Genomic DNA, 115343 nt, shown 5'->3' on the forward strand with positions numbered 1-115343 from the left:
TCTTCGTCCTTCTCGATGAGCCGAACTCCAATCTGGACAGTGAAGGCGAAGGAGCCCTGCGCAATGCGATTGGCGACATCAGGGCGCGCGGCGGCATCGTCGTCGTCATTGCCCATCGCCCCAGCGCCATCGAAAGCGTCAATCTGGTGATGGTGATGAGCAACGGCCGGATGCTGCGCTTTGGCACGAAGGAGGAGGTGCTCGCGCAAATCCTGCGGCAGAACATCCGCCAGGTGCCTGAGGAGGAAGAAACGCGCAAGATTGAAAACCGGGTGAGCGAAAATGGTTGAAGCGGAAAAACCCGGCATGACGAATGCGTCCATTCTCAGACATTCGACGGCAGTGGTCGTTCTCGCCCTTGGCCTTTTGGTCGGATTGGGCGGCTGGGCTGCTTTCGCAAAGCTTGCCGGTGCGGTGGTGGCCACGGGCCGGGTTGTCGTTGAAGGCAATTCAAAAAAAATCCAGCATCTTTCCGGCGGCATCGTCAGCGAGATCAATGTCGCCGAAGGTGACAGGGTAGAGGCCGGCCAGATCCTTCTGCGGCTGAGCGCCACCGTCGTTCAGGCGAACCTCTCCATCATCGAGAATACGCTTGCGCAGCTCTACTCGCGTCGGGCCCGTCTCCGTGCAGAGATTGCCGAAGCACCGTCTTTCACTGTAACGGAAGACCTGGCGGCGCTGACGAGTTCAAAGGCGGCCAAGACCTTCATCGACAGCGAACAGAACCTTTTTAATAGCCGTCGCAACGCGTTGGTCGGCATGAAAAAGCAGTTGGGAACGCGCAAGGACCAACTCGGTGACGAGGCGCGTGGCCTCGAGGTGCAGGTGGAGGCGACGGACAATGAGCTTGCCATTGTAAAGGACGATGTTTCCAAGACGGACGAGCTCTTCAAAAAAGGGCTCGTGACGCTCCAGCGCCTCAATCTCCTCAAACGCCAGCTGTCCAATCTCGAAGGCCAGCAGGGCCAATATATCGCCGCTCGTGCGCAAACGGTGGGCAAGCTGAGCGAACTGGATCTGCAACTGCTTCAGCTCGACGAAGACCGCAAATCGGAAGTCACGAAAGATCTGACATCAATCGAAGCGACCGTTGCGGAATATGAAGAACGGCTGGCGGCGACGCGCGACCAGCTGGATCGCCTCGACATCCGCTCGCCGATTGCCGGTCGCATCTACCAGCTTTCAGTGCACAATATAAATGGCGTCATTCAACCCGGCGAAGTGCTGATGCTGGTGGTGCCGGAGCGGGATGAGCTTGCGATCGAGGCCAATATAACCCCGCGAGACATCGATCAGATTTACGTCGGGCAACCGGTCACCGTTCGCTTTACGGCGTTCAACCAAAGCACGACGCCGGATTTGAGCGCGGAGGTTGCTGTCGTTGCCCCCGATCTGCAGACGGATTCCCGAACTGGCACATCTTATTACGCGTTGCGCATCAAACCCAACAAGGCCGGCATGACGCACCTACCTGGCGGGAAGTTGTATCCTGGCATGCCGGCAGAAGTATTTATCCAGACCAGCGAGAGGAGTGTTCTTTCTTATTTCGTAAAACCATTCCAAGACAGGCTCAGAAAAACCTTCGTTCAGGAATGATTTATTCAGAAAAAGCGAATTTTAGAGAAAGTTTCTCAATACACCAAATACGCGATTTTTCGAAAAAAACGTATTTCTTATATTGTATTATCGTTTTTTATGTATTAAATATTACCCGCAATAATTACTATTAATTTAATTTCAATTCATCAATTTCTCAAAGATTTATAGGAGTTTAAAATGGCGTTAAAAGTAACTTTCGGTAATGGCGGCGCCGCTTCGGTTTCCTCGCTTACCAGCCTGATCGACCAGGAAGCTTATAAGCTCCTCACGGAATCGACCGCTCAGGTCAAAAACGGTTCCTCGATGGATGCCGGCAGCGTCAATGTCGGCGCTGTATCTGTTGCCGGCACCGGCGCGGGTGGCACAGTCGATGTTGGTTATGACCCCAGCTCGAACGGCTTCAAATTTGACGTCTCGTCTGCATGGAATTCGGTAAAGAACGCTCTCGCCCAGTCCGACACCTCTGAAAACCTTATCTTCAAGGATTTCGTTCAGGTCGACGTTCATCTTGGCGGCACCGGTTCGTCCACCGTGGAAGTTCTCAATGCCAAGCGTGGCAACATCACGACCGGCGCTGGCAATGACACGGTCACCGTCTCTGTCGTTTCGAATGAAAAGACCTGGGTAAACAATTTCAACATCGATACCGGCGCAGGTAACGACACGATCAAAGTCAAGGCCGGCGCCGCATTTAACGACGCCTCTTCAGCTGGGACGGGCGGTCTTGCCGCCAATACAGGCGCTGTGAACGGCGGCGCTGGTATCACGGACGGCAGCTTCACCTCTGTGAAGATCAATGCGGGTGCCGGCAACGATTCCATCGACCTGAGCGAGGTAAAGCTTGCTTCGTCGCTGGTAACCGGCGGTAAGGGTATCGATCACATCATCGCAAGCGGTGGCGCCGATACCTTCGTCTTTAATCTCGGCGACATGGCCAAGAGCTTTGCGACTGATACCATCGAAGGCTTCAACGCCGCCGTGGACAAGCTCAAGCTGGTCGGCACGGTGATCGATAACTGGGCGGTATCGACGATCGATAACGACACCATCCTCAGCTACAACGTCACTGGCGAGCACAAGGGCGAAAAGATCGTTGTCTCCGGTGTTCACCTGACCGGTAGCGATTGGTTCACCGCGTAATTCTCTCGAAGAGAATTTCATTATTTGCCGCTTAAAATGATCGTGGCCCGGAAACATCCGGGCCACGATTTTTTACAGGTGCGACGGTCGGCAATCGTGTCAGCTGTCGCGATCTTCCAAAGTCAGGCGGCCCCGACCTGATTGCCCATTCTGCGCGTTGCGACGATGACAAGCACCCCGGCAAGCGCCAGGCAGAAAGCAAGGAAGAACATCGGCGCAATGGTGCTGCCGGTCTGATCCTTGATCCAGGGCACCACATTCTGCGCCACGAAGCCACCCAGATTGCCGACGGAATTGATCGCAGCGATACCGGCAGCCGCACCTGCTCCCTTGAGGAAGCGGCCGGGCAGGCTCCAGAACACCGGCTGGCCGGCAAAGATGCCTGCGGCGGCGATGCAGAGGAAAGCGAACTGCAGGACCGGATCACTGAGCAATGCCGACATCAACAGGCAAAACGCACCGATGAAGGCAGGGCCGACGATATAGGGCGTCTTGTTCTTTGCCTTGTCGGCTGCCAAAGGCACGACGAACAGGGCAACGGCGACGATCACCCAGGGGATGATGTTGATGAAGCCGTTAGCGGTGTTGGAAACGCCGAAGCTCTTCACGATGGTCGGAAGCCAGTAGCTGAGACCATAGGCGGCCAGCGGAAAGCCGACATAGCAAAGCGCCATGAACAGAACGCGCGGATTGACCAGCGCCTTGAAGCCGTCCTCCGCATGCTCTTCCATGCCCTTGTTCTCTTCGGCCAAGCGGTTCTTCAGCCAGGTTTTCTCATCCTGCGTCAGAAACTTCGCCTTTTCCGGCGTATCATCAAGATAAAAGAAGGTGGCGATACCGGCGATGACGGCCGGAATACCCGTGGCGAGGAATACCCATTCCCAACCGGCATAACCGAGGAAACCATCCAGATCGAGCAGCATGCCGCCAAGCGGCGCGCCGATAGCATTGGCAAGCGCGCTGAAGATCATGAACAGGCCGATCATGCGGCCACGATAATCGCGCGGGAACCAGAGCGTCATCAGGAACAAAACGCCGGGGAAGAAACCCGCCTCGCAGAGCCCGAGCAGGAAGCGCAGGATGTAGAACATCGTGGCGTTCTGCGTATAGGCAAGCGCGATGGTGACGGCGCCCCAGGAAACCAGAATGCGGGCGAACCATTTGCTGGCGCCGAAACGGTTGAGGAAAAGGTTGCTCGGCACCTCGAAGAGGAAATAGCCGATGAAGAACAGCGAAGCGCCAAGGCCGTAGGCATATTCGCTGAGGCTCAGCGCATCGACCATCTGCAGCTTGGCATAGCTGACATTCTGGCGGTCGATATAGGCGATGAGATAAAGAAGGCCAAGAAACGGCATCAGCCGCCAGGTGATCTTCGAGATAAGGGCTTTTTCGGATACCATATGCTTTTCCCTCCCTTCGATTGCTCGTCGAAATGCAAATGATAAGGGAACCCATCTATATGTGCATTGCAAAATACGCAAGTTGCACTGCATCATAACCACCGGCAACCACTACAAGGCAGGCCCATTGGGGGCTTGAGCCATGATGCAGCGCATATAGAAAATGCCGAACCGTCGCATTCAGGGCTGTACGCATTCATATTGCCGTAAAACCGGCAATCTGCTATGAACGCAGCCATGGGATCTAAATTCGGATGTCTCGCGCAGAATGTTTATGTGCTGCAGGACCACAAGCGTCTGCCGGCACGGTTCTTTGCGCGCGTTTCCGGGGCGCTCACCAGCCGACTTAGGCTCGCCTGACAGCAGCACGCTGTCCACCGCCTTACTGAACCCTCATTACCCTTTTATATGACAAGGCACAGAGCCATGAGCGCACCCCGCACCCTGTACGACAAAATCTGGGACGACCACGTCGTCAATCGTGATCCCGACGGAACCTGTCTTCTCTACATCGACCGTCACCTCGTCCATGAGGTGACGAGCCCGCAGGCCTTCGAAGGCCTGCGCATAGCCGGTCGCCCCGTGCATTCACCTGCCCGCACGCTGGCCGTCGTCGACCATAACGTTCCGACCACGGCCGACCGGCTGGAAGGTATCAAGAACGAAGAAAGCCGCATTCAGGTAGAAGCGCTCGCGCAGAACGCTAGGGATTTCGGCGTCGAATATTATTCCGAGCGCGACAAGCGCCAGGGCATCGTTCACATCGTCGGCCCCGAACAGGGTTTCACCCTGCCGGGCATGACGATCGTCTGCGGCGACAGTCATACCTCGACCCACGGCGCCTTTGGCGCACTGGCGCATGGCATCGGCACCTCGGAAGTGGAGCACGTTCTGGCGACCCAGACGCTGATCCAGAAAAAGGCCAAGAACATGCTGGTGCGTGTCGACGGCAAAATCCCGGATGGTGTTACCGCCAAGGACATCATCCTCGCCATTATCGGCGAGATCGGCACGGCTGGCGGCACCGGTCACGTGATCGAATTTGCCGGCGAGGCGATCCGTTCGCTCTCCATGGAAGGCCGCATGACGGTCTGCAACATGACCATCGAGGGCGGAGCCCGCGCAGGTCTTATTGCACCTGACGAAACCACCTTTGACTACATCAAAGACAAGCCGCGCTCGCCGAAGGGCGAAACGCTGGAACAGGCCATCGCCTATTGGAAAACGTTGAAGTCCGACGAAGGCGCACATTACGACAAGGTCGTGGTACTGAACGCGGCCAATCTGCCGCCGATCGTCTCCTGGGGCTCGTCGCCGGAAGACGTGACCTCCGTTGAAGGGATCGTTCCCAATCCGGATGATATCGAGGAAGAAAACAAGCGTACCTCCAAATGGCGTGCGCTGGAATACATGGGCCTGAAGCCCGGAACGCGCATCACCGATATCGCCATCGACCGCGTCTTCATCGGCTCATGCACCAATGGCCGCATCGAAGATTTGCGCGCGGCGGCGAAAATCGTCGACGGCCGCAAGGTCGCCCCCACGGTCTCGGCAATGATCGTGCCCGGCTCCGGTCTTGTGAAGGAACAGGCGGAAAAGGAAGGTCTCGACAAGATTTTCCTCGAAGCCGGTTTCGAATGGCGCGAACCGGGATGTTCCATGTGCCTTGCCATGAATGACGACCGCCTGAAGCCCGGCGAACGCTGTGCCTCGACCTCGAACCGCAATTTCGAGGGCCGCCAGGGCTATAAGAGCCGCACCCACCTCGTCTCCCCTGCCATGGCAGCAGCGGCGGCGATCGCCGGTCATTTCGTCGACGTGCGCGAGTGGCAATAGGTTCCTGACACCATCGTTTCAGGAAAGCCACCCGTCCCACACAGGGGCGGGTGGCTTTTTATTATGCCCCCTGCAAACGCCGTTGCGGCTGCGTGCCGTGCAGAAACACAGCAAAAGTATCCCAGGGCGGCGTGATGGAGAGCTGGCTCAGAATACGCGCGACCTCCCCTCTGTGAATGCCGGCATGCAGGACCATATGCGAGATCATCTCGGCACGGGACATGTAACCTTTGTCACCATCCGTAAAGGTGAAGGCGACAAATTCGCCAAGCGATGCCGGTGATGTTTTCCCGATGTAGTCGAGATACCAGCCATCCAGAGCAGCGACATCCTTCGCAAGATCATCCAGCTGCGGCGTTGCCTCGGTATTGTCGGAGAGAAAACCGTGCGCCGCTCCGGTGAGATGGCCCGAAAAAATCCTTGCGACCACGTAATAATGATTGATCAGCCGAATTGCCATGTGCCGCTCGGATGCGTTCTGGACGGGATCGAGTTGTTGCAGCTTCTCGAACAAGTCCCTGTTCGCCCATGCGTGATAGCCGAGCAGGCTCCTGAGCAAATCCCTCATGACAATATCCTTTACATCTGAAAAATGTGAGCACTATGTTTATATTTTCGTCATGGAGGATGCCTTGTCTACTCGCATTGCAAAGCGGAAAACCGAGATGCGCAAGGAGCCGCGTCAGGAGCGTTCCAGGGCAACGGTCGATGCTGTCATCCATGCGGCGGCTCGCATTTTAAGCGATCACGGCTGGGCGGGTTTTACCACGAACAGGGTCGCCGAAACGGCCGGCGTCAGCATCGGCTCGCTCTATCAATATTTCCCGGACAAGGTTTCGATCGTGGAAGCGGTACGCCATCGTCACCTCGAGGACTGTCTCTCCATCATGAAGAGCATCGCGCAAAAGCGGCAATCGCTCGCTAGATTCGTTGAAGAGCTCGTGACCGGCATGATCGGGGTCCACAGCATCCATCCCGGCCTTCACAAGGTCCTTCTGGATGATGCGCCGAGCCACCAAGGAACGAACGATCCCAACAGCGCTTTCGAACAGGAATATCTCGGTCTCTATGCGGCAGCGATCGCGGCACATATGACAGCCGGTTCAAAGGTCGAAAGCGGAACCGCAGCGCGGATCGTATCGGATGCCATTGACGGCATCATTCACAATGCCGCCCGCCGCGGAGAGCTGCAGTCGCCCAAAGTCAGGCGGGAAATGATCGCACTGGTTCACGCCTACCTGTCGCAGGCAACCGGCGAATAGGAGGCCGCAAGCTTATTCCGAAATGATCTTCACCCGTTGCCCGGGCTGGATTGTGGCGGTGGCGCTCATGGCGTTGATCATGCGGAACATGTCCAGCTTCCGGTCGGTTCCCATCATCCGCGCCGCCATCGTCGCCACGGTTTCACCGGGCTTCACCGTCACCACCCGCACCCTGAGCGGCTTCAGCGAGGCTATTTCCTGCGGCGTCATCTTGCGGAAGCTGGTGCGCAATGTGTTGGCGATGGAATCGAGCTGGGTATTGCCCTTCGGCACGGCCGTCAGGAAACGAAATATCTGCTGGCCGACGCGAATGACGGTCACGTCGAAATCCCATTTATCCGCGCTTGCCCGCGCCGTCGCAGCCTCCAGACCGTTGATCTGGGTTTCCTTGACGGTTTCCGGCAACAGGCCGGCAACCCAGCCGCTGGTCAGATAATTGGCAAGGCTTGTCTGTTTCGGATCGGCGACGCCGTCGAAACGGATGGCCATATCGCCCGGCCCCGTCGCCAGAACGGCCTCAACCTTGTTGTCGATGACGAAACCTTCCGGCACATCGAAACGAATGCCGAGCGTTCCGTGCAGGAATGTCTGGCCCCGGACATACCCTTCCTGCGGGCTGTCGCCATAAAGCAGGCCGTCTATGCCGTCCAGAAACCACTCGCGACCACGATCCCCGACCTGGCCGTCCTGGCCGAAGGCGCGGGCATGACGGCGCGCAAGCTCGATACGCTGCGGCGTGTTGGGGTGGCTGGAAAGGAAGTCGAGGCTCTGGTCGTTTTCGGGATCGGCCGAGGAAAACCGCGCATAGGCCGCCATGGAATCCAGAAAACGCGGCGAGGCAAAGGGGTCATAACCGGCCTCGCCCAGCATCCGCACGCCGATCACGTCCGCCTGCAATTCCTGCTGACGCGAAAAGGCCGCGAGCCGCAGCTTGCCGCGCGCAAGCGCCTGCTTGCCGGCGAGATCGCTCGACAGAACCTCGGCAACCACGCGGCTGGCAATCACCTCCGCCTCTTCCCGGCGCTGGCGTTCAATGCCATGGTTGGCGGTGACATGGCCCATCTCATGCGAAAGCACGGCAGCCACTTCCGAAGCATCGTTGGCAAGCGCCAGAAGCCCACGCGTCACGTAAAGATATCCGCCCGGCAGCGCAAAGGCATTGATGGCCGGCGAGTTCAGGATGGTGATGCGGTAGGACTGTTGCGGATTTTCCGAAACCGCCGTCAGCGCGCCGGCGATGCGGGCGACGAGCCTTTCCGTCTTGGCGTCACGATATTCGCCGCCATAACTCGCCACGATGCGCGGATGCTCGCGCGCACCCATCTGGGCGCGAGGATCATTCTTCTGCACTTCTTCCACGGTCTGCGGATTATCCGAGGGACGCAAGGTGGACTGGTAGGCCGGGCTGAAGAGAGACTGGCACGACGACAGGAACACCGCAGACGCTGTCAGCACGGAACAGGCGGCAACCATCCTGCCCGAACGGCGAAGGCCTGAACGGGAGAAGAGCCTCCACTGTGCAGTCATGCTATTTCTCATTCTCTATGCCTGCCCCTAACGTTCCTGATCATCCGTTAATTGCAGACCAGAATAACAGATTCGCCCCAACGGGCGATGAATGCCAAAACGGTAAAAACGATCCATCAAGTCCGGAATATTCCTGAAGAACGCAATAATTCCCATCTTTTCTCGGGCAACAACTTGAAACTGGCAAGTGCAAATTAGCGCCATTGAAGTCATCTAAAGCGATTGCCAGCGGCACGCGTCGAAAATAAGGCGATCACCCGTTCAGAAAACTGTCGACCGCCTTCACATTTTGTGTGGCGAAGAAATCTGCGGTCGAACCGGTATAGACAACACGGCCGCGTTCAAGAAACACCACCCGCTGCGCCAGCTTCTTTATGTCTTCGGGATGGTGGGTGACAATAATCACCGTGTTTTTTGTTTCGGCGTGCAAGTCGAGAAGCAGGGAGGTCATGCCCGCCCGCAATCCCGGATCGAGTGCCGCGAAAGGTTCGTCGAGCAACATGACAGGTTTTTTCCTGACCAGCGCGCGCGCCAGCGCCGCCCTCTGTCTTTCTCCACCGGAAAGCGTGCCCGGCAAGCGTTTGTCGAAACCCGCAAGACCGACACGGACGAGGGCCATCTCAATCTCTTGCCGGTCTTCCACCCGCAATTTCAGCCCGGGGCTGACACCGAGAGCGACATTGGTGAAGATATCGAGATGGGCGAAAAGATTATTATCCTGAAAGATTGATGAGACCGGTCTTTCCGAAGGATCAAGCGCGGTCATGTCCTGCCCGCCGATCATCACGCGCCCGGAATCCGGTTCCTCGAAACCGGCGACGAGATTGAGAAGCGTGGATTTTCCCGAGCCGGATGCCCCGACAACGGCGGTTATCTGCCCCTTAGGGAACGAACAATCAAGTTCGAAATCCTGTGTTCCAAGCCGTAGCCTGACCTTGTCCAGTTCAACGGCAAAATCATCGCCTGTCATATGCTCGCCCTTGCTGATTGGGACTGCCGTGAAACGCCGCCTGCGGCAAGCAGCAGGCAGACGATGCCGAGAAGGAAGGCATAACCGGCGGCATCATTGGTGCGGTAGCTGCCCATATTGCTATAGACCAGCCACGGCAGGGTGACGAAATTTTCCGAGCCGAACAGGGCAACCGCGCCTAAATCGCCGAGCGACAGGGCCATGGCGAATGAAAACGCCATAGCCAGCGACCGCCACAGAACCGGCAGATCGGCAAACCGCAGCCGCGTGAGGCCCTGAAGCCCGAGACTGGCGGAAAGCCGGCCGGTGCGTGAAAAATGACTGGTGAAGGCCGGCTCCAGCACCCGCATGGCAAGCGGCAAAGCCATCAACATATTGATAAGCGCCACGAGAACGGGAGCATAGAAGCTGACATCACCGAAAACCCGCAATAACAGGAACCACCCGCTTCCCAACACGACAGGCGGCACCAAGAGCACCAACGAAGACCCCGCCCCAAGCATGGCGGAGAGCAAGCGCAGAGGCTGCCCCACCTGCCGTCTGGAGCCTACCGCCTGGCGCGCGCCGATGATCGCCATGCAGCAGAGCACGACAAGGGCTGCGGAAAGCGCGGCGATTGCAAGGCTGGTCGCCGCCGCGCGCAGAAAAATCGGCGCAGACAGAAGACGCGGCAGATCGGCACTCAAACCCGAGACAGCTATGGCGACAAGCGGCAGGCCGATCAGCAGAATAGCGAAGACAATGGCCGCCCCATCCCACAAACGGGCGCCGACGCCCTTGCCGTCGAAACGGCGAAGGGAACGACCAAGCGAAGGGATTTCCGCTTCGGGCGACGGCAAAAAGGCGAGAAGGCCGAGCAGAATTGCGGTGAGGGCAATCTGCAAAACCGAAAGCGCAATCGCCCGCTGCGGATCGAAATCGAACCGCAGCGCCTGATAGATCGCCACCTCCAGTGTCGTGGCTGCCGGCCCGCCGCCTAAAAGAAGCACGAGCGTGAAGCTGGTGGCGCACAACATGAAGATAAGCCCGGCAATGCCGGGAACGAGACGCGCGACCGCCGGCCATTCGATAAAACGGAAAACCGAGACCGGCCCCATGCCGAGGCTTGCCGCCATGCGCCAATATTCGCCTGGAATACGTTCAAGCCCGGCCAGCATCAGCCGGACCGAAAGCGGCAGATTGAAAAACACATGGGCGATAAGGATGCCGGAAAGGCCGTAAATGCTGAAAGGTTCATCCGCACCGGCAAAAACGAGGGCCGTATTCAAAACACCCTGCCTGCCCCAGATGGTGATGATGCCGAAGGCGCCAACGATGACAGGCAGACCCATCGGCACCGCCATCAGCCTGATGATCCAGATCCTTCCCGGAAACTCGCGTCGCCGGGAAAGCGCCAGCGCCACCGGCAGGCCAAGAACAATGGAAAGAAGGGGGGAAAGCGTTGCCTGATAAAGCGTGAAACGCAGGATGCGCAGCGTATAGGCATCCATGATACCGGCAGCAGACGCGCCCGCATCAAAAGACAGGAGGGCCGCAACGGCGAGCGCCATGAATAGGAAAACGGCGGCAAAAGCCGCCGTTCCGAAAATGATCGATCGCCGATAATCGCGACGCAGCATCATGTGCGGGCGTGCCTCTTCCTCAATTCATGCTCATGGCCGCGAGCCATTCATCGATCCACGCCTTGCGGTTCTTCGCCACCTCTTCCGGATCCATCAGGAAAGTCTTCTGCGGCACCACGAGTTTGGAAAAAGCCTCCGGCAAGGGATTGGACGTTGCCGCAACCGGCATCATCCAATTGTTTTCCGGAATGGCATCCTGAAAACCTGATGTCAGCGTGAAAGCGAGGAACTGCTTTGCCAGCTCCTTGTGCGGCGCGTTTTTGAGAAGGCCGGACACTTCGATCTGGATATAATGCCCTTCGGAAAAAGCCGCGGCCTGATAACGATCCGTTTTTTCGGCGACCATATGATAGGCGGGCGAGGTGGTGTAGGAGAGCACCATCGGCACCTCCCCCTTGGTGAAAAGGCCGTAGGATTCCGACCAGCCCGGCGTGACGGTGAGAATGCGCTTCCTGAGCTTTGCCCATGCTTCCGGGGCCTTGTCACCGTAGACCGATTTTACCCACAACAGCAGGCCGAGCCCCGGCGTGGAGGTGCGCGGGTCCTGAATGGCGATCTTCTGCGAGGGGTCGCCTTCCACCAGCTCTTTCAGGCTCGCCGGTGGGTTCTTCACCGTCTGCGTGTCATAGATGACGGCAAAATGCCCGTAGTCGTAAGGCACGAAAACATCGTCCCTGTAACCGCCCGGCACCTTGGCGGCCGACGCATCGACGCCGCTGACATCAAAAAGACCGGTCTGTTTCGCCTCGGCAACAAGATTGGTGTCGAGACCAACGACCACATCCGCCCTGGACCCTGCGCCTTCAAGCTTCAGACGGTTAAGAAGCGCCACACCATCCGCAACACCGACGAAATTGACCGTGCAACCGCAGACCTTCTCGAAAGCTTCTTTTACCTTGGGACCGGGACCCCATTCGGAAACGAAGCTCTCATAGGTATAGACTGTCAATTCTTGCTTGTCATGCGCGGCGGCAAGACCGGGCAGGAACAGCGAAGCGGCAACAAGGGAATTCAGGAAAAGACGACGGCGCACGGGTATCTCCTCAAAACAAAAAGGGAAATAGCCGCCTGCCTTGAAGCCGTCTAATCCCTCCGCCGGTATGAACCGGATCAGGTTCTTCGGGTTGGCAAGCCTCTCAGCCTTTTGCACGCAAGCGCAAAAGACACCCCGTTAGATCAAGATGATGGTGTAGTCCCGTCGTCACTGCTTGGCAAGATGGCCGCCGTCAGCCCTGCTCCGTCATATGCACCAGCTCCCAGACGTGCCCGTCGGGATCCTGAAAGCTGCCGGCATACATGAAGCCGTGATCCTGCACGGGTTTCCAATCACTGCCACCGGAGGCAAGCGCCGTTGCGATCATCCGGTCGATTTCGTCGCGGCTTCCCGCCGTGAGACACGTCAGAACCTCGGTGGTGCGCGTCGCATCGGCGATGTCGCCGTTGATGAAATCGCGGAAACGCCCTTCCTGAAGAAGCATCACGAAGATGTTTTCTTCCACGATCATGCAGAGCGTGCGGTCGTCAGAATATTCCGGATTGAAGCTGAAACCGAGAGCCGTGAAGAAGCTTCTTGATTTCTCGATATTCTTGACCGGCAGATTGACGAAAATCATGCGCATTTTCACAACTCCTCCAAACGAACCGGCATAGAACGGCAATTCCGCTTTTCTGTCAAAGACCGAAGGAGGGGGCGATCAAACGAGGGGCCTGCGGCCTTCAGCCTTCCAGTTCCTCGCGCAGCATCTCCAGCTCCAGCCATTCTTCTTCCATGGTCTCGAGCTTTTCACGCAGCTTCGTCATTTCCTTCGCCAGCGTGTTGAAAGTGGCCGGATCCTTGGTGAAGAGATTAGGATCAGCCATGCGCTCCTCGCGCTTGGCGATTTCGCCTTGCGCCTTTTCCATCTCCTTCGGAAGATTTTCGAGCGCGAATTTCTGCTTGAAGGAAAGCTTGCCCTTGGCCTTTGAAGGATCCTGCGACGCGGAGGCCGAAGGTGCGGCCTTCGCTTTTTCCTGCTTCTCAGCCTTGCGTTTTTCTTCCGCAGCACCCTTGCGCTGCGCCATCATGTCCGAATAGCCACCGGCATATTCGATCCATCGTCCATCCGGCTGGTCCGGATTGACCGGGGCGATGGTGGAGGTGACGGTGCGGTCAAGGAAATCGCGGTCGTGGCTGACGAGAATGACCGTGCCGGAAAATCCAGCGACGATTTCCTGCAAAAGATCGAGCGTTTCGATATCGAGATCGTTGGTCGGCTCATCGAGGATCAGAAGATTGGTCGGCCGCGCCAGGATGCGTGCCAGAATAAGGCGCGCGCGCTCGCCGCCGGAAAGGTTGCGGATCGGCGTACGGGCCTGTTCCGGCTGGAACAGGAAATCCTTCATATAGCCCGTCACATGCTTCAATTCGCCGTTGACCAGCAGGTTTTCGCCGCGACCATCGGTCAGATAATGCGCGAGCGTATCGTTGGGATTGAGATCCTCACGTTTCTGGTCGAGCGTCGCGATCTCCAGATTGGTGCCGAGCTTCACCATGCCGCTATCGGGCTCAAGCTGGCCGGTGAGCATCTTCAGAAGCGTGGTTTTACCGGCGCCATTGGGGCCGACGAAGCCGATGCAATCCCCGCGATGGACACGCAGCGAAAACGGCGCGACGATCACGCGCTCGCCGTAGGCCTTGGTGATGGCCTCGGCCTCGATGACCAGCTTGCCGGATTCGCGCCCTTCGGTGACGGTCGCCTGCACCGTGCCCTGCGGCCCCTTATGGCCGCGATATTCCGCGCGCATGGCCTGAAGCTCACCGACGCGGCGCATGTTGCGCTTGCGTCTCGCGGTCACGCCATAACGCATCCAGTGTTCTTCGCGTTCGATGGCCTTGCCGAGCTTGTGCTGCTCCAGCTCTTCCTCTTCCAGCACCTTGTCGCGCCATTCCTCGAAATGGGCAAAGCCGCGATTAAGACGGCGGGACTGGCCACGATCGAGCCAGACGGTCGAAGTCGAGACTTTTTCGAGAAAACGGCGGTCGTGCGAAATCAGCACCAGCGCGCTGCGCCTCTGCTGCAAATCGCTCTCAAGCCATTCGATGGTCGGCAGATCCAGATGGTTGGTGGGTTCGTCGAGCATCAGGATATCAGGTTCCGGCGCCATCACGCGGGCAAGGGCCGCACGTCGCGCCTCACCGCCGGAAAGGCTTGCCGGATGTTCCTGCCCCGTGAGGCCGAGATGCTCAAGAAGATAGGTGACGCGATAGGGATCGTCGCCGGGTCCGAGCCCAGCCTCGGCATAGGCCTGCACGGTGTCGTAACCGTTGAAATCCGGCGCCTGTTCCAGATAACGGATGGTCGCGGACGGATGCCGGAAAACCTCACCCGACTGCGCTTCAACGAGACCCGCAGCGATCTTCATCAGCGTCGACTTGCCCGAACCGTTGCGCCCGACAAGGCAGATGCGATCGCCCGGCTCTACCTGGAGATTGGCGCCATCGAGCAGCGGGGTCACGCCGAAGGTCAGCTTGATGTCATCGAGTTTCAAAATTGGGGGTGCCAAGGTGTCAGGCTCCGGTCAGATCATAAGGGCGGGCGAGCACGATGGCTTTTCCGCTTTTCAGCGAGAAATGCACGGGGCCGCCATTCGCGACATTGGAAATAGTGCGGGAGGAGCCGAAAGCAAGCGCGAAATCCTTCAGCGGATAACGCACATTGCCGATATCAAGCCCCGCAAGGGCGGTAAATCCGGCAACAGAAAACAGCGAAGCGGGCGGCAGATCGACATCCAGCAAACCGGGAAGCAGCGGCCGGGCCTCTTCTTCACCTGACGTCAGCGTAACGTCGATACCACGTTCGGCCAGCGCCACCGCGTAAAGAAGGTGCTGCAGCGCATGGTCGCTTCTCTCGCCTCCAAGCGCACCGACAAGCACCAGCGAATGCGCTCCACGGGAGAGAGCTTCCGATACCGCGATCTCGCCATCCGTCACCGCCTTTGCGGCCGGGTACGGCTGCCGCGCCACATCTGGCCAGGCGTCCAGCAACTCTTTGCTGGCGGAATCGAAATCCCCGACCCACAGCTCCGGCGCAAGGCCAAGCGGCCGGGCATGGCGCATGCCGCCATCGGCCGCAATCACACGGCTATCCGCGACCGCCTCTTTCAGACGATCGGTCACCGTGACATCGCCGCCAAGCAGAATGGTGAAACGCTCTTTATCCATGCCCTGCCTTACCGCACCTCGGCCAAAAATGGAAAGCCGAAACCCCGATGAAATCAGCCTATATTGATTTTCGCCGGCTTCGGGATTATGAAACGCCTCAGTGGTGATTTGCCGACCGGCTTGCAGCCACTTTAAAGAAGTCGCTAAAGGGTCGAGGAAAAAGGCAATTTCCTGGGACCGGTCGCGATTTCGCTGCCGGTTTTTTTGTTTTCGCAACGTTCTTTACGTGATCCGGAAAAGAGAGTTCGACATGCCGATCAAGATTCCCGATACGCTTCCCGCTTTTGAGACCCTCGTTCACGAGGGCGTGCGGGTCATGACCGAAACGGCTGCTATCCGGCAGGATATCCGCCCGCTCCAGATCGGGCTTCTCAACCTCATGCCGAACAAGATCAAGACGGAAATCCAGATGGCACGCCTCGTCGGCGCTTCGCCGCTGCAGGTGGAACTGTCGCTGGTGCGGATCGGCGGCCATCGCGCCAAGAACACGCCGGAAGAGCATCTCCTGTCCTTCTACGAGACGTGGGAGGAAGTGCGCCACCGCAAGTTTGACGGTTTCATCATTACCGGTGCCCCCGTGGAGACGCTGGCCTATGAAGACGTGACCTACTGGAACGAAATGCAGAAGATTTTCGAATGGACGCAGACCAATGTCCATTCGACGCTGAATGTCTGCTGGGGGGCGATGGCCGCCATCTATCATTTCCATGGCGTGCCGAAGCACGAACTGAAGGAAAAGGCTTTCGGGGTCTATCGTCACCGCAATCTTTGCCCCTCGTCGATCTACCTGAACGGCTTTTCGGATGATTTCCAGGTTCCTGTCTCGCGCTGGACTGAAGTACGCCGCGCCGATATCGAAAAACATCCGAGACTCGAAATCCTGATGGAGTCAGAGGAAATGGGCGTTTGTCTGGTGCATGAGAAGGAGGGCAACCGGCTCTATATGTTCAACCATGTCGAATATGATTCGACGTCGCTTTCGGACGAGTATTTCCGGGACGCGAATGCCGGCGTGCCCATCAAGCTGCCGCATGATTATTTTCCGCACAACGACCCGGAACTTGCCCCGCTCAACCGCTGGCGCAGCCATGCCCATCTGTTTTTCGGCAACTGGATCAACGAGATATACCAGACGACGCCCTATGATCTAGAAGCCATCGGGCAACTGGCCGCTTAAAGCGCGTCGCGTTTGGTCAAACGCATGCGACGCGCTTTCTTCTTTGTTTTAAGCATGTCTTTATCCCAAAACCGCAGGACACTTTTGGGAGACATGCTTTGAATTGCGGGATTGCGAATTGCCGGAAAATGACGCAACGTCCGCCGGCAATTCATGGCAACCGGGAGAATGATGTTATGGGCGACGAGGCGGCACGGGAGAATTTCGGTTTCACGGCGACCGGCGAAAAAGTCGAACGCGTCACCATCTCGAAAGGCGGGCTGACGGCCAAGGTCATCACCTGGGGTGCCGTCATTCAGGATCTGCGTCTTGAGGGCCACCAGCCGCCGCTCGTGCTCGGCTTCGACAAGTTCGAGGATTACAAATATTCCTCCTATTTCGGCGCCACCCCCGGCCGCAACGCCAACCGTATCGGTGACGGCCGGTTCTCGATCGACGGGCACGAATACCAGCTGGAACTGAACGAAAAGGGCGTAACCCATCTGCATGGCGGCAGCGACGGCATGGGCAAACGCAACTGGATGCTGATGGAACATGGCGAAAGCCATGCGATTCTGCAGATAATCGATCCCGATGGCCGCGCCGGTTATCCCGGCAATTGCACGGTCACGGCCACCTATACGATCCTCGACGGCGGTGTGCTTTCGGTGGTCTATGAAACGGTGACCGACAAGCCGACCATCGCCAATGTCTGCCAGCATTCCTATTTCAATCTCGATGGGGCAGATACCGCACTTGGGCATGAGATCAGCATCGCTGCTGACTTCTACCTGCCCACCAACGACAAGCAGATACCGACGGGCGAAATCCGCTCCGTCGAAGGAACCGTGTTCGACCTTCGCCAGACAACACCGATGCGGCGCAAGGAGAATGGCGAGCAGGTCCTCTACGACCATAATTTCTGCCTTTCGCCCGAACGTCGCGCCAAGCGCAAGGTCGCCCGCGCCTATTCGCCGGCCTCCGATATCGCTCTTGAGGTTCACACCACCGAACCCGGTGTACAGCTTTATTCGGCCTTTAAACTGGACGTCCCGGTTCCCGGCCTCGATGGCCGTCACTACGGCCCCTTTGCGGGTTTCTGCCTGGAAACGCAGATTTGGCCAGACGCCGTCAATCACCCGGATTTTCCGCATGCAATCCTGCGGCCGGGCGAAACGCTGCGTCAGGAAACCGACTATATTTTCAAGAAAGGCTGAACCAGCGCGCTAGGGTCAGTCCAGCACGCAGCCGACATAGCCGCCGGAGGCGCGAGCGCGACGCTCGATAAGGCCGGCAAGCCGTTGCAATCCGCGTCCCGGCTTGCTGGCGACGCGGTCGATGGGATTAGGTAGTGAAACAGCCAGCAGCGCCGCCTGGCGGGAACTGAGCTTTGCGGCCGGCACCTTGAAATGGTGCTGTGCTGCGGCCTCAATGCCGTAGATGCCAGGTCCCCATTCGGCAACGTTGAGATAAATCTCCATCATCCGTTTTTTGGACCAGACGAAATCGGCGGCGATCGCCAGCGGCAATTCCAGCCCCTTGCGCAGGAAAGAGCGGCCGTTCCAGAGGAACAGGTTCTTGGCCGTCTGCATCGGAATGGTGCTCGCGCCACGGGTGGAGGCCCCGTCGAGCGCATTGCTGACCACGGACTGCATCTGGTTCCAGTCCACGCCGCCATGGAAACAGAATTGCCCGTCCTCGGACATCATCACCGATTGAACAAGGCGCGGGGAAATATCCTCGAGCGGCACCCAGCGTCTGTCATAACCCTGAAAGGTCACCAGATCGGCGAGCATCAGCGTCGAGACCGGACGGAAAAACGGCAGTGCATAGACCGGGATCAGCAGATAGGGCAGGATCAGCAAAGCCAGCAAGGTCATGATGATGCGCTTTGCCAACGTGCGAAAATCCACCTTCGGACTGCTCCGGTCTTCCGCCAGCACGGCGTAATCTGCGTCGCTTTCAGGCGTACTGCTCAATATTCGTCAAAGCCCCGCACCAGTTGAAGCCTTTCATAGTCCATTGCCGCCTTCAAGGCGAGTCCGGTCAAATAGTTGCGCCTCTGGAATCACGAAAAGGTTTGCCTGCATTCGCGCGGCATGCCAAAGAGCGCGGCATGGACGCTGCGATGACAAATTTCGAAACGAAGCTGCGCGAGAACGCGGCTAAAACCGAAGCCCTGCTTGGCCGCCTGCTTTCCGGCGAAGCACGCGCAGACGAGATCACGCGCCCGCAAAACCTGCTCGACGCCATGCGCCATGGCGTGCTGAACGGCGGCAAACGCCTGCGACCCTTCCTCGTCATCGAAAGTGCCGCCCTTGCGGGCGGAAATGCCGAAGCTGCCCATTATGTTGGCGCCGCGCTGGAATGCCTCCATTGTTATTCGCTTGTTCATGACGATCTGCCGGCCATGGACGACGACGACCTGCGCCGCGGCCAGCCGACGGTGCATCGCAAATTCGATGAGGCGACCGCTATTCTCGCCGGCGACAGCCTGCTGACGCTTGCCTTTGATATCATCGCCTCGGACGAAAATCCGCTCGCGGCCGAACGCAAGGCCGCGCTCGTGCTTTCGCTTGCCCGCGCAGCGGGCATCGGCGGCATGGCCGGCGGCCAGGCCCTCGATCTCGCTGCTGAAAAGACAGCGCCGGATGAGGCCGGCGTCATTACATTGCAAGCTATGAAAACTGGCGCACTGCTGCGTTTTGCCTGCGAAGCGGGCGCAATCATCGCCGGAAGCGATGTTTCCGAAAGGCAAAGGTTGCGTCACTTCGGCGAAAAGATCGGCCTCGCCTTCCAGCTTGCCGACGATCTTCTGGATTTGACGGCCGACGCCGCCACCATGGGCAAGGCGACCGGCAAGGATGCCGCGCGCGGCAAGGGAACGCTCGTGGCATTGCGCGGCGAAGACTGGGCGCGCCGCAAGCTGCAGGAGCAGGTGGCGGAAGCTGCGGAACTGCTGGCTCCCTATGGCGAAAAGGCCGCGATTCTCATCGCGGCCGCAAGATTCACCGCTGAACGGAAAAGCTGAGCCGGTTCTCCTCTCAGCTTCCCATCATCCAATCAGCCCTTGAGCGGCGAAATCAGCACTTCGACGCGACGGTTCTGGGCGCGACCGTCAGACGTTGCATTCGAGGCGATCGGCTGCGACGGGCCGAAGCCGAGCGTCGAAATACGGCGCTGGTCGACGCCGCGCGCGCCGATATAATTCGCAACCGATGCGGCGCGACGCTCGGAAAGCGCCTGGTTATGCTGCAGGCTGCCGGTGGAATCGGTGTGGCCGTTGATGTCGATGAGCGTGCGGTTGAACTTGTTCAGCACAATGGCGACAGAATCGAGCGTCGGGTAGAATGGCGGAATGACCTGATCCTGGTCCGTCGCGAAGGTGATGTTCGACGGCATGTTGAGAACGATGCTGTCGCCGCGGCGAGTAACCGAAACACCCGTTCCCTGAAGCTGGGCGCGAAGCTCGGCTTCCTGACCATCCATGTAATTGCCGATAGCGCCGCCGGCGAGCGCGCCGATGCCCGCGCCGATAAGCGCGGCATTGCGGCGACCGGTCGGCGAACCGCCGACAGCCAGACCACCCAGAGCACCGACCACGGCGCCGATGCCGGCACCGCCGGCGGTGTTCGACATCTTCTGCTCACCCGTATAGGGATCGGTGGTGGTGCAGGCGGAAAGATAGGTCCCGCAAAGGGCGACGATCGCGATTTTTTTGATCATGTGTTTTGATGCTCCGAGAGGTTCAGGAGGTATGACAGTGGAATTCCGGCCTTTTCACGGTACTCTTTACTCCGCCGCATCTTTCCGGCCAAAACGCTTTTCGATGTAATCGATCACAAGCGCTTCAAAATCGGCGGCGATATTGGGTCCACGCAGGGTCAGCGCCTTCTCTCCGTCGATGAAGACGGGCGCTGCGGGGCTTTCGCCGGTTCCGGGTAACGAAATGCCGATATCGGCATGTTTGCTTTCACCGGGGCCATTAACGATGCAACCCATGACGGCGACATTGAGCGCCTCGACACCAGGATATTTCTCACGCCAGATCGGCATGTTCTTGCGAATATCGTTCTGGATATTCTGGGCAAGTTCCTGGAAGACGGTGGACGTGGTGCGCCCGCAGCCGGGACATGCCGCAACGACCGGAATGAACTGACGGAAACCCATGACCTGCAGCAATTCCTGCGCCACCTGTACCTCGCGGGTGCGGTCGCCATTCGGCTCCGGCGTCAACGAAACGCGGATCGTATCGCCAATACCATGCTGCAACACGTAACCCATGGCGGCGGATGAAGCGACGATGCCCTTCGAGCCCATGCCCGCTTCGGTGAGACCGAGATGCAGGGCGTGGTCGGAGCGTTCCGACAGCATCGAATAAACGGCGATGAGGTCCTGCACCTGGCTGACCTTGGCCGACAGGATGATGCGGTTACGTGGCAGGCCGATCTCTTCGGCAAGCTCGGCGGAAATCAACGCCGACTGCACGATCGCCTCGCGCGTGACCTGACGGGCGGAGAGAGGGAAGCCCTGCTCCTTGTTCTTGTCCATCAGGGTCGTCAGCAATTCCTGATCGAGCGACCCCCAGTTGACGCCGATTCGCACCGGCTTGTCGTATCGGATCGCCATTTCGACGATCTCGCCGAACTGCTTGTCCTTCTTGTCCTTGAAGCCGACATTGCCGGGATTGATGCGGTATTTCGCCAGCGCCTCGGCACAGGCAGGGTGATCGGCGAGAAGCTTGTGACCGATATAATGGAAATCGCCGATCAGCGGCACATCCATGCCGAGACGCAGCAGCCGCTCGCGGATTTTCGGCACGGCGGCAGCGCTCTCATCGCGGTCGACGGTGATGCGCACCATTTCCGAACCGGCCTGGAAAAGCGCCGCCACCTGCTGCACGGTGGCGTCGATGTCAGCCGTATCGGTATTGGTCATCGACTGCACGACGACGGGCGCACCGCCACCGACGATGACACCGCCCACGTCTACGGCGACGGATGCGCGGCGGGGCTTCGGATCGTAATCGGCATGTGACGTCATGGCGGTCTCTGGAGCTTGCGGCAAGGTCTGGCAATTGAGGTGAAACAAGGGGGCCTCCTTGTCAACACCCAACGCGCTGGAGCTTCTACTTTACCGCAATCATGGCAAAATTCGAGACGCCTATTCCTTGCCCGCACCATCAGCATGCCGGGCGAGCCGTGAAAGTAGCAGAACGACCACATGCAGCAGCGGCAGAGCGAGAAACACGCTGGCAAGACCGGTATGTTCAGCGATGAAGCCGATCGCCGAGGGCGCTACCAGAATGCCGGAATAACCCATGGTGGTGACGACCGAAAGGCCGATGCCAGGCGCCAGTCCCGGCATATTGCCCGCCGCCGAAAAGGCGATCGGCACCATGTTGGAAATACCGATACCGGCAATGGCGAAACCGATAATCACGAAAGTGGAATTTCCCGCAAGGCCGGCAATCAGAAGACCGGTGATCGACATGACCGAGCAGAAACGCAGGGTTCGGACCGCCCCGAACCTGTCACGCACCAGATCGCCGGCAAACCGCATGATCGCCATGGTCATGGAAAATGCCGCGAAAGCGAAACCGGACTGCGAGACGGAAGCGCCCAGTTCGTTGCGCAGATAAAGGGCACCCCAATCGAGGATGGCGCCTTCCGGAATCATCGAGAATAATGCCATCAGGCCAATGATCCAGGGCAGCGGCGTCAACGGCAGGCCGCCTTTCGGGCGTTCCTCCTCAGGATGCGGGCGATCCGCGAGAACCCGCGGCCATGCAATGACCAGCAACACCAGCGCAATGACCGTCAGCGCAACGGCATGCCCCTGCACACCGATCGCCGTGATGAGATAACCGCCAAGACCAGCGCCGATCAGACCGCCGAGGCTCCAGAAGGCATGGCACGACGACATGATGGCGCGGCGCATATCCCGTTCCACCGCCACGGCATTGGCGTTCATGGCGACATCCATCGCCCCCGTCAGCCCGCCGAACAGAAATACCGCGATCACCCCCGCCCACACCGTGCCGGCCCAGGAAATGAAAAGCAGCGTCGGCAGAAAGATCGCGGCGGTGACAAGGCTCACCGTGCGCGAGCCGAAACGGGCGATCTGCGAACCGGCAATCGGCATGAAAACCAGCGAGCCAATGCCGAAAACCAGAATGATGAGGCCAAGCGCACTTTCACTGAGGGAAAGACGCGCCGCAAATTCCGGAATCTTGGGCGCCCATGACCCCATCATGAAGCCATTCATCAGGAACAACAGGGAAACGCCCAGCCTGTGCCGTGTCAGATAGGACGAACGCATGCCTGTCGGCGAAAATGTCGTGGGGCCATTCATCGGCAATATCCTTCAGACTTGACCGTGGGAAAATCGGGCGGCGTCTTCATCGCCGCAATGAATCTGTACGCCCTTTGCCGACAGCGCCTCGACGAATACGCGGTCGGCATCCTGCTCCAGCACGAGGGAAAGAGGTGGAGAAAAATCATGCACATGGAAAGCAGCCTTATGGCCGAGCTTTTCCGTGGTAATCGCTGCGACGATCCGCTGGCTAGCGCTGCAGGCAAGCCGCTTGAACACCGCATCTTCAAAAACATCCGCCGACAGACCCGTCTCGGCCGCAACGCCGCACACACCGAGAATGCAAAGATCGGGCCGCATCAGTTCGAGCTGCCGAAGCGCCATGGCGTCGATAGCCGCACCTACAGCCGGATCGACTTTTCCGCCGATCAGCACCAGATCGATATTGGCCCGCCCCGTCAGTTCGGCGGCAATGGCTGGCGTATTCGTCACCACTGTCAGGTTGAGACCGGCAGGGATCGCGCGTGCGATGGCGAGATTGGTGGAGCCGGCATCGATGAAGACGACCATGCCGGGTTCAAGCAGCGGGACAGCGGCACGCGCCAGCATGGCCTTGCGGTCCGCATCCTCGGCAATGCGCGTCTTCAGTGGCACCGTCTTGCTGTCGGAAAGCAGCGCCCCGCCATAAACGCGCAGGCATTCCCCGCGGGCCGCCATCTCACGCAGGTCACGACGCACCGTGTCTTCGGAAACGCCGAAGTTCTGCGCAAGATCCTGCGCCAGCACACGGCCGCTTTGCCGTAGCTGCGCGAGGATAAGCGCCTGCCGCTCGCTGACGAAATGATCACTCATGGAGACTCATGCATAAACAGGAACAAACGTGCACGAACATGCATATTCGAGTTTCCACCGAAGCGCAATAAAAAACGCCCGCCGAAAAAGACGGGCGTCTGACTGTGTAATGAGAGATTCGAACGGCTTTTATTCGGCGTAAGCGATCAGCAGATCCTTCGCATCGATCTGGTCGCCGGGGCGCACCAGAACTTCCGCGATCTTGCCGTCGCGTTCGGCGTGAAGCGCGGTTTCCATCTTCATGGCTTCGATGGAGAGCAGCACGTCACCGGCCTTGACCTCCTGACCCTGATTGACGAAGACGCGGCTGATAACGCCGGGCATCGGTGCACCAATATGGACAGCATTGCCCGGTTCGGCCTTGCGGCGCACGGCGGAGCCGGAAGCACCATGGGCACGATCCGGCACCTTGATGCGGCGCGGCTGGCCGTTGATCTCGAAGAACACCGTCACCATGCCCTTGTCATCAATGCCGGACGAGGCCTGATTGACGATGACAAGCGTCTTGCCGCGCTCGATATCGGCAAACAGCTCCTCGCCATCCTCCATGCCGTAGAAATAGGCATGGGTGGGCAGCACGGAAACGGGGCCGTATGTCTCGGCGGTGAGCGCGAAATCGGTGAACACCTTCGGATACATGAGATAGGACGCGAACTCGAAGTCGTCGACCTTGCGCTCCAGCTTGGTCTCGATCACCTTCCGCTCCGCGTCGAGATCGGCATCTGCCAACAGCGAACCCGGACGAACGGTATAGGGCGCTTCGCCCTTCAGCGCCTTTTTCTGCAGGGCTGCCGGCCAGCCGCCTGGCGACTGTCCGAGATCGCCTTTCAGCATCGAAACCACCGATTCCGGGAAAGACACTTCACGATCGGGGTTTTCGACATCGGCGACCGTCAGATCCTGGCTGACCATCATCAGCGCCATGTCACCGACGACCTTGGAGGACGGGGTTACCTTGACGATATCGCCGAACATGCGGTTGGCATCGGCATAGGCCTGCGCCACCTCGTGCCAGCGGCTCTCCAGACCCAGCGACCGCGCCTGTTCCTTGAGGTTGGTGAACTGGCCGCCCGGCATTTCGTGCAGATAGACTTCCGAAGCCGGTCCCTTGAGATCGCTTTCGAAAGCCGCATACTGGTTACGAACAGCTTCCCAGTAGAAGGAAATGCGGCGGATCCATTCCGTATCAAGACCCGTATCGCGTTCCGACCCTGCCAGCGCCTCAACGATCGAACCAAGGCATGGCTGCGAGGTGTTGCCAGAGAAGGCATCCATCGCAGCATCCACGGCGTCGACGCCGGCATCCACAGCGGCCAGAACGGTGGCGGCGGAAATGCCCGAGGTATCATGGGTGTGGAAATGGATCGGCAGACCGGTCGCCTCGCGCAACGCCTTGAACAGAACCTTGGCGGCAGCCGGTTTCAACAGACCCGCCATGTCCTTGACGGCGATGATATGAGCGCCGGCTTTTTCAAGCTCGGCGGCAAGGCCGGTATAATATTTGAGATCATATTTCGGACGCGCCGAATTCAACAGATCGCCGGTATAGCAGATGGTCGCTTCGCAGAGCTTGTTCTCCTCGGCAATCGCATCCATCGAAACGCGCATATTCTCCACCCAGTTCAGGCAGTCGAAGACGCGGAAAAGATCAACTCCGCCCTTTGAGGCCTGGCGGACGAAATATTTCACGACATTATCAGGATAATTCTTGTATCCGACGCCGTTTGCGCCGCGCAGCAGCATCTGCAGCAGCAGGTTCGGCGCGCCTTCGCGGATAAGCGCCAGGCGCTCCCACGGATCTTCGGTGAGGAAGCGCATGGAAACGTCGAATGTCGCACCACCCCAGCATTCCAGCGACAGAAGTTGCGGCAGCGCCTTGGCGTAAACACTCGCGACATGGGCGATGTCATGGGTGCGAACGCGGGTAGCCAGAAGCGACTGGTGTCCATCGCGCATGGTCGTATCGGTGACCAGCACTCGCTTTTCATTACGCATCCAGTCCGCAAAGCCCTTCGGGCCAAGCTTGTCCAGCAGCTGCTTTGTGCCGTCAGGTGTCGGCGCATCGATATAAGGCACGATGGGCTTCGCCGCCTTTTCGGACGGCCTGGCGCGACCCTTGGTTTCCGGGTGGCCGTTGACGGTTACGTCGGCGAGATAGGTCAGAAGCTTGGTGGCGCGGTCCTGACGCTTGACCTGTGCGAAGAGCTCCGGCGTCGAATCGATGAACCGGGTCGTATAGGTGTTGTTACGGAAGCTGTCGTGACCGATGATGGCTTCGAGGAAGGTGAGGTTCGTCGCCACGCCGCGAATACGGAATTCGCGCAGCGCGCGGTCCATGCGGTTGATCGCCTCATCCGGTCGCGGCGCCCAGGCCGTCACCTTCACAAGCAGCGGATCGTAATAGCGGGTGATGACAGCGCCGGTATAGGAGGTGCCGCCGTCCAGACGAATGCCGAAGCCCGAAGCGGAACGGTAGGCGGTGATACGGCCATAGTCCGGAATGAAATTATGCTCCGGGTCTTCGGTCGTGATGCGGCACTGCAGCGCATGGCCATTGAGACGGATGTCCTCCTGGCGCGGAACGCCGGATTCCGCCGTGCCGATGGCGGCACCTTCGAGAATATGAATCTGCGCCTTGACGATATCGATACCGGTCACGACTTCGGTGACGGTATGCTCCACCTGAATACGCGGATTGACCTCGATGAAGTAAAATTTGCCGGTATCGGCATCCATCAGATATTCGACCGTGCCGGCGCCGATATAATTGGTCGCGGCGGCGATCCTCAGGGAGTAGGCGGCCAGTTCCTGGCGCTGCGCTTCGGACAGATAGGGTGCAGGCGCACGCTCGACGACTTTTTGATTGCGCCGCTGGATCGAACAATCACGCTCGAACAGATGCACGACATTGCCATGCGTATCGCCGAGAATCTGGCTTTCGACGTGACGCGCACGCTCGACCAGCTTTTCAAGATAGACTTCATCCTTGCCGAAGGCGGCTTTCGCCTCGCGCTTGGCCTCCGTCACCTCGCGGGCGAGGTCCTCCTTCTTGCGGATGGCGCGCATGCCGCGACCGCCGCCGCCCCAGGAGGCCTTGAGCATCACGGGATAGCCGATCTCTTCGGCCATGCGTTCCACTTCCGCTATATCGTCAGGCAGCGGATTGGTGGCGGGAACAACGGGGACATCAACCGAGATCGCCAGATTGCGGGCGGCGACCTTGTTGCCGAGCTGGCGCATCGTATCCGCCGTCGGTCCGATGAAGGTGATGCCGGCCTTGTTGCAGGCCTCCACGAATTCGGGGCTTTCAGACAGGAGACCGTAACCGGGATGGATCGCGTCTGCTCCCGAGAGCTTGGCCACGCGGATAACCTCCTCGATCGAAAGATAGCTCTCGATCGGCCCCATGTCCTTGGCGAGATGCGGCCCTCGGCCAACCTGATAGGATTCGTCCGCCTTGAAGCGGTGCAAAGACAGCTTGTCCTCTTCCGCCCAAATCGCAACGGTTTTAATCCCAAGCTCATTCGCTGCCCGGAAAACGCGGATCGCAATTTCGGATCGGTTGGCAACAAGTATTTTCGATATCTTCAAGACGGTCTCCCCACACGCCAAAACAAAACTTCTGCTGCACTGCGGAATTAAGCAGCAAAACCCGGTCTTGGAAAGGGCAATTCCGGCGAGAACTGTCCTGTTTGCGCTAGCTCAGCAATCCATGACGAAAAGCAAGCGCTACGGTGTGCTGTCGGTTCTTGGCGCTGAAACGGCGCTGGATTCCGTTGATATACCAGTCGACCGTGTGGTTGGAGATCGATAGCTGACGTCCGATTTCCGTCGAGGTCATGCCGTCTGCCATCAGCGTCAGCACCTCCATTTCGCGCCTCGTAAGCTCGAGAGCGGAAACGTCGGGGGCATTGCTGAAGCCATGAGCCTGCCCGGAAAGATCGAGCAGGCGCCAGAACACGGCACGCGTGGCAGCATCAAGCAGCTCCACCTGCAAGGAGGGCAATTGCCGATCCTGACCGCCAATGAAGACCGCACCGATGAATCCCGCACGACCGTGCACGGGAAAGGCATAGCCGCCCTGCAGACCGTAGCGGCCTGCGTCGTGGAAAAAGACGCTCGCCCTTTTGCGATGCATCGCACGCGGCAGGCCCTCAAGCGCTTCCTTCCATTGAAACGGCTTGTGCACCATGCCGATCACCTTGCGGACAGGATCGACGAGATTGTACTTCTTGGCCCTGTAGACCTCCAGCCAGCCTTCAGGCAGATGTTGCGCGAGAATGTGTCCACTGGAGGCGATCTCCCCGGTCATCCGCCTGCTGACGAGAAAATATTCGAAACCGTATTCGCGAATGAGCGTTGCAAATTCGGAGCGAACGCGGTCGGCGCTTCCCGCCTGGTAACACGCTGAGATGAAGTGAAGAATATCATGCATAAAGACACGGGGTCCGGAGCTTGGCTTGAAGGGAATGACACGGAGGACATGGTCCCGCGATGACGTCATGTTACTCGGGCGCCGGTCGGTTGAGATTGAACATATCGTCGTTATCAATCCCTGAAACGAAGATGCTAAATCTTGTGACGGCAGGCCCCGGGAAACATCGGGTTCGGTTTTTTCGGTTCGCACGCGCGGTCAATCTGTTAAGCCGCCATTCAGACAGAAAGAGCAATAATTACACAAAATTCGCCGTCTCATGCAACCTTGCTAAAGTAGCATTGCGTTGAGGCCGAACAATAAACCGCTTGAAAAGACGCACGGACTGGATTGAAAATTTGACCTTGTTTCAGGTTTATACACGCGCTCTGCGCTATCTGACCGTTCATAAATGGCGTGTGACGGTTGTCGTCATTGCCAACGTCATTCTTGCAGCGATCACCATCGCCGAACCCGTACTGTTCGGCCGGATCATTGACGCCATCTCTTCCGGCTCCAATGTCACGCCCATTCTCATTTTGTGGGCGGGTTTTGGCGTCTTCAACACCGTCGCTTATGTCGCGGTCGCCCGCGAGGCCGACCGGCTGGCCCATGGCCGGCGCGCTTCGCTGCTGACGGAAGCCTTTGGGCGCATCATCTCCATGCCGCTCTCCTGGCACCATCAGCGCGGCACGTCGAACGCCCTGCACACGCTCCTGCGCGCCAGCGAAACGCTGTTTGGCCTCTGGCTCGAATTCATGCGCACGCATCTGGCCACTTTCGTCGCGCTGGTGCTGCTTGTGCCGACCGCCATGTCCATGGACATGCGCCTCAGTTTCGTTCTGATTGGCCTCGGCATCGTCTACTGGTTCATCGGCAAGTGGGTGATGGGCCGCACCAAGGATGGCCAGGCTTCGGTAGAGGAGCACTATCACAGCGTTTTTGCCCATGTCAGCGATTCCATCAGCAACGTGTCGGTGCTGCACAGCTACAACCGCATCGAGGCTGAAACGAAGGCGCTGAAATCCTTCACTGAAAAGCTCTTGAGCGCACAATATCCGGTGCTTGACTGGTGGGCTTTCGCGAGTGCTCTGAACCGCACGGCCTCCACTGTTTCGATGATGATCATCCTCGTCATCGGTACCGTTCTGGTCAAGAACGGCGAATTGCGCGTCGGCGACGTCATCGCCTTCATCGGTTTTGCCAATCTCCTGATTGGCCGTCTGGATCAGATGCGGCAATTCGTGACGCAAATTTTCGAAGCCCGCGCCAAGCTCGAGGATTTCTTCGTTCTGGAGGATTCCGTCAAGGAACGGGAAGAGCCGGGCGACGCCCGCGAATTGTCGAATGTCTCCGGCACCGTGGAATTCCGCCACATCAATTTCGGTTTCGCCAACACCAAGCAGGGCGTTCATGACGTCTCGTTCACGGCGAAGGCCGGCGAGACCGTTGCGATCGTCGGTCCGACGGGCGCCGGCAAGACAACGCTCATCAACCTTCTGCAGCGCGTCTACGATCCCGATTCCGGCCAGATCCTGATCGATGGCACCGATATTTCGACGGTGACGAAAAATTCGCTCCGCAATTCCATCGCCACAGTATTTCAGGACGCCGGGCTGCTGAACCGCTCTATCCGCGAAAACATCCGCCTCGGCCGTGAATCGGCAACCGATGCGGAAGTGATGGAAGCAGCGGCGGCAGCGGCGGCAACGGATTTCATCGACAGCCGCATCAATGGCTATCTGACCCAGGTCGGTGAACGCGGCAACCGCCTGTCCGGCGGCGAGCGCCAGCGCATCGCCATTGCGCGCGCCATCCTGAAGAACGCGCCCATTCTGGTTCTGGACGAAGCGACCAGTGCGCTGGACGTGGAAACGGAAGCCCGCGTGAAGGCCGCTGTCGACGCGCTGAGAAAGAACCGTACGACCTTCATCATCGCCCACCGCCTTTCCACGGTCCGCGATGCCGATCTCGTCCTCTTCCTCGATCAGGGCCGGATCATCGAAAAGGGTACTTTCGATGAGCTGAGCCAGCGCGGCGGACGCTTCACCTCGCTGCTGCGCACCAGCGGCCTGCTGACGGAAGATGAAGGCCAGCAACCCCGGCCAAAGGCCATAGCTTCCTGAGTGTTTGGCTGACAGAATGAAGACAGGGCGGACAGCATGTTGTCCGCCCTTTTTCTTTGCCCGCTTCCCGACGGCGGCGCCAGATCACGGGTCTCCTATCGGAGAATTTCGGTCAAGGAATCTGCCAGCCAAAAATCGATCTGCCCGAATGGGATGACATTTCCCAGAAAAACAACCATACCTGCTGCGAGATTAGTCAGGAAAACTCCGAGCACCACGCCAAGCGTTACTCCGACGCTCGTCTTCCGTGGGTAGCGCGCCAACCAACACGACAACGCCAGGGAAAGAATGGCGAGCAACACCGCCAGCGCAGATTCTGTGAAAGAGGTGGTGAATTGCAAGGTAACTCCCTTTCCGATCGACCGGGAATATCGCGAAACACGCGGAGACCAATCAAGATTCCTGCGTGCTATTCCTGAAACCGACCATACACGACGGATTCCTGCCGTTACCTGTTTTTAGTAATTGATCACTCACAACTGCTGCCTGAAAAGATTGACAACCGGTCGGACCGGACAACCAGGCACTGCGCCGTGAAGGCCTTCGCCTGCACGACCATCTTGGTGCCGCAGGACCTTTCGGCCGATGGCTGCGAAGGAGACCGGGCTTCCGGGCCATGATCCGGCGGATATGCAAAGTCGCAAGCCAAGCTAGCCCACAAAAAATTCAGGCCCCTGCGTCACCACAGGAGCCTGAATTTAAAGCGAACAGAGACCTGAGTCTCAGTCGAAGGGGATCACCCTGTCGCCTGCCGACAAAGCCTTGCCATCGACGGATACGGAGACTTCCGCCCCACCGGCCTTGCGGCTGACGGCGATGTCCCTTGCCTTCCCGTCGAGCGTGATCTTCACCGAGAAACCGCTCCAGTCCTCCGGCAGAGACGGCGCAATATGCAGCTTGCCGTCGGTGCGGGTGATGCCGAGAATACCCTCGACCGCTGCGCGGTAGAGCCAGCCGGCCGAACCCGTGTACCAGCTCCAGCCGCCACGGCCCGCATAAGCACCTTCACCGTAAACATCCGCGGTCACCACATAGGGTTCGACCCGATAGGTTTCTGACGATGCCGCATCGAGCGCATGATTGACCGGGTTGAGCAGCTTGAAGCAGTGCCATGCCTCCTGCGCCCTACCCTGCTTGGCGAGGGCAAGAACCACCCAGGTTGCGGCATGGGTATATTGCCCGCCGTTTTCACGCACGCCCGGCGGATATCCCTTGATGTAGCCCGGATCATGCGGTGCACGCGAGAAGGGCGGCGTGAACAGCCTGATAATGCCGGTCTGCTCATCGACCAGATGCTCCATGACGGCATCCATGGCCTGCCGCGACCGACCCTCTTCGCCTTCGCCGGAGAGAACGCTCCAGCTCTGGCCAAGAGAATCGATCCGGCACTCCTCGCTTTCGGCCGAACCGAGCGGCGTGCCGTCATCGAAATAACCGCGCCGGTAATAGCTGCCATCCCAACCCGCTGTTTCCAGCGCGTTGCGCAGCCTTTCCCGATGCGATGCCCATTTGCCGACGCGGTCGGCATCGCCACGCTTCTCCGCAATCGCGATGAAATCGCGCAACGCCCCGGAAAGGAACCAGCCGAGCCAGACGCTGGTGCCCTTGCCGCCAACACCGACGCGGTTCATGCCATCGTTCCAGTCGCCGCCGAGGATCAGCGGCAGACCATTTTCGCCGGTGCGATGAATGGCGAGATCAAGCGCCAGCGCCGCATGTTCGTAAAGCGTAGCAGATCTGTCGCTGGTCTCCGGCTGGAAGAAAGCATCATGCTGGCCGGGCATCAATGCGGCGCCCTTCAAGAAGGGGATGCTTTCATCGAGGATCGCGACATCACCCGTGGCCGAGACATATTGGTTGATTGCATAAGCAAGCCAGACCACGTCATCCGAGATGGTGGTGCGAACACCGGCACCGGTCAGCGGCAACCACCAGTGCTGCACATCGCCTTCCGGGAACTGACGACCGGCTGCACGCAGGATCTGCTTGCGGGCGAGATCCGGCTGGTAGAGCAGGAAGGCCAGCGTATCCTGAAGCTGGTCGCGGAAGCCGAAGGCGCCGCTCGACTGGTAAAAGGCCGTGCGCGCCAGAATGCGGCACGCCAGCGCCTGATAGGGCAGCCAGTTGTTGACCATGTGGTTGAAGCCGGCATCGGGCGTGGAAACCTGCAGCTGGCCGGTAAAGCCGGTCCAGAATGCCCTGCTCTCATCCAGCACCGTCTGGAAGTCCGCGTTGCGGACATCCTTCACCAGCGCTTCGGCCTCTTCCGCATTGTCAGCATCGCCGAGAATGAAGGTCATGTGCCGTTCTTCACCGGGCTTCAGGTGGATTTCCTGCATCAGCGCGGCACAGGGATCGCCGTCGACCTCGGTGCTGCCGCTGAGTGCGGCGCCGGACACGATGCCCTGCGGCGCCTGCGCCGACCCGAAGCGGCCGATGAACTCCCGGCGGCTGGTGGTAAACCCGCTCGCCTCGCTGTCGAGCGTCAGGAAAGCGGTGCGGGCGCTATAGTCGATGCTGTAGGGGTTAGACGCGAAGATAGCATTGCTGCCGGCATCGTGTCTGCTCAGAATGAACGGTGCGGATTTCTGGGCATTGTTGCCCAGCACCCATTCCACATAGGCATAGACCTTCAGGCGTCGGCTTTTTGAACCCTTGTTGCGAACGATGACCTGCGAGAACTTAACCGGTTTTTCGCGATCAACGGTCTGCGTCACTTCGACTTCAAGTGTATCGGCCACGCCTGTCAGCACGGAGTAACCCAAGCCATGGCGGGTTTCGAACATGGCTTCGGGATCGCGCGACAGCGCGGCGCAGGGCGTATAGAGCTTTCCTGTCTCCACATCGGCGACATAGAAGGCCTCACCCGGCCGGTTGACGACCGGATCGTTGCTCCAGGGCGTCAGCTGATAGTCGCGCGAATTGCGGCTCCAGCTGAAACCGGCGCCTTCGGCCGAAATGTGGAAGCCGAAACTCTCGTTCGAGATGACGTTGATCCACGGATGCGGTGTGGACTGCCCGCCATTGAGGCGCACGACATATTCCTGGCCGTTCCTGGCGAAGCCGCCAAAACCGTTCCAGAAATCGAGATCACCCGCATCTTCGACCTGTTCCGCAACCGGGAAGGACGGTACCGGCAGACGGGCCTGCGCAGCGTCGCTTGTGCCATCGGGGCCGCGATGGGCCGCAAACAGCGAGACCGCACGGTTGATCTGGTCGACAATCTTGCCGTTGCGCACGTGGAGAACGACGCGGGAAGCGGCGAGAAGCGCGCTCCACGTCTCTTCGTCCATCAGGTCGCGGCGCACGGAGAAGACGTGCGGACGACCGCCATCGGCAGGATTGATGCGGCGCTGCGCCTCGGAAATATGATCCAGCGCATGCTGCATGTCCTGTGCATAGGATGCAGCCCGTTCGTTGACGATAACGAGATCGAAGATCACGCCGCGTGAACGCAGATATTCATGGGCGCTCAGCGCCTCACGGGCGATATCCATGTCCATATCGTCGTTGATGCGCAGGCTGAAGATCGGGAAATCGCCTGAAATCGCGAGCGGCCACAAAGCACGCTGCGAGGCAAGGCCGGTTTTCAGCGTTTCCGAATCCGCACGCAGATGCATGTCCGGATAGGTCAGATAACGGCCGAGATGCTGGAAGGCGGCCGCCTGCTGCGAGGTGACGCCCACATGGCGCATCTGCACCTGCGTGCGTGTCCACGCGTGCACGAGTTCATGGGCAAACGCGTCCGGATGACGATAACGGTCGATCGCCTTGTCGACCTCCTCGCGGCTTGGCGCGGCAATCGTCCAGAAAATCACGCTCACCTTCTTGCCCGCCGGCACGCGTACGGTGCGGCGCAATGACAGGATCGGATCAAGCGTGAAGCCGTCGTTGCTGGAAAGCGTCGCACCGGCATCGAAAGCCGCCGCTTCGCGCAGCGAGCGGCCGCGGCCGATGAACTTGGCACGATCGGTCTCGAATTCCGTCGGGCGCGACGGGCCGGCATTGTCGGCGGCAAGATGCGCGATGACGGTGCCGGGCTCGTTCGGGCTGCGACGGTTGCGCCAGGCGCGGATGACATCACCGCGGCGGCCGATCTCGGTCTGCACGAACATGCGCGAGAACAGCGGATGGGCGTTGTCGTCATCTTCAGACGCAATGACGGGCTCCATATAGGAGGTCACTTCGATATAGCGATCCTCGGAACCGACATTGAGCAGCGTGACGCGGCGGCCTTCGGCATCGTGCTCGGTGGCGACAATGCATTCGACCACGCTCTGCAGATCGCCGGTGGTCTTGTGGAACTCGGCCTTGTCGTCGGTGAAGATCGTCTTGGTCTTTTCGCCTTCGATAACACGCGGCTCTGCCGTCGCACTCCACCATTGTCCGTTGGTGGTGTCGCGCAGGAAGATGAAGGTGCCCCAGCGGTCTTCGGTCGGATCGGCCTTCCAGCGGGAAATCGCCTGACCGTTCCACTTCGAATAACCGGCACCCGTAGAGGTGAGCATCGTCGAATAATGGCCGTTCGAAAGGAACACCACTTCGCGGTCGCGCGCGGCCGGGTCGGCGATGGAGCGCACTTCCGCACGCAACAGGTCCGCCTGTTCCTTGCCGGGGGTTTCCGGCTCGTATTTCGCGCTCATGACGGGCACTTCGCGCGGTGCCTTTTCCTGCAACAGCAGTTCGGCCGCTTCAATCACCGGATCGGAATGGAAGAGTTCGCGCAGCACGCCATCGAAAGCGACGTTGGCGACGGCCGCAATCGACATACCGTGGTGGTGGGCATAATAGTTGTAGACCACCGCGCAGACCTTACCATCAGGCACACGTGTCGGTGTGAAATCCACCGCATCATGAAAGCCGTACTGGCCAAGCGCGCCAAGCTTGCGCAGCTTGTCGAGGTTCTCAAGCGCACCATCAGGATCGTACTGGCTGGCGAGGATCGACGCATAGGGCGCGATCACTGCATTCTGGCCAAGGCCGCGCTTGAGACCAAGCGTCGGCACGCCGAAGTTGGTGTACTGGTAGTTCATGTTGTGATCGCGGGCGTTAAACGCCGCTTCGGAAATGCCCCATGGCGTGCCGAGGCGGCGGCCGTGGTTCATCTGTTCCTTGACGATCAGATTGTTGGTCTGGTTGAGAATGCCACCCTGACGCTCCTGCATGACGAGCGGGGGCATCAGATATTCGAACATCGAACCCGACCAGGAGACCAGCGCGCCCTGCGCGCCGATCGGCACGACCTGACGGCCGAGACGGTACCAGTGCTCTGTCGGCAGATCACCCTTGGCGATGGCAAACAGGCTGGTCAGGCGGCATTCGGACGCCAGAAGGTCGTAGCAGGCCTCATCCAGCTCCTTGCTTTCGACGCGGTAGCCGATCGAGAGAAGACGACGATCCTTGCGGTAAAGGAACGTGAAATCCATCGAGAAAGCGAGGTTGCGGCTGCGGTCGCGCAGCGATGCGAGACGCTGGCGCAACGGTTCCATATTGGTGAGATCGATGGCGCTGTCGGAAATATGCGCCTCACAGCAATCCACCAGCAATTGCGCCCAGCGGGTCACTTCCGCGCTCTGCGCAGACTTCACTTCGTGATCGACATTGGTAGCGAGTTTCTGGATGTCGCGCGCAAGCACCGCCAAATTGATGACGCGGATCGACGCGAATTCATGCTCGCGCTTGACGGAGGCGAGAGCGTTCGAGAAGCCGATGATACGCTCTTCAAGGCGGCGATGCAGCGGACGCAGGTTCTTGCGGTCGTCAGGCAGCGCCTTCAGCGTTTCGCGCAGAATGCCGGCAAGATCACCGATACCGTCCAGATTGCCCTGAAGATGCGCGGAAGGCGCTTCCGCCCACTGTCGGCAGGCCGAAGAGACCGCGATCAGGTGACCGGCGAGGTTGCCGCTGTCCACCGCCGAAACGTAGCGGGGTCCAAGCGTCTGCAACGTGTCCGTATGGTACCAGTTGTAGAGATGGCCGCGATGTTTCTCCATCTTCTCGACGGTCTGGATCGTGTTCTCGATCCGCTCCAGAGTATCGGCAAAGCTGATCCAGCCGAACTGGCGCGCCGAAATGATGGAGAGCAGGTAGACGCCGATATTGGTGGGCGACGTACGCGATGCGACGATCGGCTCCGGCGTTTCCTGGAAGTTATCAGGCGGCAGATGGTTTTCCTGCGGCGTCACGAAGGCTTCGTAATAACGCCATGTGCGGCGCGCGATCTTGCGAAGCTCGAAGGAGACGTGTTCCGAAACGAACAGCCGGTCTTCGGTTTCAGCCGACTGGCTGACATACCAGGCAACGGCAGGCGACAGAACCCAGAGAAGCGTGAAGGGAATGCCGATCAGGAAGGCATTGTCACCCGGCAGCGCCGCGAACAGCAGGCCGAGCATCGCCACTACGGGCGCATGCCACATCTGTCGATAATAATCGATGATGCTGCCCTGCGCGCTCGACTGCATGCTGGCGGCGGTACGCCATTCCAGCATCAGCTTGTGGCTGACGAGCAGGCGGTAAAGCGAGCGGGCAATCGCATCCGTCATCATGCAGGCGGCATCGGCGATGAAGACGATACGCAGCGCCACCTGTGCGTTGGTCGCGCGGATTTCCGACCAGATGGTATGAAAATGCGCCTGCGGCACGATATCGGTGGAGCGCGGCACGAGACCGGAGAGCAGGGAAAGCGTGGGGGCTACGAACAGCGAGAAGATCAGCAGGATCTGCCAGATCAGCGCACCGAGCGGATCCATGAAATACCAGCCGAGGATCGAGGCAAAGAACCAGGCGATCGGCGTCAGCGAGCGACGCAGGTTATCGACCATCTTCCAGCGGCCGATGGCGGTAACGCCACGGGCACGATCGAGGATAAAGGGCAGAAGCTGCCAGTCGCCACGCGCCCAGCGATGCTGGCGCGACACTTCAACCTCGTAACGGGTCGGGAAATCCTCGACCAGCTCCACGTCGGTCACCAGCGCGCAGCGCGCGAAGGAGCCTTCGAGCAGATCGTGGCTGAGAATGGAGTTTTCCTCGATCCGGCCCTTCAGCGCCGCCTCAAAGGCATCCACGTCGTAAAGGCCCTTGCCGGTGAAGGTGCCCTCGGACGTCAGGTCCTGATAGACGTCGGAAACGGTGAAGACGTAAGGATCGATACCGCGGTTGATCGAGAAGACCCGCTGGAAAACGGATGCGTCCTTGCCTGTCGTGAGCGAGGGCGTTACGCGCGGCTGCAGCAGACCGTAGCCTTCGACAACCCGTCCGGACACCGGGTCAATCACCGGACGATTGATCGGGTGGTGCATCTTGCCGACGAGCTTGGTCACCGCATCGCGCATCAGGCGCGTATCGGCATCCAGCGTCATGACGTATTTCACGCCCTCCGGCACGACGTTGGCGCCGCCGAGGAACGTCGTATCCTTGTCGCCGCGCAGCAGCATGTTCAGCTCATGCAGCTTGCCGCGCTTGCGCTCCCAGCCCATCCAGCAGCCTTCAGCCGAATTGTAGATGCGGCGGCGGTGCAACAGGTAAAAGCGCGTCTTGCCGTCAAAGGCATAACGGCTGTTCAGCGCCGCAAGCTCACGCTTGGCATAGTCGAGAATTTCGAGGTCATCGTCGGACTGTTCATACTGCGCATCGCGCCAGTCGCTCACCAGCGAGAAATAGATCTCGCCATGCGGATTGGCGAGATAATGCACCTCGATATTGCGCATCATCTCATCGACACTGTCGCGGCTGGTCAGCATGCAGGGCACGGCAACCAGCGTGCGGGCGTCCTGCGGAATGCCGTTCTTGAACTCGTATCCGACCAGCCGGAACGGCTTCACAAAGAAGGTGACGAGCGTGTTGAAGAGGCCGGTCGCGCCCTCGGATGCCGGCAATGCGAACATCAGCAGGAAGGCGGTCACCACATACCAGGGCATGCCCGCCTGCGCCAGGAACCAGCCAACGGCGAGCATGGCGAGCGCGGTGATTAGAAACACCGGCGCCGCAATCGCAAGCCAGTTGAACTTGCGCATCGCCCGGACGATACGCTGCGACACCAAAGGCCGGTAACCCAGCGCCTTCTCAAGTTCGAAACGACGCTGGCCCACGAGCACGGAGCCGACATTGACGGGATGTGTCTCGTCCGCCTCCACAGGCGTATCGGCGCGCGCCATTTCGACAGCGGCACGCGCAACCTCAACTTCAGTCTTGGGAGAACGGCGCGCCAGAAGTTCGATAGTATTGCGGTAGGTGTTTCGCGAACCGAAATCGAGCGTTTCGTAATCGGTCTCTTCGCGCAGAACCTTGTCGATGTGGCTGACTTCCTCGAACCACACCGACCATTCGGTATCGTCGATTTCGCGCAGGCTCTTGACGATGTTGCCCATCGTCACGTTGCCGGATGCAAGACGGTTATGTTCCGACATCATGACGTTTTCGGCGTCCGTGCCGGCAGCATGCAGGCGCTCTTCGAGCCATGCCACCGCAAAACCCGATGTCTGGGAGCCGTTGCGGAGACGATAAAGGAATTGCGTTGCGAACGTTGGGTCGTCGACCAGCGTATCGACCTGCTTCAAAAGGGCCGCGGAGGCTTCCGCATCGTTGAGACGAATGATCTCGTCAACGACCTCGTTCGCCTTCTGGCGCATGCGGCGCGAACGCTCCACACGGATGGAGATGCGGCGAAGATTTTCGATGAGGACAAAACGAATGATCGACGGCAGCGCCCACAATTCACCGATCTGCAGCGTCTTTGAGGTCTGGTAGCCATCCACCAGCGCCGTCATGTTCTCGCGCGAAACCGTGCTGTGGGTATGGGCGACATAAAGCCAGCCGAGCGCCATGACCCGCGGGATCGTCACCCCGCCCACCGTCATCGTCGGCAGCTGGCGATAGAACTTGCGCGGAAAATCGCGGCGGACTTCCTGGATCGCCTCTTCGATGACGTAGTGATTGTCGAGCAGCCATTCCGCCGCCGGCGTTATCGTCGCGCCATTTTCCGCGTCGACCGCCGTTGTGCGGTAGACCCGCAGAATTTCCTTCTCGTTCTCACGATGACGTTCGAAGAAATCGAACTCCATGAAGCCGGGAAGGCTGTCGGCGCCATCGCGCGAAAGCGCGGCGCCCGCATCATGCAGTTCCTCGACCGTCATATAGGACGCGCGGATCGAATCGTTATGATCGATCTGCTTCGTCTCGGAATCACGGGCGGCGGCGGTCGGGGTAATATGAAATGACATCGGGCTCGTATTCTGAACTTTAGGGAAACTTGTTCGACTTGACCGGCATTTCGTCCATGGCGGGAACACATACGAAAATCAGGCCACGCTATATTTATGACTTATCCTGAACCTTCGGTGAACCGGACCGGACGCCGTGCGGAACGAATCGTCAGGCGGGTGGTATCCGCAGGTGCAGCATGTTGCAGTGAAATTATTCCGATACGATCGGAAAACCGCAGATCGGTGCGGACAGGAGATTTTCGATAACAGGAAGAAAATGGCATCCTGCGGCCCGGCAATGCCGTTCCGACCGAATTTCGCACCCTCCCCGACGGCGAAAATTGTTCGCGCAACGTCGATAATCCCCCGTTGACAACCTGAAGGGCAACGCGGAACCGAGACTGCCCGCGCTACATCCGAAAGAAGCTAATGCCCCAGGACGTCAATAGTTCCATGCCACCTGTCGCGGCACGATGCAAGCGCTGAATTTCAGGCCATTTCCGCGCCGATAACGACACTTTAGAATACATAAATATGCTGATATGTCCTTTGGGAAAGACGCCGGAAAAAACGGCCAAACCCGGGATTTTGAAAATGACGAAACAGACCGCGAATGTCGCATCCTTTGCCAACCATATGCCGGATGTGGTGGCCATACGCCGCCACCTGCACCGCAATCCGGAAATCGGTCTTTCGGAGTTCAAAACCTCGGACTTCATTGCCGGGCAATTGCTGAAAATGGGTTATGAGGTGACGCGCGGGCTCGCCGGCACCGGTATCGTCGCCACGCTCAGCAATGGCGACAGCACGCGCACGCTCGGCATCCGCGCCGATATCGACGCCCTGCCGATCCACGAAGAGACGGGGGCGGATTATGCAAGCGCCAATCAGGGCGTGATGCATGCCTGCGGCCACGATGGCCACACCGCCATGCTGCTCGGCGCGGCAAAGATCATCGCTGAGCGCAAGAATTTCGATGGAACCCTCCATCTGATCTTCCAGCCGGCGGAAGAAAATTTTGGCGGCGCCAGAATCATGATCGAGGACGGGCTATTCGAACGTTTTCCCTGCGATGCGGTTTTTGCCCTGCATAACGATCCCGGCCTGCCCTTCGGGCAATTCGTGCTGCGCGAGGGGCCGATTCTCGCCGCTGTCGACGAGTGCAAGATCACCGTCAACGGTTACGGCGGCCACGGCGCCGAGCCGCAGGACGCGGCCGACCCCATCGTTGCCGGCGCGAGCATCATCATGGCCTTGCAGACGGTGGTATCCCGCAATATCCATCCGCAATTGTCGGCGGTCGTCACCGTTGGCGCGTTCCATGCGGGTGCTGCCAGCAATGTGATTCCCGAGACGGCGGAAATGCTGCTGACCATCCGCTCCTTCGATCCGGGCGTGCGCGATGAGCTGGAAAAGCGCATCCGGGCGATAGCCGAAGGCCAGGCGGCCAGCTATGGCATGAGCGTCACCATCGATTACGAGCGCGGGTATAACGCAACGGTCAACCACAAGGCGGAAACGGATTATGTCGCCGATCTCGCCCGCCGCTTTGCCGGAACTGAAAGGGTGGCTGAGATGCAGCGCCCGTCGATGGGCGCGGAAGACTTCGCCTATATGCTGGAGAAGCGGCCCGGCTGTTATTTTTTCCTCGGCACCGCGCGCACCGACAACGACCCGCCGCTGCACCATCCGAAATTCGATTTCAACGACGATATCCTGCCGATCGGAACCGCTTTCTGGGTTGATCTGGCCGAGGATTACCTGAAGGCATGAATGGACATGAAAAAGGCCGGTCGGAGGAGCGACCGGCCTTTTGTTCTCAAATACCCTGATGAGAAAGTCGGGAGGATCAGGGAACGAGACCGAATATGACGGCAGCGACAAACGCCACGCAGACGCCGACAAGAGCCGCATGAACCGAATCTTTCCAGTTACGCGGCGACTGGGGCTGCGAGACAAAGTCTTTCACTTTTCCTGCCTTGGAATAAGACATTGTGCACTCCCTTCCTGCTCGGCCCTTCAAAGCGGGCATTGCTTATTTCACGTAGAGAATAGCTTTATTCCCCACTGTTTCAGTAGAGATAAAATTCCATAAGATTGGCGCATCGGGAAAAATACGGATTGCGACTTGCCCACCGGCAAGCATCAATCTACCCATTGCCCGGGATCAACGCGCTGGAGGGCATTTCCGTTCAAAACCAGCGGCGGGCACGGAAAAGACCATGACGGATATCGACGCCATCATCATCGGAGCCGGGGTGATCGGACTGGCGACAGCACGCGAGCTGGCGATGCGCGGCCTCTCCGTCATCATCCTCGAAAGCGAAAAAGAATTCGGCTCGGCCACTTCCTCCCGCAACAGCGAAGTCATTCACGCCGGGCTCTATTATCCGGCCGGAAGCCTCAAGGCCCGGCTTTGCGTGGAAGGCAAGGCGCGGCTCTATGCTTTCTGTCAAAGCCACGGCGTCTCATATCGCCGCTGCGGCAAACTCATCGTCGCCGCGAGCGATGAGGAGACGGCCATGCTCGCCGCCCTCCGCGAAAAAGGCAAAGCCAACGGCTGCGACGACCTTGAGCTGATCGATGAGCGGCAGGCAGTCTCGCTCGAACCCGCGCTCACCTGCGTCGCAGCCCTGACATCGCCCTCGACCGGCATTATCGACAGCCATGGTTATATGTTGGCGCTCCTTGGCGACGCGCAGGATCATGGCGCAGCCCTTGCCCTGAACGCACCCTTCGAAAAGACAGAAGTGATCGGTGATGGTTTCCGGGTTCACGTCGGCGGCGCGGAGCCCACAAGCCTGACATGCCGGCTGCTCGTCAATTCCGCCGGGCTTGTTGCGCCGATGGTGGCAAGAAAGATCGAAGGATTGTCGGAGGATTTGGTCCCGCAAGCGCGTTTTGCCAAAGGCAGCTATTTTTCGCTGGCCGGCAAGTCGCCCTTTTCACGGCTGATCTACCCCGCACCTCACACCCATGGCCTTGGCGTGCATCTCACTCTCGATCTTGCCGGCCAGGCCCGTTTCGGGCCGGATGTGGAATGGGTGGACACCATCGATTACGCCGTTGATCCCCGCCGCATGGAGGGTTTTGGCGACGCGATACGGCGTTATTGGCCGGGCCTTCCCGACCATGCGCTGATTCCGGCCTATTCCGGAATCCGGCCGAAGATTTCCGGTCCGGACGAACCGGCCATGGATTTCCGCATTGACGGGCCGGAAACCCACGGCGTTGCCGGCCTCGTCAATCTCTTCGGCATAGAAAGCCCCGGCCTGACCGCCTCGCTGGCGATTGCCAACGAGGTCGCGGCACGACTCGAGGCTTGATCTCAACCTCATTCAGCCGAAACGGGACAGCGCGCCCGCCATGATGTCAGGATCGACATTGCCGCCGGAAGCCACTGCAATCGCCGTTTCGCTCTCCAGTTCATCGCCGTGGAAGAGGGCCGCCGCCAGCGCCACCGCACCACCGGGCTCGACGACGATCTTCAGCCGGTTGAAGGCGAGAACCATCGCCCGCAGCGCTTCCTCCTCGGTCACGGCAATGCCCTTTCCGCAAAGCTCCGCCATGATCGGGAAAGTAATGTTTCCGGGCTGTGGCGTGACGATCGCGTCGCAGATCGAACCCGAGGTCGTGGCGTTACGCTCGACCTTGCCCGAGGCAAGGGAACGGGCCACATCGTCGAACCGCTCCGGTTCTGAAGTCCTGACCTTGTAGTTCTGAGCTTTCGCCGCAAGTGCAAGGGAGATGCCGGATGTGAGGCCACCGCCACCGCAAGGCACCAGAACCTCGGCTGCATAGATACCCAGCTCCGCGCCCTGTTCGGCAATCTCCAGCCCCACCGTCCCCTGCCCGGCAATAACCAGCGGTTCGTCATAGGGCCTGATCAGTGTCAGCCCACGCTCGCGCGAAATGCGATCTCCGATGGCATCGCGATCTTCGTTCGCCCGGTCGTAGAGCACCACCTCCGCGCCATAGGCGCGGGTATTGTCGATTTTGATCTTCGGTGCATCCGACGGCATGATGATGACGGCGGGAACGTCGTGCAGGCGGGCTGCAAGGGCCACGCCCTGCGCATGGTTGCCAGAGGAAAAGGCGATCACGCCCTTGGCGCGCACCTGCGCCGGCAGGCCGGAGACGGCCGACCAGCCGCCGCGAAACTTGAAGGAACCCGTCCTCTGCAGGCATTCGGCCTTCACGAACAGCTTTCGCCCAGCAATCTCATCCAGAAAAGGTGACGACAGCAATGGCGTCCGCACCGCATGGTTGCCGATACGCTCGCGCGCGGCCTCTATCATCGAAATATCTGTCATGTCCTGCCCTCGATAATGCGGATGTAACGCGGATTCGCGGATACATTAGGAGGTCGCAATCAAATGCGAAACAGTCCGAAAGGAAAAATCCCCGGACGTGGCCGGGGATTTTTGTCAGGTGCGATCAATGATTGTGCCGGGGCATCTTCTCGGCGATCCGGCGGAAATCCGCAGCTCCTTCCAGAACCGCGCCGTCCGAAAGCTGGGTCACCGACTGACGATAAATGCGCTGCCAGGGCGTCGCATCCGCGGGAACAGCGGGAATGCCGTCAGCCTTGCGGGCCGCAAGCTCCTCATCCGGCACCAGCGCATTGCACTCGCCTTTGTTGAAGTCGATGCGGATCACATCGCCCGTGCGGAGCCATGCCAGCCCGCCGCCTGCGGCACTTTCCGGCGAGGCGTTGAGGATCGACGGGCTGTCCGCCGTTCCCGATTGCCGGCCATCGCCGATCGTCGGCAGGCTGGTGATGCCTTTTTTCAGGAGCGCATCCGGCGGCTGCATGTTCACGACCTCAGCCGAACCCGGCCAACCGAGCGGCCCCGCACCACGAATGACGAGAATGGTGCGTTCGTCGATATCGAGAGATGGATCATTGATGCGGGCGTGATAGTCTTCCGAACCATCGAACACCACACACTTGCCCTCGAAAATGCCCTCGCGGCCCGGCTCGCTCAGATAACGCTGACGGAATTCCGCCGAGATAACGCTCGTCTTCATGATGGCGAAATCAAACAGATTGCCCTTGAGGACGAGGAACCCGGCCCGTTCCTTGAGCGGCTTATCGTAAGGCAAGATCACGTCGCGGTCGGTCGATTCCCGCCCGTCCAGATTTTCCGCCACCGTTTTGCCGGTCACGGTCGGACAGCTTCCCTCGAGCTTGCCCGCTTGCAGAAGCTCCCACATGATGGCGGGCGTACCGCCGGCGCGGTGGTATTTCTCGCCCAACCATTTGCCGGCGGGCTGGACATTGGCAAGCAGCGGAATGTCGTAACCGTGGACCTGCCAGTCCTCTTCACGAAGCTCGACGCCTGCATGCTTGGCCATTGCTGCCAGATGCGGCTGGGCATTGGTCGATCCGCCGATTGCCGAATTGACGCGGATCGCGTTCAAAAACGCCTCGCGCGTCATGATGTCGGAAGGCTTGATATTCTCGACAACCAGTTCGACGGCGCGGCGGCCGGTGCGATAGGCCATCTGGCCGCGTTCGCGGTAAGCGGCCGGGATTGCGCCGCAGCCGGTCAGCGACATGCCGAGCGCTTCGGCAATGGCATTCATGGTCGAAGCCGTGCCCATGGTGTTGCAGTGACCGACCGAAGGAGCGGATTCGAGCGCCGCCTGCAGAAATTCCTCGCGGGTGATTTCACCGGCGCCGTATTTGCGGCGCATGCGCCAGATGACGGTACCGGAACCAACGAGATCACCGTCATGATACCCGTCAAGCATCGGCCCGCCAGATAGAACGATGGCCGGAATATCGACGGTGCTTGCCGCCATCAGCGCCGAAGGCGTGGTCTTGTCGCAGCCCGTGGTCAGAACGACGCCGTCGAGCGGGTAACCGTAGAGCACTTCCACGAGGCTGAGATAGGCCAGATTGCGGTCAAGCGCCGCCGTCGGGCGCTTGCAGTTCTCGAACATCGGATGGGTCGGAAACTCGATGGGAATACCGCCCGCATCGCGGATGCCGTCACGCACCCGCTTGACCAGTTCCACATGGACGCGGTTGCAGGGCGTCAGGTCACTGCCGCTCTGGGCGATGCCGATAACCGGCTTGCCGGAACGCAGTTCTTCCGGCGTCACACCGTAATTCATGAAGCGCTCCAGATAGAGCGCCGTCATGTCGAGATGGTCAGGGTTGTCGAACCAGTCCTGGGACCGCAGGCGGCGCATGGGTGTCTTGTCGTCGCTCATGAGATCGCTTCAGCCCTGTTCGCGGTTGTTGAGTTTTTCGAGGTAAAGCAGGATGCCGCTATGGTCGATATCCGCCCCGCCATCGCCGACGAAATCATCGAATTCCCGCGTCACCTGCTGGGTGAGCGGCAGGGTAAGTGACAGGTCCTTCGCCGTTGCCAGCACGCCGTTCAGATCCTTGAGCTGGAATTTGGACGGACCGCCCGGCACGAAGTTACGCTTCACCATGCGTTCGCCATGCAGTTCCAGAATCCGGCTTTCGGCGAAACCACCACGTATGGCGTTGCGGAAACCTTCACGGGATGCACCGCCCGCTTCCACCAGCATCATCGCCTCGGCAACCGCGCCGATGGTGATGGCAACGATCTGCTGGTTGGCGAGCTTGCAGAGCTGGCCGGCACCCGAGGGACCGACATAGGTAAGCCGGCCCATCGGCGCGAAGACATCCGCAAGACCCGAGATCAGCACCTCGTCGCCACCGACCATGATGGCGAGCGTACCGGCCGTCGCACCCGGCACACCGCCGGAAACCGGGGCATCGACGTGATGAATACCGAGCGCCTCAAGCCGGGAGGAATGCTCGCGCGCGATCGGCGGCGCAATCGAGCTGCTGTCGATGACAACAGCGCCCTTTTTCAGCGCTTCGGCCACACCGGCCTCAAACAGTACTTCGCCCACGGCCTTGCCGTCGCTCAGCATGGTGATGACGATATCGGCACCCTTGGCGGCCTCCGCCGGAGATGCTGCGAGAACCGCACCATCGGCAACCAGAGCCTCGGCCTTATCAACGCTGCGGTTCCAGACCGTAACCGAAAAGCCGGCGCCCAGAAGACGCCGGGCCATCGGCCCGCCCATCAGGCCCGTGCCGATAAAGGCGACAGACCGCTTCTTCTCCTCCCCGCCAACACTCATTTCAGTGAACCTCCCAGCTCGTCCTCGATATGAACCTGAATGATCTCTTCGAAGGAGCTTTCAGCCGTGAAGCCCAGCTCCCGGGCGCGCTTGGCCTCAAAACCGGGCGCCCAGCCCTCACACATGCGCATGATCATCTCGTTCGGCTCTCGGCGGATGAGAGCAACAGCTTTTTCGCCAGCAACCTTGCGCAGCGCTTCGATCTGTTCGCCGACTGTGGCGCTGAGACCCGGCATCGACAGGTTGCGGCGCGGACCGACCTTTTCGACGTCGATCGTGGCGCCATGGATGAGGAAACCGACGGCGGAACGCGGCGAGGCATGCCAGTGGCGAATGCTTTCCGGCACCGGCAGAACCGCTTCCTGGCCTACCAGCGGCTCGCGCAGGATATTGGAGAAAAAGCCGGAGGCAGCCGCGTTCGGCTTGCCTGGGCGAATGCAGATGGTCGGCAGGCGAATGCCGATGCCATCGAAGAAACCGCGACGGCTGTAATCGGACAGCAGCAATTCGCAAATTGCCTTTTGCGTACCGTAGCTGGTCAGCGGCGTGGTGTGGAATTCATCCGGGATCGGATAAGGGAGCGGCGCACCGAAGACGGCGATCGACGAGGTGAAGACCACGCGCGGCTTGTAACCATCCTTGCCGTTGGCAATGCGGATGGCGTCGAAGAGATAACGCGTGCCATCGAGATTGATGCGGTAGCCCTTGTCGAAATCGAGTTCGGCTTCACCGGACACGATGGCAGCGAGGTGGAAGATGGCATCGGGGCGGGCTTCGACCAGCTTTTCAGCTTCGCCCGGCGCGGACAGATCGGCCGCCCGCGCATCAACCGCACCGGAGAAGCCGGCGGGCGCTTCAGGCTGGAACACGTCGATAAGCGTGAACCTGTCGATCGGCCTGCCACCGAGCGACCCGTCCTTGACGAGACGCTGCGTCAGCTTGCGGCCAACCATACCTGCGGCGCCGATGATTGCGATATGCATGTCTTCCTCCTCTTTGTCCCGGTCATTCTCCCGAGACCGAAAAAACATCATCGGCCAGCCGACCGATAAATTAGCTTGTAAGGTTGTCTGATAACCTTATATGATCGAGTTGAAAATAGTATTTTTTCACAAACCGGCAAAAGCAAGGGCGAAAGACCTTTGCCCGGATATTTTAGGGCGGATTGGACGGAGAGGGTGGAATGACGATCGTGAGCGAACACGATATCGAGGAGTTGCGGGTCTCGTTGAAGAACAGTCTGGGCGAGGCTTTGCTGCTGACATCGCAGGAAGACATGCTGCGTTATTGCCGCGACTGGCACGGCGACGTCACAAGTTCGGCCGTGGCCGTGATCCGCCCTCGATCGACCAAGGAAGTCTCCGACACCGTTCGCGCCTGCGCCGAACTCGATCTCGCCATCATTCCTCAGGGCGGCAATACCGGACTGGTGCTCGGCGGCATTCCCGATGCGCCGAAGCGTCAGGTTGTGCTGAGCCTTGAGCGCATGAACGCCATCCGCACCATAGACAGCGACGATTTTTCCGCCGTCGTGGAAGCCGGCTGCATTCTGTCGGAATTCAAGGATGCGGTGCAGGACAAGGGAATGTTCTTCCCGCTGTCGCTCGGCGCGCAGGGCAGCTGCCGCATCGGCGGCAATGTTTCCACCAATGCCGGCGGCATCAACGTTCTGCGTTACGGCATGACCCGCGAGCTGGTGCTGGGTCTCGAAGTGGTCCTGCCCGATGGCACCGTCTGGAACGGACTGTCGACGTTGCGCAAGGACAATCGCGGCATTGACCTGAAGCAGCTGTTCATCGGCGCGGAAGGAACGCTCGGCATTATCACCGCCGTTGCCGTCAAGCTTTACCCCAATCCCGAACATGTCGAAACGGCGCTGCTCGGCCTCAATTCGCTTGACGATGCCATCAAGCTTTACCGCCGCGCCCGCCGCGAATGCTGCGACCTGATGTCCGCCTTCGAATTCATGCCGCCGGTTGCCTTCACACTGGCGATTGAGGCGATCCCCGACCTCAAAATGCCGATCGCCGGCGATTACCCGGCCTATGTGCTGATGGAAATTTCCGGCTCCGGTTTGGTGGACACAGCCGACCTTATGGGGCGTTTCCTAGAGGGCGTCATGGAAGACGGGCTGGTGCTGGACGGCGTCATCGCTTCCTCACGCGCACAGGCACAATCGCTTTGGCTGTTCCGCGAGGGCATGAACGAAGGCCAGGCGCTGCGCGGCAGCCATATGCGCACCGATATTTCCGTGCCGCTGTCGAAACTCGCGGCCTTCGTGGCTGAAGCCGAGGCGGAACTGGCGGAAAAACTGCCGGAGTGCCTCGCGGTTTCCTACGGCCATGTCGGAGACGGAAACGTCCACCTCAACGTGCTGCCGCCGAACGGTTCGACGCCGGAAGAGCGCGAAGCGTTCATCTATAAGTCCAAGACACTCGTCAACGAGGTCCTCGACCGCTACGTCGGCAGCATCAGCGCCGAGCACGGCATCGGCCGTCTGAAGCGTTCCGATTTCGAAAGCCGGCTATCCGATGTGCAGCGCCGGATGATCACGGGTTTGAAAAACACCTTCGACCCCGATTTGCGGATGAATCCCGGTTGCCAGATAACCCTGCAACCGGATAGCTAATCGAGGAACGGTAAAGGCGGCTGAAAACGCCGCCTTTGAAAACCCCGCTGAAGGCGAAGGAGGAAGTCGCCTGCCGCGGGAAAAAGAACCAATCGTTTCTGTGGAACGGGAGCAACCATGACGCTGGAGTTCAATCAGATACATCGCAACGACCATCTGCCCGGCCGGATCGCCGCGGAGATCGCGCGCGAAATCAATGATTCGAAGCTCGGCCCTGGCGACAGGCTGCCAACCGAACATGTTCTGGCGAAGACCTTCGGGGTCAGCCGCTCGGTCATCCGCGAAGCGATCGCGCAATTGCGCAACGAGGGTTTTGTCGAAACCCGGCAGGGCGTGGGCGCATTCGTCACCGATCCCCGGCAGAGACTATCCATCCGCATCGAACGCTCCCGGCTGAACGACCCGGAAAATTTCCGCGATCTTTTCCAGCTTCGCATGCCTCTGGAAATAGAGGCGGCGGGTCTGGCCGCACTGCATCGCAGCCCACAGCAACTGACGCGGCTGGCGGCCGCTTTGGAAAAGATGAAAACCGCCGATGACTGGTCAACGGAAGGCGTTGCTGCCGATCTCGACTTTCACCGCATTCTGGCGGAAGCGACGCAGAACGAATATTTTCTGATGTTCCTCGGCTTCATCGCGGAACGCATCAGTTCCGCGATCAACATCGCATTCTCCCGCGCGGTTTTTGGCGAAATTCTCGAGGTGACGATCGCCGAACATGTGGCAATCTATGAGGCCGTCGAGAAGGCAGACGCCGCTGCTGCCAAGAACGCCATGCGCAAGCATCTGATCGGCGCCGCAAGCCGGGTCAATCTCGAACTGGATATCTTCTGAGAGCAGCGAAAGACCACGCCGGCAAAGCTATAGGACAGGTTTACGGCTTTCCGGGAATTGAGACGCGAAAGACGACAAATTTGTCGGCAAGGCCGCTAGACTCGTAGCAAAAGTCATACTAAGAAGAATGGGATTAAGTTGTCAGACATCCAGACAATAAGACCGCAGGAGGCGGCCTGTCGGATGCTGAAGGGGAGGACTACATGACCGGCACAAGGTCCATCGACGCTACTGCAATTTTGCCTGAAGATTTCGAAAACGCGCTGCTCGTCGGCCGCGTCTGGTCGAAAAGCGAGGGCGGCCCCTGCCCCGTCCTGCTCAAGGGCGGCGTGCTTTATGACCTCACTTCGCTTTCCCCGACCATGTCCGAACTTCTGGAAAACACGGATCTGGTGGAGCGGCTCGCCGACACCGGTACATTCGTCGCACTCGGTGCGCTGGAGGCGTTTCTGGACGGTTCCGCCGGCGAACTTCTTGCCCCCAATGACATTCAGGCCGTCAAGGCTGCAGGCGTCACCTTTGCCGACAGCATGCTGGAACGGGTGATCGAAGAGCAGGCCAAGGGCGATCCGCTGCGCGCGCAGGAAATTCGCGGGCGGCTGGCCCCGGTTCTCGGCGACAATCTCAAGGGACTTGAGGCCGGCTCGGAAAAAGCCGCCGAAGTCAAGAAACTGCTCCAGGAAATGGGCCTGTGGTCGCAATATCTGGAAGTAGGTATCGGCCCCGATGCGGAGATCTTCTCCAAGGCGCAGGCCATGGCCTCGGTGGGCTGCGGCGCCCTGATCGGCGTTCACCCGAAATCGCAGTGGAACAACCCGGAACCGGAAGTGGTGCTGGCCATTACCTCCGATGGCCGCATCATCGGCGCAACGCTTGGCAACGACGTCAACCTGCGCGATTTCGAAGGCCGTTCCGCCCTGCTGCTCAGCAAGGCCAAGGACAACAACGCCTCCTGCGCGATCGGTCCTTTCATCCGCCTGTTCGACGGCAACTTCACCATTGAAGATGTGAAGAAGTCGCAGATCTCGCTTCTGGTCGAAGGCGAAGACGGTTTCACCATGACGGGCGCCAGCCCCATGGAGGCGATCAGCCGCACGCCGGAAAACCTTGCGTCGCAGCTTTTGAACCGCAACCATCAATATCCTGACGGTGCCGTCTTTTTCCTTGGCACGATGTTCGCGCCGGTAAAGGACCGCCATGGACCAGGTCTCGGTTTCACCCATTCAAAGGGGGACCGTGTCGAAATCTCCACGCCCAAGCTCGGTAAGCTTATCAACTGGGTCACGACGACTGACGAATGCCCGGAATGGACATTCGGCACCGCGGCCCTGATGCGCAACCTGGCGAAACGAGGGCTGCTCTAGATATTTCTTCGGGAGGGGAAAATGCAAAAGACCATCAATCTCTTTTACCGGATTCTCGAAATCATTCTCGTCCTGCTGCTCGCCGGCATGTCGATCATGGTCTTCGTCAACGTCGTCATGCGTTACTCGATGAATTCCGGCATCAACGTCTCGGAAGAACTGTCGCGCTATTTCTTCGTGTGGCTGACCTTCCTCGGCGCCGTGCTCACCTTCCGTGAGAACAGCCACATGGGCATTGAAACGCTGGTGATGTTCCTGTCGCGCCGTGCCCGCATCGTCTGCATGATCGCGTCGAACATCATCATTCTGGCCTGTTCCGCCATCTTCTTCTGGGGAACCTGGAAGCAGTCAGGCATCAACGCCAGCATGCATGCCCCCGTCACCAAGCTTTCGATGATCTGGGTCTATGGCATCGGCATGTTCACCGGCGGCCTGATGTTCATCATCGCGCTGGAACGCCTCTACCGTCTTTTGACAGGCCGCGTGACAGAGGACGAAATCGCCCAGTTTGCGGGCGAGAACCTGACGATCGAACAGCTTTCGGAGCGCTGATACCATGACACTTCTCGTTTTTGTCGGCTCTCTCCTGGGAGCCATGGCGATTGGCGTTCCCGTCGCTTTCTCGCTGATGTTCTGCGGCGTCGTGCTCATGTGGTACATGGGCATGTTCAACACTGCGATCATCGCCCAGAACATGATTTCGGGCGCGGATACCTTCACGCTGCTGGCCATCCCGTTCTTCATTCTGGCTGGCGAATTGATGAATTCGGGCGGCCTGTCGCGCCGCATCATTGATTTCGCCATCGCCTGCGTTGGTCATATCAGGGGCGGTCTCGGCATCGTTGCCATCGTGGCGGCCATCATCATGGCCAGCATCTCGGGTTCGGCGGCAGCCGATACCGCAGCCCTTGCCGCAATCCTCATCCCGATGATGGCGAAGGCCGGTTACAATATTCCGCGCTCCGGCGGCCTCATCGCTGCAGGTGGCATCATCGCACCGGTGATCCCCCCGTCCATGGCCTTCATCGTTTTCGGCGTCGCCGCAAACGTCTCGATCACCCAGCTCTTCCTGGCAGGTATCGTTCCCGGCATTCTGATGGGCATTTCGCTGATCGTCGCCTGGCTGATCGTCGTTCGCAAGGATGACATCAAGCCGCTGCCGAGAACCACAGCCAAGGAACGTCTCGTCGCAACCGCCCGCGCCGGCTGGGCGCTCGGCATGCCCGTCATCATCCTCGGCGGCATCAAGGCCGGCATCATGACACCGACGGAGGCCGCCGTCGTCGCTGCCGCTTACGCGCTGTTCGTCGGCATGGTGATTTACCGCGAACTGAAGCCGGCGGACCTGTTCCACGTGCTTCTGCGCGCCGCCAAGAGCACCTCGATCATCATGTTCCTCGTCTGCGCTGCACTCGTCTCCGCGTGGCTCATCACGGCGGCGAACATTCCGAACGAAGTCGCAGGCTATATCGAGCCGCTGATCGACCGTCCGATGCTTCTGATGATCGTCATCATGGTGTTGGTCTTCATCGTCGGAACCGCGCTCGACCTGACCCCGACCATCCTGATCCTGACGCCTGTTCTGATGCCCATAATCAAGCAGGCAGGCATCGACCCGGTCTATTTCGGTGTACTCTTCATCATCAACAACGCCATCGGCCTGATTACCCCTCCGGTTGGCGTCGTGCTGAACGTCGTCAGTGGTGTCGGCCGCATCCCGCTCGGCAAGGTCACAATCGGCGTCTGGCCGTTCCTCGTCGCCGAAACCATCGTGCTGGCGCTGCTGGTGATATTCCCTGACATCGTCATGGTTCCGCTGCAGTACCTTCGTTAATCGATACTTTTTCTCGACCACAATCCAAGGGAGGATATTATGAGAAAGCTTCTTCTGACCACTACAGCGATTGCCTTCGCCGTTGGCGCCGCTGCCCCGGCAATGGCCGAATTCAACAGCCGTAACATCCGCGTTTCGAACGGCATCAACCAGGACCACCCGGTTGGCAACGGCATCAAGGCCATGCAGGCCTGCCTCGATGACAAATCCGGCGGCAAGCTGAAGCTCACGGCATTCTGGGGCGGCGCGCTTGGCGGCGACCTTCAGGCAACGCAGGCCCTGCGCTCCGGCGTTCAGGAAGCTGTCGTAACCTCGTCCTCGCCGCTCGTCGGCCTCATCCCGTCGCTCGGCGTCTTCGACCTGCCGTTCCTCTTTGCGAACGACAAGGAAGCCGATGCCGTCATGGACGGCGCCTTCGGCGACATGATGAACAAGAAGCTGGAAGAGCAGGGTCTCGTGAACCTCGCCTACTGGGAAAACGGTTTCCGCAACCTGTCCAACTCCAAGCATGCCGTGAACAAGTGGGAAGATTTCTCGGGCCTCAAGGTCCGCGTGATGCAGAACAACATCTTCCTCGACACCTTCCAGAACCTCGGCGCCAACGCAACGCCGATGGCCTTCGGTGAGGTGTTCTCGGCGCTTGAAACCAACGCGATCGACGCACAGGAAAACCCCTATGTTACGATCGACACCTCCAAGTTCTACGAGGTGCAGAAGTACATCACCGAGACGAACCACGCCTATACGCCGTTCCTCTTCCTCTTCTCCAAGCCGATCTTCGACAGCTACACGCCCGAAGAGCAGACGGCCCTGCGTGAATGCGCAGTCGTCGGCCGTAACGAAGAACGCAAGGTCATCCGCGAACTGAACCAGAAGTCGCTGGAAAAGATCAAGGCTGCCGGTCTCGAAGTGAACACGCTGTCTCCGGAAGAGCAGACCCGTATTCGCGAAAAGTCGATGGTCGTGTACGAAAAGCACAAGGCTGAAATCGGCGCTGACGTCGTTGACGCCGTTCTGGCGGACCTGAAGAAGATCCGCGGCCAGTAATCCTTACCGGATAAAATTGAAAACACCCGGAGGTTCCACCTCCGGGTGTTTTTGTTTGTGAAAATGGCCGACAGAAAAAAGGCTGCCGAAGCAGCCTTTTCAAAAGATCACGCCGTGCGGTTCTGCCGGTTGGCGACGAGGTCTTCGACCACCGCCGGATCGGCGAGCGTCGATGTATCCCCCAGCGCACCAAAGTCGTCCTCGGCGATCTTGCGCAGGATACGCCGCATGATCTTGCCGGAACGGGTCTTGGGCAGGCCCGGCGCGAACTGGATCTTGTCAGGTGTCGCAACCGGCCCGATCTCGTTGCGCACGTGTTTCACCAGCTCCTCGCGCAGCGCATAGTCGCCATTCTGGCCCGCCATCAACGTGACATAACAATAAATGCCCTGTCCCTTGATGGGATGCGGATAACCGACCACGGCCGCTTCCGAAACCTGATGATGCGACACCAGCGCCGATTCCACTTCGGCCGTGCCAAGGCGATGACCGGAAACGTTCAGCACGTCATCGACGCGGCCGGTGATCCAGTAATAACCGTCCTCATCACGACGGCAGCCGTCACCGGTGAAGTATTTGCCCTTGTAGGTCGAGAAATACGTATCGATGAAGCGCTGATGATCGCCATAGACGGAGCGCGACTGGCCCGGCCAGCTGTCGATGATGCAGAGATTGCCGTCAGCCGGCCCTTCCAGCACGTTGCCTTCGGCATCGACAAGTTGCGGCTGCACGCCGAAGAACGGCCTCGTCGCCGAGCCAGGTTTCAGATCGGTCGCACCCGGCAGCGGCGAGATGAGAATGCCGCCGGTCTCCGTCTGCCACCAGGTGTCGACGATCGGGCTCTTGTCTTCGCCGACCACATGGTAATACCACTCCCATGCTTCCGGGTTGATCGGCTCACCCACCGTGCCAAGAAGACGGATGCTGGAGCGCGACGAGCGCTGAACGAACTGGTCGCCCGCCCCCATCAGCGATCTGAGCGCCGTCGGCGCCGTGTAGAAGATATTGACCTTGTGCTTGTCGATGACTTCCCAGAACCGGCCCTGATCGGGGAAGTTGGGAACGCCTTCGAACATCAGCGTCGTCGCGCAATTCGCAAGCGGCCCATAGACAATATAAGAGTGTCCGGTGACCCAGCCGACATCGGCGGTACACCAAAAGACCTCTCCATCCTTGTAGTCGAAGACATATTCATGCGTCATCGACGTATAGACGAGATAACCGCCAGTCGTGTGCAGCACGCCCTTCGGCTTGCCGGTAGAGCCGGAGGTATAAAGGATGAACAGCGGGTCTTCAGCGCGCATCTTCACCGGCGGGCAATCCGGCTTAACGGTGGCGATTTCCTGATGGTACCAGATGTCGCGGCCGGGAGCCCAGCCGGTCTTGCCGCCGGTGCGGCGCACCACCAGAACCTTGTTAACGATGACATATTGCTTGGCGGCGATATCGATCGCCTTGTCGGTATTTTCCTTAAGGGGGATAGGCTTGCCGCCGCGCACGCCCTCATCGCAGGTGATGACGAAGGTGGACTGGCAGTCAACGATGCGGCCCGCCAGCGCTTCGGGCGAAAAGCCGCCAAAGACGACCGAATGGATGGCGCCGATACGGGCGCAGGCGAGCATCGCATAAGCCGCCTCGGGTATCATCGGCATATAGATGGTGACGCGGTCACCCTTCTTGACGCCGTGCTTCTTCAGCACATTCGCAAGACGGCAGACATAATCATAGAGCTGGTTATAGGTGATCTTCTTGTCGATATAGGGATTGTCGCCTTCCCAGATGATCGCCGTGCGCTCGCCATGCGTCTTCAGGTGACGGTCGATACAGTTATAGGAGACGTTGGTGAGGCCGTCCTCGAACCACTTGATCGGCACCCTACCCTTGAAGGACGTATTCTTGACCTTGGTATAGGGCTTGAACCAGTCGATCCGCCGGCCGTGCTTGTCCCAGAACTTTTCCGGATCCTCGACGCTCTCCTGATACCATTTCTGGTAACGCTCATTGTCGATGAGCGTGCGGGCCTTCGCCGATTTGAGAACCGGGTAGATTTTGGCAGACATGAACTCCTCCTGGAACCAGATATGGCTAGATATGCGTGACCTTGAGACTCCCACCTCAGGCATGTGTTGAATTCATAGCAGTTCAAATGCGCACGGCAATTAGACAAAGGTCATTTGTTTCGCAAAGAATTGCAATTATGATGCAATCCGGTTATAGAGCGCCAATATCCCGGAAATCAGTGGTTGATACCACGCCCGCGACACCGGCGCGGACGGACAGAAGGACTGTATCTATGGCTCAACAATTGCTCATGCCAAAAGCTACGGCTGTATGGCTGGTTGACAACACCGCGCTGTCGTTCGATCAGATCGCCACGTTCTGCAAACTGCATCCGCTTGAAGTCAAGGCAATTGCCGACGGTGAAGCCGCGCAGGGCATCAAGGGCCTCGATCCGATCGCAACCGGACAGCTTTCCCGCGACGAAATCGCCCGCGCCGAAGCCAATCCGAACCATAAGCTGAAGCTTTCCGAGCCGAAGGTCCGCGTGCCGGAATCCAAGCGCCGTGGCCCGCGCTACACGCCGGTTTCCAAGCGTCAGGACCGTCCGAACGCTATTCTCTGGCTCGTTCGCAACCACCCGGAACTGAAGGATGCGCAGATTTCGCGTCTCGTCGGCACCACGAAATCGACGATCGAGCAGATTCGCGACCGTACCCACTGGAACTCGGCAAACCTGACGCCGATGGATCCGGTAACGCTCGGCCTCTGCAGCCAGATCGACCTCGACCTTGAAGTCGAACGCGCCTCGCGCGGCCGCCCGCTGCCGACAGCCGAAGAGCTGGACAACACGCTGCAGCCGGCAACCGTGACCGAAGGTCTGGATTACAACCTCCAGCGCGAAGAAGACGAACAGATCGACGCCGATGCGGTCTTCAAGAAGCTCTCCTCGCTGAAATCCACGCAGAAGGACGAAGACGAGGACGATCAGTACTGATCGACGTTTTCGAATGCTTGAAACCCGGCCTCAGCGCCGGGTTTTTTGTTTATGGCCTTATCGCGTACCGAAGATGGCAGAACCTACACGCACACTGGTCGCGCCGAATTCGACGGCGGTTTCGAAATCGCCCGACATGCCCATGGAAAGCTTCTCAAGGCCGCACTCCCTGGCAAGCTTCGCCAGCAGCGCAAAATGCGGGCCGGGATTTTCATCGGCCGGCGGAATGCACATCAATCCCTCGATCTGCAATTTCAGCTCATCCCGGCAAAAGGCCACGAAAGCAACGGTCTCACGCGGATCGATGCCCGCCTTTTGCAGCTCAAGCCCGGTATTGACCTGAACATAAAACCGAAGGCTGCGGTCCTGCTTGCCGCATTCCTCGGCAAGCGCGCGGGCGATCTTTTCGCGGTCGACGCTCTCGACGACATCAAACAGCGCCACGGCATCCGCCGCCTTGTTGGATTGCAACGGGCCGATCAGATGCAACTCTATGCCGTCAGCCTTCTCTTTCAGCGCCGGCCACTTGCCCTGCGCTTCCTGCACACGGTTTTCGCCGAACACACGCTGGCCGGCATCGATGACCGGCTGGATAGCTTCCGCATCAAAGGTCTTCGAGACCGCGACGAGGGCAACATCCGCAGGCTTGCGGCCGGATTTTTCCGCGACATCACCAATGCGTTGCCTGACATCCTCAAGACGTGCTTCGATTTCCATCACAAGACCTTCATTTGAACCATTCGCAACGCTAACTAGACGCCGATTGCCTTGATGCCAAGCGGGTTTAGCACCATTTGAGGCACGCTGGCCAAGATTGAACGCCCGAATGCCCCGCCAAACTTGACGCCCCGGTCGTTTCATGGTGAAGGTCAGCGCAAATTTTTCCCCTCGATACGCGGAATTCTAAACAATGGCCATCGAACGTTACAATCCTCGCGACGCCGAGCCGCGCTGGCAGCAGAAATGGAACGAAGACAAGGTTTTCGTCACCGACAACAGCGATCCGCGTGAGAAGTATTACGTTCTAGAGATGTTTCCTTATCCATCAGGACGCATCCATATGGGCCATGTCCGCAACTACGCCATGGGCGACGTCGTCGCCCGCTACAAGCGTGCCCGTGGTTTCAACGTCCTGCATCCGATGGGCTGGGACGCCTTCGGCATGCCTGCCGAAAATGCCGCCATGCAGAACAAGGTTCATCCGAAGGACTGGACCTACCAGAACATCGCCACCATGCGCGGCCAGCTGAAATCCATGGGCCTGTCGCTGGACTGGACCCGCGAATTCGCCACCTGTGACGTGGAATATTACCATCGCCAGCAGGCGCTGTTCGTCGATTTCATGGAAAAGGGTCTGGTCTATCGCAAGCAGTCCAAGGTCAACTGGGACCCGGTCGACCACACTGTTCTCGCCAATGAGCAGGTGATCGACGGCCGCGGCTGGCGTTCCGGCGCGCTGGTGGAACAGCGCGAACTGACGCAATGGTTCTTCCGCATCACCGATTTCAGCCAGGACCTGCTGGACGAGCTGGATACGCTGGATCAATGGCCGGAAAAAGTGCGCCTGATGCAGAAAAACTGGATCGGTCGTTCCGAGGGGTTGTCGCTGCGCTGGCAGACCGTCGCTGAGACGGCGCCGGAAGGTTTCTCCGACATCACCGTCTATACGACGCGCCCGGACACGCTGTTCGGCGCATCCTTCCTGGCGATCGCCGCCGACCATCCGCTGGCGCGGGAACTGTCTGCGCAGAATCCTGCGATTGCCGAGTTCTGCGACGAATGCCGTCGCCATGGCACCTCCTTGGCAGCGCTGGAAACGGCGGAAAAGAAGGGTATCGATACCGGCGTCAAGGTCGTGCACCCGCTGGACCCGACATGGGAACTGCCGGTCTATGTCGCCAACTTCGTGTTGATGGACTATGGCACCGGCGCGATCTTCGGCTGCCCCTCCGGCGACCAGCGCGATCTGGATTTCGCCCGCAAATACGGCCTGCCGGTCGTCGCCGTCGTCGCACCGGAAGGTCCGGATGCCGCAAGCTTCACCATCGAAGACACCGCCTTCACCGATGATGGCGTGATGATCAATTCCGGCTTCCTGAACGGCATGAATACGACGGACGCTTTTGAGGCGGTCGTGCAGAAGCTCTCTGCTGAGATGCTGGGCAACACGCCGCAGGCCGAGCGCAAGGTCAATTTCCGCCTGCGCGACTGGGGCATTTCCCGCCAGCGTTACTGGGGTTGCCCTATCCCGGTCATCCATTGCGAAGTCTGCGGCGTGGTGCCGGTTCCGAAAAAGGACCTGCCGGTCAAGCTGCCCGACGACGTGACTTTCGATGTGCCCGGCAACCCGCTGGACCGGCACCCCACATGGCGCCATGTCTCCTGCCCGCAATGCGGCCATGACGCACGCCGCGAAACGGATACGATGGATACATTCGTCGATTCCAGCTGGTATTACACGCGCTTCACCGCGCCGTGGGAAGACGCACCGACCGACCCGAAGGTCGCCAACCACTGGCTGCCGGTGGATCAATATATCGGCGGTATCGAGCATGCCATCCTGCACCTGCTCTATTCGCGCTTCTTCACCCGTGCGATGCGCGAAACAGGGCATGTGGATGTCAAGGAACCCTTCAAGGGCCTGTTCACCCAGGGCATGGTGGTCCACGAGACTTACAGCCGCGGTGAAGGCACAACGCGTGAATGGGTGCCGCCTGCCGAACTGCGGATCGAGGAAAACGACGGCGCGCGCCGCGCCTTCCTGCTCTCTTCCGGCGAAGAGGTGAAGATCGGCTCCATCGAGAAGATGTCGAAGTCTAAGAAGAACGTGGTCGACCCTGACGATATCATCGCATCCTACGGGGCGGATACCGCACGCTTCTTCGTTCTCTCGGATTCGCCACCTGATCGCGACGTCATCTGGTCTGAAGCCGGTGTGGAAGGTGCAAACCGATTCGTTCAGCGCGTCTGGCGGATCATTGGCGAAGCAGCCGAACAGTTGAAGGGCGTGAAGCCGAAGCCGGCAACCGAAGGTGAAGGGCTGGCAGCCTCCAAGGCGGCCCACAAGACACTGAAGGCTGTCCAGGAAGATCTGGACAAGCTCGCCTTCAACAAGGCCATCGCCCGCATCTACGAACTGGTCAATGCGCTGGCCGGTCCGCTCGCCGATGTTGCTTCTGGCGGCAAGCCTGACGACGTCAAGGCAGCGGCGCGCGACGCCGTCGAAATCCTCATCCGCATCATTGCCCCGATGACACCGCATCTGGCGGAAGAATGCTGGTCGGCGCTGGGCAATACGGGCCTCGTGGCCCAGACACCATGGCCAAGCTTCGTCGCTTCGCTGGTCGAGGAAAACGACGTGGTCATGCCCGTGCAGGTCAATGGCAAGAAGCGTGGCGAATTGACAATCGCGCGCGATGCGGATCAAGATGCGGTCCGAACGGCCGCCCTTGCGCTGGATGCCGTCAAATCGATTCTTGCCGGTGGCGAGCCCAAAAAAGTCATCGTGGTTCCGCAGAGGATTGTGAACATTGTTGTCTGACGTTTTTTCAAGATGGAGCCGCGTCGCGGCAGCGATTTCCGTCGTGACGATGGCTGGTCTTCTGGCAGGATGCCAGGTGCGCCCGCTTTATGGCGAGGCTTCCGGAACGAAGGAGAGGCTGGCGGCTGTCAGCGTCTCCGAGACCGGTGGCAGAGTCGGGCAGGAAGTCCGCAATCAGCTGATCTTTCTGATGGCCGGCGGCGCGGGCCAACCGGCCACGGCGCAATATAACGTCAAAGTTTTTGTAAGCTCGAGCGCCACGTCAACGGAAGTGCAGAACTACGACCTGACGACCCGCGCGAACAACAATTACGACGGCCCCTATCCCGGCCGTGTCGTGATGAGCGGTCAATATGTGCTGACGCGCGTTTCCGACGGTCAGATTCTGCGCTCTGCACGCCGCAGCGTGACGGCGCAGGTGGACTTGCCGCAGCAGGAATTCGCCAAGATCCGTGCAACTCGCGACGCCGAGAATCGTGCCGCCCGGGAACTGGCTGAAATCATCCGCACCGATATCGCCGCCACACTCGGCCGCTGAGAGCGGCGGCCGTGACGGAGATAAAGTCCCATGAATTCGAGCGCTTCGCCGAAAATCCGGCGGAGCGCTTTCGCGTTTTCGTGCTCTACGGCCCGGATCGCGGCCTCGTATCGGAACGGGCGACCCTCATCGCCAAAAAGACCGGCATCGATCCCGACGACGCTTTCGCATCGCTAAAGCTGACCGCATCCGATCTGCAGGGCGACCCTGGCCGCCTGCTCGATGAAGTGAACGCCATCGGTCTTTTCGGCGGTGAAAAACTCGTCTGGGTCAAAGGTGCCTCCGCCGAAAAGGCGCTGGTGGATGCCCTCCAGATTCTGGCGGAAACGCCGCCGGAAGCGAGCTTCCTGATCATCGAAGCGGGCGATGTCAAAAAAGGTACCGGACTGCGCAAGATCGCGGAGCCTGCGCGCTCCATCGCCGCGATCCCCTGTTATGCCGACGATGCCCGCTCGCTGAATGCACTGATCGATCAGGAACTATCCGCAGACAATCTCCGCATCGCGCCTGCTGCGCGGCAGAGGCTGATAGAATCGCTCGGCGGCGACCGTATCGCTTCGCGCAATGAAATCCGTAAGCTCGCGCTCTATTGCCGTGGCGCGGACGTGGTCGAAGAAGACGACGTTCTCTCCATTATCGGCGATGCCAGCACGGTCTCCGCCGACGATGCCGTTGACGCCATCCTGAAAGGCGACAGAAACGCCTTTTTCCATGCGACGCAGAAGATCGTCTCTTCGAAGACGCCGATCTTCCTTGTGCTCCAGGGATGCCTCAAGCAATTCCAGCTGCTCGACCAGATGCGGGCCGAAATGGATGAGAAAAAACTGCAGGCCGGCCAGGTCATGCAGACGCTTGGACGCCACATCCACTTCCGCAGAAAACCCGTCATCGAAAGAGCGCTGCGAACTTGGCAGCCAGCGGCGATTGCCCGCGAGATGAACCGTCTGCAGGCCGCCATCCTGCAAAGCCGCCAGCGGCAAAGCCTGGAGGAAAGCGTGGCCCTTCTGACATTGCTCTCCACCACGCTGCAGTCCGGCCGCGGCGGATAAACAAAAAGCCCTCGTGCTGGGTGCAACGAGGGCTTTTCAAATATTTGTACAGGACCTTCGTAAATCCGAGGTCAGTCGCCCTTACCGGGCTCGGCAGAGAAATAAAGCTCCAGCTTGCCTTCAACGCCGTCCATTTCCTTGGCTTCCGCCATCGGGTCACGCTTGATTGTGATGTTCGGCCAGATTGCCGCATATTCGGCATTGAGCTTCAGCCACTTGTCGAGACCCGGCTCCGTATCGGGCTTGATAGCCTCGGCGGGACATTCCGGTTCGCACACACCACAATCGATGCATTCATCGGGATTGATCGCGAGGAAATTTTCACCCTCGTAAAAGCAGTCGACGGGGCAGACCTCAACGCAATCGGTATATTTGCAGCGGATGCAATTGTCGGTCACGACATATGTCATGATGAACTCCAGAATATGCAGGCCGGGTCTTTGGGCTTCGGAACACAAGCCGTCGCCCGGAATTCAGACAGGGCAATTTCGCAAGTGACGTAATGCCTTTGACTACAGATAGCAAGGATAAACAATTCTGAAAAACGGGTGCGACTTGGAGGTTTATTCTAATCTTTGCTTCCGTCGCTATCAGACAGAAACCTGTCGAGCGCCCTGCGCTCTTTTTTAGTCGGACGCCCGCTGCCCGGCTGGCGCAACGCCTGCTCGAGAGGCGTCAGCCTGTCGGAAGGTTCCCGTGGCGGTGTTTGGTCGTCATAGAGAAGTCTGGCTTCCTCATAGGGCCCACGCCGTGTTCCGCCGGACTTGACGACGAGCAACTTGTCCATGCGCTCGAAACCGATATCGAGCCTGTCACCCGCCTTCACCGCATGGCTGGGCTGGCGGATGGTAACCCCGTTGACCTTGACGTGGCCCGACTGAATGTAGCCTTGGGCAAGCGAACGGGACTTGGCCATACGGGCAAAGAACAGCCACTTGTCCAGACGCTGTCGCGTGCTTTCCAGTGGCTGTTCGCTGCTTCCCATAGGCTTACTTCTTCAGCTGCTCCTTGAGAGCAGCGAGCTTTGCGAAAGGTGAATCCGGATCGAGCGGCTTCTCCTTGCGCGGCGGCTTGGCTTCGAAGCGCTGCTGCCCCTGCGGCTTTCCGCCACGGTCATTGCGTTCCGGCCGGTCCTTGCGCTCCCCGCGATCATGACGATCATTGTTGCGGTTGTTGCCACGGTCGGGACGTCCGCCATCACGCTTGCGCTCGCCGTCGCCACTGCGATTGGCAGCTTCGCGGTTTGCACCGTCACGATTGCCGGGACGGCCTTCACCGCGACGCTCACCCTGTTCGCGGGCTCCCTCACCACGGCCTTGACCGCGATTGCCGGGACGACGGTTTTCGCCACGCTGATTTTCGTTGCGACCACCCGGACGCCACAGAAGGACAGGCTTGGGCTCGGCGGCCTCGGCGTTTTCCGACGCAGCCTCGGCTGCAGCAGCCTCTTCGCTGGCAGCTTCCGCAACCGGCGCCTCGGCAGCTTCGCCTTCCGCAACAGTCGCCGTTTCGGACACCTGCTCTTCGGAAGCCGGCTCGTGCTCCTCGGTCTCGATGCTTTCCTCTTCTGCCGTCGCCGCTTCTGCAGCAACCGGGGCAGAGGCACCGGCGTGACTGGCGAGGAAGGCCTGCGCCTCTTCCGCCGTCACCTGGTCGGCGCGGTAACCAAGGCCCTTCAGAATTTCTTCCATGTCGTCGAGCGTCGCGCCGAGAATGGAAAGCATGGCCGTCGTGGTCGTGAAACGGCGACCGTCATAGGCGCCTTCCGGACGCGGCTGCTGGCCGGGCTTCCACTGCAGGAGCGGACGGATGAGATCAGCCAGACGCTCGAGAATGTCGATACGCACGGCGCGCTTTCCGAGGAAACGGAAACCGGCGAGCTTATAGAACATGCGCTCGAAGCTGGCATCGGTGACGACCGAGGTACGGCCGGCGGCAAGCACCGGAATGAGATCACCATAACCCGGCTTGCCAAGGCCATCATTCTTCAAAGCCCAGAGCAGCGTGACGAGCTCCGCCGGAGCGGGCTTGAGCAGCGCGGGCAGGAAAACATGGTAGGCGCCGAAACGCACGCCGTAACGGCGCATGGAGGCGCGCGCGTCCTGGTCGAGAGACTTCACGTCTTCGGCAACGTCGCGGCGGAACAGCACGCCAAGATTTTCGACCAGCTGGAACGCCAGGCCCTTCGCCAGACCCTGAAGGTCTTCAGCGCGGGAAATATCGTCCAGCGGCTTCAGCACGGTCGCAATCTGATGATTGACGAAACGCTCGACGCGCGCCAGCGCGTGATCACGGGCATTGCCGCTCAACTGCTCGTCGGCAAGCAGGATCACCCGCGGCTTCATGATGTTGTCGCCGGCCGAAAGGCGGGCTACCGGCTCGCCCAACCAGCGAACCAGACCATCGGAGCTCAAAGCGAGATCGCCATTTCCACTGGCATGCAGACGCGCAGCACGCGCCTCGTATTCGAGCGCGAGCGCCTTCTGCGCCGCAGCCTGCACGGCCTTCTGATCCGGCCCTTCCATTCCCGGCACCGGCGTGAACCGGAACCCGGCCAACTGGCCGACGTGATGTCCTTCTACAAAGACATCACCATTTACACTGATTTCAGCTTCAAGCATCGCATTCTCTCTCAGGCGCCTCATGAGCACAGATGTCCTGCGATCAACAAAGCGTTTCGTCAACCTTTCATGTAGCGCATCGGACAATCGATCCTCGATTTCCCGAGTCTTTTCTTGCCAGTGTGTCGGATCGGCAAGCCATCCTGGGCGGTTCGATACATAAGTCCATGTTCTGATCTGCGCAATCCTCGCAGACAAGGTATCGATCTCTCCATCCGTCCGGTCGGCGCGGCGCACCTGCTCGGCCATGAAATCCTCATTCACCGCCCCCCGTTTGACGAGGTCGAAATAGAGCGTGGAGATCAGGTCGGCATGCTGTGCGGGGGCGATGCGGCGATAATCGGGCAGCGCGCAGGCCTCCCAGAGCTTTTCCACCCGCGAATCGGTGGTCGTCACATCAATGATCTCAGGATAACGCGACAGATATTCCAGCGCCTGCTGGTCAATTGCCGGCAGAGCGCGCGAAAGTCCCTGGATCGCCGGTGCGGCGTCGAGGCTCAGGCGCAGATTGGCGATGGAGGAAAAATCGAAATTTTTCGTCCGCCATTGCAGCACCTTCACCGCGTCGAACTGATGGGTTTCGATCCGCTCCACCAATTCGTCATCGAACGGATCGACACGCCCCGTCACACCGAATGTACCGTCGCGAAGGTGGCGACCGGCGCGGCCGGCAATCTGGCCGATCTCGCCGGGATTGAGATTGCGGAACTGATAACCGTCGAATTTGCGGTCCTGTGCGAAGGCGACATGATCGACATCGAGGTTGAGACCCATGCCGATGGCGTCCGTCGCGACAAGATATTCGACATCGCCGGACTGGTAGAGACCCACCTGCGCATTGCGCGTGCGTGGCGAAAGCGCACCCAGCACCACGGCTGCGCCACCGCGCTGGCGGCGCACCAGTTCGGCAATGGCATAGACCTCATCGGCGGAAAAAGCGACGATCGCCGTGCGCTGTGGCAGACGGGTTATCTTCTTCTGACCCGCATAAAAAAGCTGCGACAGGCGCGGACGTTCCACCACGGTAATTCCGGGCAGCAGCTTTTCGAGGATAGGGCGCATCGTGCCCGCGCCGAGCAGCAGCGTTTCCTCCCGCCCGCGCAGATGCAGCACCCGGTCGGTGAAGATATGCCCGCGCTCGAGATCACCCGCCAGCTGCACCTCGTCGATCGCGACGAAGGCGGCCGTCGTCTCGCGCGGCATGGCTTCAACCGTGCAGACGGAATATTTGGCTTTGGGAGGTGAAATCTTTTCTTCGCCGGTAATCAGCGCCACATTCGGCGCCCCAACCTTTTCAACGAGGCGGGTATAGACCTCCCGCGCCAGAAGACGCAGCGGTAGGCCGATGACACCGCTGCCATGCGCGACCATCCGCTCGATCGCGTAATGGGTCTTGCCGGTATTGGTGGGGCCGAGAACGGCCGTGACACCGCGGCCGCTCAGGATCATGGGGCGAAAATTCAACGTACTATCCGCGAATCGACTTCATCTGCTTGCCGTGCCGCTCACCATTGCTGATGCGGGCCGCACGCACCACACATGGCAACGCCCGCTGACAAAGGCAATAGGCCTTGCCCGCAAAGTGGCGCAAGGCGACCGATCCACGGAATTTTCCGTGCAGATTCAGCAAGTTGAAGAAACAAAAAGAATCCGGCGAAAATCGAATCGATTCGGCTACGGAACAGTCTGCGAACGAATCGAATACGAATCGCTGACTCCGCATGATTCAGCTTTTGTTCTCCGCAATATCTGGTTGGCGAGCGCGCAGACCATACCAGATTATGAATCCGGATAAGTCCTTGGCCGGATTCATCTTTACGGAAGGGCGTCGGGGCAGAAAATACCGGGATAGGCTGTCAAGCGGCAATCCCGGAAAAGCCGATCCGAAATATATGCGAAGGGCTGGATCAAAGCGCCTCGCCGGCAAGCAGACGCGGCGCATTCGCATCCATCGTGCCGGCGGCCTGGCCGATGAAATAGGACTTCAGACCCGGCAAACGATCCACGACGCCGAGACCGAAATCACGCATGACACGGATAGGACCAATATCATTGGAGAAAAGCCGGTTCAGCACATCGGTCGTCACGCCCATCCGCAATGTATCGAAACGCCGCCAGGACTGGTAACGCTCCAGAACATTGAGAGAGCCGATATCGAGGCCCAGACGGTCTGCCTCGACCACCGTTTCCGCGAGCGCCGCCACATCCTTAAAGCCAAGATTGAGGCCCTGCCCGGAAATCGGGTGAATGCCGTGCGCCGCGTCACCCGCAAGCGCAAACCGTGGCGCGACGAAGGAGCGCGCCAGCGTCAGCCCCAGCGGGAAGGCGCGGCGGGGACCGACGGGACGCAGAGGACCGAGCTTGTGACCGAACCGGCGCTCCAGCTCTTCTTCAAACACCAGATCGTCGGAGGCCACCAGCCTGTCGGCATCGGCCGTGCGTTCGGTCCAGACGAGCGAAGACCGGTTTCCCTTCAAGGGCAGGATGGCGAAGGGGCCCGATGGCAGAAAATGCTCCTCCGCACAACCCTCATGCGGCCGCTCATGCTCAACGGTCGTCACGATACCGGACTGATCATAAGCCCAGTGCACCGTCTTGATGCCAGCCATGTCCCTGAGTGCCGAGCGAACCCCGTCACAGGCAATTAGCAATCGTGCTTCGAGCATTGACCCGTCGGAAAGACTGATGGCCGTCGACTGCGGCCCCGCGGCGAAATCGGAAACACTGAGACCGTGGCGGATTTCTATGCCAAGGCGTTCGCACAGGCCCCGCAACGCACCCACCAGAGCGACATTCGGAACCATATGGGCAAACGGCCTGCCCTCCTCTACGGCACCGTCGAACGTCAGGAACACGGGACGCACCGGATCGGCGGTCTTCGAATCGGTGACGATCATCTTGTGGATCGGCTGGGCTTCCGGCTCAATCTCGCTCCAGATGCCGAAAACATCGAGCATCCGGGTGGCCGCCGCGATGATGGCGGACGCACGGACGTCCTTTACCCAGACATCCTCGGGAGCGGCCTCGACCACCTGCACATTAAGATGCCGGGCCGCCTGCTTGATTGCAACAGCAACGGAAAGACCGACATATCCGCCGCCTGCCACCACTACGTCCAGCATCACGCTTCTCCTCAAATCTTGTGCACGCATCATCGGCGCACTATAGACCATGTGACGTCTTCCTACAGCCGGAGCAGGCCGAAAAAATGTCGCATCCCTCGCAAACGTCAGACCCGATGGCCAATCTCATCGCCACGCTCGATCTCGAGAAGCTGGAGGAGAACCTGTTCCGGGGCGAAAGCCCGCAAATCGGCTGGCAGCGGGTTTTCGGCGGTCAGGTCATCGCGCAGGCCCTGATTGCCGCCCAAAGGACCGTGGATGACGACCGTTTCGTGCACTCGCTGCATGCCTATTTCATGCGCCCGGGCGATCCGCTGGTGCCCATCGTATACCAGGTAGAGCGCATCCGCGATGGCGCGAGTTTCTGCACCCGCCGTGTCGTCGCCATTCAGCATGGCAAAGCGATTTTTTCCATGTCTGCTTCGTTTCAGATTTTCGAGGATGGTTTCGACCATCAGATCAAGATGCCTGATGTGACGCCGCCCGAAAAGCTGATGAGCGAAGAGCAGATGCAGGCGGCCTTCCTCGCCAAGGCGCCCGCTTCAATTCGCAAATACTGGAGCAACAAGCGGCCGATCGAGATAAGGCCGGTTTCGCTGACCCACTATATCTCGAAAGAAAAGCTGGAACCGCAGCAGGATATCTGGGTCCGCGCCGTCGGCGACGTGCCGGATGATCCGCGTCTGCAGTCGGCCATTCTCGCTTATCTCTCAGATATGACCCTGCTCGACACCTCGCTCTACGCCCATGGAACAACGATCTTCGATCCCTCCATTCAGGTGGCGAGCCTCGATCACGCCATGTGGTTCCACCGCCCCTGCCGTCTGGACGACTGGCTGCTTTACACACAGGATAGCCCCAGCGCTTCCGGCGCTCGTGGTTTGACCCGTGGCAATATTTTCACCAGACAGGGTGAACTGGTCGCTTCCGTGGCGCAGGAGGGTTTGATCCGCAAAAGGGCAAATGATTAAATAATGTGCTTTTTCTGAAAATCGCACATTTAATAGACGCAAATTTTGGCGACAAATGCCCCTTTTTCAGACGCCTTTCATATAAGTTTTATATTTCAATACGTTAGATACACACTCAAAACTGGCACGCCCTTTGAATGTATGTCCTCAGTCGCTGTTACTGATCTGCCAGCGGCAGGAGAGTCGGCTCCGTGCCGAGGACAAAACAAAGGATGGGAAACCAGATGAAAATTGTGATGGCCATTATCAAGCCGTTCAAGCTGGATGAAGTGCGCGAAGCGCTCACCGGCGTCGGCATCCAGGGCCTGACCGTGACCGAGGTAAAGGGTTACGGACGCCAGAAGGGGCATACCGAGATTTATCGCGGCACGGAATATGCGGTGAGCTTCCTTCCCAAGCTGAAGATCGAGATCGCAGTTCCATCCGACGTCGTCGACAAGGCCGTCGAGGCGATCGCGTCTGCGGCAAAGACCGGGCAGATCGGTGACGGCAAGATCTTCGTCTACTCTATCGAACAGGCCGTGCGCATCCGTACCGGCGAAACCAACACAGAAGCGCTTTGAAGCACGGCTGACAGGGGAGTTTTCTAACTATGCAACTCAACAAATTTTCCACGCTCGGCAAGCTGGGCGCCGCAGCGGCGGCCCTGATGGCGCCGGCCATCGCCTTTGCCCAGGATGCCGCGCCGGCAGCAGCCGCAGCGCCCGTTCCTGAAAAAGCCGACACCGCATTCATGTATGTCGCGACGATCCTCGTGCTGTTCATGATCCTTCCGGGTCTGGCGCTGTTTTACGGCGGCCTCGTCCGCACGAAGAACATGCTCTCCGTTCTCATGCAGTGCACCGTCATCACCGCGGTCATGATGCTCATCTGGGTCATCTACGGCTATTCTTTTGCCTTTGGCGGCGGCACCGGCCCCTATTTCGGCGGTTTCGGCAAGCTGTTCCTGTCGGGCGTTTCGCTTGACAGCACCTCGGCAACCTTCTCCCAGGGCGTCGTGATCTACGAATACACCTTCATCGCCTTCCAGATGACCTTTGCGGCCATCACCCCGGCGCTGATCATCGGTGCCTTCGCAGAACGCGTGAAGTTCTCCGCCGTCATTCTCTTCACCATCCTGTGGGCCACCTTCGTTTACTTCCCGATCGCTCACATGGTCTGGGACGCGAATGGCATGATCTTCGGCATGGGCGCTCTCGACTTCGCCGGCGGCACGGTCGTTCACATCAATGCCGGTATCGCCGGTCTGATCGGCGCGATCATGGTTGGCAAGCGTACCGGCTTCGGCAAGGACATGATGGCCCCGCACTCCATGACGCTGACGCTGGTTGGCGCAGCCATGCTGTGGTTCGGCTGGTTCGGCTTCAACGCCGGCTCCAACCTCGAAGCATCTGGCGGTGCGGTTCTTGCAACCATGAACACCTTCCTCGCCACTGCAGCAGCCATCGTTTCCTGGTCGCTGGTTGAAAGCTTCACCCGCGGCAAGGCTTCCATGTTGGGCGCAGCTTCGGGCATGATCGCCGGCCTCGTCGCCGTAACGCCTGCGGCCGGTTCCGTCGGACCCATGGGCGCTATCGTTCTCGGCCTCATCGTCTCGCCGATCTGCTACTTCTTCGTCTCGGTTGTGAAGAACAAGTTCGGCTACGACGACACAGCTGACGTCTTCGGTGTCCACGGCATCGGCGGCATCATCGGCGCCCTCGGCACCGGCATCTTCACGTCTCCGCTGCTTGGCGGCACGGGCAAGGCCGATTTCTCCATCGCCTCGCAGGTCTGGACGCAGTTCGTCGCCGTCGCCATCACCATCGTCTGGTGCGCCATCGTCTCGGCGATCCTCTACAAGATCGTCGACGTGATCGTTGGTCTCAGGGTTCCGGTCGAAGCCGAACGCGAAGGTCTCGACCTCGCGACCCACGGCGAAGCCGCCTACCACTCCTGATATCACGGAAGAGGGGTTCTCCATCCCCTCTCCCAAAAGAAGGCCCGCTTCGGCGGGCCTTTTTCTTTGACGCAAACCCGTAAACGCTCAAAAAACCGCATGGTTAATACGACATTAACCAGCAAGCGGTTAGTTTTCCCTGTCAATCCGGGATTTGGTCACCAGCCGAATCTTGCCGAAACCAAGAAAAGCGACGGGTTCAGGGACATGGGCAGAATGCATTCTCCGACATTCGATGGTCGTCACACACGCTTCGTGCTGACGGCGTTTTTCGTGCGTCAGATCATGACTCTGGCCGGTTTCGCTCTGCTGGCCACGATCGCGCTGGGCATTGCCGCACTCGCCACATGGAATGTGGCGGATCCGAGCCTCTCCTATGCGACAGGCAACCAGCCTACCAATCTTCTGGGTTACGGTGGTGCGATTTTCGCCGATATCGTGATGCAGTTCCTCGGGCTTTCCGCAATCATCTCGCTTCTCCCGGTCATCGCCTGGGCGATCGCGCTGATCGCCAATCGTAAATTCCACCGCATACCCGTCCGCCTCGTGGCCTGGATCGCTGGCGCCATTGTCTGCGCCGCCTCGCTCGGCTGTTTTCCTGCCCCCGTCACCTGGCCGCTTCCGAACGGTATCGGCGGTGTCATCGGTGACATGATCCTGCGTTTTCCCGCCCTTTTTATCGGCGCTTACCCCACCGGCACGATCGCCACGGTACTGGGTGTCATATTCGCGGCACCGGCTGCCTGGCTGATGCTGTTTGCCGCCGGTATTGTGGGCGGCCTGGACGATGAACTGGAGCGGGAAGAAGCCGCTCCGGTCACCACCAGCAAGGCCCGCGCAGCCCGTGAAGTCGAAGAGGATGACGAAGACGACGGCGAAGGCTTCTTCGCCAATATGCTCGCCTTCGGCGCGCTTACGCATTATTGGTACATCACCCAGGCGCGCTTGCGCCGCCTGTTCGGCCTGAAGTCGAAGTCCCTGCACGATGAGTTCGAACATCCCTATGACTTCAACGAATATGAGTTCGGCACGCTGAACGAACCTTCTCGCCTCAAGACCGCAATCAACCGCCTCGACCAGCGCGCAGAGCCGTCTTTCGAAGAACGCGCCGCATCGCGTCGCCAGATGTCACCTCCATCCATCGCGCTCGATCATGACGAGGACATGGATAACGAACCGCCCTTCGACGCGGACGAACGCCGTCTGCCGGACGGCATTCTCTCCGACGACGAGGCCGACCAGAAATTCACCGCCAGACAGGTGCCGGGACGCGGACAGCCCAGAATAACAGCACCTTCCGCACGACCGAAGCCCAGCGAGCGCGTGGCAAGGGAGGCGCAGGCCTCCTTCATCGCCGCAGACGGTTTCCAGTTGCCAACCGTCCATCTTCTGGCAGAACCGAAGAATGTCGTTCGCGACAATATGCTGAGCGAGGAAGTGCTGGAACAGAACGCCCGCCTTCTGGAAGGCGTTCTCGAGGATTTCGGGGTCAAGGGCGAAATCATCCATGTCCGCCCCGGCCCGGTCGTCACGCTTTACGAACTGGAACCGGCGCCCGGCATCAAATCCTCGCGCGTCATCGGTCTTGCTGATGACATCGCCCGCTCCATGAGCGCGATTGCCGCCCGTGTCGCCGTCGTTCCCGGTCGCAACGCCATCGGCATAGAACTGCCGAACCAGACGCGCGAAACCGTGTTCCTGCGCGAACTGATCGGCAGCCGCGATTTCGAAAACAGCAAGGCGAAGCTCGCCATGGCGCTCGGCAAGACCATCGGCGGCGAACCCGTCATCGCCGATCTCGCCAAGATGCCGCATCTGCTGGTCGCCGGCACCACCGGCTCGGGCAAGTCCGTCGCCATCAACACCATGATCCTGTCACTGCTCTACCGCATGTCACCGGAGCAGTGCCGCCTGATCATGATCGACCCGAAAATGCTCGAACTGTCGATCTATGACGGCATTCCGCATCTGCTTTCTCCGGTCGTTACCGATCCCAAAAAGGCCGTGGTGGCTTTGAAGTGGACGGTGCGCGAGATGGAAGAGCGCTACAAGAAAATGTCGAAGATCGGCGTGCGCAATATTGACGGCTTCAACAGCCGCGTGCAGCAGGCGCTCGACAAGGGTGAAATCCTTACCCGCACGGTCCAGACCGGCTTCGACCGCCAGACTGGTGAGGCGATCTACGAAACGGAAGAGTTCGACCTGAAGCCACTGCCTTATATCGTCGTCATCATCGACGAGATGGCAGACCTGATGATGGTTGCCGGCAAGGACATCGAAGGCGCGGTGCAGCGCCTGGCGCAGATGGCGCGTGCCGCCGGCATCCACGTCATCATGGCCACCCAGCGTCCGTCCGTCGATGTCATCACCGGCACGATCAAGGCAAACTTCCCAACCCGCATCTCCTTCCAGGTGACCTCGAAGATCGACAGCCGCACCATCCTTGGCGAACAGGGCGCCGAACAGCTGCTCGGCATGGGTGACATGCTCTATATGGCGGGCGGCGGGCGCATCCAGCGCGTACACGGTCCCTTCGTTTCCGACAATGAAGTCGAAGAAATCGTCGCCTATCTGAAGACACAAGGGTCGCCGGAATATCTGGAAGCGATTACCGAGGAAGACGACGAGGAAGGCAATGCCGGCGGCCCGGCCGGCGCCGGCAATTTCTCCGATTCCGAAGACCCCTACGATCAGGCCGTGGCCGTCGTGCTTCGCGATGGCAAAGCCTCCACCTCCTATGTGCAACGGCGTCTCGGCATCGGTTACAACCGCGCCGCCTCGCTGATCGAACGCATGGAGCAGGAAGGCATCATCGGTCCCGCCAATCACGCCGGAAAACGCGAAATCCTCGTGCCAACGGAAGCAGACATCATCGAGCGGTAACGTCCGCAACCAAGCGGGGCGGAGAAGCGTTATTCCACGCTTTCAACGTCATGAAGCCGCCGCCTTTTATGCGGACAATCGCTGCGATGAAGGAGAATAGAATGAACGACCTCACCACCGGCGAAACGGCCACCGCAAACGCAACGCAAAACGGCGTGACGCGACGTGGCGTGCTGACGGCATTTTCCATGGCCGCGGTGATCGCCGGCCTATCGCCGCTTGACGCCTTTGCCCAGGCGGCCGGCAATAGCGCGACCGCACAGAAAATCGCCAATCACTTCTCGTCGGTCAAAACCATGATGGGGGAATTCGTCCAGTTCGGCCCGCGTGGTGAGCAGACCGGCGGCAAGTTTTACATCGAACGGCCCGGCAAGCTTCGTTTCAATTACGAGGACCCTTCGCCCATGCGCGTCATTGCCGACGGCAGGAACGTCGTCATTGGCAATATGAAGCTGAAGACATGGGATCTTTATCCGCTCTCCAAAACGCCGCTCAGCCTGCTTCTGTCCGACAAGATCGATCTCGGCAACCAGAAGGTCCGGAACGTGAAGGAAGAATCGGACCTGACCACAATCGTGCTGGGCGACAAGAGCGTCTTCGGCGATTCCACCATTACCCTGATGTTCGATCCGAAGACCTTCGACCTGAGGCAATGGACGACGACCGACGCCCAGAACAAGGACACGACCGTCATGATCTTCAACGTCCAGACCGGCGTAAACCTTGATGAACGCGTCTTCAGCATCAATTATGAGGAAGTCCGTAAAGGCGGCTGAGGCATCAAGCCCACGGAAACTTTTGAAAGGCGGCCCTGCGGTCGCCTTTTTCATTTTAGCGCTAAAATAAATTCCCGTTTTCATCGCGATGTTATAAGCCTGCGCCCCGGAAACATGTCACGGGCCATGCGGTTCGCGGCAATAAAAGCGGAGCACATGCATGTCGTTTTCGATAACCACCTGGAACATCAACTCGGTCAGGCTCAGAATGCCGATCGTTGAGCAGTTTCTGGTGCGTTACAAGCCCGACATTCTCTGCCTGCAGGAAACGAAATGCCCGAATGGCGAGTTTCCGATGAAGCCGCTGAAGGCGCTGGGTTATGAGCACGTCATCATCCATGGCCAGAAGGGCTATCACGGCGTCGCCATCGCCTCGAAGATTCCGCTGACCGAAGATCATCGACAGGACTATTGCGGAATCGGTGACGCGCGGCACATTTCCGCGATTTTCCAGGTTGGATCGCGCCGTGTGCGGCTGCATAATTTTTATGTGCCGGCGGGCGGTGACGAGCCGGATCGCTCAATCAATCCGAAATTCGGCCACAAGCTCGATTTCATCGAGGAAATGAAGGCGCTGCGTGCCGATGGCGTGCCCGGCACCTCGTCCATTCTCGTCGGCGATCTCAACATCGCACCGCTCGAAAATGACGTCTGGTCCCACAAGCAGCTTCTGAAGATCGTCAGCCACACGCCTGTCGAAACCGAGGGGATGCTTGACATCATGAAACAGGGCAACTGGCTTGATCTGATGCGTCTGAACGTGCCTGAGACTGAAAAGATCTATACTTGGTGGAGCTACCGCGCCAAGGATTGGGAGGCGGCTGATCGCGGCCGCCGTCTTGACCATATCTGGTCTTCGCAGGATCTCGGCCCCTCGCTTGAAAAAATCGACATATTGCGCGAGGCCCGTGGCTGGAACCGGCCATCGGACCACGTTCCGGTCACCGCCCAGTTCCGGTTTTGAGCCGGCGCGTTTGACTTGACGTCAGACGAAGCGGTTCTGCAACCGGGCCGCACCCGCCGCCAAAGACGCGATATTGTCGCGAATACGCGCCGATACGATATCGGCCACTTCCGGAAACTCCTCCACTAGCCGGTGAAAGAGGATGCGCGTTATCCGAATGACTTCGGAATCCTCAGCCGCGACCGCAGTGAACTTTCTTTCGCAAAGCGTGAAAAGCGCCAGCTCCGAAAGCAGCGCCCCTTTGCCGGGCGTCGCCTGCAGCACGGGCTTGCCATCCCGCCCGGCCGTGAAAAGCTCGAAATGGCCCGATGTCACCGCAAAGGCGCATTCGGCCGGCGAGTGCTCCCGGAACAATGTCTGCCCGGCAGATACACGGCGGCGTTCCGCACCGAAGGCGATGAGCCGCAGCTGGTCATCGCTGAACCCAGCGAACAACGGCACTTGCCCCAGCAGCATGATATCGTCCGTCAAGGCCATGTTGATCGTTACTCCGGAAAACGCCTGCATCACTATAGCGGTTTTCCAATATCAGCCCTCAAAATACAAGATGTTAGAACGCCGCGCGCCTTTCGGACGCGCGGCGTGAGCTTTAAACGACGAGATGAAAGTCGCAACGAGGTCCCTGCTCAGGGAACGATCTTGTATCCGCCGTTCTCGGTGACCAGAATTTCAGCGTTGGACGGGTCGCGTTCGATCTTCTGGCGCAGACGATAGACATGCGTTTCGAGCGTGTGTGTCGTCACCCCGGAATTGTAACCCCAGACCTCTTCGAGCAGGACGTCGCGTGTCACGACGGTGCTGCCGGCGCGGTAGAGATAACGGATGATCGCCGCTTCCTTTTCCGTCAGCCGGATTTTCTTGCCATCCTCCGTCGTCAACAGCTTCTGGCTGGGTTTGAACTGATAGGGGCCGACAGTGAAAACCGCATCTTCACTCTGCTCGTATTGGCGCAGCTGCGCCCGGATACGCGCCAGAAGCACGGCGAAACGGAAAGGTTTCGTCACATAGTCGTTGGCACCAGCTTCCAACCCAAGGATAGTATCGGAATCAGTGTCGTGCCCAGTCAGCATGATGATCGGCGCCTTGAAGCCGCCCTTGCGCAACAGCTTCACCGCCTCACGGCCGTCCATGTCCGGAAGGCCGACATCCATGATCAAAAGATCGACCTGAGCGGTCTTGGCGGTCTGCATCGCCTGTGCGGCGTTTGCGCCGCTCAAAAGCGAGAATTCCTCATAGGGAGACAATTGCTCGGTCAGCGTCTCCCGAAGATCGTCGTCATCGTCCACCAGAAGGATAGTGCGAGCCGTCATTCGGATTCTCAGCCTTTCTTACTTTAGCGCACCAGCCCAAAAATCAGGTTCGATTTTCGAGAAGCACGATGCGTAGTTTAAAAGAGTTAGAGCGTCCCTGGGGCGTCCGAAAAGACGCCTGGCGCTCCAATTATCAGCCAATTCAGCGGTTTGCCGATAAAAGGTCAACCCATTGCCTTGATATAACGAAGTGCTATGACTTCACGTTAAATAACCTGCAAAGCAAAATCTCGTGAAAAACATGAGCATACAGCCCGCAAGACAACGTAAACGCGCATCGACGCTCATGGTTCGGCCAGCCCCTTCGAAAATCAGCCGCGCCATCGTCCAGCTCGGACACCTCACTTTTCCAGCCGCGATCGGTCGTAATGGCCGCACCGCACTGAAACGCGAGGGAGACGGAAAATCCCCCATTTCCACCACGCGCCTCCTGCACGGGTTCTATCGCGGCGACCGCCTTCCCGGCATCGCCACGGCGTTGCCGATGCAGCGAACACGGAAGTCCATGTTATGGTGCGACGAGCCACGCAACGCCAATTATAACAGGCTGGTCAAGGCGCCCTTCGCCCTGAGCCATGAAGAAATGATGCGCAAGGACGGCCTCTACGACGTCTGCCTGGTGCTTGACTGGAACATCACCGCGAGAAGCCGCAACCGCGGCTCGGCTATCTTCATGCATCTGATCCGACCGGGATATGAGCCGACCGCAGGCTGCGTCGCCCTGCACCCCCGAGACATGCGCCGCATTCTACCGTATCTGCGCAAGGACACAAAGATCCGCATCCTGTGACGTTGAGCCTGCAAGCAGCCAACAAAAAACCCGCCATTAAGGCGGGTTTTTTTAGAAGGAAAAAGCCTGATATTAAGCGGCTTCGTCCTGAGAATCGTCCTCTTCAACGGTCTTGCCACGCTTGGGGCCCTTGGCAAGGTTGACTTCCACCAGGCGAACAGCCTCGGTTTCCGACATCTTGTTGACGGCGGCGATTTCGCGCGCCATGCGATCGAGCGCAGCCTCATAAAGCTGACGCTCGGAATAGGACTGCTCCGGCTGGTTTTCCGCACGGTAGAGATCGCGCACAACTTCCGCAATTGCGATGAGATCGCCGGAATTGATCTTCGCATCATATTCCTGCGCGCGGCGCGACCACATGGTACGCTTCACACGCGCCTTGCCCTGCACCACTTTCAGCGCCCGCTCGACAAAATCGCCTTCGGAAAGCTTGCGCATGCCGATGCTGACGGCTTTTGCGACGGGAACTTTAAGACGCATCTTGTCTTTTTCGAAATCGATGACAAAAAGCTCAAGCTTCATGCCGGCAACTTCTTGTTCCTCGATTGCAGAAATGGTACCGACACCATGAGCGGGATACACAATCGCTTCACCGGTCTTGAAACCGTGATGTGCTGGAGATTTCTTCTGCTGGGTCGTCATTCGTTCTAAAAACTCCCTGTTACATACCCGGGGATGCCGGGGTTGGGTCGGTCAGGCCCTGATGAGACGGGGGAACCGTCAGGTGACTCCGCACTGGTCCAGCCGTGCACGCAAAAACACACCTTCCCGTCTTGCGGGGTTCGATAACGTAAACGCTCGATATGTCACGGAAACCGCGTGCAAAAGAGGTGTTGCTTTCGTGGTGTTTTTGGGCACACAAATGCCACGCTGTGGATCAGTGTCGTTGGTGTACCACAAAAATAGGCGCAAATCAATAATTTGCTTCGACCGTGGCCGCAACATCACATGGCGGCCAAAGAACCGCCTAAAAATTAGCCGCAGAAATACTGTCAAAATGCTTCGTGACAGGCCTCATGGCAAAAGGAGCAAAAAAATTTCGTTTCCAAACTGCAGAAATACGAAAGCCTCTTAAACTCTTCGTAATTCCACGCCAATATCCGATTCGACTGAAAAGGCAAAATCCGCAAATTGGCGATGCTTTTTTATATTAAAGTGTGATTTTTGGAGGAATCCACGTCAAATGGGCTATAGAAACAATCCAAAACGCGAAAAACAGATCGAAAAAGCGCGCCAGCAGGCAATTGCCGAAAATGTCCAATTTCTTGATCCAGGTATTCTTTATGGAAGGGCAAGTGCGGACGATATAGAATATTATTCCGCAGAGATGCTGGCGGCGAGCGCGGCCCACAGTTTCCAGGCACTTTCGCACTGGACGGGAGAGGTTCCGTACATCGGCATCTCCCAGGTGGAGGGCGTTTCACCGCGGGAGGTTCCGGTAACGGTTCTGACCATTATCGGCCGCAATATGCCTTTCCTTTACGATTCCGTCATGGGCGAGGTCACCAGCAGCTATCGCGGCCTTTATCTCGCCGTGCACCCGATACTGGTGCGCGACGAAAGCGCGCAGGCAGGCTATCGTCTTGCGGAACCGGAGGATGATCCCGCTGAAAATATCAGCCTCATCCAGCTGCATATCGCGCCGCTCACGCAGCAGGCCGCCGCAGCGCTGGAAGAGAAGCTGCGCTTCGTACTGACGCAGGTCCAGTCAGCCTATCGCGACTGGCGGCCCATGCTGGCGAAACTCGACGAGGCGCTGGACGAATTGTCCAAGCGCGGCTCATCGCGGCGCAAGACGGAGCGAACGGAAGCGGTCGAATTCCTCAACTGGCTTCGCAATGACAATTTCACCTTCCTCGGCATGCGTGACTATACCTATTCCGGCAAGGGAAAGAACGCGAAGATCGAACGCGGTGACGGCGTCGGCCTCGGCAGTCTCAGCGATCCGGATGTGCGCGTGCTGCGTCTCGGCAAGAACGCCGTGACGACGACCCCGGAAATCCTTGCCTTCCTCGACGGCCCGGATTTCCTCATCGTCACCAAGGCCAATGTGAAATCCATCGTGCACCGCCGCGCCTATATGGATTATATCGGCATCAAACGCTTCGACGAGGACGGCAATGTCATCGGCGAATTGCGCATCGTCGGCCTCTTCACCGCCACCGCCTACACGCGCTCGGTCAAACAGATACCCTTGCTGCGCGCCAAGGTCGCGGAAGTCGAACGGCATTTCGGCTTCGATCCGAACAGCCACTCCGGCCGCATCCTGCAGAACACGCTGGAAGCCTACCCGCGCGACGATCTCTTCCAGATCGAAACGGATCTTCTGATCCGCTTCGTCGAGCAGATCATGGAACTGAGCGACCGGCCACGCGTGCGCGTGCTTGCGCGTATCGACCGTTTCGACCGCTTCGTTTCGGCCATCATCTTCGTTCCGCGTGAGGAATATAATTCCTATGTGCGTGAGAAGATCGGCGATTATCTGAGCAGGGTCTATGACGGGCATATTTCCGCCTATTATCCCGCCTTCCCCGAAGGCGCCGTCGCCCGCGTGCACTTCATCGTCGGGCGCACGGAAGGCAAAACCCCACGCATTGCCCAGGACAAGCTCGAAGATGCCGTCAGCGATATTGCAGCGCGCTGGATAGACCACTTCATTGCGCTGTCGGAGCCCGGTGCGCCGGTGCTGGAGGTGGATCAGGCCTATCAGGAGGCCTTCACGCCGGAAGAGGCGATCGGCGACATGCCCGATATTCTGGGTGCCGCGAAGGGTGAGCCGGTCCGCATCGAATTTTACCAGCAGGAAGGCCAGTCGGCCGACACGCTGTCCTTGAAAATCTTCCACCGCGACGGTCACCTGCCGCTTTCGCGCCGCGTACCGCTGCTCGAAAATCTCGGCTTCAACGTCATCAGTGAGCGCACCTTCGACATCGGTGTGGTTTCAGATGGCGAGAAGCGCGATATCGTTCTGCACGATATGGAACTCTCCGTCGCAGCCGGCACGACGCTCGATCTGCCGCATTACGGACCTAAGCTCGAAGAAGCCTTCCTTGCCGCCTTCTCCGGCAAGGTCGATAACGACAACTTCAACCGCCTGATCCTCACCAGCGGTTTGACAGTTCGCGAAGTTTCCGTCCTGCGCGCCTATGCCCGTTATCTGCGCCAGACCGGCATCGTTTATTCACAGGAGCATATTTCCGAAACGCTCTATAAATATCCTGATATTTCGCGGAATATTTTCGCGCTGTTCAAGGCCGGCTTCGATCCGTCTGTTGAGGAAAAGAAGCGGGTGAAGAAACTCGCCGAGATACACAAGGCAATCGAAGCGGCACTGAGCGGCGTTCCCAATCTCGATGAGGACCGCACCCTCCGACGTTACGTCAACGCCATCGACGCGACGCTGCGCACCAACTACTTCCAGAAAAACGCCGATGGCACGCCGCGTGACATTCTGGCGTTCAAGTTCGATCCCAAACATCTTGATGGCCTGCCCGACCCCCGCCCCTTCCGCGAAATCTTCGTTTACGGAACCGAGGTCGAAGGTGTGCATCTGCGCTTCGGCAAGGTCGCACGTGGCGGTCTGCGCTGGTCGGATCGGGGCCAGGATTACCGCACGGAAGTGCTCGGTCTCGTCAAGGCGCAGCAGGTCAAGAACGCAGTGATCGTTCCCGTTGGCGCCAAGGGCGGCTTCTTCCCGAAGAGCCTGCCCGCCGGCGGCTCCCGCGACGAGGTCTTCAATGCCGGCCGCGAGGCCTATAAGACCTATATCCGCACCCTGCTGTCCATCACCGACAATATCGTTGAGGACGCCATCGTGCCGCCGGCCGACACACTGCGGCTCGATGGCGACGATCCTTATTTCGTTGTCGCCGCCGACAAGGGAACCGCCACCTTCTCCGATACGGCGAACGGCCTTGCCCACGACGCCGGCTTCTGGCTGGACGATGCCTTCGCATCGGGTGGCTCGGCCGGTTACGACCACAAGAAGATGGGCATCACCGCGCGCGGCGCATGGGAAACGGTAAAACGCCATTTCCGTGAAATGGGCACCGACATCCAGACCACGCCATTCACCGTGGCGGGCGTGGGTGATATGTCCGGCGACGTTTTCGGCAACGGCATGCTGCTGTCGGAAAAGATCAGGCTGATTGCGGCCTTCGATCACCGCGACATCTTCATCGACCCGGATCCGGATACCGACAAGTCCTTTGCCGAGCGCAAGCGGCTTTTCGAACTGCCGCGCTCCAGCTGGCAGGATTATGATCGTTCGGCCCTCTCCGGCGGCGCGATGATCATTTCGCGCTCCGAAAAATCGGTGACGCTGACGCCGGAAGCCGTGGCTGCCATCGGCATCGACAAATCGGTCGCCACGCCTTTCGAGATCATGACCGCCATCCTGAAGGCGCCAACCGATCTTCTCTGGTTCGGCGGCATCGGCACCTACATCAAGGCGGCGGTGGAAACCAATGCCGAGGTGGGCGACAGGGCGAATGACCCCATCCGCGTCAACGCCACGGAGTTGCGTGCGAAGGTCATCGGCGAAGGCGCCAATCTGGGCATCACCCAGAAGGGCCGCATCGCCTATTCGCTCTCGGGCGGGCGTTGCAATTCCGACGCGATCGACAATTCGGCGGGCGTGAATTCCTCCGACGTCGAGGTCAACATCAAGATCGCACTGGCCTCCGCCGTTAATAGTGGTCGCCTGACGATGCCGAAGCGCAACCAGCTTCTCGCCTCCATGACGCCGGAAGTGGCGCAGCTCGTGCTGCGCAACAACTACCTGCAATCCCTGGCGATCTCGTTGACGGAGCGGCTGGGGCTCGCCAACCGGGAAGAGCTCGGCCGCCTGATGAGCGCATTGGAGGCAACCGGACAGCTGAACCGCAAGGTGGAAACCCTGCCGAACAATGCCGAACTCAGCGAAAGATATGCCTCCGGCAAACCGCTGACCCGGCCGGAAATCGGCGTGCTTCTCTCCTATGCCAAGCTGACCCTGTTCGACGCATTGGTGGCAAGCCCGCTTCCGGACGAACCCTATCTCCAGCATCTGCTGGTCGATTATTTCCCGGCCAAGATGCAGAAGAACTATGCCGACGATATCAAGGCGCATCGTCTGCACCGCGAAATCGTCGCGACCGCACTCGCCAATGCCGTGGTTAATCGCGGCGGCCCGGGCTTCGTGCAAAAACTTGCCGATGCGAGCGGTCTTCTGGCCGCTGATGTCGTCAAGGCGGCGGTGATCGTTGAGGACGGTTTTGGTCTCAAACGTCTTTGGAGCGAAGTCGACGCGCTTGACGGCAAGATCGGAGGTGAAGTCCAGAACGGGCTTTATGCGACGATCACACGTATCTTCTCGGATGCGAGCAGGCTTTACCTGCAAACCGGGAGTGCGGGCGCGGCGACGGGCGACATGGCGACCGAGATCGAGCGTCTGAAAACCGCGATCAAGACGCTGTCGCCAGCGGCAGCGAAATATCGCCGGGAGCTTGGCGTCACGGAAATCGACGGCGTTCCCCAAGCTCTTCTGGAGGAACTCGATACGCTTTCGCTGCTGGTCTATGTGCCTGAAATCATGCGCATCGCCGAAAGTGCGGGCACGACGCTCGCCCGCGCCGCCGAAAGCTATGCCACCGTCTCCTCGACTTTCCGTGTCGCGCGTCTGCTGGATGCCAGCCAGCGCATCACGCCGGCGGATCATTACGAGAGTCTGGCTCTCCTGCGCAGCCAGGATCAGATCTCCTCGTCGAGACGACGGATCGTCATCTCCGCGCTGACGGAATATGCCAAGGAAAAGGATCCGGTTCAGGCCTGGTATGCGGCAGACCGCGTGCGCGTCAACCGTATCGTCTCCGAACTCGGCGCGCTCAGCGACAGCGGCGATACCAACCTTGCCCGTCTGACGGTCGCGGCGGGGCTGCTTGGCGACATCGTTCAGGCACGCTGAGCGGCAACCTTAAAAAACGCCATCCGGGTCACCGGCCCGGATGGAGCAGGCAAGACGAATGCACCGGCATCGCGCCTTTTATTTCCCGATTTTCCGATAGGACGATGAATGACTGTCCCTTCCCCCAATGCGGAAACAGTGATTACCAAACGCGGCATCTGGGGCTGGGTGATGTTCGACTGGGCGGCACAGCCGTTTTTCACTGTTGTCACAACCTTCGTTTTCGGGCCTTATTTCGTCGCCCGGCTCACTGATGATCCGATTTCGGCGCAGGCGACATGGAGCAACATGGCGACGGTGTCGTCGATCATCATCGCTCTCTTTTCACCCATTCTCGGTTCCATCGCCGACCAGTCGGGCGCACGCAAACCCTGGATCGCCTTTTTTGCCGTCATCAAGATTACCAGCCTCTTTTTCCTCTGGTTTGCCGCACCGGGTTCACCGCTCATCCTGCCGATCGTCTGCATGATCCTCGCCTCCATCGCGGCGGAATTTTCCATCGTTTTTAACGATTCCATGATGCCGCGGCTGACCAATCCGCAAAATGTCGGGCGCATTTCCAATCTCGCCTGGGGGCTCGGTTATCTCGGCGGCATGGTGGTATTGATTGCCGTGGTGACGCTTCTGGCCGCCAACCCGCAGACCGGGGTGACCATTGCCGGTATCAAGCCGCTTTTCGGCCTCGATCCTGCAACCGGCGAAGATGCCAGAATAACAGGCCCGCTCGCCGCGGTCTGGTATCTCATCTTCATTCTGCCGATGTTTATGCTGACCCCCGATGCTGAAAAGGGTCTGCCCTTCGCAGCCGCGATCCGCTCGGGATTGGGGGAGTTGAAGATTACGCTACGCGAACTGCGTTACCGCCCCATGCTGTTGCGGTTTCTGATCGCGCGCATGCTCTATCAGGATGGCGTTAATGGCGTTCTCATTCTGGGCGGGGCTTTCGCTGCCGGCATGTTCGGCTGGGCGACGATGGAAATCGGCCTTTTTGGCATTCTGCTCAATGTCGTCGCCATCGCGGGCTGCTTTGCCGCCGGGCGCGTCGACCAGAGACTGGGGTCACGCGTCACCATCCTCATCAGCCTGGTGCTTTTGCTGCTGGCCACGCTGGGCATCGTCTCCACGGAAAAGGGCTCTACCCTGTTCGGCTGGATACAATTATCAACCGCTGACAATGGCGGCATCTTCGCCACCGGTGCGGAAAAGACGTATCTCTTTTATGGCGTTTTGATCGGCCTTGCCTTTGGCCCGGTTCAGGCCTCGTCGCGCTCTTATCTCGCCCGCAACATCACTGTCGCAGAAGCGGGCCGCTATTTCGGCATCTATGCGCTTTCCGGGCGCGCCACGAGTTTCATGGCGACGCTATCATTTTCCATAGCCACCTATATAAGCGGCTCCGCCCATATCGGCATGGCGACGCTCATCGTATTTCTGGGGGCAGGTTTCCTGCTGCTGTTGCGCGTTCCGGAAAGAGCGGCGGGCTGAAAGTCCGAAGCAGCAGCCGATGCGGTGATCAAATCCAGCATCGGCCAGAATGCGGTAGAATCACAGCTGGTCGAGTTTTTGCTGCAATGCGCGCAACTGCGCCTTCAGCTCATCGATTTCGGATGCATTCGGTTTGCGGGTTTCTTTCGGCGCCTGCGGCATCGCAAAAGGCGTGAAGCCCTGCATCGCCTGGCGGAAGAGTTCGGTGTTACGGCGGATCTGCTCTTCCATCATCTGCAGAGGCGCCTGGAAATTGCGGGCAAGCGAACCGTCGCCGAAGGCCTTGGCCATATGCTCCTGCATCTGGCTTTGCTGGTCGGAGAAGGTCTTCATCGAATGTTCGAGAAATGTCGGCACTACCATCTGCATCTGGTCGCCGTAATAGGAGATCAGCTGCCGCAGAAACGCCGTCGGCAGCAACGTATTGCCGGTTTTGGCCTCCTGCTCGACGATAATCTGCGTCAGGACTGCGTGGGTAATATCCTCTGATGATTTGGCGTCCTGAACCTTGAAGTCTTCGCCGCGCTTGACCATCTGCGCCAGATCATCAAGCGTCACATAGGTGCTCGTGCCAGTATTATAGAGCCGCCTGTTGGCGTATTTTTTAATGATTGTTTCGCCGTCGTGTTTCGCCATGCCCGCCTCCTCGCGATGATGGTATTTTCTTGTTTTTTGGTGTTATTGCTCTTCCCACCGCAAAGTGTATGCGCAAAACAAGCCCTCTGACAAATGTTTTGTGCATCGCAACAGTTTGTTTTTTGCGCAGCAATTTTCCGCAAGATTCCAGCGTGATTTAGCAACATCTTTTAAAGCAACTTTCGCCATTTGACTTGTATTGAAAGCTTTGCCAGTCTCCGCCCGCAAGTGAGGAGAAAACTAATGACCCTGCCTTCAATCGTAATTGCCAGCGCCGCGCGCACCGCAGTCGGCTCTTTCAATGGCCACTTTGCCAATACGCCAGCCCATGAACTGGGGGCGACCGTCATCAGCGCCGTGCTGGAACGCGCCGGCGTCGCGGCTGGCGAAATCGATGAAGTCATTCTCGGTCAGGTCCTGACGGCGGGCGAAGGGCAGAACCCGGCGCGGCAGGCGGCGATGAAGGCCGGAATTCCCCAGGAAGCAACCGCCTTCGGTCTCAATCAGCTCTGTGGTTCCGGCCTGCGCGCCGTGGCCCTTGGCATGCAGCAGATCGTTACCGGCGATGCGGCCATCGTTATTGCCGGCGGCCAGGAATCCATGTCCATGGCGCCCCACTGCGCCCATTTGCGCGGCGGCGTGAAGATGGGCGATTTCAAGATGATCGACACCATGCTGAAAGACGGCCTGACTGACGCCTTTTACGGCTATCACATGGGCATCACTGCTGAAAACATCGCACGCCAATGGCAGCTTTCCCGCGATGAACAGGACCAATTTGCGGTCGCATCGCAAAATAAGGCCGAAGCCGCGCAGAATGCCGGTCGTTTCACTGACGAGATCGTTGCTTTCACGGTCAAAGGCCGCAAGGCCGATATCGTCATCGATGCGGATGAACATATCCGCGCCGGCGCTTCACTGGAAACGATGGCCAAGCTGCGCCCCGCCTTTGACAAGGAAGGCACCGTGACGGCGGGCAACGCCTCCGGTCTGAATGATGGTGCCGCCGCCACGCTTTTGATGTCGGAACAGGAGGCGGGAAAGCGCGGTATCAAGCCGCTGGCCCGTATCGCCTCCTGGGCGACGGCAGGTGTCGATCCGCAGATCATGGGCACCGGCCCCATCCCCGCCTCCCGCAAGGCGCTGGCCAAGGCTGGCTGGTCGATCAGCGATATTGGCCTTGTGGAAGCCAACGAAGCCTTTGCGGCCCAGTCCTGCGCGGTGGTGCGCGAACTTGGTCTTGATCCTGATATCGTCAACGTCAATGGCGGGGCGATTGCCATCGGCCATCCGATCGGCGCCTCCGGTGCACGCGTCCTTAACACCCTGATTTTCGAAATGCGCCGCCGCAACGTGTCGAAGGGCCTCGCAACGCTCTGCATCGGCGGCGGCATGGGTGTCGCCATGTGCATCGAAGCACTCTGAAACCACCGCCTGACTTTTCAAAAAGCAATTCCGGTTCGGCGTGCAATAGGTTAGAAGCGGCCTCCCATTGGCCGCATTTCTGTGGCCGGTGAGCGCGACGAAAAACTTCTGCAAGATATGGAAGCATCCTCGCATATGCAGGCGCTTCAATGACAGGTCATGGAGGCCGATATGAGCCGGGTTGCTTTGATTTCCGGCGGGACGAGCGGCATAGGTGCCGCAATCGCCCGCGCCCTGCAGGCGGCCGGCTACCGCGTGGCCGTCAACTACGCTTTCACAACGGACAGGGCGGAAGCATTCCAGAAAGAAACCGGCATCCCTGCACTCCAGTGGGACGTGCGCGACTATGACGCCTGCGTCAGTGGTATTGCGAAGGTGGAGGAAACTCTCGGGCCCGTCGAAGTCCTCGTCAACAATGCCGGCATCACCCGCGATGCGATGTTCCACAAGATGACACCGCAGCAATGGCGCGAGGTGATCGACACCAACCTCGCCGGCGTGTTCAACATGACGCACCCCGTCTGGCCGGGCATGCGCGACCGCGGCTTCGGTCGCATCGTCAATATTTCCTCCATCAATGGCCAGAAGGGACAGGCAGGGCAGGCCAACTACTCCGCCTCGAAGGCAGGCGATATCGGCTTCACCAAGGCGCTCGCCCAGGAGGGCGCCAGCCGCAACATCACTGTCAACGCCATCTGCCCCGGCTATATCGGCACGGAGATGGTAAGAGCGATCCCGGAAAAGGTTCTGGCCGAACGGATCGTGCCGCAAATTCCCGTAGGACGGTTGGGTGAACCAGAAGAAATCGCGCGCTGCGTTCTGTTTCTGGTTTCCGACGAGGCCGGCTTCATCACCGGCTCGACCATGACGGCCAATGGCGGACAATATTTCGCCTGAGGCCATCCATCGCCGCCCTGCCGGCCGCCTGAACTCAGTAAACTTTCCGTGATCTCGGCTTCGATAAATTTGCGGCGCACAAAAACTTGAAGATGAAAGACAGGAAAGACAGGCCGCCTAAACCAATGAAAATACGATAGTTTTTGTATAGTTTAGAATGAGTCTAGAAAACCCTTGGCGACTCATTAATAGGTTTTTCTTGACATTGGCTGTCCTGTTTTGGTTTAAGAATGAAAACAACGTGTTGCGTCATACAGGCAGTCCATCATGCTGGTTTGCAGCTGCAATTACATCACTGATCACGATATCCGGGACGTCATTAACGAGCTCCTCGACGAGGACTGTTGGCAGCTCATCGTTCCTGCAAAAGTGTATCACGCCATGGAAAAACGCGGCCGCTGCTGCGGCTGTTTCCCGACCGTTGTCGACCTGATCATCAAAACGACTGAAGAATATCATGCCCGTCGCCACTCGACTGAGGCCGATGTTTTTGATTTTATGTCCCGCCTGAAGCAATTCCATGAAGAGAACAGGAGAGCGGACATTGAAAGGCGACAAAAAAGTCATCGAGCGGCTTAACGAGGCCCTTTTTCTCGAACTCGGTGCGGTAAACCAGTACTGGCTTCACTATCGTTTGCTGGAAGACTGGGGCTACACGAAGCTCGCCAAAAAGGAACGTGCTGAATCCATCGAGGAAATGCAGCACGCCGACAAGCTGGTCGCACGCATCATCTTCCTTGAAGGCCATCCCAACCTTCAGACGGTTTCGCCCCTGCGCATCGGCCAGAACGTCAAGGAAGTTCTGGAAGCTGACCTTGCCGGCGAATATGACGCCCGCACCTCCTACAAGAAATCGCGCGATATCTGTTATGAGGCCGGAGACTATGTCTCCATGAAGCTTTTCGAAGAACTGCTGATCGACGAGGAAGGCCATATCGACTTTCTCGAAACCCAGCTCGAACTGCTCGGCAAGATCGGCGAAGAGAAATACGGCCAGCTCAATGCCGATTCCGCCAACGAAGCGGAATAAGCACTGGCGACAGGACAGAAAAGGCGGCCCAGGCCGCCTTTTTTATTTGCCGGAAAGGTGCTGGAACTCCGCCACAACCTTTTCGTATACCGCCCGCTTGAAAGGCACGATGAGCTCCGGCAGGATTTCCATCGGCTTCCAGTCCCATGCGTCGAATTCGGCCGTGTGCCCGGTTGGCGGCGGATCGATCTGGATTTCGCTTTCATCGCCCTCGAAGCGGAACGCAAACCAGCGCTGCGCCTGCCCGCGATATTTGCCCCTGAGGCCGATACCGATCAGTTCGGGCGGCAGATCATAGTGAATCCAGTCGCTCGCTTCCGCAAGCAGGCTCACCGTTTTCATGCCCGTCTCTTCGTAGAGTTCGCGAATGGCGGCCGTCAAAGGCCGTTCGCCGTCATCGATGCCGCCCTGCGGCATCTGCCACAATTGCGGTGAACCGTCATATTCGGAATTGCCTTCCTTGATACGCCGACCGGCCCAGACGAGGCCTCGAGCGTTCAGAACCATTATTCCCGCACAGGGACGGTAAGGCAAATCTTCTGCTTTGATTGTCATGGGAAACCCGCACTGTCTCAACGCCGGAAATGGTCGCAGGCAAGGTTTACTGCCCCGCCTGCCCGGAAACAAGCGCGGAAACACCGACGATCTCAATACCGCGCCCGCCGGCCTCACGCGACCATTTCGAGATCGCCGCAACGCTTTCATCGAAGGCCGACGCAACGCCGATCGCCTGGCCATTACGCCGCGCAATCCGCTCCAGCTCGTCCAGCTTGCGCAGGATGGAAGCTTCGGTGACTTCGCCGTCGAGCAAAATATCGGCAAAGCCCTGCGGCGCGGAAATAGCCTTCGCGATCCCCCCGCTCAACGACTGCGCCGAGGAGCCATCATCCAGAAACAGCAGGCCACGCTTGCCGATGTCGCGCATGACAGGCTCCAAGGCCGCCTGCTCGGCAAGAAAGCGCCCGCCGAGATAATTCATGATGCCGGTGTAATTGGTGATTTTTGTCATGGAGCGATGCAGCCGGTCGATATTGACCTTGGCAGGGTCACCCGCCAGCAGCGTGTCCGGACCGGGATTAGTACCCGGATAACCGAAGGGTTCCAGCGGTATCTGTAGAAGAATTTCATGTCCTTGCCGGCGCGCTTCCTGCATCCAGCGTTGCAGGCTGTTGCCGCTGGCGGCAAAACCAAGCGTGACCTCCGGCGGCAGGTCTCGGATCGCTTTTTGCGACCCCGTCTGGCTGAGACCCAGCCCGCCGACCACGATCGCCACCCGTGTGCCCCGTGCGCCCGACCAGGGCCGTGCATATTGCTCCATCGGCCGCAAACCGTCCGCGCCAACGACCGGCAATCTGCCGAATGCGGTTTCTTCCAGCAGCTCCTCATTGGGCCGCGTCGCCATGCGCGGATCCTGACCATAGGTCTGGCCGCTCATCAGCACCGGCCCGTCACCCTCGCGCGGGCGGGGGGAGTACACCGATACGACATTGCCATCAGGCATTGTCTCGCGATTGATATTGGCGCCGGAGCGCCCGCTTTGCGACTGCAGAACGGCAGCGTCGCCAGGAGCCATTACCTCGGCCGGTGGGGTTTCAGGTCTCTTTTCGGCAAGCTGAAGCTGTGCATCCGGCCCGCTCGCCGTCTTCTGCAAGTTGCCGGGCGAAAGCGCCGTATAGACGGAGAGGCCGCCAATCGAAAAAACCGCAAGCACCGACAGAGCCATAATGACGGAAAAGCGCCGGTTAATACCGGCGCTTTTTTTCTGACGACCTAGAAGCGGTTTTCGCAGGTCCGAAGGCAATGAACGATCCGTCCAAACGGTTGGGCAATCGAGACAATGCGCCGGCTGACCGGCGCACTATCTTACTGCTTGTTGACCACAGCCTTGTCCGGGTTCGGCGGGAAAGACGGATCCGTCTTGGCGCCGCGCAACAGGTCCAGCGCGTAGTTGAGCTGGATGTCGTCCTTTGCTTCCGGCGGCACGTAGGCGGAGGAACCAGAACCTTCGTCCGTTTCACTCTGGCCCTTGATATGGCCGGTCAGACTGGATTCGCCTTCGGTCGTGACGCGACCCTGCAATTCCGGCGGCAAAGGCTGTTCAACTTTGATGTCAGGCGTAATGCCCGTGCCCTGGATCGATTTGCCCGACGGCGTGTAATAAAGCGCCGTGGTCAGACGCAACGCACCGGCCTCGCCGAGCGGAATGATCGTCTGGACCGAGCCCTTGCCGAAGGAGCGCGTGCCGACGACGGTCGCACGACGCAGATCCTGCAGGGCACCGGCAACGATTTCCGAAGCCGAAGCCGAACCGCCGTTGACGAGCACGATTACCGGCTTGCCATCGGTCAGATCACCGGCCGTCGCGTTGAAGCGGCGGGTCTCGTCGGGATTGCGGCCACGGGTCGAAACGACCTCACCGCGCTCGAGGAAGGCGTCGGAAACATTGATCGCCTGATCAAGCAGACCACCCGGGTTGAGGCGCAGATCGAGCACATAGCCCTTCAGCTTGTCGGCAGGCACATCAGCCTTGATCTTCTTGATCGCCTTTTCGAGATCATCATAGGTCTTCTCGGTAAAGGAGATGACGCGCAGATAACCGACATTGTCACCCTCGACGCGGGACTTGACGGCCCGCACGGCAATGACATCGCGCATGACGGTGAATTCAAGCGGCTTGTCAGCGCCCTGGCGGATGATCGTCAGCTTGATCGGCGTCTTGACCGCGCCGCGCATCTTTTCAACCGCCTGTTCCAGCTTCAGGCCGCGAACCGGCGTACCGTCAATTTCTGAAATGAAGTCGCCTGCGAGAATGCCTGCGCGGGAAGCCGGCGTGTCGTCGATCGGCGTGATGACCTTGACCAGCTCGTTCTCCATGGTCACTTCGATGCCGAGACCGCCGAATTCACCCTTGGTCTGGGTGCGCATGTCGTTGGCATCCTTGGCATTCATGAAGCTCGAATGCGGATCGAGCGAGCTGAGCATGCCGTTAATGGCATTTTCCACCAGCTTCTCGTCATCCGGCGGCGTCACATATTGTGCGCGCACGCGCTCGAACACGTCGCCAAAGATCGACAGTTCCTTATAGGTCGAAGGCCCGGCCGCCTGTGCCGGCATGCTCGCCGAATAAATCACACTCATCGCCGTGGCGCCCATAAGCCCACCGATAAGGAGAAGCGAAACCTTACGAATCATTGTGCGCCCTTCCGGTATTTTTTGCGGTCCACCACGGTTGGGAATCAACCGGTACACCATCTTTCCTGAACTCAATGTAGAGCGTTGGCCTGTCGGTTTCCAGCGCCAATGCTGCTGCACTCGCTACTCTTTTTGCACCCATGGAGGCGATGGGCTCTCCGGAGAACACGAACATGCCCTGCCGCGTCCTCACATTGTCCATGCCCGTCATCACCACATGATATCCGTTACCCGTATTGAGGATGATCATCCGGCCGTAACTGCGAAAATCTCCGGCAAATACCACGAAGCCGTCTGCAGGCGCCGTCACGATGGCTTCCGGTCCGCTCGCGACAACAATTCCCTTGGAAAAGTGGCCCGTTCCGTCCGCATCGCCGAAGCGCCGCAGCACCTCGCCGGTCACCGGCAGCTCCAGCTTTCCCTTCAAACTCGCGAAGGGATATGCGGGCGCAATGCGGTTTTTATCGGGCATTCCCGCCTCGGCCGCGGCGCGTTCCTTCTCGCGTTCCGCCTCCGAAAGACGAGCAAGACGCTGCTCTTCCGCCCGCGCCTTTTCCATCGCTTCCCGCACCGAGGTAATCTCGCCTTCGAGCGAACTGACTAGCCCCTCAAGGCTCGTCGCCTTGCTCGCAAGCTCTTCAGATCGCTTGCGTTCCGCCTCCAGTTCGGCCGCCGTCTGGGAATTCTTGCGGTCATTTTCGGCAATCAGGAGGTCGAGGCGTTTTTCCTCTTCCAGACTTGCCGTCATCATACCCGTAAGATCACCCTTTTCGCGAGCGATTGCCTGCCTGACGTCGGTCAATTCTTTGAGAGCGGCGACGAGCTTGTCGGTTTCACCGCGAATGCCGGGCACGACGGCGCCGAGAAGAATGGCACTGCGCACGGAAGCCAGTGCATCTTCAGGTGAAACGAGGAGAGCCGGTGGCGGGTTTCTGCCCATGCGCTGCAATGCGGCCAGAACCTCCGCCAGCACGCCGCGTCTTTCCCGCAATGATGCCTTGACGCCATCCTCACGGACCGAAAGCTTGGCCAGGCGATCCTCGCCGTCGCTGATCTTGGCTTCCAGCGCCTTGCGTCGGGCAGCCGATGCGATCAGTTCCTCGCGAATGCGCGCGCTGTCCTGATTGAGGGAGGCGATGCTTTCTTCGAGCGTCCTTGTCTTGTCTTCCGAAAGGCCGATGCTGTCGACCAGCTCCTCCAGATCCTGCCGGTTCTGGTCGCGGCGCTTCTCCAGCGTCTGCAGCGCATCCGGCGAGGAAGCATCGCTTGCCGCCGGGGCAGCGCCCGCATCGTCACGCGAATGGGTCGGACCGCCCCCCATGACGAAAGCAGCAATAACCGCGCCCGCAAGGGCAGCGTGCCGTTTTCGTTGAGGCGTGGTGTCCATTTGAGCTTTCTTTGATGCCGAAGCAGGAGCGCCGATATTAGGGATTTTGCCGCGATCTTCCAAGAGGCCTGAGAAAGGCCGCCGCCAAAGTCGTCCGCAGTCAGCGGTGTCGCGGAGCTTCATGTTGAAATTGAGACAATTCCCCGAAAGGAAACCCGTTCAGGCGCGGTGATAGGGATGGCCGGAGAGGATCGTGACAGCCCGATAGAGCTGCTCGGCAATCAGGATACGAACGATCTGATGCGGCCATGTCAGCTTGCCGAGATTGAGAACGGCCGCCGCCCTGTCGTAAAGCGCGGGGTCAAGCCCATCTGCCCCGCCAATGGCGATCACAAGGTCACGTTTGCCGCTATCACGCAGATCGCCAAAAAATGAAGCAAAGGCGGGACTATCAAGTGCCTTTCCGCGCTCGTCCAACAGGACGAGGACAGCGCCATCGGCCAGATGTTTCTCCAGCATCGCGGCTTCTTCGCGTTTGCGGGTCTCGGCATTGGAAGCACGGCTTTCACCCACCTCGATCACCCGCGAAAACTCCAGCCCGATCGCCGGGCCGGTCTTTGCCAGACGCTCGATATAACGGGCCGCAAGATCCTTTTCAGGGCCGGATTTCAGCCGTCCCACCGCAAAAATTGAAATCCGCATCGCAAACCTGCATTCGTCGTGACCCAACAGGGTCCCGCTCTTAACAGCATAGCCTGCGGATTCCTATGCGGCCGGTCTGATTTCCGGTCAGAGGCACCGTTTCCGAAGTCAGATTGATCTTCGGCAGAAACGATGCACTCGCTCAAAGGCTCACCGCATCAATGCAGCGTCTCTTCCGGCATATCCGGCGTCGCCCACATTTTTTCAATGTTGTAGAAGGCGCGGATTTCCGGGCGGAACACATGAACGATGATGTCGCCGGTATCGATCAGCACCCAGTCTCCGGTCTCGAGACCTTCGACGCGGGCGTTTCCGAACCCTTCATCCTTCATGTCTTTCAGAAGATGCTCGCAAATCGCCGAGACATGCCTGTTCGATCGCCCGGAGACCACAACCATGTAGTCCGCAAGCGCCGATTTTCCGGCAATGTTGAGAGAGACGATATCTTCAGCCTTGGAGTCCTCGAGGCTCGCGAGGACGGTTTCGAGGGCATGGCCGGCGGCATCGGCGCCACTGTCCTGACCCTTCGGGATAGCAACAAATGCTTTTCCCTTGGCGTGTACTGTTGTCAGAGGTTTTCCTTTCCAAGAATGACAAAACAGGCACTGCGCGACGCGATTCTCTGCGTCACACAATGAAGGTGGCATCAAAGCATTAACTTTTCAAGATATGGGCACTTCAACATCAGCCGCATACATCATTTGTGATCGGAGCTGTCATTTACGGCCGTTGCGCAGCGCCGTGGAACTGAGCGTAGAACGCGGTCCGTGAATGAAAACCCAGGCGGGAGCGCGTTTTTTCCACAGAACCCCGGCATCGTCCTCATCTATCCGCGCCTGGCTGAAGGCCTGCGCCATGGTGGAGGAGAGGTAGGACAGGGTCGAACCCGGTCGATCGATCACCGCGATTGGAAAAGTCTCGGCTATGGTGCGCCATTTCTGCCAATGGTGAAAACTCTTCAGATTGTCGGCACCCATGACCCAGATGAAGCGGACGTGCGGATTTTTTGCCTTCACCTTCGCGAGTGTATTGGCCGTATAGCTCATCCCCAGCGTTTTCTCGAAAGCCGTCACCTTGATGCGTGGATCGTGGACCAGCTTTTCGCAGGCCGCGATGCGATCTTCGAGGGACGCCAACTCCGAACGGCTTTTCAGCGGGTTGCCCGGCGTGACGATCCACCAGAGCTGATCGAGACCCAGCCTGCGCAGCGCAATCTCGGCCACAAGCGCGTGGCCTGCATGGGGGGGATTGAAGGAGCCGCCGAAAAGCCCGACGACCATGCCGCGTTCCACATGCGGCATGGTGAGATAACGTCTGTCGAGGCGCTTATCAGCGGGCAAATATCAGGTCCGTGTCTGGCCGGTGCCATGCACCCGGTATTTGAACGAGGTGAGCTGCTCGACGCCAACGGGACCCCGCGCATGCATCTTGCCGGTGGCGATGCCGATTTCCGCACCCATGCCGAATTCGCCGCCATCGGCAAATTGCGTCGAGGCATTGTGCAGCAGAATGGCCGAATCGAGTTCGTTGAAGAACCGCTCAACCACGTCAGAGTCCTCGGCGATCACCGCCTCGGTATGGTTGGACGAATAGGTGCCGATATGCTCTATCGCACCGGAAATGCCCTCCACCACAGCAACCGAAATGATTGCGTCGAGATATTCGGTGCGCCAGTCCTCTTCCGTTGCCGGCACCAGACCCGCCACCACATCACGAACAGCTTGCGAACCGCGCACTTCGCAGCCAGCTTCGATCAAGGCTTTGACGAGCGGCTCGAGATGCGTGGAAACGGCAGCGGCATCCACCAGCAATGTCTCAGCCGCGCCGCAAATGCCGGTGCGTCTCATCTTGGCGTTAACGACGATACGTTTTGCCATGTCGAGATCGGCGGATTTGTCGACATAGATGTGGCAGATGCCTTCCAGATGCGCAAAGACCGGCACGCGGGCTTCCGACTGCACCCTAGCCACGAGGCTCTTGCCGCCGCGCGGCACGATGACATCAACAGTGCCGTTCAGGCCGCTGAGAAGCGCGCCGACGGCCGCACGGTCGGTCACCGGCACCAGCTGAATGGCATGCTCGGGAAGACCGGCAATCTTCAGCCCCTCCACGAGGCAGGCATGAATAGCACGCGATGAATGTTGCGAATCCGAGCCGCCGCGCAGGATGACGGCATTGCCCGCCTTGAGGCACAAAGCACCGGCGTCCGCCGTCACATTCGGGCGGCTTTCGTAGATCACGCCGATGACGCCAAGCGGCGTACGCACGCGCTCGATCTTAAGCCCGTTGGGGCGATCCCAGGCGGCAATGACTTCGGCGACCGGATCGGACAGCGCCGCAACCGAGCGAATACCTTCAGCAATGCCGGCGATGCGGGCATCGTTGAGCGTGAGCCTGTCAACGAAAGAAGCAGCAAGACCGGCGCTCTCGGCTGCGGTCAGATCCTTCCTGTTGGCGGCAAGGATCGCCTCCTTCGACGCCTCGATGGCGGAGGCCATGGCGAGCAGCGCACGGTTCTTCTGGTCCGTGCCGGCGATGGACAACGGTCGTGAAGCAGCTTTCGCCTGAGCGCCGATGGTGATCATCAGCGCATCGATGTCATGGCTCTGCTTCACGGCCTGTTCAGGCATGGACCTCATCCTTCTTTGCATGTTTAATTTTGACGGCGGCGCCGGTCATCACGAGATCGTCGCGATGGATCATGGCCGCGCGCCCGACATAACCGAGGATCGCCTCGATCTCGTTGGACTTGTGACCGATGATAAGGCGCGCCTCTTCCGCATCGTAGCCCGCAAGACCACGAGCGACTTCCCGGCCTTCCGCACCGATAATGGCGATTGCATCCCCACGGCCGAAATTGCCCTTCACCAGTCGCACACCCGCGGGAAGCAGGCTTTTTCCGGCATAGAGCGCCTTTTCCGCGCCGGCATCCACATGGATTTCACCGGCCGGCTGCAATTGCCCGGCAATCCAGGTCTTGCGTGCCGTCACCGGCGTGCCTGATGGTGCAAACCACGAGGAGCGCGCGCCGTTTTCGATGGCCTTCAGCGGATTGAGCGTTTTGCCTGACGCAATGATCATGCCGCAACCGGCAGCGGTTGCAATCTTGCCCGCATCGATCTTGGTGCGCATGCCACCGCGCGACAACTCGGAGGCCGCACCACCTGCCATGGCTTCTATCTCGGGGGTGATATCAGCGATCGTCTCAAGGAATTTCGCGTCCGGATCGAGATGCGGCGGAGCCGTATAAAGTCCGTCAATATCCGAAAGCAGCACCAGAAGATCGGCACCCGTCATGGTCGCCACACGCGCTGCCAGACGGTCATTGTCGCCATAACGGATTTCGGTGGTCGCAACCGTATCGTTTTCATTGATGATCGGGATAGCGCCGATCTTCAGCAACTGGTTGATGGTGGCGCGCGCATTGAGATAACGGCGACGCTCCTCGGTATCGGAGAGCGTCAGCAGAATCTGGCCTGCAACGATTTCATGCCGCGACAGGCTTTCCGACCACGCCCGCGCCAGCGCGATCTGACCAACCGCCGCCGCCGCCTGGCTTTCCTCCAGCTTCAATGCACCAGAAGGCAGGCCAAGCACGGTACGCCCAAGCGCGATGGCGCCCGAAGACACGACCTGGACATCCGCGCCGTTTTTCTTCAGCGCAGCGATATCTTCGCAGATGGCATCCAGCCAGTCTTTCTTCAGACCGGTCTTTCGGTCCACCAGAAGCGCCGACCCGATCTTGATCACGATCCGATGGTGGCTCGCCAGCGGCTTGCGCGTCAGGCTCATAGGCGGTCGTCCTCTTCTTCGGCCTCGCTATCCTCATGCGGCATGGACCTGTCGGGCAGGGCAGTCTCCCCGCCCTCGCTTGCCGAAACGATGATGTCGCGAAGGGCGCGCAGCGCTTCCGTCATGCCGATATGCGCGGCGGCAGACAGAAGAAGCGGCGGACGGCCGCAGGCCTTTTCCAGTTCCTTCGCCTTCTTTTTCAGTTCTTTTTCATCGAGCACGTCGATCTGTGACAGCGCCACGATTTCCGGCTTGTCGGTCAGCCCGCCACCATAGGCGTCCAGCTCGGCCTTGACAGTCTTATAGGCCTTGCCGACCTTTTCTTCCTGTGCGGAAACCAGATGCAGAAGCACGCGGGTGCGCTCCACATGGCCGAGGAAGCGGTCACCAATGCCCACGCCCTCATGCGCGCCTTCGATGAGGCCGGGAATATCGGCCAGCACGAATTCGCGGCCGTCGATGGTCGCCACGCCGAGGTTCGGATGGAGGGTGGTAAAGGGATAATTGGCGATCTTCGGCCGCGCGCGGGTCACGGTCGCGAGGAATGTGGATTTACCCGCATTCGGCAATCCAACAAGACCGGCATCGGCGATCAGCTTCAGGCGAAGCCAGACCGTCTTTTCTTCGCCTGCAAGACCCGGATTGGCATGGGTGGGCGCCTGATTGGTCGAAGACTTGAAATAGGCATTGCCGAAACCGCCATTACCGCCGGCGGCGAGACGAAAGCGCTGGCCTTCCTTGGTGAGGTCGATGATCAGCGTCTCATTGTCTTCCTCAAATATCTGGGTACCAACAGGCACCTTCAGCACCACATCCGCGCCCTTGGCGCCGTTGCGGGTCTTGCCCATGCCGTGCTGCCCGATCGAGGCCTTGAAATGCTGCTGAAAACGGAAGTCGATCAGCGTGTTGAGACCGTTGACGACCTCAATCCAGACATCGCCGCCGCGTCCGCCATCACCACCGTCAGGACCACCAAATTCGATGAATTTTTCGCGCCGGAAAGACACCGCGCCTGCGCCGCCATCACCGGACTTGATATAGACTTTTGCTTCATCGAGAAATTTCATCGGACTGCCGTTCTATCGGTTTGCGGGCACAGCCGCCAATCGCGTTGCGCCAAACAAAAATATCGTCGTTTCGAATACAAGCGCTTCTTCACAAGGTCAAAGACTATCGTGCGGGAAGCCCCTGCGCGAGACAAGGCCGGTTTGGTGCAAACCGGCCTTGTTTTGATTGTCAGCGATGCGGCCGGATAAAATCCTCAGCCGTGATCATCGTGTCGATATGCGCCACCATGGCGGCGCGCGCCGTGGCGTAGATCTGGTGGCAGCCGGTCACCCGGAAGCCGAGTTTTTCCTGCACCCGCAGCGAAGCGGGATTATCCGCAAACACGCCGGAATGAAGGGTCACGCCCGGCATGCGGCGGAAGAACCGCTCGACCACGCCAGCCACCGCCTCGGTCATGTAACCCTTGCCCCAGTAGAAGCGGTTGAGCCAGTAGCCGAGATGCCACTCGCCGTGCCGCAATTCCACCGAGACGACGCCGATGAGGGTATCGTCGCCACTGGTAATGGCGAAATCCCAGTCGGGCAGGGTGCCTGAGGTGCGCAGGACCAACCATTCCAGCGCATCCTGCTTATGATAGGGCGCCGGAACACGAGCGAGCATCCTCGTCACAGCAAAATCGCCAAGCGATTCCGCAATGCTGCCGGCATCGGAAAGCCGCTGCGGCCGCAGCACCAGACGCCGCGTCTCGATGACGGGGCAGGGGCCGGGCGGCGCCACTGACGTAGCAGCCCGGCGGCGGGTCAGTTCGAGCGCACTCATCCCATGTCCCCCCAGCTCTTCAGCGAAACCCAGGTCTTGCGGTCCAGCCGGTACCATTCGACCGGCACCATGCCGCCGAGCGCCAGCGAACCGACCATGCCGGAACCCTGAAACTGGAAACCGCACTTCTGGATGACGCGGCGCGAAGCGATGTTGGTGACCCGGCAACGAGCATCGATCTGGTCGATTTCACGCGTGCGGAAGGCCATGTCGATCAGCGCATGCGCGGCTTCCGTCATGTAGCCCCGGTTCCAGTAGGGTTCCCCCAGCCAGTAACCGATTTCCAGCGTCTTTTCGTCTTCCTGGGGTTCGAGCGCGCAGCAGCCCAGAAACTCGCCATTGTCCATGCGGGTAATCGCATAGACGCACTTGCCAATCTCGCCAGCTTTGGAGCGTCGCACAAAATCCGCGGCGTCTTTGGCCGTGTAAGGGTGCGGCATACGCGACACCATGGTCGCGATATTGGCATTGTTGGCGAGATGGGCAAGGGCGTCGATGTCTTCTTCGTGAGGCTTGCGTAAAACCAGCCTCTGCGACAGTAAAACGGGGCAATCGCTCCTTGACCGATCGGGCCTCGGCCGCTCTTCGGGTGACCGTGATTGGTCAACCCTCAACAATTCAGCTTGCATGGTTCAGTCCCTCCATGAGGTTAAAGAAAAAGGGGAGTTGGGTGGTGCCCCATCTCCCCTGTTTTCTTGACTGAACCTGATACGTCTCAGCCGGGTCGATGGGACACCGGCTGCATATGACGCTTACCGGCTTATTCTGCGGCTTCCGCTTTCGGAGCCACGGATACAAATACGCGGCCGTTGGCCTTCGTACGGAAGTTCACGTTACCTGCGGTCAGTGCGAAAATCGTGTGGTCCTTGCCGATGCCAACATTGGCGCCCGGATGCCACTGCGTGCCGCGCTGACGCAGAATAATGTTGCCTGGAATGACAGCTTCGCCGCCGAACTTCTTTACGCCAAGGCGCTTGGATTCGGAATCGCGACCGTTACGCGAGGAACCGCCAGCTTTTTTGTGTGCCATTGGAGTTCTCCTTTAAACCTTGTTTCCCGTGTCGCGCCGATCAGGCAGCAACGATGTCCGTGATGCGGACGACAGTGTGATGCTGACGATGGCCGCGCGAACGCTTGGAGTTCTGACGACGACGCTTCTTGAAGGCGATGACCTTCTTGCCGCGATTGTGCTCGACAACTTCAGCCTTGACGATGGCGCCCTTGACAAAGGGAGCACCGAACTTGGCGTCGGCGCCTTCGCCAACAACGAGAACTTCGGTGAATTCTACAGTTGCGCCCGCCTCTGCTTCCAGCTTTTCGATGGTCAGCACGGCGTCGGCCGCTACGCGGTACTGCTTACCGCCGGTCTTGATGACTGCGAACATTTTTTATCCTTTCATGTTCGTTCCGGCTCTGCCCGCAAATGCAAGCTGGCCGTCTTTTTATCAGTCGGAATTTGGTAGAAACCCTTGGGAACAGAATGTCCCTTTGAATGTCTGCCGGTGAAGTCGCCTTTTAAGGGGCGGAATAAACGGAAGGCGCATTACGCCATCAATTTGGGTGCCGATTACGCGAGACGCCAGTTTATGTCAAGATGACGACGGCCCGAAAAGTAACTGTAACGCCAAGAATTTCATGCTTTTTCGGCGGGTGAAGCAGTCAGGTCTCGAAATTTGCCCAGCAAGTGTTTATATGGGCCTTCCAACAAGGAGCAGAAATGGCCCGCATAGACCAGACCGACGATTGGCGGGACCGCCATGCGCCGACAATTTCCGCCTTCGAGTCGCTTGCGATCGAGGCATATGGCCACCTGCCGGAAGAATTTCGCGCATTAACGAAGGATCTCATCATCGAGATCGCCGATTTTCCGACCGATGACGTGTTCGAGGACATGGCTCTCGAAACGCCTTTCGACCTTCTCGGATTATTCGAAGGACGCGGCATCTCCGAACGTTTCACCATGGAAACGGGCGAGATGGTGAACCGCATCACGCTTTATCGCCGCCCCATTCTCGACTACTGGGCCGAAAATGAGGAGACGCTGGGCGATATCATCACCCATGTCCTGATCCATGAAATCGGCCATCATTTCGGCCTGTCGGATGACGACATGGAACGGATCGAAGAAAGCGCAGACGAGGCCGCCGCCGAACGTTAAAAGACCGGCACCGAAAAACTATGGTGCCGACCCTCAAGCCACTAGTGGTCGCGTCTCATTGAAAGTGCAACCGTCTCGCTACCCACAAGACGTTTGCGCTTAATCACTTCATTAACCCGCCCCGGGTTTACGCCGTAAGAAGCTGCAATGTGGTGCTGAAACTCACCACCCCAGTACCGTAACCAAATTTCTACCGCGTCTTTTTCGGTCAATTTATAAGACTGTTGATGCATGTGATTGTCCTGTTAGGTTTTCAACCTTGGACAAACTTGACAGAAGAGTCTGTGAGCGTATTTTGCTCCGTGTATATGCTGATCCGCAAGCTTTCCAAGATATTGTGGTTTCGACACGGAGCCGAGGTTGCACCCTCGGCTTTGTCGTGCCAGCTCAGAGACCGCCCCCGAGCTCGTAAATATATGTTGGGACTCGATATTTTGAGTCAAGCTTAGGGCGATAGGCCGTATCTGTTCACTTTATGTACAACGGCAATTTCATCTCAAGACACGATGAGATTTGCAAATTTTATATTTTAAAAACATACACTTAATGTATTTTCGCGCATTTCGAACAAGGGCTGTGAATAATACGCCCTAATATTCGTTTTGTTTCAGTAACAAACAAGAAAATCGAGAGAATCAGATCGACGGACCCGAATCACTCGATTTTCTACTTCAGATCACTGCTCGCCGAGCTTGATGTCCGGGTGGTATTCCTTGCCCTCGACCACCTTGGTCACGGCCTGGCCGCAATGCATGACGCCGCTTGCGGCGTTGAAGGCATAGCTCGGCGAACCCGCGAGTTCCCAGCCCTTGTTCAGCGCCTCGGTCACCCGGTGACAGAATTTCGCGTCGTCGGGACCGGTTATGAAACGATAGACCTTCACGTCCTGTTTGCCTTTCTTTGTGCGATGATATCGGCCATGGCGACCAGCCTTTCGGCCTCAACCACATGCAGCCGCTCGATCATGCGACCGTTCATGTTGATGACGTTCAATTCCACAGATTCCGGTTTTGCGAAAGCGGCAATGATCTCGCGCGCTTCCGCGACCGCCGCCTCGTCCGGCGCGAAGCGCCCGTTGGCCGGCTCGATCTGGGCCGGGTGGATCAACATCTTGCCATCGAACCCCATGGCGCGACCCTGCTCACATTCGGCTTCGAAAGCGGCGATATCGCGAAAGTCGTTCGAGACGCTGTCGATGACGTCGAGCCCGTAGGCGCGGGCGGCAAGCACCACCTGCATCATCCACGGTACGAGATAGGTGCGTCCTGGGAGGGCCGGAACCCGCGTTTCCTTGCGCAGGTCGTTGAGCCCAATGACAAAAGCCGCAAGCCGCGCATCCGGCGTATGGGCCGCGTCAGCAATCGAGGCGGCATTCAGCACACCAAGCGGCGTTTCGATCATCGCCCAGATTTTCAGGCGCTCCGGCGCATCCGCCTCAGCCAGAAGATCGGCCACTTCATTGATATCGGCCGGCTGTTCCACCTTCGGCAAAAGAACCGCATCCGGCCGGCAGGAAAGCACGAGCTGCAAATCCGCCTTTCCATCGGGCGTCGAAAGCGGATTGATGCGGATAACGGTTTCCCGCCCGCTAAAAGGCTGCCCCAAAAACAGCTTTTCCAGATTGTCCCGCGCCTTGCCCTTCATATCGGGCGCGACGGAATCCTCCAGATCGAGGATCACCCCGTCACAATCGAGATCGCGGATTTTTTCCAGCGCCCGGACATTAATGGCCGGAACTGACAGCAGCGAACGGCGCGGTCTCACAAGAATATTTTCGGAAAAATCGACCATGCCGCACTTGTGTCAAGCTTTTGTGACATCTGCAAGCTGACAATCCACTGAATCCTCTTGCAAGCCGGAAGAAGAAGGCCCACATTCGTCTGGATAGAAAGGTTTGGATCATGCAAGGCATACGTTCGTTTTTCATCGCCGCATCCGGCATTGCAGTTCTGGCGATAGTCGCCCTTTTCACCGCGTCGCTTACGGTCGCTTTTGTCGGCGTGCTCGCGGTTCTCAGCGCTGCCCGCCTGCTTTCTGCGCGTTTGAAGCCGGCCCCCATTCCGGTCAAGCCCCGTAACCAGCGTGATATGCGCGTCTGGAACGACGGTAAGGGCACGATTATCGATCTCTGAGATCGTCTCAAATCGGCAAAAATGCCAGCGCGCCACACACGGCGTACCGAAGAACGCGGGTTTGCGCTTCTAAAGCGCTTAATTTTGCGGTATTTCCCGGCTGAAAATATCCGGCAGGCCTGTCCGCGCCGGATTATGTTCAAGGGAAACACGGGAAGCGACAGATGGAAAAATTCACCAAGCTGACGGGCGTTGCCGCGCCCATGCCGGTGGTCAATATCGACACCGATATGATCATTCCGAAAGACTATCTGAAGACCATCAAGCGCACCGGCCTTGGCAAGGGCCTCTTTGCCGAGTCGCGTTATCTTGAGGATGGCTCGCCCAATCCGGATTTCGTGCTGAACAAACCCGCTTATCAGAACGCCCAGATCCTTGTCGCCGGCGACAATTTCGGTTGCGGCTCCTCACGCGAACATGCGCCATGGGCGCTTCTCGATTTCGGCATCCGCTGCGTGATCTCCACCAGCTTCGCCGACATCTTCTACAATAACTGTTTCAAGAACGGCATTCTGCCTGTCGTCGTCAGCCCCGAGAACCTCGAAAAGCTGCTGGACGATGCGTCGCGCGGATCGAACGCCGTTCTGTCGATTGATCTGGAACGCCAGGAAATCAGCGGCCCCGATGGCGGCACGATTACCTTCGAGATCGATGAGTTCAAGCGTCACTGCATGCTGAACGGGCTTGATGATATCGGCCTGACGCTCGAACATTCCAGCGCCATCGACACGTTCGAAAAGGCGAACGCCTCGGTCCGCCCCTGGGCCTGACAACATTTCCGCTCGTCAAAAAAGCCGATCCCGTACCAAACCGTACCGGATCGGCTTTTGCTTTGCTTGAAAAGCCGTTGAGGCAGAGATAAGAAGCCCACGATCCCGTCCGGCTGCGATAAGACTTTGCATCTGCAGGACGGAAACGAGTTTGACGCCGCGCTCGCCGCAACCGAAAACCCTTCGTGATGTTTTCCGGCGCGCCGCCCAAGGAGGGTTCTCATGACAGTCCGTTCGCTTTTCCTGCTGCCCGGTGACGGTATCGGCCCCGAAGCCATGGCCGAGGTCCGCAAGCTGATCGATTATATGAACAGCGCGCACAATGCCGGCTTCACTGTCTCGGAAGGCCTCGTCGGCGGCTCTGCCTACGACGCCCATGGCGTGGCTATTTCCGATGCGGATATGGAAAAGGCGCTTGCCGCCGATGCGATCCTGTTCGGCGCCGTTGGCGGCCCGAAATGGGATGGCGTGCCCTACGAGCACCGCCCGGAAGCCGGCTTGCTGCGCCTGCGCAAGGATCTCGAACTTTTCGCCAATCTGCGCCCCGCCATCTGCTACCCGGCGCTCGCTGCCGCTTCCTCGCTGAAGCCGGAGCTGGTCGAGGGTCTCGATATCCTCATCGTCCGTGAACTGACCGGCGGCGTTTATTTCGGCGAACCGAAGCAGATCATCGATCTCGGCAACGGCCAGAAGCGCGGCATCGACACGCAGATCTACGATACGTTCGAAATCGAGCGCATCGCCAGCGTCGCTTTCGAACTGGCCCGCACCCGTGACAACCGCGTCTGCTCGATGGAAAAGCGCAACGTCATGAAATCAGGCGTTTTGTGGAACCAGGTCGTCACCGAAACCCACGCCGCAAAATACAAGGACGTTCAGCTGGAACATATGCTGGCCGATGCCGGCGGCATGCAGCTGGTGCGCAAGCCCAAGCAGTTTGACGTGATCGTCACCGACAACCTCTTCGGCGACATGCTCTCCGACGTCGCCGCCATGCTCACCGGCTCGCTCGGCATGCTGCCCTCGGCCTCTCTCGGCGCACCTGACGCCAAGACCAGCAAGCGCAAGGCCATGTATGAGCCGGTCCATGGTTCGGCCCCTGACATTGCCGGCAAGGGCATCGCCAACCCCATCGCCATGATCGCGTCCTTTGCCATGTGCCTTCGCTACTCGTTCAACATGGTGGATGAGGCGACAAAGCTCGAAACCGCAATCGCAAACGTGCTCGACAAGGGCATCCGCACCGCCGACATCATGGCCGAGGGCAGCCGCCAGGTCGGCACCTCCGAAATGGGCGACGCGGTTCTCGCCGAATTCAAGGCGCTTTCGGCGTAACGCTTGACGAAACCGGCTGGGCAGGCGGCACGTTCGCCTGTCCATCTTCTTTCGGCAGAAGATGCTCATATCTTTTGTCAGTCAGCGTCTTCAGAAATGCGACAATGGCGTCCACACGCTTGTCGTCCAGCGCCGGTGCGGATGTCAGTTCCGTCATGGCGATATTTTCAGGCACTTCCGGCGCATCCCACGTCTTGCCGGTTTCCGGGTTGATCTGGCGGCTGGGTTTCTTGCTTTTGTATTTTACATAAAACAGCACCACCGTGCGCAGGTCTCTGAACACCCCGTTGTGCATGTAGGGAGCGGTAACGGCGACGTTGCGCAATGTCGGCACCTTGAACTTGCCGCGCTCAGCCGGATCGCCGGCCACAACAGGATTTTGCGCGAGCCCGAGATCGACCGCATCCGGCTTCGAGCCGTTGGCGGCTCTCACCGCCGTGTTGGCTGGAACGCCGATGTTGAAATATTTGTGGTTGGTGAAGAGGCCGTCTTCCAGCCCCTTGGCGCCGCGGATTTCGTGGCAGGTATTGCAATTGGTGAATTGCGTCGAGGAGATCAGGACCCGACCCAGCTCTTCCTGCTCGGTCAGCTTCTCCTCACCACGCAGGAAACGATCATATTTGGAATCGAAGGTGGAAAATTCATCGGAGCGCTCGAAGCTCGCCAGCGCCTTCGTCATCGCGGCATAGGCAGTGTCGTCGCTCTCAAAAACATCCTTGCCGAACTGCGTGCCGAAAGCCGCGACATAATCCGGGTTTTCCCGGAGCCGTTTGACGACCGAGGTCTTGTCCGGCATGCCCATTTCGAGGGGATTAAGCGGCGGACCGCCCGCCTGATCTTCGAGCAGAGAGGCGCGGCCATCCCAGAATTGCCCGCCGACATACTCGCCCGCCGCATTCCTGCCGAAAGGCGGCGTGAAGCGGGCATAAGCTGCAGTCGGCGCATTGCGGTCGCCCAGCGAAATCCCATCGTCGCCGAGAGAGACGTCCCGCCCGACCTTTTCGCTCTCCCGCGCATCGGAAAAACCGGCAGCCTGCATATGGCAGGTGGAACAGGCCATGGTGCGGTTCATCGAAAGGTTGGGATCGTCGAACAGCGCCGCACCCAGCTTTTCCAGCGTTGCGTAATCTTCACCGCCGTGGACGGCCGTGCCGTCGGTTCCCAAAGGGGCCAGCAAAATGGTCGCAGCGAGAGCGGCAGAGACAAAAAATCCGGGTTTCATCATCGGTAGGCACGCTCGATATGAATGCGCGAGGGCAGGTTCGGACCGGGAAATATAAAGCGGCTTTCGGTCCGGCTGCGCTTCACCGAACATGGATCACGGCAGACAACTCCGCTCTTCCATGCCCTATAAAATGATCTATAGCACTTTCCCGTTATCCAAGCCTACAAACTTTCGCAGCTTGCTCCACTTTGCCGCAGGTCCCACGGACCAAAGCCGTTAACGGTCAACCGCCTCTGGCGATGGCATGGAAAAAGGTGCCTGAGACAAATCCTCTCCTGCCGCCCGATGGCCCCAGCGGACGACCCTGCCCGTCAGCAATCTGGGCGAAGGGCTCATCGCTGCCGGCATCAGTAACCCGCGCATAATGGAATTCATGGCCGCGCAGAACATCCCCCGCCGTGCCGAGCGGGCCGCTTGCCGCAATTGTTGCCTGCCGGTAGCCTAGATTCATCTTGCGCGTCGCAAAGCTGGTGGCATGCGACAGAAGTCCGGTCATTGCGTGGGTCACCCCATCCGCATCTTCCAATGCCTCGCCGAGCACCATGTAACCACCGCACTCGCCATGCACAGGCTTTGTCGCGGCAAAGCGGGCAATACCTGCCTTGAAACCAGCCGCATCCGCAAGCTTCCCTGCAAAAAGCTCGGGATATCCGCCGGGCAGCCAGCAGATATCACAGCTGTCGTCGGGCGCCTCATCCGCGAGCGGTGAGAACGGCACGATCTCGGCCCCGGCCGCCTGCCAATGCTTCCTAAGATGCGGGTAAAGGAAGGTGAACGCCGCATCCTCCGCCAGCGCGATACGCTGACCGGGCGGTGCGATTGCCGCATCCACCGAGCCTGAAGGCACGTCCACCGGCGCGGCGAGTGAAAGCAAGGCATCGAGATCGATGGATTTTTCCATCGCATCGGCCAGTCGTTCTATATGTGCATCGATCTCCGGATGTTCGCTGGCCTGCACCAGCCCCAGATGCCTTTCGGGCAGGATGAGCGAAGGATCACGCAGCACGCAGCCGGCAACGGGAAGGCCGATTTTTTCGATCGCTTCCGTGCACAGCGTCCGATGTCTTTCGCTGCCCGCCCGGTTCAGCACAACCGCCGCCATGGTAACGGCCGGATCGTAGTGAGCAAAACCATGGGCGACGGCAGCGGCCGTCTGCGACTGACCGGACACATCCAGCACGAGCAGCACGGGAATGCCGAACAGCCGCGCCAGATCCGCCGCCGAACCCGTGCGATTTTCCGCAACCGGAATGCCGTCGAACAGGCCCATGGCGCTTTCGATAAGAACGAGTTCCGCATCTTCCGTCTGTTGCGAAAAAAGATGTCGCAGCAAGTCTGGCCGCATGGCCCAGCTATCCAGATTAAGACCCGGTGTGCCGGTGGCGAAGGTGTGGAAACCGGGATCGATGTAATCCGGCCCCGTCTTGATACCGCGCACCTTGATACCGCGTCGGGCAAAGGCCCGGAGCAGGCCGATGGTCACGCTGGTCTTGCCGGAGCCGGAGCGTGGTGCACCGATGATGATCGCCCGCGCCGTCATGAGCCGGAGACTCCAAGACGCGCCCGCATCGAAACAATCTCGCCGATAACGATCAAAGCCGGCGCTTCGAAATTTTCCCTGATTGCATCGTCAGCTATGCTTTCCAGCTTGCCGATGAAAATCCGCTCCAGCGCAGTCGTTGCCGACATGATGACGGCGACCGGCGTTTCGCCGGAACGGCCGCCCTGCATCAGAAGACCGGCGATCGTGCCAATATTCTTCAGCCCCATGTAAACGACGATGGGTTCCCGTGTTTTCGCCAGCGCCAGCCAGTCCAGATCCTCTTCCGTGCCCGCTGCGTGGCCCGTGGCGAGAGTCACGGCGCGGCTGATGCCGCGCATGGTGGCGGGAATGCGGGCTGAAGCAAGCGCTGTGAACGACGAGGTCATCCCAGGCAATATGCGAAACGGAATGCCGGCATGGACAAGCGCCTCCGCCTCTTCACCGCCACGCCCGAAAATAAAGGGATCGCCGCCCTTCAGCCGCAGCACCTTTTTGCCTTGGCCGGCGAAATCGATCAGCGAAGCGGTAATGTCATCCTGCGTTGCGGAAGGCTTGCCGCCCCTTTTACCGGCAAAAACAATCTCTGCCTGCGGACCCAAAGCGACGACATCGTCGCTCACCAAAGCATCGCGCACGATGACGTCGGCCTGAGACAGCGCGAGCGCCACTTCCAGCGTCAGATAACGCACATCGCCCGGCCCTGCGCCCGCGAGCCAGACGTGACCGGCCTGGAAGACCGGACCTTTTGCGGCAATGCTGTTCAAAATCTGCGGTATCGACATTCTTCTTGGCTGCTTTTTAACGATGACGGAAAAAGCCGTCCCGGCTATAGAAATTCATATGGAAACAGATGGAAAGACCCTTCGCCGCGGCTGGACCACGGGCACCTGCGCGGCGGCCGCCACGAAGGCGGCCTGCGCTGCCCTTTTGACCGGCGAATTTCCTTACCCTGTCGAGGTCGAACTTCCAAGCGGCGCGAGGCCTGCATTTTCCCTCGCCACCGAGGAAAAGGGTGAAAACTTCGCCCGCGCCGGTGTCGTCAAGGATGCGGGTGACGATCCCGACGTAACCCATGGTGCGCTGATCGAAAGCACGGTGCGACGAGGTCAACCGGGAAGCGGCATCACCTTCAAGGCCGGCAAGGGCGTGGGCACCATCACACGGCCGGGCCTGCCCCTGCCACCGGGAGAACCCGCCATCAACCCCGTACCGCGCAAGATGATCGAAACAGCGATTCGAGAGGTGGCCGGAGAAAGTGCCGATTTCGAAGTCGAGATTTCCGTCCGCGACGGCGAGAAACTGGCGGAGAAAACCCTGAACGGCAGGCTCGGCATTGTTGGCGGCATTTCCATCCTCGGCACAACAGGCATCGTTATTCCCTTTTCCTGCTCCGCCTGGATCCACTCCATCTGGCGTGGCATTGATGTGGCGCGCGCGACCGGCTGCGCCCATGTGCTGGGCGCCACCGGCAACACCTCCGAAAAAGCCGGGCAGGCGCTTTACGATCTGCCGGAAACCGCGCTGATCGACATGGGCGATTTCATCGGCGGCATGCTGAAATACCTGCGCAGTCATCCGGTCGAGCGGGTGACGATTGCCGGCGGCGTCGCCAAGATGACCAAGCTCGCGCAGGGAATGCTCGACGTGCACTCCAAGAAGGGACTGGCCGATCTTGATGCGCTGGCGGCATTGGCGACGGAAGCCGGAGGAGACGAAAGCCTCGCCATTGCCATCCGTCAGGCCAACATGGTGGCGCACGCCTTTGAGCTGGCCGAACGCGCGGGGATAGACCTCGGTGCGGTCGTGGCGGAAAAAGCCTGGGTGACCGCAGCGGCGGCGCTGAAGACGCCCGCCATTGCGCTTGATATTCTGGTGTTCGATCGTCAGGGCACGCTCAAGGGGCGCACCGCCTCCACGCCGTCGCATCAGCCCGTCGCATCTTCTTTCGGAGATCGGAACCGCCGGACATAGTCGGTGCTATAAAGCGCGCTTTCACGAAAATCCGTCGAGGCAAGTCCACGTCCGACGAAGATCAGGGCCGTCCGCTCCACCGGTTCGGCTGCGAGCTTTCCTTCAATGTCGAACAGCGTTCCCCTGATAACCCGCTCATCCGGCCAGGAGGCGCGAACCACGATGGCAACCGGGCAATCGGAGCCGTAAAGTGGCGCCAGTTCTTCCACCACCTTGCCGATGGCATGAATGGCGAGATGAATGGCGAGCGTCGTACCCGTCGCACCGAAAGCCTTCAGTGTCTCACCGTCAGGCATCTTCGATGCACGACCGGAAATGCGGGTCAGTACAAGGCTCTGCGCCACTTCCGGCACCGTCAGTTCCCGCTGCAAAGTGGCGGCTGCAGCGGCAAAGGAGGGCACGCCGGGCGTGACGGTATAATCGAGACCCAGCCGCTCCAGACGGCGAATCTGTTCACCCATGGCGCTCCAGACGGAAAGGTCGCCGGAATGCAACCGCGCCACATCCTTGCCGGCCTCTGCTGCAGCCACAAACTCCGCCTCGATCTCGTCAAGCGAAAGCGCTGCCGTATCGACAATGCGTGCACCCGGCGGGCAATAATCGATGAGCGCCTTCGGAACCAGTGAACCCGCATAAAGGCACACCGGGCAGGCGGCGATAAGATCGCGCCCGCGCACCGTAATGAGATCGGCGGCACCCGGACCGGCGCCGATGAAATGAACCGTCATTGTTGTTCTCCATGTTCGATGGCGCAGCCGCTATCACGTGGGGCATCGTCAGTCGTTGCGATGGCCACCGTCACATCGCCAACCACAAGACGCGGCGCGACCAGCCTTGCATTCTCTCCGGCGGCGGCAAGCGCCGCCGCTTCGCTGACACTTGGCGAGCCGGCATGATCAAGGCTTGCCTGTGAAAATGTCATTGTTTTCGAAGCGACCGCATCGAGCCGCTCCTGCGATACGATTTCCAGCGACAGCGACAAGCTTTTTGCCGCTGCCGCAAGACCGGCTTCACCGGCTTTGAGCGGCGCAGTCGCCAGGCATTCTGCGGTCATGCCAAAAGCATGCTCCGCAGCGCGCACGGCGGCCATGACAGCATCCGCACCCGTGCCCTTGCGACAGCCTATGCCAGCCACTGTCACCATGGCTTGACCCAACTCCACTGCGTCACCGGCATTGCCGGACGCCAGCCCGACATGGAGCCGACAGCCACCACCCGCGACACATCCAGACGGATCATCGAACCGCCAAGCCGCGCATGGGCGGCAAGCAGTACCGCCTCCATTTCCAGCGTCACCGCATTGGCGACCAGCCGCCCACCCGGTTTCAGGACCTCCATGGCCCCCTCCAGCACGCCCGTTTCACTGCCGCCGCCGCCAATGAAAATCACATCCGGCTGAGGCAAGCCTTCAAAAGCTGCGGGAGCCGCGCCGATCATGACCTCAAGCCCCGGTACACCGAAAGCTTCGGCATTGCGGGCGATACGCTCCGCCCTTTCCGGGTGCTGCTCTATGGCGATCGCACGAAGCGAGGGATGCGACAGCATCCATTCGATACCGATCGAACCCGAACCGGCACCGATATCCCACAACAATTCGCCCCGCCGTGGGGCAAGAGAGGAAAGTGTCACGGCGCGGATCTCGCGTTTGGTGATCTGCCCGTCATGTTCGAACAGGCTGTCATCAAGACCACAGGTAAAAGGCAGGACGCGTGCACCCTCATCCGCAACGACGTCAATCGCCACCACATTCAGCGCATCAATATCAGCAAAGGCGAAATCGGCCGCCCTGACCTGCCGTCGCCTCTCCCGCTCGCCGCCCAGGGCTTCGAGCAAAACGAATTCCGACTGATCGAAGCCCAAATCGGACAACAATTCCGCAATCAAAGCCGGGGCGTGAGCATCCGAAGTGAGCGCAATGATGCGCGCACCGGCATGGAGATACGGCCGCAGGAGATCAATGGAACGGCCGTGCAGCGAAACGCATTCAACCGATTGCAGCGCCCAGCCAAGTCGCGCCGCCGCCAGGGAGAAGGCGGAAGGCGAGGGATGACAAACCGTCTCATGCGCCTCGACATGCCGCAGAAGCGTAACGCCGACGCCATAAACGAACGGATCGCCGGAGGCGAGCACACAAACCCGCTTGCCACGCAGCGCCACGACATCACTCATATCCGTGTCGAACGGCACCGGCCAGCGCCGTGCTTCACCACGAACAGCCGCAGCCGCCAGTTCCAGATGGCGTTTACCGCCGAAAACGATCTCGGCCGCCTCTATCGCCTTGATCGCGTTCCGGCCCAGCCCCTCGAGCCCATCCTCACCAATGCCGACGATGGAAAGCCACGGCTCCTCTTTCTTTTCTGTGGAAGCATCGCCCGTTCCGGAATATTCAGACGTCATGACACGCTCCATACTCATCCTTGGTGGCACGGCGGATGCCCGCATTCTGGCCGGCAGGCTGGCAGAAGACTCCGGCTACCGAATTCTGCTTTCCATGGCCGGTCGCACACTCTCGCCGGTCGAACAGCCGGTGCCGATGCGCAGTGGCGGTTTTGGCGGTGCCGTAGGTCTTGCGGATTTCATTCGCACCGGGGGTTTCGATATTCTGGTGGATGCCACGCATCCCTATGCGGCGAAGATTTCCACCAATGCCGTTGAGGCGGCGCGGCTTGCCAAGGTCCCGCTTGTGGCGCTTTCGCGTTCCGCCTGGCAGCGCCAGCCGGATGACACATGGCATGGTGTCGACAGCGTCGAGCAGGCTGTTATTGCGCTCGGCAGCGAAGGCCGGCGCGTGTTTCTGGCTTTGGGACGGCAGGAGCTGCTTCCTTTCGAAGCCGCGCCCCAGCACAGCTATCTCATCCGCAGCGTTGACCCCGTGGAGCCGCCACTGAAACTGCCGCATGCGCGCTACATCACCGCGCGTGGTCCTTTTGCGCTGGATGATGAAATCCGCATGCTGGAAGAAAACCGCATCGAGACATTGGTCTCGAAAAATTCCGGTGGCAGCGCCAGCTATGGAAAGATCGAGGCCGCAAGACGGCTCCGCCTGCCGGTCATCATGATCGAGCGGCCGCGAAAGCGAAACGACGCGTCCATGAATGATGTGACGGTGCCGGATATTGCAGCTGCGCTCACCGCCATCCAACATCAGCTCTCTCTTCTCGAAAAACGCGGCGAATAAACCAGCGGTTCTTTGCCGGATCGTTCAATCAGACGGGTTTCAACCGAACCGACGATGATGCAGGTGGCCATGTCAGCCATGTCGCTCGAGGCTTCCGAAAGAGGTATCACCCGGATACGCTCATCCGCCCGGCCTGCTGCCCGACCGAAGATCACCGGCACAGAACCGGGCAAATGCGCCCGCAACAGATCAAAAGCGGTACCGAGCTGGTGCGGACGCGCCTTGCTGACGGGATTGTAGAAAGCCATGACAAACCCTGCTTCCGCCGCCGCAATCAGCCGTTTTTCAATGATGCTCCAGGGCTTCAGATTGTCCGACAGCGAAATGGCGCAGAAATCATGGCCAAGCGGCGCGCCGGCCCTCGCAGCGACCGCCAGCATGGCGGTCACGCCGGGCACGACGGAAAAATCGATCTCGCGCCACTCGGAAGGACCGCTTTCGATCGCCTCGCAAACTGCCGCCGCCATGGCGAAAACGCCGGGATCACCGCCGGACACCACGCAGACCTTGCCGCCGGAAGCCGCAAGCCGCAAAGCCTGCTCGGCGCGGGAAATCTCCTCGCGATTGTCGGACGCATGGCGACGCTGGTGCGGCCCAAGCGAAAGGCGATCGAGATAGGGAATATAACCGAAGAAATCCTCCGAGGCATCGACAGCGGCAAGCGCCTCCGGCGTCACCTGCGCCGCACTACCCGGGCCGAGGCCGACAACGACGAGCCTGCCGGTCATGGCTTTTCACCTGCAGAGGGCCTCGTTTTCCAGCCCGGCACCAGAACCAGTGAAAAATAGGGCGCAGGCGATGCATCACGTTCGA

General features: G+C 59.3%; 98 protein-coding genes and 2 riboswitches (2 of these 100 cut by a window edge). Of the genes, 41 read left to right on the top strand and 57 right to left on the bottom strand.

The window, feature by feature from the left end:
* The 3 genes from MRBLRC7O_RS11780 to MRBLRC7O_RS11790 form a co-directional block, all read left to right on the top strand.
* A protein-coding gene (locus MRBLRC7O_RS11780; protein ID WP_080866478.1) for a type I secretion system permease/ATPase crosses the window boundary here: on the top strand, positions 1-290 show its 3' end. The gene continues 1444 nt to the left of window position 1, outside the view; 290 of the gene's 1734 nt are visible here — the last part of the coding sequence; its start codon lies beyond the left edge, outside the window; its stop codon occupies positions 288-290.
* On the top strand, positions 283-1596 hold the full coding sequence (locus MRBLRC7O_RS11785; RefSeq protein ID WP_003505103.1) for an HlyD family type I secretion periplasmic adaptor subunit: 1314 nt from the start codon (positions 283-285) through the stop codon (positions 1594-1596). The genes MRBLRC7O_RS11780 and MRBLRC7O_RS11785 overlap by 8 nt, the downstream gene beginning before the upstream one ends.
* 180 nt (positions 1597-1776) lie before the next feature.
* On the top strand, positions 1777-2739 hold the full coding sequence (locus MRBLRC7O_RS11790) for a hypothetical protein (RefSeq protein WP_003505104.1): 963 nt from the start codon (positions 1777-1779) through the stop codon (positions 2737-2739).
* A gap of 122 nt (positions 2740-2861) precedes the next feature.
* On the opposite strand, the gene MRBLRC7O_RS11795 is transcribed toward MRBLRC7O_RS11790, so the two are convergent.
* On the bottom strand, positions 2862-4139 hold the full coding sequence (locus MRBLRC7O_RS11795; protein ID WP_003505106.1) for an MFS transporter: 1278 nt from the start codon (positions 4137-4139) through the stop codon (positions 2862-2864).
* A gap of 426 nt (positions 4140-4565) precedes the next feature.
* Here MRBLRC7O_RS11795 and leuC point away from each other — a divergent pair, with 426 nt between their 5' ends.
* Positions 4566-5975 (top strand): 3-isopropylmalate dehydratase large subunit, encoded by a 1410-nt coding sequence (gene leuC / locus MRBLRC7O_RS11800; protein ID WP_003505108.1) that lies wholly within the window; start codon positions 4566-4568, stop codon positions 5973-5975.
* Between the two features lie 61 nt (positions 5976-6036).
* Here the strand turns inward: leuC and MRBLRC7O_RS11805 are convergent, their stop codons facing one another.
* Entirely contained in the window at positions 6037-6543 is a 507-nt protein-coding gene (locus MRBLRC7O_RS11805) for a DinB family protein (RefSeq protein ID WP_003505110.1), read from the bottom strand.
* A gap of 97 nt (positions 6544-6640) precedes the next feature.
* On the opposite strand from MRBLRC7O_RS11805, the gene MRBLRC7O_RS11810 reads away from it, so the two are divergent.
* A complete protein-coding gene (locus MRBLRC7O_RS11810; RefSeq protein ID WP_003505112.1) occupies positions 6641-7237 on the top strand; it encodes a TetR/AcrR family transcriptional regulator in 597 nt (198 codons plus the stop codon).
* Positions 7238-7249: 12 nt separating this feature from the next.
* On the opposite strand, the gene MRBLRC7O_RS11815 is transcribed toward MRBLRC7O_RS11810, so the two are convergent.
* The 7 genes from MRBLRC7O_RS11815 to MRBLRC7O_RS11845 form a co-directional block, all read right to left on the bottom strand.
* Complete coding sequence (locus MRBLRC7O_RS11815) at positions 7250-8764, bottom strand: M48 family metalloprotease (RefSeq protein ID WP_162996171.1); 1515 nt, start codon at positions 8762-8764, stop codon at positions 7250-7252.
* A gap of 253 nt (positions 8765-9017) precedes the next feature.
* Entirely contained in the window at positions 9018-9734 is a 717-nt protein-coding gene (locus MRBLRC7O_RS11820) for a thiamine ABC transporter ATP-binding protein (protein WP_003505116.1), read from the bottom strand.
* Positions 9731-11356, bottom strand: a complete 1626-nt coding sequence (gene thiP, locus MRBLRC7O_RS11825) for a thiamine/thiamine pyrophosphate ABC transporter permease ThiP (protein ID WP_003505117.1) — start codon at positions 11354-11356, stop codon at positions 9731-9733. Before thiP ends, MRBLRC7O_RS11820 begins: the two co-directional genes overlap by 4 nt.
* A gap of 19 nt (positions 11357-11375) precedes the next feature.
* The gene (thiB, locus tag MRBLRC7O_RS11830) at positions 11376-12389 is read right to left on the bottom strand and encodes a thiamine ABC transporter substrate binding subunit (protein WP_060725360.1); all 1014 of its coding nucleotides are present in this window, start codon (positions 12387-12389) and stop codon (positions 11376-11378) included.
* A gap of 37 nt (positions 12390-12426) precedes the next feature.
* A riboswitch (TPP riboswitch) is annotated at positions 12427-12537 on the bottom strand.
* 45 nt (positions 12538-12582) lie between these two features.
* The gene (locus MRBLRC7O_RS11835) at positions 12583-12975 is read right to left on the bottom strand and encodes a VOC family protein (protein ID WP_003505120.1); all 393 of its coding nucleotides are present in this window, start codon (positions 12973-12975) and stop codon (positions 12583-12585) included.
* Between the two features lie 97 nt (positions 12976-13072).
* On the bottom strand, positions 13073-14899 hold the full coding sequence (locus MRBLRC7O_RS11840) for an ABC-F family ATP-binding cassette domain-containing protein (protein WP_060725359.1): 1827 nt from the start codon (positions 14897-14899) through the stop codon (positions 13073-13075).
* Positions 14900-14903: 4 nt separating this feature from the next.
* The gene (locus MRBLRC7O_RS11845) at positions 14904-15557 is read right to left on the bottom strand and encodes a thiamine diphosphokinase (RefSeq protein WP_003505123.1); all 654 of its coding nucleotides are present in this window, start codon (positions 15555-15557) and stop codon (positions 14904-14906) included.
* 90 nt (positions 15558-15647) lie between these two features.
* Positions 15648-15724, top strand: a riboswitch (SAM riboswitch).
* Positions 15725-15807: 83 nt separating this feature from the next.
* Between MRBLRC7O_RS11845 and metA the strand changes: the two genes are divergently transcribed.
* Both metA and MRBLRC7O_RS11855 read left to right on the top strand, forming a co-directional pair.
* A complete protein-coding gene (gene metA, locus MRBLRC7O_RS11850; protein ID WP_003505125.1) occupies positions 15808-16734 on the top strand; it encodes a homoserine O-acetyltransferase MetA in 927 nt (308 codons plus the stop codon).
* Positions 16735-16910: 176 nt separating this feature from the next.
* Entirely contained in the window at positions 16911-17930 is a 1020-nt protein-coding gene (locus MRBLRC7O_RS11855; RefSeq protein WP_080866479.1) for an aldose epimerase family protein, read from the top strand.
* 15 nt (positions 17931-17945) lie between these two features.
* On the opposite strand, the gene mtgA is transcribed toward MRBLRC7O_RS11855, so the two are convergent.
* Positions 17946-18692: a monofunctional biosynthetic peptidoglycan transglycosylase gene (mtgA, locus tag MRBLRC7O_RS11860; RefSeq protein ID WP_020010807.1), complete on the bottom strand. Its 747-nt coding sequence runs from the start codon at positions 18690-18692 to the stop codon at positions 17946-17948.
* Positions 18693-18829: 137 nt separating this feature from the next.
* Between mtgA and MRBLRC7O_RS11865 the strand changes: the two genes are divergently transcribed.
* Entirely contained in the window at positions 18830-19744 is a 915-nt protein-coding gene (locus tag MRBLRC7O_RS11865) for a polyprenyl synthetase family protein (RefSeq protein ID WP_080866480.1), read from the top strand.
* Positions 19745-19776: 32 nt separating this feature from the next.
* Here MRBLRC7O_RS11865 and MRBLRC7O_RS11870 read toward each other — a convergent pair whose 3' ends face one another.
* From MRBLRC7O_RS11870 to MRBLRC7O_RS11895, 6 genes are all read right to left on the bottom strand, one after another.
* The gene (locus tag MRBLRC7O_RS11870) at positions 19777-20439 is read right to left on the bottom strand and encodes a YiaD family glycine zipper/OmpA-like lipoprotein (RefSeq protein WP_003505133.1); all 663 of its coding nucleotides are present in this window, start codon (positions 20437-20439) and stop codon (positions 19777-19779) included.
* Between the two features lie 66 nt (positions 20440-20505).
* A complete protein-coding gene (ispG, locus tag MRBLRC7O_RS11875; protein ID WP_003505135.1) occupies positions 20506-21756 on the bottom strand; it encodes a flavodoxin-dependent (E)-4-hydroxy-3-methylbut-2-enyl-diphosphate synthase in 1251 nt (416 codons plus the stop codon).
* Positions 21757-21876: 120 nt separating this feature from the next.
* A complete protein-coding gene (locus tag MRBLRC7O_RS11880) occupies positions 21877-23067 on the bottom strand; it encodes an MFS transporter (RefSeq protein ID WP_003505136.1) in 1191 nt (396 codons plus the stop codon).
* 12 nt (positions 23068-23079) lie between these two features.
* A complete protein-coding gene (locus MRBLRC7O_RS11885; protein WP_003505138.1) occupies positions 23080-23880 on the bottom strand; it encodes a DeoR/GlpR family DNA-binding transcription regulator in 801 nt (266 codons plus the stop codon).
* A 129-nt stretch (positions 23881-24009) separates the two neighbouring features.
* On the bottom strand, positions 24010-27471 hold the full coding sequence (pyc, locus tag MRBLRC7O_RS11890) for a pyruvate carboxylase (protein WP_003505139.1): 3462 nt from the start codon (positions 27469-27471) through the stop codon (positions 24010-24012).
* A gap of 106 nt (positions 27472-27577) precedes the next feature.
* The gene (locus MRBLRC7O_RS11895) at positions 27578-28315 is read right to left on the bottom strand and encodes a helix-turn-helix transcriptional regulator (protein ID WP_003505141.1); all 738 of its coding nucleotides are present in this window, start codon (positions 28313-28315) and stop codon (positions 27578-27580) included.
* A 338-nt stretch (positions 28316-28653) separates the two neighbouring features.
* Between MRBLRC7O_RS11895 and MRBLRC7O_RS11900 the strand changes: the two genes are divergently transcribed.
* Positions 28654-30420, top strand: a complete 1767-nt coding sequence (locus MRBLRC7O_RS11900) for a glucan ABC transporter ATP-binding protein/ permease (protein ID WP_003505143.1) — start codon at positions 28654-28656, stop codon at positions 30418-30420.
* A gap of 95 nt (positions 30421-30515) precedes the next feature.
* Here MRBLRC7O_RS11900 and MRBLRC7O_RS11905 read toward each other — a convergent pair whose 3' ends face one another.
* Together MRBLRC7O_RS11905 and MRBLRC7O_RS11910 are read right to left on the bottom strand one after the other, a co-directional pair.
* On the bottom strand, positions 30516-30761 hold the full coding sequence (locus MRBLRC7O_RS11905) for a hypothetical protein (RefSeq protein WP_003505145.1): 246 nt from the start codon (positions 30759-30761) through the stop codon (positions 30516-30518).
* 381 nt (positions 30762-31142) lie between these two features.
* Positions 31143-39638 carry a glycoside hydrolase family 94 protein gene (locus tag MRBLRC7O_RS11910; protein ID WP_080866481.1) on the bottom strand — a complete coding sequence of 2832 codons (8496 nt, stop codon included), beginning with the start codon at positions 39636-39638 and terminating at the stop codon, positions 31143-31145.
* A 576-nt stretch (positions 39639-40214) separates the two neighbouring features.
* Here MRBLRC7O_RS11910 and MRBLRC7O_RS11915 point away from each other — a divergent pair.
* The gene (locus MRBLRC7O_RS11915; protein ID WP_162690834.1) at positions 40215-41393 is read left to right on the top strand and encodes a M20 aminoacylase family protein; all 1179 of its coding nucleotides are present in this window, start codon (positions 40215-40217) and stop codon (positions 41391-41393) included.
* Between the two features lie 76 nt (positions 41394-41469).
* Here the strand turns inward: MRBLRC7O_RS11915 and MRBLRC7O_RS11920 are convergent, their stop codons facing one another.
* Positions 41470-41613 (bottom strand): hypothetical protein, encoded by a 144-nt coding sequence (locus MRBLRC7O_RS11920; protein ID WP_003505150.1) that lies wholly within the window; start codon positions 41611-41613, stop codon positions 41470-41472.
* 229 nt (positions 41614-41842) lie between these two features.
* Between MRBLRC7O_RS11920 and MRBLRC7O_RS11925 the strand changes: the two genes are divergently transcribed.
* On the top strand, positions 41843-42946 hold the full coding sequence (locus tag MRBLRC7O_RS11925; RefSeq protein ID WP_080866482.1) for an NAD(P)/FAD-dependent oxidoreductase: 1104 nt from the start codon (positions 41843-41845) through the stop codon (positions 42944-42946).
* Between the two features lie 12 nt (positions 42947-42958).
* On the opposite strand, the gene MRBLRC7O_RS11930 is transcribed toward MRBLRC7O_RS11925, so the two are convergent.
* From MRBLRC7O_RS11930 to denD, 4 genes are all read right to left on the bottom strand, one after another.
* The gene (locus MRBLRC7O_RS11930) at positions 42959-43933 is read right to left on the bottom strand and encodes a threonine ammonia-lyase (RefSeq protein ID WP_111820883.1); all 975 of its coding nucleotides are present in this window, start codon (positions 43931-43933) and stop codon (positions 42959-42961) included.
* 124 nt (positions 43934-44057) lie between these two features.
* The gene (locus MRBLRC7O_RS11935) at positions 44058-45842 is read right to left on the bottom strand and encodes an IlvD/Edd family dehydratase (RefSeq protein WP_080864123.1); all 1785 of its coding nucleotides are present in this window, start codon (positions 45840-45842) and stop codon (positions 44058-44060) included.
* A 9-nt stretch (positions 45843-45851) separates the two neighbouring features.
* The gene (locus MRBLRC7O_RS11940; protein WP_003505160.1) at positions 45852-46754 is read right to left on the bottom strand and encodes an NAD(P)-dependent oxidoreductase; all 903 of its coding nucleotides are present in this window, start codon (positions 46752-46754) and stop codon (positions 45852-45854) included.
* Positions 46751-47737 (bottom strand): D-erythronate dehydrogenase, encoded by a 987-nt coding sequence (gene denD, locus MRBLRC7O_RS11945; RefSeq protein ID WP_003505170.1) that lies wholly within the window; start codon positions 47735-47737, stop codon positions 46751-46753. The genes MRBLRC7O_RS11940 and denD overlap by 4 nt, the downstream gene beginning before the upstream one ends.
* A gap of 200 nt (positions 47738-47937) precedes the next feature.
* Here denD and MRBLRC7O_RS11950 point away from each other — a divergent pair, with 200 nt between their 5' ends.
* The 6 genes from MRBLRC7O_RS11950 to MRBLRC7O_RS11975 all read left to right on the top strand — a co-directional run bounded on the left by MRBLRC7O_RS11950 (position 47938) and on the right by MRBLRC7O_RS11975 (position 54462).
* Complete coding sequence (locus MRBLRC7O_RS11950; RefSeq protein WP_080866484.1) at positions 47938-49383, top strand: FAD-binding oxidoreductase; 1446 nt, start codon at positions 47938-47940, stop codon at positions 49381-49383.
* Positions 49384-49500: 117 nt separating this feature from the next.
* Positions 49501-50217: a FadR/GntR family transcriptional regulator gene (locus MRBLRC7O_RS11955; protein WP_003505172.1), complete on the top strand. Its 717-nt coding sequence runs from the start codon at positions 49501-49503 to the stop codon at positions 50215-50217.
* 203 nt (positions 50218-50420) lie between these two features.
* Complete coding sequence (locus MRBLRC7O_RS11960) at positions 50421-51581, top strand: fumarylacetoacetate hydrolase family protein (RefSeq protein ID WP_003505175.1); 1161 nt, start codon at positions 50421-50423, stop codon at positions 51579-51581.
* A 21-nt stretch (positions 51582-51602) separates the two neighbouring features.
* Positions 51603-52133: a TRAP transporter small permease gene (locus MRBLRC7O_RS11965; protein ID WP_003505177.1), complete on the top strand. Its 531-nt coding sequence runs from the start codon at positions 51603-51605 to the stop codon at positions 52131-52133.
* A gap of 4 nt (positions 52134-52137) precedes the next feature.
* Positions 52138-53415, top strand: a complete 1278-nt coding sequence (locus tag MRBLRC7O_RS11970; RefSeq protein ID WP_003505178.1) for a TRAP transporter large permease — start codon at positions 52138-52140, stop codon at positions 53413-53415.
* 39 nt (positions 53416-53454) lie between these two features.
* A complete protein-coding gene (locus MRBLRC7O_RS11975) occupies positions 53455-54462 on the top strand; it encodes a TRAP transporter substrate-binding protein (protein ID WP_080866485.1) in 1008 nt (335 codons plus the stop codon).
* A 107-nt stretch (positions 54463-54569) separates the two neighbouring features.
* Here MRBLRC7O_RS11975 and acs read toward each other — a convergent pair whose 3' ends face one another.
* Complete coding sequence (gene acs, locus MRBLRC7O_RS11980; RefSeq protein WP_080866486.1) at positions 54570-56522, bottom strand: acetate--CoA ligase; 1953 nt, start codon at positions 56520-56522, stop codon at positions 54570-54572.
* A 233-nt stretch (positions 56523-56755) separates the two neighbouring features.
* Here acs and MRBLRC7O_RS11985 point away from each other — a divergent pair, with 233 nt between their 5' ends.
* A complete protein-coding gene (locus MRBLRC7O_RS11985) occupies positions 56756-57457 on the top strand; it encodes a DUF1013 domain-containing protein (protein ID WP_003505184.1) in 702 nt (233 codons plus the stop codon).
* Positions 57458-57514: 57 nt separating this feature from the next.
* Here the strand turns inward: MRBLRC7O_RS11985 and MRBLRC7O_RS11990 are convergent, their stop codons facing one another.
* Positions 57515-58174, bottom strand: a complete 660-nt coding sequence (locus tag MRBLRC7O_RS11990; protein ID WP_367727432.1) for a YggS family pyridoxal phosphate-dependent enzyme — start codon at positions 58172-58174, stop codon at positions 57515-57517.
* Positions 58175-58367: 193 nt separating this feature from the next.
* On the opposite strand from MRBLRC7O_RS11990, the gene leuS reads away from it, so the two are divergent.
* Genes leuS through holA form a run of 3 tightly spaced genes read left to right on the top strand, consistent with a single transcriptional unit; the run spans position 58368 to position 62585 of the window.
* Positions 58368-60998, top strand: a complete 2631-nt coding sequence (leuS, locus tag MRBLRC7O_RS11995) for a leucine--tRNA ligase (RefSeq protein ID WP_003505188.1) — start codon at positions 58368-58370, stop codon at positions 60996-60998.
* Positions 60991-61536, top strand: coding sequence for an LPS assembly lipoprotein LptE (locus MRBLRC7O_RS12000; protein WP_003505190.1), 546 nt, complete (start codon positions 60991-60993; stop codon positions 61534-61536). Before leuS ends, MRBLRC7O_RS12000 begins: the two co-directional genes overlap by 8 nt.
* 11 nt (positions 61537-61547) lie before the next feature.
* Positions 61548-62585 (top strand): DNA polymerase III subunit delta, encoded by a 1038-nt coding sequence (gene holA / locus MRBLRC7O_RS12005; protein ID WP_003505192.1) that lies wholly within the window; start codon positions 61548-61550, stop codon positions 62583-62585.
* Positions 62586-62656: 71 nt separating this feature from the next.
* On the opposite strand, the gene fdxA is transcribed toward holA, so the two are convergent.
* The 3 genes from fdxA to MRBLRC7O_RS12020 all read right to left on the bottom strand — a co-directional run bounded on the left by fdxA (position 62657) and on the right by MRBLRC7O_RS12020 (position 66655).
* Complete coding sequence (gene fdxA / locus MRBLRC7O_RS12010; protein WP_003505193.1) at positions 62657-62995, bottom strand: ferredoxin FdxA; 339 nt, start codon at positions 62993-62995, stop codon at positions 62657-62659.
* 158 nt (positions 62996-63153) lie between these two features.
* Positions 63154-63570 (bottom strand): RNA-binding S4 domain-containing protein, encoded by a 417-nt coding sequence (locus MRBLRC7O_RS12015; protein WP_003505195.1) that lies wholly within the window; start codon positions 63568-63570, stop codon positions 63154-63156.
* A 4-nt stretch (positions 63571-63574) separates the two neighbouring features.
* Positions 63575-66655 carry a helicase-related protein gene (locus MRBLRC7O_RS12020; protein WP_003505197.1) on the bottom strand — a complete coding sequence of 1027 codons (3081 nt, stop codon included), beginning with the start codon at positions 66653-66655 and terminating at the stop codon, positions 63575-63577.
* Between MRBLRC7O_RS12020 and MRBLRC7O_RS12025 the strand changes: the two genes are divergently transcribed.
* The gene (locus tag MRBLRC7O_RS12025; RefSeq protein WP_003505199.1) at positions 66654-67001 is read left to right on the top strand and encodes a hypothetical protein; all 348 of its coding nucleotides are present in this window, start codon (positions 66654-66656) and stop codon (positions 66999-67001) included. The genes MRBLRC7O_RS12020 and MRBLRC7O_RS12025 overlap by 2 nt on opposite strands.
* 112 nt (positions 67002-67113) lie before the next feature.
* Here MRBLRC7O_RS12025 and MRBLRC7O_RS12030 read toward each other — a convergent pair whose 3' ends face one another.
* Entirely contained in the window at positions 67114-68439 is a 1326-nt protein-coding gene (locus MRBLRC7O_RS12030) for a ubiquinone biosynthesis hydroxylase (protein WP_409338804.1), read from the bottom strand.
* On the opposite strand from MRBLRC7O_RS12030, the gene tesB reads away from it, so the two are divergent.
* The 6 genes from tesB to MRBLRC7O_RS12060 all read left to right on the top strand — a co-directional run bounded on the left by tesB (position 68415) and on the right by MRBLRC7O_RS12060 (position 75861).
* Complete coding sequence (gene tesB / locus MRBLRC7O_RS12035) at positions 68415-69299, top strand: acyl-CoA thioesterase II (RefSeq protein WP_003505201.1); 885 nt, start codon at positions 68415-68417, stop codon at positions 69297-69299. The genes MRBLRC7O_RS12030 and tesB overlap by 25 nt on opposite strands.
* Positions 69300-69511: 212 nt before the next feature.
* Positions 69512-69862: a P-II family nitrogen regulator gene (locus MRBLRC7O_RS12040; RefSeq protein WP_004444057.1), complete on the top strand. Its 351-nt coding sequence runs from the start codon at positions 69512-69514 to the stop codon at positions 69860-69862.
* A 29-nt stretch (positions 69863-69891) separates the two neighbouring features.
* Positions 69892-71238 carry an ammonium transporter gene (locus tag MRBLRC7O_RS12045; RefSeq protein WP_111820882.1) on the top strand — a complete coding sequence of 449 codons (1347 nt, stop codon included), beginning with the start codon at positions 69892-69894 and terminating at the stop codon, positions 71236-71238.
* A 216-nt stretch (positions 71239-71454) separates the two neighbouring features.
* A complete protein-coding gene (locus tag MRBLRC7O_RS12050; RefSeq protein WP_367727434.1) occupies positions 71455-74121 on the top strand; it encodes an FtsK/SpoIIIE family DNA translocase in 2667 nt (888 codons plus the stop codon).
* A 50-nt stretch (positions 74122-74171) separates the two neighbouring features.
* Positions 74172-74897, top strand: coding sequence for an outer membrane lipoprotein carrier protein LolA (locus MRBLRC7O_RS12055; RefSeq protein ID WP_161974148.1), 726 nt, complete (start codon positions 74172-74174; stop codon positions 74895-74897).
* Positions 74898-75057: 160 nt separating this feature from the next.
* A complete protein-coding gene (locus MRBLRC7O_RS12060) occupies positions 75058-75861 on the top strand; it encodes an exodeoxyribonuclease III (protein WP_003505210.1) in 804 nt (267 codons plus the stop codon).
* Positions 75862-75882: 21 nt separating this feature from the next.
* Here the strand turns inward: MRBLRC7O_RS12060 and MRBLRC7O_RS12065 are convergent, their stop codons facing one another.
* Together MRBLRC7O_RS12065 and MRBLRC7O_RS12070 are read right to left on the bottom strand one after the other, a co-directional pair.
* Entirely contained in the window at positions 75883-76338 is a 456-nt protein-coding gene (locus MRBLRC7O_RS12065) for a cyclic nucleotide-binding domain-containing protein (protein ID WP_031233965.1), read from the bottom strand.
* Between the two features lie 149 nt (positions 76339-76487).
* On the bottom strand, positions 76488-77171 hold the full coding sequence (locus MRBLRC7O_RS12070; protein ID WP_003505216.1) for a response regulator transcription factor: 684 nt from the start codon (positions 77169-77171) through the stop codon (positions 76488-76490).
* 286 nt (positions 77172-77457) lie between these two features.
* On the opposite strand from MRBLRC7O_RS12070, the gene MRBLRC7O_RS12075 reads away from it, so the two are divergent.
* Positions 77458-77961, top strand: a complete 504-nt coding sequence (locus MRBLRC7O_RS12075; protein ID WP_031233964.1) for a L,D-transpeptidase family protein — start codon at positions 77458-77460, stop codon at positions 77959-77961.
* A 72-nt stretch (positions 77962-78033) separates the two neighbouring features.
* Here the strand turns inward: MRBLRC7O_RS12075 and MRBLRC7O_RS12080 are convergent, their stop codons facing one another.
* Entirely contained in the window at positions 78034-78603 is a 570-nt protein-coding gene (locus tag MRBLRC7O_RS12080) for a CarD family transcriptional regulator (RefSeq protein WP_003505223.1), read from the bottom strand.
* 541 nt (positions 78604-79144) lie between these two features.
* Between MRBLRC7O_RS12080 and MRBLRC7O_RS12085 the strand changes: the two genes are divergently transcribed.
* Both MRBLRC7O_RS12085 and MRBLRC7O_RS12090 read left to right on the top strand, forming a co-directional pair.
* Positions 79145-83905, top strand: coding sequence for an NAD-glutamate dehydrogenase (locus tag MRBLRC7O_RS12085; protein WP_111820881.1), 4761 nt, complete (start codon positions 79145-79147; stop codon positions 83903-83905).
* Positions 83906-84013: 108 nt separating this feature from the next.
* Complete coding sequence (locus MRBLRC7O_RS12090) at positions 84014-85390, top strand: MFS transporter (RefSeq protein WP_080866488.1); 1377 nt, start codon at positions 84014-84016, stop codon at positions 85388-85390.
* A 60-nt stretch (positions 85391-85450) separates the two neighbouring features.
* Here MRBLRC7O_RS12090 and phaR read toward each other — a convergent pair whose 3' ends face one another.
* On the bottom strand, positions 85451-86026 hold the full coding sequence (gene phaR / locus MRBLRC7O_RS12095; RefSeq protein WP_003520279.1) for a polyhydroxyalkanoate synthesis repressor PhaR: 576 nt from the start codon (positions 86024-86026) through the stop codon (positions 85451-85453).
* Between the two features lie 243 nt (positions 86027-86269).
* Here phaR and MRBLRC7O_RS12100 point away from each other — a divergent pair, with 243 nt between their 5' ends.
* The 4 genes from MRBLRC7O_RS12100 (at position 86270) to bfr (ending at position 89378) form a co-directional block, all read left to right on the top strand.
* Positions 86270-87451 carry an acetyl-CoA C-acetyltransferase gene (locus MRBLRC7O_RS12100; protein ID WP_003505229.1) on the top strand — a complete coding sequence of 394 codons (1182 nt, stop codon included), beginning with the start codon at positions 86270-86272 and terminating at the stop codon, positions 87449-87451.
* A gap of 171 nt (positions 87452-87622) precedes the next feature.
* Positions 87623-88348: an acetoacetyl-CoA reductase gene (phbB, locus tag MRBLRC7O_RS12105; protein ID WP_080866642.1), complete on the top strand. Its 726-nt coding sequence runs from the start codon at positions 87623-87625 to the stop codon at positions 88346-88348.
* A 267-nt stretch (positions 88349-88615) separates the two neighbouring features.
* Positions 88616-88927, top strand: coding sequence for a (2Fe-2S)-binding protein (locus MRBLRC7O_RS12110; RefSeq protein WP_003505234.1), 312 nt, complete (start codon positions 88616-88618; stop codon positions 88925-88927).
* Complete coding sequence (bfr, locus tag MRBLRC7O_RS12115) at positions 88893-89378, top strand: bacterioferritin (protein ID WP_003505236.1); 486 nt, start codon at positions 88893-88895, stop codon at positions 89376-89378. The genes MRBLRC7O_RS12110 and bfr overlap by 35 nt, the downstream gene beginning before the upstream one ends.
* 42 nt (positions 89379-89420) lie before the next feature.
* Here bfr and MRBLRC7O_RS12120 read toward each other — a convergent pair whose 3' ends face one another.
* The 14 genes from MRBLRC7O_RS12120 to rplU form a co-directional block, all read right to left on the bottom strand.
* Positions 89421-89933 carry an RNA pyrophosphohydrolase gene (locus tag MRBLRC7O_RS12120; protein WP_080570260.1) on the bottom strand — a complete coding sequence of 171 codons (513 nt, stop codon included), beginning with the start codon at positions 89931-89933 and terminating at the stop codon, positions 89421-89423.
* A gap of 46 nt (positions 89934-89979) precedes the next feature.
* Positions 89980-91179 carry a divergent polysaccharide deacetylase family protein gene (locus tag MRBLRC7O_RS12125; RefSeq protein ID WP_003505240.1) on the bottom strand — a complete coding sequence of 400 codons (1200 nt, stop codon included), beginning with the start codon at positions 91177-91179 and terminating at the stop codon, positions 89980-89982.
* 62 nt (positions 91180-91241) lie between these two features.
* Positions 91242-92570, bottom strand: coding sequence for a S41 family peptidase (locus MRBLRC7O_RS12130; protein ID WP_003505242.1), 1329 nt, complete (start codon positions 92568-92570; stop codon positions 91242-91244).
* On the bottom strand, positions 92560-93957 hold the full coding sequence (locus MRBLRC7O_RS12135) for a murein hydrolase activator EnvC family protein (RefSeq protein WP_003505244.1): 1398 nt from the start codon (positions 93955-93957) through the stop codon (positions 92560-92562). The genes MRBLRC7O_RS12130 and MRBLRC7O_RS12135 overlap by 11 nt, the downstream gene beginning before the upstream one ends.
* Positions 93958-94116: 159 nt before the next feature.
* Complete coding sequence (gene rlmH / locus MRBLRC7O_RS12140; RefSeq protein ID WP_003505246.1) at positions 94117-94599, bottom strand: 23S rRNA (pseudouridine(1915)-N(3))-methyltransferase RlmH; 483 nt, start codon at positions 94597-94599, stop codon at positions 94117-94119.
* A 158-nt stretch (positions 94600-94757) separates the two neighbouring features.
* On the bottom strand, positions 94758-95246 hold the full coding sequence (gene rsfS, locus MRBLRC7O_RS12145; RefSeq protein WP_003505248.1) for a ribosome silencing factor: 489 nt from the start codon (positions 95244-95246) through the stop codon (positions 94758-94760).
* A gap of 69 nt (positions 95247-95315) precedes the next feature.
* Entirely contained in the window at positions 95316-95900 is a 585-nt protein-coding gene (locus MRBLRC7O_RS12150; protein ID WP_050816429.1) for a nicotinate-nucleotide adenylyltransferase, read from the bottom strand.
* A 42-nt stretch (positions 95901-95942) separates the two neighbouring features.
* The gene (locus MRBLRC7O_RS12155; RefSeq protein WP_035212838.1) at positions 95943-97229 is read right to left on the bottom strand and encodes a glutamate-5-semialdehyde dehydrogenase; all 1287 of its coding nucleotides are present in this window, start codon (positions 97227-97229) and stop codon (positions 95943-95945) included.
* A complete protein-coding gene (gene proB / locus MRBLRC7O_RS12160; protein ID WP_080866489.1) occupies positions 97222-98391 on the bottom strand; it encodes a glutamate 5-kinase in 1170 nt (389 codons plus the stop codon). The genes MRBLRC7O_RS12155 and proB overlap by 8 nt, the downstream gene beginning before the upstream one ends.
* Positions 98388-99458 (bottom strand): GTPase ObgE, encoded by a 1071-nt coding sequence (gene obgE, locus MRBLRC7O_RS12165; RefSeq protein ID WP_065695302.1) that lies wholly within the window; start codon positions 99456-99458, stop codon positions 98388-98390. The genes proB and obgE overlap by 4 nt, the downstream gene beginning before the upstream one ends.
* A gap of 169 nt (positions 99459-99627) precedes the next feature.
* A complete protein-coding gene (locus MRBLRC7O_RS12170) occupies positions 99628-100218 on the bottom strand; it encodes a GNAT family N-acetyltransferase (RefSeq protein WP_060727343.1) in 591 nt (196 codons plus the stop codon).
* Positions 100215-100847, bottom strand: coding sequence for a GNAT family N-acetyltransferase (locus MRBLRC7O_RS12175; RefSeq protein ID WP_003505256.1), 633 nt, complete (start codon positions 100845-100847; stop codon positions 100215-100217). Before MRBLRC7O_RS12175 ends, MRBLRC7O_RS12170 begins: the two co-directional genes overlap by 4 nt.
* 131 nt (positions 100848-100978) lie before the next feature.
* Positions 100979-101248, bottom strand: coding sequence for a 50S ribosomal protein L27 (rpmA, locus tag MRBLRC7O_RS12180; protein ID WP_003492686.1), 270 nt, complete (start codon positions 101246-101248; stop codon positions 100979-100981).
* Between the two features lie 40 nt (positions 101249-101288).
* Positions 101289-101603: a 50S ribosomal protein L21 gene (gene rplU, locus MRBLRC7O_RS12185; RefSeq protein ID WP_003492690.1), complete on the bottom strand. Its 315-nt coding sequence runs from the start codon at positions 101601-101603 to the stop codon at positions 101289-101291.
* Between the two features lie 332 nt (positions 101604-101935).
* On the opposite strand from rplU, the gene MRBLRC7O_RS12190 reads away from it, so the two are divergent.
* Positions 101936-102376, top strand: coding sequence for a metallopeptidase family protein (locus MRBLRC7O_RS12190; protein WP_080866490.1), 441 nt, complete (start codon positions 101936-101938; stop codon positions 102374-102376).
* A gap of 676 nt (positions 102377-103052) precedes the next feature.
* Here the strand turns inward: MRBLRC7O_RS12190 and MRBLRC7O_RS12195 are convergent.
* Together MRBLRC7O_RS12195 and MRBLRC7O_RS12200 are read right to left on the bottom strand one after the other, a co-directional pair.
* The gene (locus MRBLRC7O_RS12195; RefSeq protein ID WP_080866492.1) at positions 103053-103259 is read right to left on the bottom strand and encodes a DUF1737 domain-containing protein; all 207 of its coding nucleotides are present in this window, start codon (positions 103257-103259) and stop codon (positions 103053-103055) included.
* Positions 103256-104167 carry an HpcH/HpaI aldolase/citrate lyase family protein gene (locus MRBLRC7O_RS12200; RefSeq protein WP_161974152.1) on the bottom strand — a complete coding sequence of 304 codons (912 nt, stop codon included), beginning with the start codon at positions 104165-104167 and terminating at the stop codon, positions 103256-103258. Before MRBLRC7O_RS12200 ends, MRBLRC7O_RS12195 begins: the two co-directional genes overlap by 4 nt.
* A 110-nt stretch (positions 104168-104277) precedes the next feature.
* Here MRBLRC7O_RS12200 and MRBLRC7O_RS12205 point away from each other — a divergent pair, with 110 nt between their 5' ends.
* The 3 genes from MRBLRC7O_RS12205 to leuB all read left to right on the top strand — a co-directional run bounded on the left by MRBLRC7O_RS12205 (position 104278) and on the right by leuB (position 106613).
* A complete protein-coding gene (locus MRBLRC7O_RS12205; RefSeq protein ID WP_003505260.1) occupies positions 104278-104508 on the top strand; it encodes a hypothetical protein in 231 nt (76 codons plus the stop codon).
* 164 nt (positions 104509-104672) lie between these two features.
* Positions 104673-105278 carry a 3-isopropylmalate dehydratase small subunit gene (gene leuD, locus MRBLRC7O_RS12210; RefSeq protein WP_003505261.1) on the top strand — a complete coding sequence of 202 codons (606 nt, stop codon included), beginning with the start codon at positions 104673-104675 and terminating at the stop codon, positions 105276-105278.
* A gap of 222 nt (positions 105279-105500) precedes the next feature.
* Entirely contained in the window at positions 105501-106613 is a 1113-nt protein-coding gene (gene leuB, locus MRBLRC7O_RS12215; protein ID WP_003505262.1) for a 3-isopropylmalate dehydrogenase, read from the top strand.
* On the opposite strand, the gene MRBLRC7O_RS12220 is transcribed toward leuB, so the two are convergent.
* From MRBLRC7O_RS12220 to cobA, 3 genes are all read right to left on the bottom strand, one after another.
* A complete protein-coding gene (locus tag MRBLRC7O_RS12220) occupies positions 106594-107838 on the bottom strand; it encodes a cytochrome-c peroxidase (protein ID WP_035212854.1) in 1245 nt (414 codons plus the stop codon). The two genes, leuB and MRBLRC7O_RS12220, sit on opposite strands and share 20 nt — an antisense overlap.
* Before the next feature lie 223 nt (positions 107839-108061).
* Positions 108062-109378, bottom strand: a complete 1317-nt coding sequence (locus MRBLRC7O_RS12225) for a cobyrinic acid a,c-diamide synthase CobB (RefSeq protein ID WP_003505266.1) — start codon at positions 109376-109378, stop codon at positions 108062-108064.
* The gene (gene cobA, locus MRBLRC7O_RS12230; protein ID WP_020010742.1) at positions 109375-110163 is read right to left on the bottom strand and encodes a uroporphyrinogen-III C-methyltransferase; all 789 of its coding nucleotides are present in this window, start codon (positions 110161-110163) and stop codon (positions 109375-109377) included. The genes MRBLRC7O_RS12225 and cobA overlap by 4 nt, the downstream gene beginning before the upstream one ends.
* A gap of 58 nt (positions 110164-110221) precedes the next feature.
* Here cobA and MRBLRC7O_RS12235 point away from each other — a divergent pair, with 58 nt between their 5' ends.
* A complete protein-coding gene (locus MRBLRC7O_RS12235; protein ID WP_020809683.1) occupies positions 110222-111352 on the top strand; it encodes a cobalt-precorrin-5B (C(1))-methyltransferase in 1131 nt (376 codons plus the stop codon).
* Here the strand turns inward: MRBLRC7O_RS12235 and cobM are convergent.
* The 3 genes from cobM to MRBLRC7O_RS12250 are packed head-to-tail and all read right to left on the bottom strand — an operon-like array spanning position 111307 to position 113749.
* The gene (cobM, locus tag MRBLRC7O_RS12240; protein ID WP_003505271.1) at positions 111307-112080 is read right to left on the bottom strand and encodes a precorrin-4 C(11)-methyltransferase; all 774 of its coding nucleotides are present in this window, start codon (positions 112078-112080) and stop codon (positions 111307-111309) included. The two genes, MRBLRC7O_RS12235 and cobM, sit on opposite strands and share 46 nt — an antisense overlap.
* On the bottom strand, positions 112077-112496 hold the full coding sequence (locus tag MRBLRC7O_RS12245) for a cobalamin biosynthesis protein (protein ID WP_003505273.1): 420 nt from the start codon (positions 112494-112496) through the stop codon (positions 112077-112079). Before MRBLRC7O_RS12245 ends, cobM begins: the two co-directional genes overlap by 4 nt.
* Positions 112490-113749 carry a bifunctional cobalt-precorrin-7 (C(5))-methyltransferase/cobalt-precorrin-6B (C(15))-methyltransferase gene (locus MRBLRC7O_RS12250; protein ID WP_020809684.1) on the bottom strand — a complete coding sequence of 420 codons (1260 nt, stop codon included), beginning with the start codon at positions 113747-113749 and terminating at the stop codon, positions 112490-112492. Before MRBLRC7O_RS12250 ends, MRBLRC7O_RS12245 begins: the two co-directional genes overlap by 7 nt.
* Here MRBLRC7O_RS12250 and MRBLRC7O_RS12255 point away from each other — a divergent pair.
* Entirely contained in the window at positions 113748-114530 is a 783-nt protein-coding gene (locus tag MRBLRC7O_RS12255; RefSeq protein WP_020809685.1) for a cobalt-precorrin-6A reductase, read from the top strand. The genes MRBLRC7O_RS12250 and MRBLRC7O_RS12255 overlap by 2 nt on opposite strands.
* Here MRBLRC7O_RS12255 and MRBLRC7O_RS12260 read toward each other — a convergent pair.
* Together MRBLRC7O_RS12260 and MRBLRC7O_RS12265 are read right to left on the bottom strand one after the other, a co-directional pair.
* Positions 114497-115258 (bottom strand): precorrin-3B C(17)-methyltransferase, encoded by a 762-nt coding sequence (locus MRBLRC7O_RS12260; RefSeq protein ID WP_020809686.1) that lies wholly within the window; start codon positions 115256-115258, stop codon positions 114497-114499. The genes MRBLRC7O_RS12255 and MRBLRC7O_RS12260 overlap by 34 nt on opposite strands.
* On the bottom strand, positions 115255-115343 hold the 3' end of the coding sequence (locus tag MRBLRC7O_RS12265; RefSeq protein WP_003505277.1) for a precorrin-2 C(20)-methyltransferase. 679 nt of this gene lie beyond the right edge of the window; the window shows 89 of its 768 coding nt (coding positions 680-768); its start codon lies off the right edge, out of view — the gene reads right to left on this strand; it ends in the stop codon at positions 115255-115257. The genes MRBLRC7O_RS12260 and MRBLRC7O_RS12265 overlap by 4 nt, the downstream gene beginning before the upstream one ends.

The organism is Agrobacterium radiobacter, from assembly GCF_040801995.1.
Classification (GTDB): domain Bacteria; phylum Pseudomonadota; class Alphaproteobacteria; order Rhizobiales; family Rhizobiaceae; genus Agrobacterium; species Agrobacterium radiobacter.

Excerpts from the sequence above, each read along its gene's own strand:
- MRBLRC7O_RS11785 (WP_003505103.1), top strand. The coding sequence starts at position 283 with ATGGTTGAAGCGGAAAAACCCGGCATGACGAATGCGTCCATTCTCAGA.
- MRBLRC7O_RS11790 (WP_003505104.1), top strand. The coding sequence starts at position 1,777 with ATGGCGTTAAAAGTAACTTTCGGTAATGGCGGCGCCGCTTCGGTTTCC.
- MRBLRC7O_RS11795 (WP_003505106.1), bottom strand. The coding sequence starts at position 4,139 with ATGGTATCCGAAAAAGCCCTTATCTCGAAGATCACCTGGCGGCTGATG.
- leuC (WP_003505108.1), top strand. The coding sequence starts at position 4,566 with ATGAGCGCACCCCGCACCCTGTACGACAAAATCTGGGACGACCACGTC.
- MRBLRC7O_RS11805 (WP_003505110.1), bottom strand. The coding sequence starts at position 6,543 with ATGAGGGATTTGCTCAGGAGCCTGCTCGGCTATCACGCATGGGCGAAC.
- MRBLRC7O_RS11810 (WP_003505112.1), top strand. The coding sequence starts at position 6,641 with ATGCGCAAGGAGCCGCGTCAGGAGCGTTCCAGGGCAACGGTCGATGCT.
- MRBLRC7O_RS11815 (WP_162996171.1), bottom strand. The coding sequence starts at position 8,764 with ATGACTGCACAGTGGAGGCTCTTCTCCCGTTCAGGCCTTCGCCGTTCG.
- MRBLRC7O_RS11820 (WP_003505116.1), bottom strand. The coding sequence starts at position 9,734 with ATGACAGGCGATGATTTTGCCGTTGAACTGGACAAGGTCAGGCTACGG.
- thiP (WP_003505117.1), bottom strand. The coding sequence starts at position 11,356 with ATGATGCTGCGTCGCGATTATCGGCGATCGATCATTTTCGGAACGGCG.
- MRBLRC7O_RS11835 (WP_003505120.1), bottom strand. The coding sequence starts at position 12,975 with ATGCGCATGATTTTCGTCAATCTGCCGGTCAAGAATATCGAGAAATCA.
- MRBLRC7O_RS11845 (WP_003505123.1), bottom strand. The coding sequence starts at position 15,557 with ATGGATAAAGAGCGTTTCACCATTCTGCTTGGCGGCGATGTCACGGTG.
- metA (WP_003505125.1), top strand. The coding sequence starts at position 15,808 with ATGCCGATCAAGATTCCCGATACGCTTCCCGCTTTTGAGACCCTCGTT.
- MRBLRC7O_RS11855 (WP_080866479.1), top strand. The coding sequence starts at position 16,911 with ATGGGCGACGAGGCGGCACGGGAGAATTTCGGTTTCACGGCGACCGGC.
- MRBLRC7O_RS11865 (WP_080866480.1), top strand. The coding sequence starts at position 18,830 with ATGGACGCTGCGATGACAAATTTCGAAACGAAGCTGCGCGAGAACGCG.
- MRBLRC7O_RS11870 (WP_003505133.1), bottom strand. The coding sequence starts at position 20,439 with ATGATCAAAAAAATCGCGATCGTCGCCCTTTGCGGGACCTATCTTTCC.
- ispG (WP_003505135.1), bottom strand. The coding sequence starts at position 21,756 with ATGACGTCACATGCCGATTACGATCCGAAGCCCCGCCGCGCATCCGTC.
- MRBLRC7O_RS11880 (WP_003505136.1), bottom strand. The coding sequence starts at position 23,067 with ATGAATGGCCCCACGACATTTTCGCCGACAGGCATGCGTTCGTCCTAT.
- MRBLRC7O_RS11885 (WP_003505138.1), bottom strand. The coding sequence starts at position 23,880 with ATGAGTGATCATTTCGTCAGCGAGCGGCAGGCGCTTATCCTCGCGCAG.
- MRBLRC7O_RS11895 (WP_003505141.1), bottom strand. The coding sequence starts at position 28,315 with ATGCATGATATTCTTCACTTCATCTCAGCGTGTTACCAGGCGGGAAGC.
- MRBLRC7O_RS11910 (WP_080866481.1), bottom strand. The coding sequence starts at position 39,638 with ATGTCATTTCATATTACCCCGACCGCCGCCGCCCGTGATTCCGAGACG.
- MRBLRC7O_RS11915 (WP_162690834.1), top strand. The coding sequence starts at position 40,215 with ATGACGAAACAGACCGCGAATGTCGCATCCTTTGCCAACCATATGCCG.
- MRBLRC7O_RS11920 (WP_003505150.1), bottom strand. The coding sequence starts at position 41,613 with ATGTCTTATTCCAAGGCAGGAAAAGTGAAAGACTTTGTCTCGCAGCCC.
- MRBLRC7O_RS11925 (WP_080866482.1), top strand. The coding sequence starts at position 41,843 with ATGACGGATATCGACGCCATCATCATCGGAGCCGGGGTGATCGGACTG.
- MRBLRC7O_RS11930 (WP_111820883.1), bottom strand. The coding sequence starts at position 43,933 with ATGACAGATATTTCGATGATAGAGGCCGCGCGCGAGCGTATCGGCAAC.
- MRBLRC7O_RS11935 (WP_080864123.1), bottom strand. The coding sequence starts at position 45,842 with ATGAGCGACGACAAGACACCCATGCGCCGCCTGCGGTCCCAGGACTGG.
- MRBLRC7O_RS11940 (WP_003505160.1), bottom strand. The coding sequence starts at position 46,754 with ATGAGTGTTGGCGGGGAGGAGAAGAAGCGGTCTGTCGCCTTTATCGGC.
- denD (WP_003505170.1), bottom strand. The coding sequence starts at position 47,737 with ATGCATATCGCAATCATCGGCGCCGCAGGTATGGTTGGCCGCAAGCTG.
- MRBLRC7O_RS11950 (WP_080866484.1), top strand. The coding sequence starts at position 47,938 with ATGACGATCGTGAGCGAACACGATATCGAGGAGTTGCGGGTCTCGTTG.
- MRBLRC7O_RS11955 (WP_003505172.1), top strand. The coding sequence starts at position 49,501 with ATGACGCTGGAGTTCAATCAGATACATCGCAACGACCATCTGCCCGGC.
- MRBLRC7O_RS11960 (WP_003505175.1), top strand. The coding sequence starts at position 50,421 with ATGACCGGCACAAGGTCCATCGACGCTACTGCAATTTTGCCTGAAGAT.
- MRBLRC7O_RS11965 (WP_003505177.1), top strand. The coding sequence starts at position 51,603 with ATGCAAAAGACCATCAATCTCTTTTACCGGATTCTCGAAATCATTCTC.
- MRBLRC7O_RS11970 (WP_003505178.1), top strand. The coding sequence starts at position 52,138 with ATGACACTTCTCGTTTTTGTCGGCTCTCTCCTGGGAGCCATGGCGATT.
- MRBLRC7O_RS11975 (WP_080866485.1), top strand. The coding sequence starts at position 53,455 with ATGAGAAAGCTTCTTCTGACCACTACAGCGATTGCCTTCGCCGTTGGC.
- acs (WP_080866486.1), bottom strand. The coding sequence starts at position 56,522 with ATGTCTGCCAAAATCTACCCGGTTCTCAAATCGGCGAAGGCCCGCACG.
- MRBLRC7O_RS11985 (WP_003505184.1), top strand. The coding sequence starts at position 56,756 with ATGGCTCAACAATTGCTCATGCCAAAAGCTACGGCTGTATGGCTGGTT.
- MRBLRC7O_RS11990 (WP_367727432.1), bottom strand. The coding sequence starts at position 58,174 with ATGGAAATCGAAGCACGTCTTGAGGATGTCAGGCAACGCATTGGTGAT.
- leuS (WP_003505188.1), top strand. The coding sequence starts at position 58,368 with ATGGCCATCGAACGTTACAATCCTCGCGACGCCGAGCCGCGCTGGCAG.
- fdxA (WP_003505193.1), bottom strand. The coding sequence starts at position 62,995 with ATGACATATGTCGTGACCGACAATTGCATCCGCTGCAAATATACCGAT.
- MRBLRC7O_RS12015 (WP_003505195.1), bottom strand. The coding sequence starts at position 63,570 with ATGGGAAGCAGCGAACAGCCACTGGAAAGCACGCGACAGCGTCTGGAC.
- MRBLRC7O_RS12025 (WP_003505199.1), top strand. The coding sequence starts at position 66,654 with ATGGGGCGAAAATTCAACGTACTATCCGCGAATCGACTTCATCTGCTT.
- MRBLRC7O_RS12020 (WP_003505197.1), bottom strand. The coding sequence starts at position 66,655 with ATGATCCTGAGCGGCCGCGGTGTCACGGCCGTTCTCGGCCCCACCAAT.
- tesB (WP_003505201.1), top strand. The coding sequence starts at position 68,415 with ATGTCGCATCCCTCGCAAACGTCAGACCCGATGGCCAATCTCATCGCC.
- MRBLRC7O_RS12040 (WP_004444057.1), top strand. The coding sequence starts at position 69,512 with ATGGGAAACCAGATGAAAATTGTGATGGCCATTATCAAGCCGTTCAAG.
- MRBLRC7O_RS12045 (WP_111820882.1), top strand. The coding sequence starts at position 69,892 with ATGCAACTCAACAAATTTTCCACGCTCGGCAAGCTGGGCGCCGCAGCG.
- MRBLRC7O_RS12050 (WP_367727434.1), top strand. The coding sequence starts at position 71,455 with ATGCATTCTCCGACATTCGATGGTCGTCACACACGCTTCGTGCTGACG.
- MRBLRC7O_RS12055 (WP_161974148.1), top strand. The coding sequence starts at position 74,172 with ATGAAGCCGCCGCCTTTTATGCGGACAATCGCTGCGATGAAGGAGAAT.
- MRBLRC7O_RS12060 (WP_003505210.1), top strand. The coding sequence starts at position 75,058 with ATGTCGTTTTCGATAACCACCTGGAACATCAACTCGGTCAGGCTCAGA.
- MRBLRC7O_RS12065 (WP_031233965.1), bottom strand. The coding sequence starts at position 76,338 with ATGGCCTTGACGGACGATATCATGCTGCTGGGGCAAGTGCCGTTGTTC.
- MRBLRC7O_RS12070 (WP_003505216.1), bottom strand. The coding sequence starts at position 77,171 with ATGACGGCTCGCACTATCCTTCTGGTGGACGATGACGACGATCTTCGG.
- MRBLRC7O_RS12075 (WP_031233964.1), top strand. The coding sequence starts at position 77,458 with ATGGTTCGGCCAGCCCCTTCGAAAATCAGCCGCGCCATCGTCCAGCTC.
- MRBLRC7O_RS12080 (WP_003505223.1), bottom strand. The coding sequence starts at position 78,603 with ATGACGACCCAGCAGAAGAAATCTCCAGCACATCACGGTTTCAAGACC.
- MRBLRC7O_RS12085 (WP_111820881.1), top strand. The coding sequence starts at position 79,145 with ATGGGCTATAGAAACAATCCAAAACGCGAAAAACAGATCGAAAAAGCG.
- MRBLRC7O_RS12090 (WP_080866488.1), top strand. The coding sequence starts at position 84,014 with ATGACTGTCCCTTCCCCCAATGCGGAAACAGTGATTACCAAACGCGGC.
- phaR (WP_003520279.1), bottom strand. The coding sequence starts at position 86,026 with ATGGCGAAACACGACGGCGAAACAATCATTAAAAAATACGCCAACAGG.
- MRBLRC7O_RS12100 (WP_003505229.1), top strand. The coding sequence starts at position 86,270 with ATGACCCTGCCTTCAATCGTAATTGCCAGCGCCGCGCGCACCGCAGTC.
- phbB (WP_080866642.1), top strand. The coding sequence starts at position 87,623 with ATGAGCCGGGTTGCTTTGATTTCCGGCGGGACGAGCGGCATAGGTGCC.
- MRBLRC7O_RS12110 (WP_003505234.1), top strand. The coding sequence starts at position 88,616 with ATGCTGGTTTGCAGCTGCAATTACATCACTGATCACGATATCCGGGAC.
- MRBLRC7O_RS12120 (WP_080570260.1), bottom strand. The coding sequence starts at position 89,933 with ATGACAATCAAAGCAGAAGATTTGCCTTACCGTCCCTGTGCGGGAATA.
- MRBLRC7O_RS12130 (WP_003505242.1), bottom strand. The coding sequence starts at position 92,570 with ATGATTCGTAAGGTTTCGCTTCTCCTTATCGGTGGGCTTATGGGCGCC.
- MRBLRC7O_RS12135 (WP_003505244.1), bottom strand. The coding sequence starts at position 93,957 with ATGGACACCACGCCTCAACGAAAACGGCACGCTGCCCTTGCGGGCGCG.
- rlmH (WP_003505246.1), bottom strand. The coding sequence starts at position 94,599 with ATGCGGATTTCAATTTTTGCGGTGGGACGGCTGAAATCCGGCCCTGAA.
- rsfS (WP_003505248.1), bottom strand. The coding sequence starts at position 95,246 with ATGCCACCTTCATTGTGTGACGCAGAGAATCGCGTCGCGCAGTGCCTG.
- MRBLRC7O_RS12150 (WP_050816429.1), bottom strand. The coding sequence starts at position 95,900 with ATGCCGCATGTGGAACGCGGCATGGTCGTCGGGCTTTTCGGCGGCTCC.
- MRBLRC7O_RS12155 (WP_035212838.1), bottom strand. The coding sequence starts at position 97,229 with ATGCCTGAACAGGCCGTGAAGCAGAGCCATGACATCGATGCGCTGATG.
- proB (WP_080866489.1), bottom strand. The coding sequence starts at position 98,391 with ATGAGCCTGACGCGCAAGCCGCTGGCGAGCCACCATCGGATCGTGATC.
- obgE (WP_065695302.1), bottom strand. The coding sequence starts at position 99,458 with ATGAAATTTCTCGATGAAGCAAAAGTCTATATCAAGTCCGGTGATGGC.
- MRBLRC7O_RS12170 (WP_060727343.1), bottom strand. The coding sequence starts at position 100,218 with ATGAGTGCGCTCGAACTGACCCGCCGCCGGGCTGCTACGTCAGTGGCG.
- MRBLRC7O_RS12175 (WP_003505256.1), bottom strand. The coding sequence starts at position 100,847 with ATGCAAGCTGAATTGTTGAGGGTTGACCAATCACGGTCACCCGAAGAG.
- rpmA (WP_003492686.1), bottom strand. The coding sequence starts at position 101,248 with ATGGCACACAAAAAAGCTGGCGGTTCCTCGCGTAACGGTCGCGATTCC.
- rplU (WP_003492690.1), bottom strand. The coding sequence starts at position 101,603 with ATGTTCGCAGTCATCAAGACCGGCGGTAAGCAGTACCGCGTAGCGGCC.
- MRBLRC7O_RS12190 (WP_080866490.1), top strand. The coding sequence starts at position 101,936 with ATGGCCCGCATAGACCAGACCGACGATTGGCGGGACCGCCATGCGCCG.
- MRBLRC7O_RS12200 (WP_161974152.1), bottom strand. The coding sequence starts at position 104,167 with ATGGTCGATTTTTCCGAAAATATTCTTGTGAGACCGCGCCGTTCGCTG.
- MRBLRC7O_RS12205 (WP_003505260.1), top strand. The coding sequence starts at position 104,278 with ATGCAAGGCATACGTTCGTTTTTCATCGCCGCATCCGGCATTGCAGTT.
- leuD (WP_003505261.1), top strand. The coding sequence starts at position 104,673 with ATGGAAAAATTCACCAAGCTGACGGGCGTTGCCGCGCCCATGCCGGTG.
- leuB (WP_003505262.1), top strand. The coding sequence starts at position 105,501 with ATGACAGTCCGTTCGCTTTTCCTGCTGCCCGGTGACGGTATCGGCCCC.
- MRBLRC7O_RS12220 (WP_035212854.1), bottom strand. The coding sequence starts at position 107,838 with ATGATGAAACCCGGATTTTTTGTCTCTGCCGCTCTCGCTGCGACCATT.
- MRBLRC7O_RS12225 (WP_003505266.1), bottom strand. The coding sequence starts at position 109,378 with ATGACGGCGCGGGCGATCATCATCGGTGCACCACGCTCCGGCTCCGGC.
- cobA (WP_020010742.1), bottom strand. The coding sequence starts at position 110,163 with ATGTCGATACCGCAGATTTTGAACAGCATTGCCGCAAAAGGTCCGGTC.
- MRBLRC7O_RS12235 (WP_020809683.1), top strand. The coding sequence starts at position 110,222 with ATGGAAACAGATGGAAAGACCCTTCGCCGCGGCTGGACCACGGGCACC.
- cobM (WP_003505271.1), bottom strand. The coding sequence starts at position 112,080 with ATGACGGTTCATTTCATCGGCGCCGGTCCGGGTGCCGCCGATCTCATT.
- MRBLRC7O_RS12245 (WP_003505273.1), bottom strand. The coding sequence starts at position 112,496 with ATGGTGACAGTGGCTGGCATAGGCTGTCGCAAGGGCACGGGTGCGGAT.
- MRBLRC7O_RS12255 (WP_020809685.1), top strand. The coding sequence starts at position 113,748 with ATGACACGCTCCATACTCATCCTTGGTGGCACGGCGGATGCCCGCATT.
- MRBLRC7O_RS12250 (WP_020809684.1), bottom strand. The coding sequence starts at position 113,749 with ATGACGTCTGAATATTCCGGAACGGGCGATGCTTCCACAGAAAAGAAA.
- MRBLRC7O_RS12260 (WP_020809686.1), bottom strand. The coding sequence starts at position 115,258 with ATGACCGGCAGGCTCGTCGTTGTCGGCCTCGGCCCGGGTAGTGCGGCG.